112 protein-coding genes, 2 tRNA genes and 1 pseudogene (2 of these 115 only partly in view) are annotated in these 110,285 nt (G+C 67.4%); 55 read left to right on the top strand and 60 right to left on the bottom strand.

The genetic code is table 11. The features are described 5' to 3' along the window. On the top strand, positions 1-759 hold the 3' portion of the coding sequence (locus tag WDJ57_RS15370) for a ZIP family metal transporter (RefSeq protein ID WP_338901729.1). The gene continues 117 nt to the left of window position 1, outside the view; the window shows 759 of its 876 coding nt (coding positions 118-876); its start codon lies off the left edge, out of view; it ends in the stop codon at positions 757-759. 45 nt (positions 760-804) lie between these two features. Here WDJ57_RS15370 and WDJ57_RS15365 read toward each other — a convergent pair whose 3' ends face one another. The 4 genes from WDJ57_RS15365 to WDJ57_RS15350 all read right to left on the bottom strand — a co-directional run bounded on the left by WDJ57_RS15365 (position 805) and on the right by WDJ57_RS15350 (position 3,752). After that, positions 805-1,095, bottom strand: coding sequence for a HalOD1 output domain-containing protein (locus WDJ57_RS15365; protein WP_338901728.1), 291 nt, complete (start codon positions 1,093-1,095; stop codon positions 805-807). Between the two features lie 156 nt (positions 1,096-1,251). Beyond that, complete coding sequence (locus WDJ57_RS15360) at positions 1,252-1,527, bottom strand: HalOD1 output domain-containing protein (RefSeq protein WP_338901727.1); 276 nt, start codon at positions 1,525-1,527, stop codon at positions 1,252-1,254. 5 nt (positions 1,528-1,532) lie between these two features. Next, positions 1,533-2,732 carry a DUF7344 domain-containing protein gene (locus tag WDJ57_RS15355; protein ID WP_338901726.1) on the bottom strand — a complete coding sequence of 400 codons (1,200 nt, stop codon included), beginning with the start codon at positions 2,730-2,732 and terminating at the stop codon, positions 1,533-1,535. Positions 2,733-2,855: 123 nt separating this feature from the next. Further along, entirely contained in the window at positions 2,856-3,752 is an 897-nt protein-coding gene (locus tag WDJ57_RS15350) for a CPBP family intramembrane glutamic endopeptidase (protein ID WP_338901725.1), read from the bottom strand. A 146-nt stretch (positions 3,753-3,898) separates the two neighbouring features. Here WDJ57_RS15350 and WDJ57_RS15345 point away from each other — a divergent pair, with 146 nt between their 5' ends. Continuing rightward, complete coding sequence (locus tag WDJ57_RS15345; RefSeq protein ID WP_338901724.1) at positions 3,899-4,441, top strand: dihydrofolate reductase family protein; 543 nt, start codon at positions 3,899-3,901, stop codon at positions 4,439-4,441. A gap of 61 nt (positions 4,442-4,502) precedes the next feature. Further along, positions 4,503-4,721 (top strand): hypothetical protein, encoded by a 219-nt coding sequence (locus tag WDJ57_RS15340; RefSeq protein ID WP_338901723.1) that lies wholly within the window; start codon positions 4,503-4,505, stop codon positions 4,719-4,721. Positions 4,722-4,753: 32 nt separating this feature from the next. On the opposite strand, the gene WDJ57_RS15335 is transcribed toward WDJ57_RS15340, so the two are convergent. From WDJ57_RS15335 to WDJ57_RS15325, 3 genes are all read right to left on the bottom strand, one after another. Continuing rightward, on the bottom strand, positions 4,754-5,440 hold the full coding sequence (locus WDJ57_RS15335) for a class I SAM-dependent methyltransferase (RefSeq protein ID WP_338901722.1): 687 nt from the start codon (positions 5,438-5,440) through the stop codon (positions 4,754-4,756). Positions 5,441-5,678: 238 nt separating this feature from the next. Beyond that, positions 5,679-5,888 carry a TOBE domain-containing protein gene (locus WDJ57_RS15330; RefSeq protein WP_338901721.1) on the bottom strand — a complete coding sequence of 70 codons (210 nt, stop codon included), beginning with the start codon at positions 5,886-5,888 and terminating at the stop codon, positions 5,679-5,681. Between the two features lie 135 nt (positions 5,889-6,023). Beyond that, the gene (locus WDJ57_RS15325) at positions 6,024-6,407 is read right to left on the bottom strand and encodes a response regulator transcription factor (protein ID WP_338901720.1); all 384 of its coding nucleotides are present in this window, start codon (positions 6,405-6,407) and stop codon (positions 6,024-6,026) included. A 445-nt stretch (positions 6,408-6,852) separates the two neighbouring features. Here WDJ57_RS15325 and WDJ57_RS15320 point away from each other — a divergent pair, with 445 nt between their 5' ends. Beyond that, positions 6,853-7,380, top strand: a complete 528-nt coding sequence (locus tag WDJ57_RS15320; protein ID WP_338901719.1) for a GNAT family N-acetyltransferase — start codon at positions 6,853-6,855, stop codon at positions 7,378-7,380. A gap of 80 nt (positions 7,381-7,460) precedes the next feature. Here WDJ57_RS15320 and lwrS read toward each other — a convergent pair whose 3' ends face one another. The 3 genes from lwrS to WDJ57_RS15305 form a co-directional block, all read right to left on the bottom strand. Continuing rightward, on the bottom strand, positions 7,461-7,859 hold the full coding sequence (gene lwrS / locus WDJ57_RS15315; RefSeq protein WP_338901718.1) for an LWR-salt protein: 399 nt from the start codon (positions 7,857-7,859) through the stop codon (positions 7,461-7,463). A gap of 83 nt (positions 7,860-7,942) precedes the next feature. Then, entirely contained in the window at positions 7,943-8,725 is a 783-nt protein-coding gene (locus WDJ57_RS15310) for a DUF7345 domain-containing protein (RefSeq protein ID WP_338901717.1), read from the bottom strand. 81 nt (positions 8,726-8,806) lie between these two features. Continuing rightward, positions 8,807-10,672, bottom strand: coding sequence for a DUF7096 domain-containing protein (locus tag WDJ57_RS15305; RefSeq protein WP_338901716.1), 1,866 nt, complete (start codon positions 10,670-10,672; stop codon positions 8,807-8,809). Between the two features lie 224 nt (positions 10,673-10,896). Between WDJ57_RS15305 and WDJ57_RS15300 the strand changes: the two genes are divergently transcribed. The 4 genes from WDJ57_RS15300 (at position 10,897) to WDJ57_RS15285 (ending at position 15,491) form a co-directional block, all read left to right on the top strand. Continuing rightward, positions 10,897-12,033 (top strand): helix-turn-helix transcriptional regulator, encoded by a 1,137-nt coding sequence (locus WDJ57_RS15300; protein WP_338901715.1) that lies wholly within the window; start codon positions 10,897-10,899, stop codon positions 12,031-12,033. 90 nt (positions 12,034-12,123) lie between these two features. After that, positions 12,124-12,738: a helix-turn-helix transcriptional regulator gene (locus WDJ57_RS15295; RefSeq protein ID WP_338901713.1), complete on the top strand. Its 615-nt coding sequence runs from the start codon at positions 12,124-12,126 to the stop codon at positions 12,736-12,738. 209 nt (positions 12,739-12,947) lie between these two features. Further along, positions 12,948-13,442: a hypothetical protein gene (locus WDJ57_RS15290; RefSeq protein ID WP_338901712.1), complete on the top strand. Its 495-nt coding sequence runs from the start codon at positions 12,948-12,950 to the stop codon at positions 13,440-13,442. A gap of 132 nt (positions 13,443-13,574) precedes the next feature. After that, entirely contained in the window at positions 13,575-15,491 is a 1,917-nt protein-coding gene (locus WDJ57_RS15285) for a PAS domain-containing protein (RefSeq protein ID WP_338901711.1), read from the top strand. 28 nt (positions 15,492-15,519) lie between these two features. On the opposite strand, the gene WDJ57_RS15280 is transcribed toward WDJ57_RS15285, so the two are convergent. The 5 genes from WDJ57_RS15280 to WDJ57_RS15260 all read right to left on the bottom strand — a co-directional run bounded on the left by WDJ57_RS15280 (position 15,520) and on the right by WDJ57_RS15260 (position 23,656). Next, positions 15,520-18,732, bottom strand: coding sequence for a PKD domain-containing protein (locus WDJ57_RS15280; protein WP_338901710.1), 3,213 nt, complete (start codon positions 18,730-18,732; stop codon positions 15,520-15,522). 95 nt (positions 18,733-18,827) lie between these two features. Next, entirely contained in the window at positions 18,828-19,373 is a 546-nt protein-coding gene (locus WDJ57_RS15275; RefSeq protein ID WP_338901709.1) for a hypothetical protein, read from the bottom strand. Then, positions 19,366-20,286, bottom strand: a complete 921-nt coding sequence (locus tag WDJ57_RS15270; RefSeq protein WP_338901708.1) for a hypothetical protein — start codon at positions 20,284-20,286, stop codon at positions 19,366-19,368. Before WDJ57_RS15270 ends, WDJ57_RS15275 begins: the two co-directional genes overlap by 8 nt. A 5-nt stretch (positions 20,287-20,291) precedes the next feature. Further along, positions 20,292-21,044, bottom strand: a complete 753-nt coding sequence (locus WDJ57_RS15265; RefSeq protein WP_338901707.1) for a hypothetical protein — start codon at positions 21,042-21,044, stop codon at positions 20,292-20,294. Between the two features lie 98 nt (positions 21,045-21,142). Next, on the bottom strand, positions 21,143-23,656 hold the full coding sequence (locus WDJ57_RS15260; protein ID WP_338901705.1) for a PKD domain-containing protein: 2,514 nt from the start codon (positions 23,654-23,656) through the stop codon (positions 21,143-21,145). A gap of 258 nt (positions 23,657-23,914) precedes the next feature. Between WDJ57_RS15260 and WDJ57_RS15255 the strand changes: the two genes are divergently transcribed. The 14 genes from WDJ57_RS15255 (at position 23,915) to tgtA (ending at position 39,656) form a co-directional block, all read left to right on the top strand. After that, a complete protein-coding gene (locus tag WDJ57_RS15255; RefSeq protein ID WP_338901704.1) occupies positions 23,915-26,206 on the top strand; it encodes a methyl-accepting chemotaxis protein in 2,292 nt (763 codons plus the stop codon). Then, positions 26,206-26,640, top strand: coding sequence for a chemotaxis protein CheW (locus WDJ57_RS15250; protein WP_338901702.1), 435 nt, complete (start codon positions 26,206-26,208; stop codon positions 26,638-26,640). The genes WDJ57_RS15255 and WDJ57_RS15250 overlap by 1 nt, the downstream gene beginning before the upstream one ends. Before the next feature lie 70 nt (positions 26,641-26,710). After that, positions 26,711-28,168: a hypothetical protein gene (locus WDJ57_RS15245; protein ID WP_338901700.1), complete on the top strand. Its 1,458-nt coding sequence runs from the start codon at positions 26,711-26,713 to the stop codon at positions 28,166-28,168. A 105-nt stretch (positions 28,169-28,273) separates the two neighbouring features. Beyond that, entirely contained in the window at positions 28,274-30,910 is a 2,637-nt protein-coding gene (locus tag WDJ57_RS15240; RefSeq protein WP_338901698.1) for a PAS domain S-box protein, read from the top strand. A gap of 123 nt (positions 30,911-31,033) precedes the next feature. Further along, positions 31,034-33,037, top strand: a complete 2,004-nt coding sequence (locus WDJ57_RS15235; protein ID WP_338901696.1) for a peroxidase family protein — start codon at positions 31,034-31,036, stop codon at positions 33,035-33,037. Positions 33,038-33,088: 51 nt separating this feature from the next. Beyond that, positions 33,089-34,384: a UDP-glucose 6-dehydrogenase AglM gene (gene aglM / locus WDJ57_RS15230; protein ID WP_338901695.1), complete on the top strand. Its 1,296-nt coding sequence runs from the start codon at positions 33,089-33,091 to the stop codon at positions 34,382-34,384. Positions 34,385-34,453: 69 nt separating this feature from the next. Beyond that, complete coding sequence (locus tag WDJ57_RS15225; RefSeq protein ID WP_338901694.1) at positions 34,454-34,894, top strand: VanZ family protein; 441 nt, start codon at positions 34,454-34,456, stop codon at positions 34,892-34,894. Positions 34,895-34,942: 48 nt separating this feature from the next. After that, positions 34,943-35,536, top strand: a complete 594-nt coding sequence (gene trmY / locus WDJ57_RS15220) for a tRNA (pseudouridine(54)-N(1))-methyltransferase TrmY (RefSeq protein ID WP_338901692.1) — start codon at positions 34,943-34,945, stop codon at positions 35,534-35,536. A gap of 75 nt (positions 35,537-35,611) precedes the next feature. Next, complete coding sequence (locus WDJ57_RS15215) at positions 35,612-36,424, top strand: DUF6159 family protein (RefSeq protein WP_338901690.1); 813 nt, start codon at positions 35,612-35,614, stop codon at positions 36,422-36,424. Between the two features lie 56 nt (positions 36,425-36,480). Continuing rightward, positions 36,481-36,553: transfer RNA gene (locus tag WDJ57_RS15210), tRNA-Pro, on the top strand. A gap of 174 nt (positions 36,554-36,727) precedes the next feature. Continuing rightward, positions 36,728-37,177, top strand: a complete 450-nt coding sequence (locus WDJ57_RS15205; protein WP_338901689.1) for a hypothetical protein — start codon at positions 36,728-36,730, stop codon at positions 37,175-37,177. 194 nt (positions 37,178-37,371) lie between these two features. Continuing rightward, on the top strand, positions 37,372-37,527 hold the full coding sequence (locus WDJ57_RS15200) for a hypothetical protein (RefSeq protein WP_338901688.1): 156 nt from the start codon (positions 37,372-37,374) through the stop codon (positions 37,525-37,527). A 49-nt stretch (positions 37,528-37,576) separates the two neighbouring features. Next, the gene (locus WDJ57_RS15195) at positions 37,577-38,131 is read left to right on the top strand and encodes an NUDIX hydrolase (protein ID WP_338901687.1); all 555 of its coding nucleotides are present in this window, start codon (positions 37,577-37,579) and stop codon (positions 38,129-38,131) included. 46 nt (positions 38,132-38,177) lie between these two features. Next, entirely contained in the window at positions 38,178-39,656 is a 1,479-nt protein-coding gene (tgtA, locus tag WDJ57_RS15190) for a tRNA guanosine(15) transglycosylase TgtA (RefSeq protein WP_338901686.1), read from the top strand. Between the two features lie 29 nt (positions 39,657-39,685). On the opposite strand, the gene WDJ57_RS15185 is transcribed toward tgtA, so the two are convergent. Further along, a complete protein-coding gene (locus tag WDJ57_RS15185; protein WP_338901685.1) occupies positions 39,686-39,808 on the bottom strand; it encodes a hypothetical protein in 123 nt (40 codons plus the stop codon). 135 nt (positions 39,809-39,943) lie between these two features. Between WDJ57_RS15185 and WDJ57_RS15180 the strand changes: the two genes are divergently transcribed. From WDJ57_RS15180 to WDJ57_RS15165, 4 genes are read left to right on the top strand one after another with little or no spacing between them, the layout of a single operon-like run. Next, positions 39,944-40,195 (top strand): hypothetical protein, encoded by a 252-nt coding sequence (locus WDJ57_RS15180; protein WP_338901684.1) that lies wholly within the window; start codon positions 39,944-39,946, stop codon positions 40,193-40,195. After that, positions 40,185-40,583 (top strand): PIN domain-containing protein, encoded by a 399-nt coding sequence (locus tag WDJ57_RS15175; RefSeq protein ID WP_338901683.1) that lies wholly within the window; start codon positions 40,185-40,187, stop codon positions 40,581-40,583. Before WDJ57_RS15180 ends, WDJ57_RS15175 begins: the two co-directional genes overlap by 11 nt. Positions 40,584-40,641: 58 nt before the next feature. Further along, complete coding sequence (gene arcS, locus WDJ57_RS15170) at positions 40,642-42,402, top strand: archaeosine synthase subunit alpha (protein WP_338901682.1); 1,761 nt, start codon at positions 40,642-40,644, stop codon at positions 42,400-42,402. Positions 42,403-42,448: 46 nt separating this feature from the next. Next, positions 42,449-43,774 (top strand): cytochrome P450, encoded by a 1,326-nt coding sequence (locus tag WDJ57_RS15165; protein WP_338901681.1) that lies wholly within the window; start codon positions 42,449-42,451, stop codon positions 43,772-43,774. A gap of 23 nt (positions 43,775-43,797) precedes the next feature. Here the strand turns inward: WDJ57_RS15165 and WDJ57_RS15160 are convergent, their stop codons facing one another. Next, positions 43,798-44,673 (bottom strand): NAD-dependent epimerase/dehydratase family protein, encoded by an 876-nt coding sequence (locus tag WDJ57_RS15160; protein ID WP_338901680.1) that lies wholly within the window; start codon positions 44,671-44,673, stop codon positions 43,798-43,800. A gap of 163 nt (positions 44,674-44,836) precedes the next feature. Here WDJ57_RS15160 and WDJ57_RS15155 point away from each other — a divergent pair, with 163 nt between their 5' ends. Both WDJ57_RS15155 and WDJ57_RS15150 read left to right on the top strand, forming a co-directional pair. Next, positions 44,837-45,034, top strand: coding sequence for a XapX domain-containing protein (locus WDJ57_RS15155; RefSeq protein WP_338901679.1), 198 nt, complete (start codon positions 44,837-44,839; stop codon positions 45,032-45,034). 104 nt (positions 45,035-45,138) lie between these two features. Further along, entirely contained in the window at positions 45,139-46,392 is a 1,254-nt protein-coding gene (locus WDJ57_RS15150; protein WP_338901678.1) for an adenosylhomocysteinase, read from the top strand. Positions 46,393-46,419: 27 nt separating this feature from the next. On the opposite strand, the gene WDJ57_RS15145 is transcribed toward WDJ57_RS15150, so the two are convergent. Further along, complete coding sequence (locus WDJ57_RS15145; RefSeq protein ID WP_338901677.1) at positions 46,420-46,803, bottom strand: VOC family protein; 384 nt, start codon at positions 46,801-46,803, stop codon at positions 46,420-46,422. Between the two features lie 153 nt (positions 46,804-46,956). Here WDJ57_RS15145 and WDJ57_RS15140 point away from each other — a divergent pair, with 153 nt between their 5' ends. The 7 genes from WDJ57_RS15140 (at position 46,957) to WDJ57_RS15110 (ending at position 55,465) form a co-directional block, all read left to right on the top strand. Continuing rightward, positions 46,957-48,096 (top strand): BMP family lipoprotein, encoded by a 1,140-nt coding sequence (locus WDJ57_RS15140; RefSeq protein ID WP_338901675.1) that lies wholly within the window; start codon positions 46,957-46,959, stop codon positions 48,094-48,096. Between the two features lie 20 nt (positions 48,097-48,116). Continuing rightward, complete coding sequence (locus WDJ57_RS15135; protein WP_338901674.1) at positions 48,117-49,673, top strand: ABC transporter ATP-binding protein; 1,557 nt, start codon at positions 48,117-48,119, stop codon at positions 49,671-49,673. Between the two features lie 7 nt (positions 49,674-49,680). Beyond that, positions 49,681-50,877 carry an ABC transporter permease gene (locus tag WDJ57_RS15130; RefSeq protein WP_338901673.1) on the top strand — a complete coding sequence of 399 codons (1,197 nt, stop codon included), beginning with the start codon at positions 49,681-49,683 and terminating at the stop codon, positions 50,875-50,877. After that, entirely contained in the window at positions 50,874-51,950 is a 1,077-nt protein-coding gene (locus tag WDJ57_RS15125; protein WP_338901672.1) for an ABC transporter permease, read from the top strand. Before WDJ57_RS15130 ends, WDJ57_RS15125 begins: the two co-directional genes overlap by 4 nt. A 125-nt stretch (positions 51,951-52,075) precedes the next feature. Next, on the top strand, positions 52,076-53,875 hold the full coding sequence (locus WDJ57_RS15120) for a PKD domain-containing protein (RefSeq protein ID WP_338901671.1): 1,800 nt from the start codon (positions 52,076-52,078) through the stop codon (positions 53,873-53,875). A gap of 63 nt (positions 53,876-53,938) precedes the next feature. Beyond that, entirely contained in the window at positions 53,939-54,346 is a 408-nt protein-coding gene (locus WDJ57_RS15115) for a VanZ family protein (RefSeq protein WP_338901670.1), read from the top strand. Positions 54,347-54,388: 42 nt separating this feature from the next. Beyond that, complete coding sequence (locus tag WDJ57_RS15110; RefSeq protein WP_338901669.1) at positions 54,389-55,465, top strand: archaeosine biosynthesis radical SAM protein RaSEA; 1,077 nt, start codon at positions 54,389-54,391, stop codon at positions 55,463-55,465. A gap of 1 nt (position 55,466) precedes the next feature. On the opposite strand, the gene WDJ57_RS15105 is transcribed toward WDJ57_RS15110, so the two are convergent. The 9 genes from WDJ57_RS15105 to WDJ57_RS15065 all read right to left on the bottom strand — a co-directional run bounded on the left by WDJ57_RS15105 (position 55,467) and on the right by WDJ57_RS15065 (position 63,280). Then, complete coding sequence (locus WDJ57_RS15105) at positions 55,467-56,342, bottom strand: 3-hydroxyacyl-CoA dehydrogenase family protein (RefSeq protein WP_338901668.1); 876 nt, start codon at positions 56,340-56,342, stop codon at positions 55,467-55,469. A 306-nt stretch (positions 56,343-56,648) separates the two neighbouring features. Further along, the gene (locus tag WDJ57_RS15100) at positions 56,649-57,110 is read right to left on the bottom strand and encodes a metal-dependent hydrolase (RefSeq protein ID WP_338901667.1); all 462 of its coding nucleotides are present in this window, start codon (positions 57,108-57,110) and stop codon (positions 56,649-56,651) included. Between the two features lie 58 nt (positions 57,111-57,168). Continuing rightward, positions 57,169-58,542, bottom strand: coding sequence for an arylsulfotransferase family protein (locus tag WDJ57_RS15095; RefSeq protein WP_338901666.1), 1,374 nt, complete (start codon positions 58,540-58,542; stop codon positions 57,169-57,171). A gap of 50 nt (positions 58,543-58,592) precedes the next feature. After that, the gene (locus WDJ57_RS15090) at positions 58,593-59,846 is read right to left on the bottom strand and encodes an ABC transporter permease (protein WP_338901665.1); all 1,254 of its coding nucleotides are present in this window, start codon (positions 59,844-59,846) and stop codon (positions 58,593-58,595) included. Continuing rightward, a complete protein-coding gene (locus WDJ57_RS15085) occupies positions 59,843-60,559 on the bottom strand; it encodes an ABC transporter ATP-binding protein (protein WP_338901664.1) in 717 nt (238 codons plus the stop codon). The genes WDJ57_RS15090 and WDJ57_RS15085 overlap by 4 nt, the downstream gene beginning before the upstream one ends. Before the next feature lie 74 nt (positions 60,560-60,633). Beyond that, the gene (gene purQ, locus WDJ57_RS15080) at positions 60,634-61,311 is read right to left on the bottom strand and encodes a phosphoribosylformylglycinamidine synthase I (protein WP_338901662.1); all 678 of its coding nucleotides are present in this window, start codon (positions 61,309-61,311) and stop codon (positions 60,634-60,636) included. Between the two features lie 52 nt (positions 61,312-61,363). Next, a complete protein-coding gene (purS, locus tag WDJ57_RS15075) occupies positions 61,364-61,615 on the bottom strand; it encodes a phosphoribosylformylglycinamidine synthase subunit PurS (protein ID WP_338901661.1) in 252 nt (83 codons plus the stop codon). Between the two features lie 124 nt (positions 61,616-61,739). Further along, positions 61,740-62,396 carry a DUF7504 family protein gene (locus WDJ57_RS15070; RefSeq protein WP_338901660.1) on the bottom strand — a complete coding sequence of 219 codons (657 nt, stop codon included), beginning with the start codon at positions 62,394-62,396 and terminating at the stop codon, positions 61,740-61,742. Next, the gene (locus WDJ57_RS15065; RefSeq protein ID WP_338901659.1) at positions 62,393-63,280 is read right to left on the bottom strand and encodes a GAF domain-containing protein; all 888 of its coding nucleotides are present in this window, start codon (positions 63,278-63,280) and stop codon (positions 62,393-62,395) included. Before WDJ57_RS15065 ends, WDJ57_RS15070 begins: the two co-directional genes overlap by 4 nt. 130 nt (positions 63,281-63,410) lie before the next feature. Here WDJ57_RS15065 and WDJ57_RS15060 point away from each other — a divergent pair, with 130 nt between their 5' ends. Continuing rightward, positions 63,411-64,391, top strand: a complete 981-nt coding sequence (locus WDJ57_RS15060) for a formyltetrahydrofolate deformylase (RefSeq protein WP_380629522.1) — start codon at positions 63,411-63,413, stop codon at positions 64,389-64,391. A gap of 260 nt (positions 64,392-64,651) precedes the next feature. Here the strand turns inward: WDJ57_RS15060 and WDJ57_RS15055 are convergent, their stop codons facing one another. From WDJ57_RS15055 to WDJ57_RS15040, 4 genes are read right to left on the bottom strand one after another with little or no spacing between them, the layout of a single operon-like run. Beyond that, positions 64,652-65,455, bottom strand: a complete 804-nt coding sequence (locus WDJ57_RS15055; RefSeq protein WP_338901657.1) for an energy-coupling factor ABC transporter ATP-binding protein — start codon at positions 65,453-65,455, stop codon at positions 64,652-64,654. Further along, complete coding sequence (gene cbiQ, locus WDJ57_RS15050) at positions 65,443-66,246, bottom strand: cobalt ECF transporter T component CbiQ (protein WP_338901656.1); 804 nt, start codon at positions 66,244-66,246, stop codon at positions 65,443-65,445. Before cbiQ ends, WDJ57_RS15055 begins: the two co-directional genes overlap by 13 nt. Further along, positions 66,243-66,536: a metal transporter gene (locus WDJ57_RS15045; protein WP_338901655.1), complete on the bottom strand. Its 294-nt coding sequence runs from the start codon at positions 66,534-66,536 to the stop codon at positions 66,243-66,245. The genes cbiQ and WDJ57_RS15045 overlap by 4 nt, the downstream gene beginning before the upstream one ends. Next, positions 66,533-67,177, bottom strand: coding sequence for an energy-coupling factor ABC transporter permease (locus WDJ57_RS15040; RefSeq protein WP_338901654.1), 645 nt, complete (start codon positions 67,175-67,177; stop codon positions 66,533-66,535). The genes WDJ57_RS15045 and WDJ57_RS15040 overlap by 4 nt, the downstream gene beginning before the upstream one ends. A gap of 100 nt (positions 67,178-67,277) precedes the next feature. Here WDJ57_RS15040 and nikR point away from each other — a divergent pair, with 100 nt between their 5' ends. Next, a complete protein-coding gene (gene nikR / locus WDJ57_RS15035) occupies positions 67,278-67,736 on the top strand; it encodes a nickel-responsive transcriptional regulator NikR (protein WP_338901653.1) in 459 nt (152 codons plus the stop codon). Position 67,737: 1 nt separating this feature from the next. Here nikR and WDJ57_RS15030 read toward each other — a convergent pair whose 3' ends face one another. Then, a complete protein-coding gene (locus WDJ57_RS15030) occupies positions 67,738-68,766 on the bottom strand; it encodes a phosphoribosylaminoimidazolesuccinocarboxamide synthase (protein ID WP_338901652.1) in 1,029 nt (342 codons plus the stop codon). A gap of 46 nt (positions 68,767-68,812) precedes the next feature. Then, positions 68,813-69,214, bottom strand: coding sequence for a hypothetical protein (locus tag WDJ57_RS15025; protein WP_338901651.1), 402 nt, complete (start codon positions 69,212-69,214; stop codon positions 68,813-68,815). A 103-nt stretch (positions 69,215-69,317) separates the two neighbouring features. On the opposite strand from WDJ57_RS15025, the gene WDJ57_RS15020 reads away from it, so the two are divergent. Then, positions 69,318-70,334, top strand: coding sequence for a sodium:calcium antiporter (locus WDJ57_RS15020; protein ID WP_338901650.1), 1,017 nt, complete (start codon positions 69,318-69,320; stop codon positions 70,332-70,334). Between the two features lie 72 nt (positions 70,335-70,406). After that, entirely contained in the window at positions 70,407-71,765 is a 1,359-nt protein-coding gene (cofH, locus tag WDJ57_RS15015; RefSeq protein ID WP_338901649.1) for a 7,8-didemethyl-8-hydroxy-5-deazariboflavin synthase subunit CofH, read from the top strand. A gap of 235 nt (positions 71,766-72,000) precedes the next feature. On the opposite strand, the gene WDJ57_RS15010 is transcribed toward cofH, so the two are convergent. Continuing rightward, positions 72,001-73,383: a cytochrome P450 gene (locus WDJ57_RS15010; RefSeq protein ID WP_338901648.1), complete on the bottom strand. Its 1,383-nt coding sequence runs from the start codon at positions 73,381-73,383 to the stop codon at positions 72,001-72,003. A gap of 121 nt (positions 73,384-73,504) precedes the next feature. Between WDJ57_RS15010 and WDJ57_RS15005 the strand changes: the two genes are divergently transcribed. Continuing rightward, complete coding sequence (locus tag WDJ57_RS15005; protein WP_338901647.1) at positions 73,505-74,164, top strand: helix-turn-helix domain-containing protein; 660 nt, start codon at positions 73,505-73,507, stop codon at positions 74,162-74,164. Here WDJ57_RS15005 and fer read toward each other — a convergent pair whose 3' ends face one another. The 7 genes from fer to WDJ57_RS14970 form a co-directional block, all read right to left on the bottom strand. Further along, the gene (fer, locus tag WDJ57_RS15000; protein WP_338901645.1) at positions 74,165-74,845 is read right to left on the bottom strand and encodes a ferredoxin Fer; all 681 of its coding nucleotides are present in this window, start codon (positions 74,843-74,845) and stop codon (positions 74,165-74,167) included. Between the two features lie 63 nt (positions 74,846-74,908). Next, positions 74,909-76,069 (bottom strand): 7,8-didemethyl-8-hydroxy-5-deazariboflavin synthase subunit CofG, encoded by a 1,161-nt coding sequence (gene cofG / locus WDJ57_RS14995; RefSeq protein WP_338901644.1) that lies wholly within the window; start codon positions 76,067-76,069, stop codon positions 74,909-74,911. 281 nt (positions 76,070-76,350) lie between these two features. After that, positions 76,351-76,977, bottom strand: coding sequence for a 2-phospho-L-lactate guanylyltransferase (gene cofC / locus WDJ57_RS14990; RefSeq protein ID WP_338901643.1), 627 nt, complete (start codon positions 76,975-76,977; stop codon positions 76,351-76,353). A gap of 3 nt (positions 76,978-76,980) precedes the next feature. After that, positions 76,981-77,736 carry a hypothetical protein gene (locus tag WDJ57_RS14985; protein WP_338901641.1) on the bottom strand — a complete coding sequence of 252 codons (756 nt, stop codon included), beginning with the start codon at positions 77,734-77,736 and terminating at the stop codon, positions 76,981-76,983. Continuing rightward, on the bottom strand, positions 77,714-78,889 hold the full coding sequence (locus WDJ57_RS14980; RefSeq protein ID WP_338901640.1) for a tubulin/FtsZ family protein: 1,176 nt from the start codon (positions 78,887-78,889) through the stop codon (positions 77,714-77,716). Before WDJ57_RS14980 ends, WDJ57_RS14985 begins: the two co-directional genes overlap by 23 nt. A gap of 124 nt (positions 78,890-79,013) precedes the next feature. Next, the gene (locus WDJ57_RS14975; protein WP_338901639.1) at positions 79,014-80,336 is read right to left on the bottom strand and encodes a glycosyltransferase family 87 protein; all 1,323 of its coding nucleotides are present in this window, start codon (positions 80,334-80,336) and stop codon (positions 79,014-79,016) included. Between the two features lie 56 nt (positions 80,337-80,392). Beyond that, positions 80,393-81,298 carry a complex I NDUFA9 subunit family protein gene (locus WDJ57_RS14970; RefSeq protein WP_338901637.1) on the bottom strand — a complete coding sequence of 302 codons (906 nt, stop codon included), beginning with the start codon at positions 81,296-81,298 and terminating at the stop codon, positions 80,393-80,395. Between the two features lie 103 nt (positions 81,299-81,401). Here WDJ57_RS14970 and tmk point away from each other — a divergent pair, with 103 nt between their 5' ends. Then, positions 81,402-81,989, top strand: a complete 588-nt coding sequence (tmk, locus tag WDJ57_RS14965) for a dTMP kinase (RefSeq protein ID WP_338901636.1) — start codon at positions 81,402-81,404, stop codon at positions 81,987-81,989. Here tmk and WDJ57_RS14960 read toward each other — a convergent pair. Continuing rightward, complete coding sequence (locus WDJ57_RS14960) at positions 81,986-82,327, bottom strand: hypothetical protein (RefSeq protein WP_338901635.1); 342 nt, start codon at positions 82,325-82,327, stop codon at positions 81,986-81,988. The two genes, tmk and WDJ57_RS14960, sit on opposite strands and share 4 nt — an antisense overlap. A 43-nt stretch (positions 82,328-82,370) precedes the next feature. Beyond that, positions 82,371-82,601: an Lrp/AsnC ligand binding domain-containing protein gene (locus WDJ57_RS14955; protein WP_338901634.1), complete on the bottom strand. Its 231-nt coding sequence runs from the start codon at positions 82,599-82,601 to the stop codon at positions 82,371-82,373. Between the two features lie 89 nt (positions 82,602-82,690). Here WDJ57_RS14955 and WDJ57_RS14950 point away from each other — a divergent pair, with 89 nt between their 5' ends. Both WDJ57_RS14950 and WDJ57_RS14945 read left to right on the top strand, forming a co-directional pair. After that, the gene (locus tag WDJ57_RS14950) at positions 82,691-83,374 is read left to right on the top strand and encodes a potassium channel family protein (RefSeq protein ID WP_338901633.1); all 684 of its coding nucleotides are present in this window, start codon (positions 82,691-82,693) and stop codon (positions 83,372-83,374) included. Positions 83,375-83,376: 2 nt separating this feature from the next. Then, the gene (locus WDJ57_RS14945) at positions 83,377-83,607 is read left to right on the top strand and encodes an Lrp/AsnC family transcriptional regulator (RefSeq protein WP_338901632.1); all 231 of its coding nucleotides are present in this window, start codon (positions 83,377-83,379) and stop codon (positions 83,605-83,607) included. A 137-nt stretch (positions 83,608-83,744) separates the two neighbouring features. Here the strand turns inward: WDJ57_RS14945 and WDJ57_RS14940 are convergent, their stop codons facing one another. Together WDJ57_RS14940 and WDJ57_RS14935 are read right to left on the bottom strand one after the other, a co-directional pair. Continuing rightward, positions 83,745-84,254, bottom strand: a complete 510-nt coding sequence (locus WDJ57_RS14940; protein ID WP_338901631.1) for a DUF5813 family protein — start codon at positions 84,252-84,254, stop codon at positions 83,745-83,747. Positions 84,255-84,305: 51 nt separating this feature from the next. Next, positions 84,306-84,388 (bottom strand) — tRNA-Leu (locus WDJ57_RS14935). 289 nt (positions 84,389-84,677) lie between these two features. Between WDJ57_RS14935 and WDJ57_RS14930 the strand changes: the two genes are divergently transcribed. The 7 genes and pseudogenes from WDJ57_RS14930 (at position 84,678) to WDJ57_RS14900 (ending at position 92,615) form a co-directional block, all read left to right on the top strand. Then, a complete protein-coding gene (locus tag WDJ57_RS14930) occupies positions 84,678-86,630 on the top strand; it encodes an ABC transporter substrate-binding protein (RefSeq protein ID WP_338901630.1) in 1,953 nt (650 codons plus the stop codon). Between the two features lie 42 nt (positions 86,631-86,672). Continuing rightward, positions 86,673-87,626, top strand: coding sequence for an ABC transporter permease (locus WDJ57_RS14925; protein WP_338901628.1), 954 nt, complete (start codon positions 86,673-86,675; stop codon positions 87,624-87,626). Positions 87,627-87,629: 3 nt separating this feature from the next. Further along, complete coding sequence (locus WDJ57_RS14920; RefSeq protein ID WP_338901627.1) at positions 87,630-88,664, top strand: ABC transporter permease; 1,035 nt, start codon at positions 87,630-87,632, stop codon at positions 88,662-88,664. After that, a pseudogene (locus WDJ57_RS14915) lies at positions 88,664-89,698 on the top strand (ABC transporter ATP-binding protein); the annotation flags it as partial. The gene WDJ57_RS14920 and the pseudogene WDJ57_RS14915, both read left to right, overlap by 1 nt. Before the next feature lie 74 nt (positions 89,699-89,772). Next, a complete protein-coding gene (locus WDJ57_RS14910; protein ID WP_380629837.1) occupies positions 89,773-91,113 on the top strand; it encodes an ABC transporter ATP-binding protein in 1,341 nt (446 codons plus the stop codon). A 40-nt stretch (positions 91,114-91,153) separates the two neighbouring features. Next, entirely contained in the window at positions 91,154-91,693 is a 540-nt protein-coding gene (locus WDJ57_RS14905) for a hypothetical protein (protein ID WP_338901626.1), read from the top strand. Between the two features lie 43 nt (positions 91,694-91,736). Next, the gene (locus WDJ57_RS14900; protein WP_338901625.1) at positions 91,737-92,615 is read left to right on the top strand and encodes a hypothetical protein; all 879 of its coding nucleotides are present in this window, start codon (positions 91,737-91,739) and stop codon (positions 92,613-92,615) included. An 8-nt stretch (positions 92,616-92,623) separates the two neighbouring features. Here the strand turns inward: WDJ57_RS14900 and WDJ57_RS14895 are convergent, their stop codons facing one another. Beyond that, a complete protein-coding gene (locus WDJ57_RS14895) occupies positions 92,624-92,971 on the bottom strand; it encodes a ferredoxin (protein ID WP_338901623.1) in 348 nt (115 codons plus the stop codon). 120 nt (positions 92,972-93,091) lie between these two features. On the opposite strand from WDJ57_RS14895, the gene WDJ57_RS14890 reads away from it, so the two are divergent. Next, entirely contained in the window at positions 93,092-93,394 is a 303-nt protein-coding gene (locus WDJ57_RS14890) for a hypothetical protein (RefSeq protein WP_338901622.1), read from the top strand. 72 nt (positions 93,395-93,466) lie between these two features. On the opposite strand, the gene WDJ57_RS14885 is transcribed toward WDJ57_RS14890, so the two are convergent. From WDJ57_RS14885 to twy1, 3 genes are all read right to left on the bottom strand, one after another. Next, positions 93,467-94,015 carry a peptidylprolyl isomerase gene (locus WDJ57_RS14885; RefSeq protein ID WP_338901621.1) on the bottom strand — a complete coding sequence of 183 codons (549 nt, stop codon included), beginning with the start codon at positions 94,013-94,015 and terminating at the stop codon, positions 93,467-93,469. Positions 94,016-94,081: 66 nt separating this feature from the next. Then, positions 94,082-95,353: a hypothetical protein gene (locus WDJ57_RS14880; RefSeq protein WP_338901620.1), complete on the bottom strand. Its 1,272-nt coding sequence runs from the start codon at positions 95,351-95,353 to the stop codon at positions 94,082-94,084. Positions 95,354-95,509: 156 nt separating this feature from the next. Continuing rightward, a complete protein-coding gene (twy1, locus tag WDJ57_RS14875; RefSeq protein WP_338901618.1) occupies positions 95,510-96,487 on the bottom strand; it encodes a 4-demethylwyosine synthase TYW1 in 978 nt (325 codons plus the stop codon). Between the two features lie 206 nt (positions 96,488-96,693). On the opposite strand from twy1, the gene WDJ57_RS14870 reads away from it, so the two are divergent. From WDJ57_RS14870 to argS, 3 genes are all read left to right on the top strand, one after another. After that, on the top strand, positions 96,694-97,257 hold the full coding sequence (locus tag WDJ57_RS14870) for an HTH domain-containing protein (RefSeq protein WP_338901617.1): 564 nt from the start codon (positions 96,694-96,696) through the stop codon (positions 97,255-97,257). Positions 97,258-97,344: 87 nt separating this feature from the next. Then, the gene (locus tag WDJ57_RS14865; protein ID WP_338901616.1) at positions 97,345-97,791 is read left to right on the top strand and encodes an HTH domain-containing protein; all 447 of its coding nucleotides are present in this window, start codon (positions 97,345-97,347) and stop codon (positions 97,789-97,791) included. A 65-nt stretch (positions 97,792-97,856) separates the two neighbouring features. After that, the gene (gene argS / locus WDJ57_RS14860) at positions 97,857-99,617 is read left to right on the top strand and encodes an arginine--tRNA ligase (RefSeq protein WP_338901615.1); all 1,761 of its coding nucleotides are present in this window, start codon (positions 97,857-97,859) and stop codon (positions 99,615-99,617) included. A gap of 3 nt (positions 99,618-99,620) precedes the next feature. Here the strand turns inward: argS and WDJ57_RS14855 are convergent, their stop codons facing one another. Further along, entirely contained in the window at positions 99,621-100,433 is an 813-nt protein-coding gene (locus WDJ57_RS14855) for a MinD/ParA family ATP-binding protein (protein ID WP_338901614.1), read from the bottom strand. Between the two features lie 114 nt (positions 100,434-100,547). Between WDJ57_RS14855 and prf1 the strand changes: the two genes are divergently transcribed. Beyond that, entirely contained in the window at positions 100,548-101,792 is a 1,245-nt protein-coding gene (gene prf1, locus WDJ57_RS14850) for a peptide chain release factor aRF-1 (RefSeq protein ID WP_338901612.1), read from the top strand. A 217-nt stretch (positions 101,793-102,009) separates the two neighbouring features. Here the strand turns inward: prf1 and WDJ57_RS14845 are convergent, their stop codons facing one another. From WDJ57_RS14845 to WDJ57_RS14800, 10 genes are all read right to left on the bottom strand, one after another. Continuing rightward, entirely contained in the window at positions 102,010-102,402 is a 393-nt protein-coding gene (locus tag WDJ57_RS14845; protein WP_338901610.1) for a DUF6276 family protein, read from the bottom strand. 39 nt (positions 102,403-102,441) lie between these two features. Next, positions 102,442-103,131, bottom strand: a complete 690-nt coding sequence (locus tag WDJ57_RS14840; RefSeq protein ID WP_338901608.1) for a V-type ATP synthase subunit D — start codon at positions 103,129-103,131, stop codon at positions 102,442-102,444. Between the two features lie 26 nt (positions 103,132-103,157). Beyond that, a complete protein-coding gene (locus WDJ57_RS14835; RefSeq protein WP_338901606.1) occupies positions 103,158-103,367 on the bottom strand; it encodes a hypothetical protein in 210 nt (69 codons plus the stop codon). A 42-nt stretch (positions 103,368-103,409) separates the two neighbouring features. Continuing rightward, the gene (locus tag WDJ57_RS14830) at positions 103,410-104,450 is read right to left on the bottom strand and encodes a Brp/Blh family beta-carotene 15,15'-dioxygenase (RefSeq protein ID WP_338901604.1); all 1,041 of its coding nucleotides are present in this window, start codon (positions 104,448-104,450) and stop codon (positions 103,410-103,412) included. Then, positions 104,441-105,175, bottom strand: a complete 735-nt coding sequence (locus WDJ57_RS14825; protein ID WP_338901602.1) for a lycopene cyclase domain-containing protein — start codon at positions 105,173-105,175, stop codon at positions 104,441-104,443. The genes WDJ57_RS14830 and WDJ57_RS14825 overlap by 10 nt, the downstream gene beginning before the upstream one ends. A 59-nt stretch (positions 105,176-105,234) precedes the next feature. Beyond that, positions 105,235-105,942 (bottom strand): bacteriorhodopsin, encoded by a 708-nt coding sequence (locus tag WDJ57_RS14820; protein WP_338906306.1) that lies wholly within the window; start codon positions 105,940-105,942, stop codon positions 105,235-105,237. Between the two features lie 257 nt (positions 105,943-106,199). Beyond that, the gene (locus WDJ57_RS14815; protein ID WP_338901600.1) at positions 106,200-107,618 is read right to left on the bottom strand and encodes an ATP synthase subunit B; all 1,419 of its coding nucleotides are present in this window, start codon (positions 107,616-107,618) and stop codon (positions 106,200-106,202) included. 2 nt (positions 107,619-107,620) lie between these two features. Continuing rightward, on the bottom strand, positions 107,621-109,387 hold the full coding sequence (locus WDJ57_RS14810; protein WP_338901598.1) for an ATP synthase subunit A: 1,767 nt from the start codon (positions 109,385-109,387) through the stop codon (positions 107,621-107,623). 1 nt (position 109,388) lies between these two features. Next, positions 109,389-109,712, bottom strand: coding sequence for a V-type ATP synthase subunit F (locus WDJ57_RS14805; protein WP_338901597.1), 324 nt, complete (start codon positions 109,710-109,712; stop codon positions 109,389-109,391). Then, positions 109,709-110,285: the 3' portion of a V-type ATP synthase subunit C gene (locus tag WDJ57_RS14800; RefSeq protein WP_338901596.1), read on the bottom strand. The gene runs 497 nt beyond the window's last position; only the last 577 of its 1,074 coding nucleotides appear in the window; its start codon lies off the right edge, out of view; it ends in the stop codon at positions 109,709-109,711. Before WDJ57_RS14800 ends, WDJ57_RS14805 begins: the two co-directional genes overlap by 4 nt.

Raw genomic sequence — 110,285 nt, 5'->3', positions numbered from 1 at the left:
GGCCTCCTCTACGGCCGGACGAAGCTGGTCGGAATCGTGCTGTTCGCGTTCGTGGCGATGGTGGCCGGGGTCGGTATCCAGCAGTACAGCGTCCTGGACACGCCCCTGCGACGGCTGTGGGCCTACGGGCTCACGAGCGGGGCGATGCTCGCCAGCGCCGCCGCGCTCCTGGCACCGAAAGCCATCCTGCAACATCCCGAGTACGGCGGATTCGCCATCGCCTTCGGCTACCTGTCGGGCTACGCCGGGCACGAACTCGGACACCATCTCTCACACCGCAGCCTGCCGGTAAACGGTACCGTGGCGGAACTGACGGTGCACGCGATGCTCGCGGGGAGTATCATGGGCGTCGTCTACGGCACCCTCCCGTCGCTCACGCCGCTTTTCGGCTACGGAATCGTCGCTCACAAACTCCCGGCGGGGTTCAGCGGCGCGGAGACACTCGACCGCGACGACCTCCCGCTCGTCGTGATGGCCCTGCCCGCCGCTGCCGTCGGCCTCGTGGCTATCCCCCTGTCCATCTCGACGCCTGCACTGGGATCGGTCATCAAGGCACTCTTCTACGGCGTCTCCACCGGCGTGTTCGCACACGTCGCCATCGACATGATTCCGGAGTGTTCCGGCGGTGGCTCCGGCCACGGCCACGGCGAGGTCGCCTGCGGTCCCCAGCCAGACACGCAGCGACGACACGCCGTGTTCAGCACTCTCAGCGGTGCCGGCGCGCTTTTCGTCGTCTGGCAGGTGCTCGCCGCAATCTGAGAACGCAACTGCCACCCTCGGTCGAGTGCCGACGGCCAGGCCCGGCTACGAGATGCGACGGTCGGACAGGTCTGTCAGCCGGACCGTCGAGCGATTCACGGAGACCTCGTAGTCGTCGTAGGTGAAGCTGAGGCGAAACGGCGCGACCGGTTCGTCTTTCGCGCTGCGGAACAGCCGCTCCAGCGCGTCGGTCTCGACGGCGCTGTGCAGCGGGGCCAGGTCGTCCGGCGCACGTCCCGAAACGCTCTCCAGCGCCTGGACAATCGCCTCGATGGGCGTCTCGTCGGACCGAATCCGCCTGGTATGGTCTCCACCGTCTGTTTGCGAGAATCGCATGGGCCACGTAAGACCCTCCACCCCCATAGGACCACCGACAGTTCTCACGGCGTAGCAAACCCCGACCCTTTCTGTGTATCATCGTGTGATAATCGCGCAGTATCAACAACGTTGGTGACAGACCAGGCGGCAATAGGGGGAAGCGTCGCCCGCGCCTCACGAGTCCACGAGAACCTCGGACGGCGTCACCGTGACGTCGACGTCACAGTACTCGAAGGTAAAGGTCGTCGGCGACGGGTCGTCGCTCGTGCTGTCGAAGAGAATATTCAGCGCATCCGTGTCGACGACCGTGCCGAGTCGCGCCATCTCGAGCGGGGATTCTCCGGTGGCTTCAGCGACCGCGGCGACGACCGCAGCACTCGCTCGCTCGTCTGGTCCCTGGTCGTACACGAACGCCGCGTCTCGGTTCGGTGAATCTGGTGGCTGTGACATGTGTCTCAGAAGGGGAGCGTGGGAGCGAGTTCGCTGTACTGTTCGTCGATCTGGTCGAGGTGGCCGTCGAGCATCTGCCGAATCATGACGACCAGCGTGTTGTCCGCGCCCTCGCCGACGATGGCTTTCTCCTCGGGAACGCCCTCGTCGGTCTCCGTCTTGATGGTCCCGAGCATGACCGCGCGTCGGTCGGAGAGTATCAGGCGACCCACTCTGTTGCCCTCGACGGGCAGGTTCAACCAGTTCATCCGGGGTTCCCACAGCGTGACCTCGGGGGCGTGCTCGCGGACGTAATTGCGCACGGTCGTATCGTACGTGCCGATGTAGACGTCCACGCCCTGTGCGGCAGCGTCGATGACGCGACGGAAACACCCCGATTCGAGCATGTCGTTGTGCGTGAACATACAGAACAGTTCCTCCTCCGTCCGCTCGCCGAGCCACTGCCCGTAGGAGATGACGTCCTCGCGGCCCTGGATGTGGCCCATCTCCCGCGGGGTCGAATCGGTGGTCACCAGTGCCCGGAAGTGAGGACCGAGGACGGAGTGCATCCACGGCACGCGCAGTGCGGGATGTCCCGCGTACGCGACCGTCCGGGCGTCGGGGTCGTACTCGACGACACCCGCGTCGTCCATCAGCGGGAGGTGGACGTGAAAGAGCGTCTGGCGAATCGCCGCCACGTCCTCGCCGGGAACCGCCTGTCCCGCGACGCCGCGTTCGGTCGCGGCGATCTCGCGTGCCAGCGTCTCGACGTGAATCTCCTGAAACTCGTGGCTCAGCACGTCGAGAGCGGTGCGACGACGACCGACACTGAGAACGCGAAACAGCGCGTCGAGGGAGTCCGCGTCGGCGTCCTCCTCGCCCGAGATGACGTCGACGATGCCCCGGTCCTCGAAGGCGGGGTGGTCGGAGAGTGCGACCGTCCCGTGGTCGGGTTCCGGCACGACCAGCCCCGCTGCATCGAGCTTCGGGACGAGCGTGTGTCGGACCCTGAGAAGTGCCTGCGACACCGTGGTGTCTGCGTCCGCGTCGCGGCCGGTCGGGCAGTTGACGAGATGCGATGCGAGGTCCCGCTGTGTCAGAGAGTCGGGTGCCTGGTCGTAGAGGAAGCCGAGAATCCGGCGGCTGTCGCCGTTCGCGAGACAGGCAAAGAGCGCGTCGAGGCGCGCCCTCCCCCGATCCCCCCTCGTGTCATCGGTACGTGTCATCCGATAGTCATTCTGACGGGGGCACACATAAGTGTACTTCCTGTAAGTTTCCCACCACATCTGGAATCGAGGCGGGTAGTAGCGACCGACGGGAAACACCGCGTCCCGGCCACCGCTGTTCGGTCAGTCGGGCGAGTCGCCGGTGCCGCGTCCGCGGCCGCCGGCGTCAGCGGCGTCGGGAGCGTCGCCGCGCGCGAGCGTCGCCGCGCCGTAGACCGCGACGATTGCAAGGACGATGAGGACGTAGACGCCGACGTGGACGGCCGTGACGAGACCGACCGCACCGACGTCGACGACGCCCTCGACGAGAAGCTCGTCGGGTGCCAGCGGGATGACCACGTCCGCCGTGTTCGCCATGGCGTGGAGCACCATCGGAAGCAGGACGCTGCCTGTGTTGTTGTAGAGCCAGCCGAGGATGACCGAGAGCGTCAGGATGCCGCCGATCCAGCCGACCTGGTTGACCAGCGGGTAGCTTGAGTGTGGCGTGACCGGGATGACGAAGTACGGGAGGTGCCAGAGCGCCCAGAAGACGCCGACGACGAGACTCGCGCCGAGTCCGCCGTACCGGTCGTTGAGCCGGGGCTGTGCGAATCCCCGCCAGCCGGGTTCCTCGTTCAGCCCCCCGCTGAGAACCATCGCGTAGGCGAACAGGCCAGCGAGCAGGAGCGGCGACGGGAGCGCCCGCCCGAGGTCGACCGGTCCCCCGAAGGCCAGGATGCCGAGCGTGATTGCGACTGCCGCGGCCAGCGGGAGACCGACCGCGACGACCCACCACCGCCAGCCGACCCGCCAGCGGACAATCTGTGCGGCCCACTCGCGGACGTCGTCGCCCCGCGCCCAGGTGACGAGGGCGGCACTGACTGGCGGCCCGAAACTCCCGGCGACGACGAGAATCGCCGCGGGCCAGCTGGGGTCCATGAAGACAGCAGGGGCCGAGACGAGCCACGTGTAGGCGTATGCACCGAGGAAGAACGCCGCGACCGGGTGGTCGTCGACGAGCGGAAGGCGACTGTCGGGCATGAACCCGGCTACGGCGGTGTCGGGGAAAAGAAAGCGACGCTTACCGGGCGCGTCGAACCGCGCGGCGACGGCGTCGCGGGTCCGGGCTGACTGCTCGCTCGAAGCGGTTCCCGCAAAGCCAAGCGCTTCGACGTCGTACGGTCCACATGAGTCCCGGACGGGTCACGCTCTACATCGCGGCGAGTCTCGACGGCTTCATCGCCGACGAGGACGGCGGCGTCGGGTGGCTCGACGAGTACCAGCAAACAGCAGAGAGTGGCGAGACCGGCGAGGCCTACGCGGCGTTCTTCGAGAGCGTGGACTGTCTCGTCGTGGGGTCGAAGACGTACGAACAGATACGCGGCTTCGGCGAGTGGCCCTACGGGGACAGGCCGACGTACGTCCTCACACACAGGGACCTGCCCCGCGCCGCCGAGACGGTCGAGTTCCGCGACGGGGACGTCCAGTCGGTCGCCACGGAACTGAAAGAGCAGTACGGCCACGTCTGGTTGGTCGGCGGGGCAGCACTCGCGGGGTCGTTCCTGCGCGAAGGCCAGATAGACGAGATACGTCTCTCCCTCATCCCAGTGCTCCTGGGCGGTGGCGTGTCGCTGTTCCCCGCGACCGACGAGACACAGGCGCTAGAACTGCGCGACGCCGTCGCCCGGGACGACGGAATCGTCGAACTCCGCTACCGAGTCCACAACTGAGACCCGGGACCCGGAGCGAGCACCGCAAGGAATTTGTCAGCCGACTTGATTATCGGGACACATGGACGAGTCAGCCCTCCAGAACCGACTCGCCAGAATCGAACGCAGACAGTCGCTGGTTCTCGCGCTCCTTGCGGGGATATACCTGTTCGGTGGCCTGTGGATACTCATCCGCGAGACGACCGCCGTGACGGTGTGGAACGCCAGTGCGGTCGGGGTCGCGCTCGCCATCCTCGCGCTGGCCGTCGGCATCTCGCGCCGGCGTCGGGCAGGGGCCTGACACCTGCCGACCGTGACCGCCGGGCCGCGGCCTCACTCGGGGTCGGCTTCGAGGGTCGTAATCGTGCCCAGCAGGCCGGTCGTGGTATCCTCGATCGACAGCCCCGCGTCCGCGACGACCTCGCGGGGTTCCTGCGCCCAGCGACAGCCCATCTTCTCGTAGTGTGCGTCCGCGCGCCAGTCCTGGTACCACGCGACGGGGCCGAGAGCGCTCCGTCCGTGCTCGACGAGTCGAATCGTCCCGCCCGGCTTGCAGACGCGTTCCATCTCCCGGAGCGCGGCACCGGGGTCCGGGAAGGTACAGGTCGACAGCGCCGAAATCACCGCATCGAAGCTGTCGTCGTCGAAGTCGAGGTCCTGGGCGTCCATCTGGTGGAGGGTCCCGTCCACGTCCAGGTCGGCGAGTTGGGTCCTGGCCTTCTCCAGCATGTCCGGGCTGATGTCGATGCCGACGAGGTCGGCGTCTGCCGGCAGGTACCGGAAGTTCGTCCCGGTGCCGCAGGCGACGTCGAGGACCCTGCCGTCGACGTCACCGAACCGTTCGCGGCGGTACCGGCCGGTGACGGCCCGGTCGAACACCTCGAAGCGGTGCATCCAGTCGGCGTACGCTGCGTAGGTGTCCCGGATGTCCGACAGCGACTTCGCGTCGTCCGCTGGGGTACTCCTTTCACTACCGGTGGCGTGGCGTCTCTGCTCGTCCGAGTGTGTCGTCGAATTCATGGGTTGGTCACGTCCGTCGTATCTCACCAGTCGGTCGCCGCCCACATAAATATTATAGAGTTTTTGATATATTACCAGCGTCGTTGCAAAAGCGCATTTGAGCGAGTTGGCGGCGCAAAGGCGTCTCTCGGGTGCTGGCCTCGGGCCCGCGGAGCGAAACGGGCCGTCTCACTCAACGGCGCTTTTGAAATTGTTCTGTCACGAACGGCCACTCCGCCGCGTCGGACGCGTCCGGGAGTCAGTCCTTGCTCACCATCACTTCGCTCGCCTTGATGACTGCCTCGACCGCGTCGCCCTCTTCGAGTTCCAGGCGGTCGGCGGACCCGCGCGTGATGGTCGACGTAATCGTCTGGCCGTCGGGCAACTCGACGACGACTTCGGCCGTGAGCGCGTCGGTCGTCACTGACGTGACCGTCCCCGAAAGCCGGTTGCGTGCACTGAGTGCCATACTGAATGGAGGGCCGGAATCGACAAATACCTACTGTCGGGTGATACCACGGCACAATCGGGCGGCGGCCACAGGCCGGCGACTGGGCCAGGAGTGTGGAGTAGAGACCGCGACGACGATGGGCAGACACACGCGCTACGTGTGCCGTTCGATGGCGGCACGGACCTCCCCCCGGTCCGCTGGCTTGGCGATGTACACGGCACACTCCGGAGGGGCCGCGACCTCGGCATCGACGGCCGAGAGCATGCCGACGGGCGTCTCGTACCCCGCGTCGCGGATTGCATCGAGGAGTTCGTCGCCGGACATCTCGGGCATCCGTCGGTCCAGAAATGCGAAGTCGACGTCGTCGTCGAATTTCCGGAGTGCCTCCTGCCCGCCCGCTGCAGTCAGTACCTCGTAGTCGTCGCCGTACAGCGCCTCATACACCTCCAGCAGGTCCCGCTCGTCGTCGACGAAGAGAACGGTCGGCTCCGGGTCACCACCGTCCCGTGGCTCCCCGGCGGTAGAGTGATGACTCATTATCTAGCGGTTTGGGTGGCACTCATTTGTCGGCGTATGCTACATAGTTAGGTGCGAGAACCCACGAGAGAGCGTCGACAGGGCCTACCCATCGACGTACTCGACGGGTTCCCCGCAACGGCGGCAGACGACCGTGAGTCGGTGTTCTCGACCGGATTCGACGTTCTGAACGATGGTGTCCGGGTCACCCTGGCAGTCACACATCGTTGTCGCCCGACGTCCGCGCGGAGTATATTCCTCGCGCTGACGGCCAATATTGCGTCCGGACGTCCACCGACGGGAGTTCGGGCGAGTGCAGGGAGAGGAAGCGCAATCCGTGTGGCACCGCCGTGGCGAGCGCTCACCGGAGTCACACAGACATGTCGCTGTGAAGACGAGATTCTGGGCGATAATCGGTTACAATCGTGGAGTATTTTGGCCGGTACTGTGTACGTTCACTGGGACAATGGCCACCGTTCAGTTCATTCGCAACCGAGACCAGTACGAGGCGTCGATACGTCGACTGCTGGAGGCTGTCGACGAGGAGTTCGTGCCGCCGCTGACCGATAGTGCACGCAGGGAGCTGTCCCGGGAGGGCACCACCGGTGGCCGCACGGACATGGACAGATACGTCCAGCGATGTCTCGACCGACCGATGGTGGGCGTGACGAAAAACGGGACGCTCAAGGGCTTGCTCTCGTTCGAGCCGCTGTCCGAGAGCGATGCGCTGGGTGAGTCCACACCGACGAACCACGTCGTGCGGTTCGCGGTCGCCCCCGACTTCAGGGGCCGGGGCATCGGCACCGAGATGTACCGGGTGTTCATCAACGACCTGCCGACCGACTACCAGCAGCCGTTCGCCTCGACGGAGACCTGGGAGACCAACGACGCCCACATCGCCATCCTGGAGGAGTTCGGCTTCGAACTCGTTCACCGCGTCCCCGACGACCGGGGACCCGACCTCGACACCGTCTACTACGCCCGCTCTCTCTGACGAGGGGCTGGCAAGGACCGCCGTCGCTCGCCGTCTCGGAGACCGAAACCGACACTCCCGAGGACGGCGACCCGACTCTCCTACCCGTCGACGACGCGTATCGAACTGCCGAGAAACGTCGAGAGGGCCTTGTCGACGGTGTCGGCGTTGAACTCGTCCAGGTGCGAGGCGATGGCACCCCGGAGCGCCGTCAGGTAGGCGTCGTCGGTGCGGAGTTCGCTGAACGACACGGAGGTCACGGGGACGTCGAGTGCCTCCTCGGTCAGTTTCCGGAAGTAGTCCGCATCTGCGAGGTCGCCGCGCCAGAGGTTGTCCCGGAAGAACAGCCAGCCCTCCTCCTCCGGCGGGTCCGCGTCCCGGGACAGGGTGGTCTCGAACTCCGCGGGGTCGACGGCGACACCGGGGACTGTGGGTTCGAGACGGACGGTGACCCTGAAAACGTAGCGCGCAGTGCCGCGAGTCTCGTCTGGCTCGTCCATACCCTAGCTACGCCAGTCTCGGGAAAAGCAGTGGTGGGAATGGAAGGAAGCAAACGAAGAACAGAGCGGAGGGCCGGAAACCGTCAGCGGGAACCTCGGCGGCGTGTCGCCAGCAGGGCCGCGAACGCGACCAGTGCGAGCGCGGCGCTCCAGAGACCGAAGCCGGGACCGCGCTCACCGGGCGTGTCGGTGCCGGCGGTCGGAGTGTCGCTGTCGGTCGCCGTCGTCCCGGCAGGGGCGAAGGTCGTCTCGAAGCCGTCGAAGTCCGTCCCGGCCCGCCACGTCGCGCCGCTCTGCGTGCGGGTCGCCGGCGAGGGCTGCACCGTCGCGAGGTCGTAGCCAGCGGGACCGACGAGGCGGAACGGGCGGTCGACCGAGAACTGGCTGTCGAAGGGGTCGCTGACCCGCAGCCGGTCACCGTCCCCGGCCGCGAGTCCGTCCCAGGTCACCGACAGCGCCACGATGCCGGTCTCGTTCTCGGTCGCGAAGGTCATCGCCGAGTCACGGACGGCCATCGACCGGCCCGTCTCCGCCTCGGCCCGGTCGGCGATGGACTCCATCCGCGTGGCGAAGGCCGCCGTTCGGCGCTCCTGGAGCGTGCTGTTGGCCCGCAACTGCTCGAAGGCGGCGCGCTCGCTGTCGGTCGTCAGGTCGAACGCCGTCGCGAGGGTCACGCGCGCCGAGCCGTCACTGGCGAGGTCCACCACGAACCCCGGCTCTGCCGGCGGTGCATCGGCCGTCTGCTGTGCAACGCCACCGGCAGCCCCGGCAACCGGGACCGTGACCAGCAGCGCGACCACTACGAGCAGGGCTGCGTGGCGACCGTGCGCTCTCCGGAGCGGCTGTGTCCGCGATTCGTCAGTCATCTTTGTCGTTCGTCCATGGCGGGTGTGTCATCAGTCGTCTCCCGACACAGCGGGCGCGGAGTGTCGGCGCTCCCAACGCCGTCAGTCGTCGTCGGACGTCTCGGTCTCGTCATCATCCTCGGGGGTGTCCGTCTCCTCGTCATCGTCGCTCGTCTCGGTCTCCTCGTCGTCGGGCGTCTCCGTCTCCTCCTCGTCAGGAGTCTCCGTTTCCTCGTCGTCTTCGGCTGTCTCGGTCTCCTCGTCGTCGGGCGTCTCCGTCTCCTCCTCGTCCGAATCGGAGTCCGAGTCATCGTCCGGCGTCTCAGCGTCCTCGGACTCGTCGTCCGAGTCGTCCTCGGTCTCCCGGTCCGCCTCGCGGTCGTCGTCCTCCGAGTCGTCTTCGGCGTCTTCGCCGTCTTCCGCGTCGTCCTCGGCCTCCCGCTCGACCTTGTCGCCGTCACCCTCGCGGGCGTCCTCGGTCAGCGCGAGCGACCCGTTCTCGATGTCGTATTCCAGTTCGGCCTCGAACTCGCCCTTGACGACCTCGACTTCGAGGTCCTCGGTCGCGTTCGCGTCGACGGCGAAGGTCACCCTCCCGTCGGCGTCCGTCGTGCCGACCGCCTGGCCGTTGGCGTAGACGCTGGCGTTGGCGACCGCCGAGCCGTCGTAGCTAACGGTCACCGTCACGGTGCCGTCGTCGAGCGTCGCGTCCACGTGCAAGTTCCGGAAGACCTCGTCGTCGTCTTCTTCGAACTCGAATTCGAGTTCGGCCTCCGCATCACCGCTCTCGACCGCCAGTTTCGCTTCGCCGGACTCCGGCAGGCTGACCGTCACCGTGCCGTTGGCGTCCGTCGTGCCGACCTGCTCGTCGTTGAGGGACAGGGCGACGTTCTCGACGGGGTCACCGCCGTCGAGAACCTGCAGCGTCACCGTCGCGTTCGGTGCGGGCGCACCCTCGGCGACGACAAGCGCCAGTTCACGGTCGTCGTCACGCTCCTCGTCGCGGTCCTCGCCGTCCTCGTCGTCCTCGTCGGGAGCCTCGATTTCCTCTTCGAGCCGGTAGACCTCACCCGTCGAGGCGTCGACGCGGACCTCCGCCTCGCCGGTCTGGCTCGCGTTGCGGAGGGCGAACTCGAACTCGTAGGCACCCTCGTACTCCTTGACTTTCGTCTTCGTCAGCACCCAGCGGCCGTCGTCGGGCGTCGAGAGCGCGTCACGGGCGGTCGTCAGGGCGTCGGCCTGTGCGACGGTGAAGTTCCGGTCGTCGTCGCGCGGCCGTTCGAACTCGCGTGAGCGCTCGCCGTCCTCGCCTTCGACCTCGATTTCGAGGCCGTCGGCGGTCTCCAGTTCGATTTCGCCGCGGGCCTCGCCGGTGAACTGCGCGAGCAGTGCCTTCGCGCCGCTGCCGCTGACGCTGCTCAGGTTCTCGACGGCCGCCCGGAGCGCGGACTCGTTGACCCCCGCAGCCCGGAGTTCGAGCGCGGAGAGGTTCGCCGCGCGCTGCTGGAGCGCGTCGTAGCTGGCCTGGAGGTTCGTCGCGCGGGCGTTCAGCGTCGCGAGGCGCTGGGCGTACGCGGACTTGCCGATGTCGCCGTCCCCGTACTCCTCGGTGGCCTCGGCGTAGGCCTCGCGGATGTCCTCGGCGCGCTCGCGCAGTTCCTCTGCGCGGTCGGCGATTGCCTCGGCGCGCTCCTCGACGCCGGGGCGTTCGACGGAGAGTTCGAACGCGGTGTTCTCGAAGTCCGTCTGGACCTCGTCGCTGGAGACGCTGAGCACCGTCGAGAGTTGCTGACCGACGGTCACGTTCACGGTCGAGTCGTTCTGCGTCGCCTGCGGGGCGACGGCCGCGCCCGAATCGACGTCGGGAGCGACCTGTCCCGTGCCCGCCGCGAGCGCCGCCGCCGGCACGGTCAGGCCGACGACCACCACTGCGGCGAGTAGCACGTACCTGAAAGACGTTCGTTTCATCGTGGCAGAGACCAGGACCCATATGATAATAAAGCAGAGAGAACCTGGTGGTCGATTGCAGATTGTTGCACTCGTTTGCACACGTTTTCACCCGAAAACCGATAGAAGAAAGTACAATTATCGCAGGTTATCGGACGTAGGGACACACGTACCGGATTCACATCAAAACGATAGAACGAACGTTTGAATTTATATCCACGTCGATGGAACGACACGGTATCCAGATGGGACGGTCACTGAACGCCGGCGAGACGGTGGTGACGCTCGGCATCGTCGCCGCCGTGGTGGGAGCGGTCCTGTTGCCCGCGCTCACCGGCGGTGCCGTGGCCCAGGGAGGACAGCCGGAGACGGACAACACCGTGACCAGACTCGACGTGGCCGCCGACGGGTCGGCGCGATGGACGATTCAGATACGGACGCGGCTCGACACCGACCAGCGCGTCGAGGAGTACACCGCCTTCCAGGCGCGCTTTCGCAACGACACGGCCAGCTATCTCGACCCGTTCCGCCAGCGGATGCGCGGCGTCGTCGCCAACGCGGCCAACGCGACCGGCCGCGAGATGCGTGCCGTGAACTTCACCGCGACGACGCAAATCCAGGAGGTTCCCCGCCGCTGGGGCGTCGTCACCTACGAATTCACGTGGACGAACCTCGCCGCGCAGTCGAACGAGGGTCTCGCCGTCGGCGACCTCTTTCAGGGTGGGTTCTTCCTCGCCTCCCAGGACACCCTCGAAGTCGAGGCACCCGACGGCTACGACGTCGCGACCGTCAACCCGGCCCCCGCCGAGCAACGCGACGGCGTCGTGACGTGGGTCGGGCGCGAGGACTTTCCCGACGAACGGCCCCGCGTCGTGTTCGCTCCGGCGACCGACGACGCAACACCGACCGGCGGGGCGACCACCGCGGCCGGACCGACCCCGACTGTCACGCCGTCGTCGCCGGCGGGCGGTGGTGGTCCCGGGACGATGGTCGGGGCGCTCGTCGCCCTCGGCATCGGGGGACTGCTCGCGTACACGGCCTACCGGCGGCGCAGTCGTCGGCGGGGAGACGACGACCCGGACACACCAGCAGCAGCGCCGGACCGCGACCCGAGCGCGGCCGCGTCTGGGACGGACCAGAGCGAGACCGAGAGCGCGGGGACCGAACCCGCGGGTGCGGCGGTCCTGACCGACGAGGAGCGCGTCGAGAGTCTCATCGACGCGAACGGCGGACGGATGCGCCAGGCGGCAATCGCCGAGGAACTGGACTGGTCGGCGTCGAAGACCTCGCGAGTCGTCGGGCGCATGGCGGACGCGGGAACGGTCGAGAAGCTACAACTCGGGCGCGAGAACCTCGTCTCCCTGCCGGACGACCGGGAGTGAGCACCACACCTGTCGAATCACAAGTGCTACCACGGTCACTCCCGAAGGACCGACGATGAACAGCCAGTCTGTGCGACGGAGGCGGCGACGGTGAACCGGCGACAGGCCGACGCAGTCGTCGGGATACTCGTCGCGGCCGTCGTCCTCGGCGGGGGCGTACTCGCCTGGCAGGCCCTCCAGCAACGGACGACCGCGGGCGGGATGATGGGCGGCGGGTCGATGATGGGCGGACAGACGGGGCCAGGCCACGGGACGGACCCGTTCTGGTACGTCCTCGGGACGCTCCTGACGGCCGCCGTCGTCGGCGGCGTGTATCTCGCCGTGCGCGACAACGTCACCGAGACGGGAGCGCGCGGGGAGCCCGGCGAAGGGGCACGGGAAGCCGAGTCGGAGCCCGAACACAGTCGGGCAGTAGAAGACACGGCGGAGACGGAGCCAGCGCCGCGGAGTGACGCGGGAGCGGCGGAGCAGCCACGCCAGCGCGTGCTCGACCTCCTCCCGGAGGACGAACGGCGTGTCCTCGAACCGGTGCTAGACTCGCCGGGCATCACACAGATAGAACTGCGCGACCGCGCGGACTTCTCGAAGAGCAAGGTGAGCCAGACCGTCAGCGACCTGGAGAAACGCGGCCTGCTGTACCGCGAACGACAGGGACGGACGTACCGTGTGTATCCGAGCGACGACCTGCACCCCGAGCAGGTCTGAATCCCCGACTCCCGAACGCCCGGATTCGGGCAACCGGCGGACGCGATAGGTCCTCGGCCAGAGCCGTGCGCATTCCGCCGCGACGAACGGTCGCTGTCGAGAGAAACGTTCAGAGGAGAGTATAAACGTTCTCGGACGGTCTCCTGCGTGCGTTCACACCCACGAGTGTAACCCCGAACCCCTCCTACGCCTATCCGAGGAGAACAACGATGACCACCACTACGACCGGACGCTGGCTGCTCGTCGCGCTCGCGATTGTCGGGCTCGCAGTCGCCGCGTCCGCAGTCAGCGCACACGGCACCGGACCGACCGCAACCGACGCATCCCCCTACAACGCCACGGCCGGCTGGACCGACGACGAGGTCACCGCCGCGGAGTGGGCCACCTGGATGGAGGCACACATGACCGCACACGTTGGCCCCGACGCCGTCGAGTGGATGGAGACCCGGATGGGCGTGAGTCTCGAAGAGATGGCTCGCGAGATGGCGCAGCATGGTGTCGCCGGACCCGGAACCACCAGCGGCTACGGTACCCACGGGCCGGGAGCGGGCTACGGCCCGCAGGCTCCCGGAGCAGGGTACGGCCCGCAGGGTCCGGCTTCGGGCGACAGCCCGCGCGACCGGGGCTACGGCTACGGCCCCCGGGGACAGGACGTCGGTAGCCACGGGCACGGCTTCGGCCACGGCCCGGGACGCGGGTGCTGAAACCGACCGGGAACGCCGTTTTCACGGCCAGTACACCGACAGACGCGCGTTCGCCGATAGCACCGCGGACGGGAGACGGGAGTAGATACTTAGGGTCTTCCCGAGAAGTGAGCGTCCGGAACACGGGACGACATGTCTCCAGAGGAGTCTGAGCAGGGAGTTGCGTCGGACATCGTCGAGCGCGTCTCGGACGGCATCGTCGCGCTCGATACAGACCTCAGCTACCGGTACGTCAACGAGCGGGCCGAACGCATTCTCGGCAAAGACCGCGCGGACCTGGTCGGCGAGTCCGTCTGGGACGTCTGGCCCGAGGCCGCCGACACCGTCGCACAGGACGCCATCGAACGGGCGATGGAGACCGGCCAGCAGACCTCCTTCGAGCGGTACAACGCGTCCCTCGAGACGTTCTGGGAGGTGGACGTCCACCCCAGCGACGACGGGGTCACCCTCCTGTGTACGGACATCACGGAAGCGAAGGCGGCCGAGCGAAAGCTCGACAGGATCGTGGAGACGGCCCCTGTCGGTATCGCAGTCCTCGACGAGACCGGGGAAATAACGCGGGCGAACACCCGGGCCGAGGACCTGCTCGGGCTGGAAGACAGCGAGATGCAGGGCCGGACCTACGCAGACCCGGGCTGGAACATCTGGGACGAGGACGGCGACCCCATCGCCAGGGGGGACCACCCCGTCGAACAGGTCGTCGAAACGGGCGAGACGGTCCAGGGGTTCACACACGGCATCACGCTGCCGGACGGGTCCGAGCGGTGGCTGTCGAGCAACGTCGCGCCGGTCTGCAGCGCGGACGGCTGCATCGAACAGATGATCGTCGCGCTCCAAGACATCACCGTTCTCAAGCGTCTCGAACAGCTCATCGAGACGTTCCAGCCCGTGACCGAAGTGCTCGCGCACGCCACCTCGCGGACCGAGACCGAACGGGAGGTCTGCGAGTTACTCACCGACACCCGGGAGTACGACATCGCGGCGGTTGCCGAACACACCCCGGGCACGGACCTCCTCGAACCGAACGTCCAGAGCGGGCCGGCCGCGGACATCTTCGCCGCGTTCGACCCGCCACTGACGGACATAGAACCGGTCGAGACGGCGGCCGAGACGGGGACAGTCCAGGTGGTCCACGACCTCCAGGCCAGGGCGCGGTCCGCCACGGCCAGGGAGCAACTGCGAGCGTACGACCTGCGACACGCCGCAGCCATCCCGTTCGTCTACGGCAACCGCGTCTACGGCTTCCTGGGGCTGTACACCGGACGGGCCGACGCGTTCGGCGAACGCGAGCAGACGCTCCTGCAGACTCTCGGCGAGCAAATCGGCCACGTCATCCACGCGCTGGAGACCGAACAACTCCTCCACACGAACACCGTCGTCGAACTCACGTTCCGGAGCACGGACCCCGGGTCGTTCCTCGTGCAGGCCTCGGAGGAACTCGGCTGCTCGCTGTCGGTCACCGAGACGATTCCGAGGGCCGACGACGCGATGGTGTACTACGTCACTGTCGAGGACGCCCCGGTTGCAGCCCTGGAACGCAAAGCGGCCGCCGCCGACGGGACCGTCGGGACGCGCACGATACGGGAGAGAAACGACGACACGGGCGGCGTCGTGGAAATCGTCTCGGAGGGGGAGTCGCTCGCGCACACGCTCGTGACGCTCGGTGCCGTCGTGGCGACGGACCGGGTGGTCGATGGGAAGGCGGAGGTGAGCTGCGAGATTCCGGCGGTCCGGGACGTCTCTGCGCTCGTCGACAGCCTGACGGCGTCGTTCCCGGAGACGGAACTCGCCGCCAAGCGGGAACGCCAGCGCGCGCCCGCAGCCACGGAACAGTCCGACGAGCGGCTGGCGGACGTCTACGAGTCGGACCTCTCCGACCGGCAGCGCCAGGTACTCCGGGCGGCCATCTACAGCGGCTACTTCGAGTCGCCGCGGCGCAGTTCGGCCAGCGACATCGCCGAGGCGCTCTCGCTGACCCAGTCGACGGTCTCCTACCACCTCCGAAACGCCCAGCAGACGCTCTTCGAGCGGATGGTCGACCAGCTCTGACGTAGTTGACCCCCAGACAGGGCGGACGTCAGCCCGCGACGCGCCGGCGAAGGGTCAGCGCGAGGAGCACGGCGACGAGGGCGACGAGGACGCCGAACCCGGGACCGCTGGCGCCGGGTGTGGATTCGTTGGGAGAGCCGACGACGATGTTCACCGGGTCGACCGATGCCTCGCGCCGGCTGCCGGATTCGTTGCCGTCGAAGTAGTAGACGGCTGTGCCGCCGATAGAGTAGTTGGCGGCGTCGTTGAACTGCAGGCGGATGCGGAGGGTCTCGCTGCCGCCGGGTTCGACCGTCACGAAGTTCGTGCTGCTCCGGCTGACGAGCTGGCCGCCGTTGACCGAGGCGACGGAGGCACCCGACGGCGGCAGGTCAAGCCGGAGTTTCACGTCGAGGCTCCGGTCACGGACGTTGTTGGAGACGGAGAACTGCGCTATCACCTCGTCCCCGACGCCAGCGGTCGACTGGCTCGCCGTGAGGTCGAACGCGGCACTTTGCTGGATGGTCACGACCTCGCGGTAGGTTGCGGTGTCGCCGGTGGCCTCCTCGACTTCCAGGACGACCGCCCGTTTCCCGGCGGCGGGGAAGGCGTGAGTGACGGTCTGACCCTCGCTGTCGACGGTCCCGTCGTTGTCGAAGTCCCACGCGAACCGCTCGATGTCGTCGGGCGAACTGGCGTTGAAGACGACGTCCTGTTCGTCACGCGGCACCCCTGGCTGCCAGGAGAAAGAAGCCTTTGGCGGGACCTGTCGAACCCCGACAGTCTGTGAGATTCGGTTCGTCACGCCGTTGGCACCGTGCGCGTAGAGCGTGACCTGCTTGTCGCCGCCGTCGGGAAAGGCCCGCTCGACCGTCTTCCCGGTCGTGTCGACCTCGCCGTCGCCGTCGAAGTCCCACTCGTAGGTCTCGATGGCGTCGCGTGCGCTGGTGGTGAACGCCACCTCCTTGTCGTCGGCCGGCGACTCGGGCGACCACGAGAACGACGCCTCGGGTGGCTCTCGGACCGACACCGACCGGGTTATCGTCTGCTCGTTGCCGGTGTCGTCGGTCAGCGTGACCGAGACGGTCCGCGTGCCGGTAGCCGAGAACGTCCGCGATACCGTGTGACCCCGTTTCGTCGTCCCGTCGGGGAACGTCCACACGACGGACTCGACCGTTCCATCCGGGTCGGTCGCGTTCGCGGCGACGAACTCGACGGCCTGGTTCGCCGCGACTGGCGTCTGCGACGGGGCGATTCTTGCCGTCGGCGCACGGCTCACGCCCACCGTCGTGGACGTACTGGCCTGCTTCTCGCCGTTGTCGTAGGCGACCAGGCGAACCGCGTAGGAGCCCTTCCCCGGGAACTCGATGGTCGCGCGCTGGCCGCTCTCGACGTAGTCGCCGTCGATGTACCACTCGTAGCGCTCGATCCGGCCGTCGGGGTCCGTCGAGTTCCCCGCGTCGAAGGTGGCCTGGAGGGTGTTAGTCTCGGAAACCGCGTACGAAAAGTCCGGAATCGGCGGCGTGTTCGTGACGGTGATGGATTTGCTCACGGTCGCCGTCCTGCCGCCGTTGTCCTCCACCTCGAGACCGACGGTGTACGTGCCCTCGGTGTCGAAGGAAACAGTCGGTCTCTGGCCATCGTATTCGGCGTAGCCGTCGCCGTCGGTGTCCCAGGAGTAGGTGCTGATGTGGCCGTCGGGGTCACTCGACCCGCCGCCGTCGAGCGTGATGCTGTCGTCAGGGTTCGGTTGCGACGGCGAATACGAGAAGTCCGCAGTCGGTGCGGGGTTTTCGACGGTGATTTGCTCCGTTATCGTCCGCTCTTTCCCACCGTTATCGGTGACTTTCAGGCCGACAGTGTAGGTACCGCCAGAACCGAACGAAACAGTCGCAGTCGCCCCGTCGCCCGGGTCGTTGCCGTCAGAGTAGTACCCGTCGTCGTCCGCGTCCCACTCGTAGGAGACGATGGAGCCGTCCGGGTCACTCGTGTCGCCTGCATCGAGCGTGATGGTGTCATCCGGGTTCGGCGTCGACGGCGAGTACGAAAACGCCGGCTCCGGCGCGGGGTTTTCGACGGTGATCTGCTTCGTCACCGTCCGCTCTTTCCCGCCGTTATCGGTGACTTTCAGACCGACAGTGTAGGTCCCACCGGTCTCGAAGGAGGTAGTGGCGGTCTCACCGTCACGTGGGTCGTTGCCGTCGGAATAGTAGCCGTCGCCATCTGTGTCCCACTCGTAGGAGACGATGGAGCCGTCCGGGTCGCTCGACCCACTGGCGTCGAGTGAGATGGTGTCGTCAGGATTCGGTGTGCTCGGTGAGTACGAGAAGTCCGCGGTCGGACCGGGATTGTCGACGGTGATTCGCTTCGTCACCGTCCGCTCTTTCCCCCCGTTGTCGGTGACTCGCAGACCGACAGTGTAGGTCCCACCGGAGTCAAAAGAGATGCTCGCCGTCTCGCCATCACTCGGGTCGTTGCCGTCGGAGTAGTAGCCATCACCATCTCCGTCCCACTCGTAGGAGACGATCGAACCATCAGCGTCACTCGACCCGCTCGCATCGAACGTGATAGTGTCATCGGGGTTCGGCGTCGACGGCGAATACGTGAACGCTGGCTCCGGTGCAGGGTTGTCGACGGTGATTTGCTTCGTCACCGTCCGCTCTTTTCCCCCGTTGTCGGTGACCCTCAGACCGACAGTGTAGGTCCCACCGGAGTCAAAAGAGATGCTCGCTGTCTCGCCATCAGCCGGGTCGTTGCCGTCGGAATAGTACCCGTCCTCGTCCGTGTCCCACTCGTAGGAGACGATGGAGCCGTCCGGGTCGCTCGACCCACCGGCGTCGAGCGAGACGGTGTCGTCCGGGTTCGGCGTCGACGGCGAGTACGAAAACGACGGCTCCGGCGCAGGATTGTCGACAGTAATCCGGGTGGTGTACGTGTCCGTGTTGCCGTTGTCGTCGGTCACCTTCAGACCGACTCTGTAGGTTCCACCGGAGCCGAAGGAGACGCGTGCCGTCTCCCCGTCGCTCGGGTCGTCGCCATCCGAGTAATACCCGTCACCGTCCGTGTCCCACTCGTAGCTGACGATGGACCCGTTGTCCGTCGATCCACCCGCGTCGAGCGTGATGGTGTCGTCCGGATTCGGTGTCGACGGCGAGTACGTGAACGACGCGTCAGGCGGCGACGACGCCGTCACGACCGCCACGCTGGCGTTTGCACCGACGACGACGAGGAAAGCGACCAGGACTGCCGTGACACGAGTCATGAGTGATAAAGGAGCTATACGTGCCGAGAAGAGTCGCGTAGTTACCAGTTGTGGTATGTTTCCCTGCGGGCGTCGGGACGAGCGGGCCAGTCCCGCTACGCATCGTCGAGCAGGCCGACGAGTGCCCGGCGGACCGCCCCGCGGGGCATCCCCGTGTCCTCGGCGATGGCTCGGGCTTCGTCCCGTTCGAGTTCCTCGACGAAGCGGCTCTGTTCGAGCGCCCACCGCCGGATGGCCTCCTCGACGGAGGGCGTGTACTTCACCGTCCGGCCCTTCCGGTAGCGGCCGATGACGCCCTCGCCGACGAGTGTGTTGAGCTGTTTGCTCATCCACGTGCGGTGGTTGGCCGAACTGTACTGCTCCTGGAAGTCCGGCTCTTCTGCGGAGACGTACTCGACGACCTCGCCGGCGGAGCGGGGCTGTCCCATCCGTTCGACCAGGGAGAGCAGTTCCTCCTGGGCCGGGGTCAGGTCCGCCGTCGGTTCGTGACTGGCACCCTGCGTGACGGTCTCGGGGTCGAGGTATCCCTCCTCCAGCAACCACTCGGCGAGCGCGCGCGGGTCGTCGGCGATTGCCTCGCGAAGCGCGTCTCGCTGGTCCTGGGTGAGCGAGTCGATGGCATCTCTGAGCCCGTCATCCATGCTTGCCTCCGTCGGCACTCGGACCGACGAGTTCGATAGTGCGTTCGTTTCGGAACGTCTCGTCGTAGAGTGCGAGTTCGTGGCGGTACTGTTCGCCCCGCCAACTGATACCGTTGTCGAGCGCACGCGCCCGGCGTGGCTGTTCGGGGACGGGACTGCGCCCGTGGGGGTAGTAGGCGTGAATCCCGTGACTGAACGTGAGGTCGCCCGGTGAGACCCCCAGCGCTTCGACGAACTGCTCTTTGGTCTTGCTCGCACCGTCGATGTCGGTGCTGCTGGGCATCGTGGAGGGCTGGGTGTTGGGGTCGTCGGTCGGCGGGTGCGTGTGGACCCGGACGACCTGTCCCGGCGGACGGGCCGCGCCGCTGGCGACGTGCTCTGCGATGCGGCGGCCATAGGAGACCAGGCGGGTGCGGGTTGCGGTCTCGTACAGCGACGGGTCGTCGAGCGCCCAGAGGTCCTGCGGTGGCCGTCCGGTCTCGCCGGTCAGGACGTACGCCGTCTCGACGCGCTGCTGGGCCCCGTTTTTCGCGCGTATCTCCAGCGCCTGCAAGATTGCCGGGTCCGTCGGCAACAGCACCGTGTCCGAGTCGACCCGTGGATACTGCGACGGTGGGTCCGCTGTCTCCGTCGCGGTCGGTTTCGAGCCCGTCCCGCCCGTCCTGCCGGTCACCGACGGACTCACCGCCGTCTCGCTCGCGTCGTCGCCGCCTTCGACCGGGATATCGTGGGCCGCGAACCAGCTCCCGTCTTCCAGTTCGTCCAGAAAGCCCGTCGGGTCGCCCTCGGTGACCGTCACGCCGTCGGCGTCGTCGACGCCCTCGACTGTCGGCTCCTCGCCCGAGAGGTCGATGCTGACGTCGGGGTCGTCGTCTTCGTCGTCGTCACCCAGAAAGCGGTCGAACAGGCCCATGATACCTACTTCGAGATGCCGATTTTGACGCCGTCCGAGCGAGTGGCGACGGCCACGATGGCCAGGACGACGAGGGCGAAGCCCCCGAAGGCCAGCAGCATCGTGCTACTCAGGAGGCCGCCGTCGCCCCCGTTGGCCCCGCCCGTCGAGTTGTCGTTGCCGCCGTCGCCACCGTCGGGGGTGCCCGGCGTGACCGGGTCCTGCACGTCGAAGGTCAGCGAGATGCCGTCTATCTCCCGGCTCATGTCCTGGTTGCCCTCGGGCCAGTAGGTGATGTCGGCGGTCACCGAGCGGTCGCCCGTGTTCTGCGAGTAGACGTTCGCGCGGATGTCGCGGATTTCACCAGGGTCGACGGTGAACTGGGCGGTCGCCAGCCCCGCACCGCTGGAGACGACGTCGCTCGACCCGGAGATCGTCATCCCCGACGGCACCGACATCGTGATGGAGACGACGACCGAGCAGGACGCGTCCGCCGCGACCTGGAAGCCGCCGGAAATCTGCCCCGGCTCACCGCTCGCAATCGTCTGCTGGGGCGCGTACAGGCGCGACTGTGACAGCTGCGGCTCGTCGGGCCCCGGCTGACACGCGGTCTGCGTCGCGGTCTGCGTCGCAGTCGCAGTCGCCGTCTCGGTCGCGTTCGTCTGCGCAGCGACCGTCCCCGCGAACGACCCCGCGAGCACGGCGAGTACCACTGCGACGACGAGCACTGCCTTCGCCCGTGTGTGAATACGACTCCCCTTCGAGTCCTTGCCAATCATCTGTAGGTAATCCAGTTTTACCTACAGGTACTGGCTACTTAATTCTTACGAGTAAAAGTTTACTCGTTAACCATTACGCGTACAGACGGGGAGAATCTTCAGCGGCGGCGATACCGCTGCAGTGCCGCGAACACGAACAGGCTCGCCAGCGCGAGCGCGACGGTGAATCCCGGGCCGCTGCCTCCCGGGGGACCGGTTGCATCGGTCGACTGTCCGCCGGTGTTCGAGTCCCCCGGCGTGCCGATGTCGAGCGCGAGCGAACTGTTGCGGACGGTGTAGACGTCGTCCGGGTTGGCGACGGGGTAGTACCGAATCGTGTACGGCACGGAGACCTGTTTGCCGTAGAGGTCCTGGTCGACGGTCACGCCGACGCCCATCCGCTCCTGTTCTCCGGGGTCGACGGTGCCGTAACTGACGACGCTGCTCGTGCTGGCCTCGCGGACGTTCCTGGCCTGCGTGACCAGCATCCCGTCGACCGGTTCGAGGACGAACTCCACCCGCGCGGTGCGGTCGTTCGACTGCGGGTTCTGGACGGTGAGCGTCAGCAAGGCAGTCTCCCCTTGCCCCGGTTGCAGCGTCGTCTGGGTCGACTGGTTCGTCACGCCGAGGTCGGTCGCGAACCGGCTGGCAGCGACGGTCCAGTCGTCGACGGCGCGACCGCCGTCGGCGTCGACTGCGACGGCCGAGACGGTGTACTGCCCGGACTGGTTGGCGCTGAACTGGTAGGTCGGGCCCGTCCCGACGGGCGAGTCGTCGACGTACCACCGGTACTCGATGGCGGTCCCCTCCGGGTCGGTCGCCTCCACACTGAACGGGAGCGTCGTGCCGGAGCGTACCGTCACGTCCTCGCGGTCGGGGACCGCGGTTTCGAACTGCGGCGGCCGGTTGCCGGTGTTGACGAGCCACGTCTTCTCGGTCTGCGTGCCGTGGCCGTCGGCGACGCGGGCCGTCACCGTGTGCCGCCCGGGCGTCGAGAAGGAGTGAGTCCCCACGACGCTCGTGCCGTTTGTCGTGTTGCTCACGACCGTCCGATAGAACGGCGTGGTCCTGTTATCGGCGAAGTACTGGACCGAGACCGGTGTCGTGTCGTCGTTGACGACGACGGCCTCGAATTGCACCTCCTCGCTCGACGTGACGGTTCGGCTGGCCTCGCGAAGCATGACGCGGGGCTTGTCGTTCTCCACGATGACGTCGAAAGTCGTGCTGTAGTTGGAGCCGAACTCGTTGGTGACAGTAGCGGTCACCGTGTGCCGGCCGATGCGCCGGAGCGGTCCGATGGTCGTCGTCTGCCCGACGTACTCGGTCCCGTCGACCTCCCACGAGTACTCGAAGTCGAGGTCCCGCGTCCCCCGGTCGGCCCCCTGCCCGTAGAGGGTCACCGTCTCGCCGGCCTCGATAGTTGTCGACCCGGGCTGTAACTCCGAATACAGCGGCGGGATGTCGATTACTCGCAGCGTGAACGACGTCTCGGCGTCGACGCCGCTCTCTGTGTCGACGGAGACGGTGACCGGGACCTCCCGTTCCTCGTCGAACGAGACGACGGCCGACCGCCCCTGACGGGTCCGGTCGCCAATCTGCCAGGCGACGTCCTCGACGTCCCCGTTGCCGTTCGAGGACACGTCCGCCTGGAACTCGATGGGTTTGCCGGGACGCACGACGTCCCCGCTGGGTTGCTGGACCGTGATGTCGGGAATCGCGTTGACCGAGACCGTCCACTCTTCGAGTGCGTCGCGCGTGACGCCGGTGTAGTCGGAGACCCTGGCTTCGACGGTGTAGGTCCCCGGGCCGTACCGCGTGCCGTCGAAGGTGAACTGCCGGTCGAAGCCGACCTGCTGGCCGTCGACGTACCACCGGTAGGAGAGGTCGTCGTCGGGCGTGTCCGGGTCACTCGCCGCCACCGAGAGGGTCCGGGTCTCCCCCTCGGGGATCGTGACGTCGTCGCTCTGGGGGTCCCTGTCGTGGATAGACGGCGGCTGCAGGATGTCCAGCGTCCACTCGCGCGACGCGCTGTCGGTGAGGCTGTCCCCGTCGGTGACGCGGACCCGGACGGTGTGGGTCCCGGGGCGATACTCGTCGGTGAACAGCCTGAGGGAGTCCCCGATGGCTTCCCGCTGGCCGTCGACGGTCCAGACGATGCTCTCTTCGGTCAGCGTCGAGTCCGGGTCTCTGGCGGTGACGTCGAACCTGACGCTGTCGGCGATGTTCGTCGTCGTCCGGTTCCGGGCGGGGTCGTAGCCAGTAATCTCCGGCGGGTGGCGGACCTCGACGCTCCAGGTCCGTCGGTCGGTCTCGCCGTTCTCGTCCGACACGACGACCAGTACGGTGTGGTCGCCGTGGTCGTACGTGTCGGCGTCGAAGAAGAACTGGGTCGAACCGCTCCGTTCCAGCCGGTCGTCGACGTACCAGTTCACGGTGAGGTCCTCGGGGTCCGTATCCGGGTCGCTGACCGTCACCGAGAACGTCTCGTCGTCGGAGAGGGCGAGTTCGAGCGCGCGGTCGTCGCTCGGCGAGGAGTCGGTGATTTCCGGCGGCTGCGCCGGTGCGGCAAGGGTCGCCCCGACGCCGACCACGAGCACCAACAACACGACGCCACCCACCTGAGACGAGTTCATAGATACGGTCGCTGTCGTGTTCGATGTAGAGCGTGCCAGACGTATATGTTTTGAATCATCGATTTCTCGTTGTCAGGTCCGGCTCCACCTGCCAGATTGTGACAGTCAAGTGTCATCAAATCCCAGCTGTGAGACAGGTCTGTCCCGCCACGACAGCACGCCCGGAGCCACCGGAACGTGTCTGCCAGTTCTCACGGCTGATACTCATGCAGATATCTAGAACCTCCGCTTATCCTCTCTATCGAGCTACGTTCGAGTATGAGAGACAGGGTAACACTCGACCGATTCGACCTACGGCCGAAGCTGATACTCGCGTTCGTACTCGTCGCGATACTCGTGGGCGTCACGGGGTTCGTCGGGTACACCAGCGTCTCGACAGTCGACGCCGAACTGGAGTCCATCGTCCACGACGACGTCGCCGAAGCCGACGCGGCGATGGAGATGAAGTTCGACCTCGAATCCGAGCGCCTCGCCTTGCACGAAGTAATCACGGGGGAGATGGAAGCCGCCGACGATTTCGAGAGCTCGCAGGCGGACTTTGCGGAGTGGTACAACACCCTCGCCGAGCGTGACGACCTGACCGAGGACCAACAGCAGCTGCTCACGGAGATGAAAGACGAGCACCTGACGGCGAAGGAGACGGGCGAAGAGGTCATCGCAGCGATGCAGGCGGGCAACGAGGACGTCGCCAACCAGAAGATGGACCAGCTAGACAGCGTCTACACGGAACTCGAAGAGGACACCGTCACCTTCGAGGAGGCTGCTGACGCGAAGATGGAGGCATCCGTCGCGTCGGCAGCGGCGACGACCAACAACAGCCACCTGCTCATCATTGGCTTCGTCGTCGCGGCGTTCCTCGCCGCGGTCGTCATCGGCCTGTTCGTCGCCGGGCGCATCACGACGCCCATCAAGCAACTCTCCGAGGCGTCACAGGCGATGAGCGAGGGCGACCTGACCGCCGAAGTCGACGACCACGTCGAGAGCGACGAACTCGGCCGGATGAGCGACTCGTTCCAGCAGATGCAGACGAACCTGCGCGAGGTCTTCGGTGAGGTCGACGAGACGAGCAGGAAGGTCGCGACCGGCGACCTCTCGCTGAACGGCGACGAGGACGTCGCCACCGACTACCCCGGCACCTACGGCGACGTGATGCAGAACTTCGACGACGGCATCGACGAACTCACCGGGAGCCTGGGAGAGATAAAGGAGAGCAGCGCCGCACTCAGGGACGGCCAGCTAGACCAGCAGGTCGAGACGGGCCGTCCGGGACAGTACGGCACCGTGCTGGAGGACTTCGAGGCGGGGACCCGACAGCTCTCGGAGAGCTTCGGCCAGATTGCCGACGCGAGCGAGGGCCTCAAAGACGGCGACCTCGACCAGCGCATCGACACCGCATACCCCGGCGAGTACGGCGACGTACTCGGCAACCTCGAAGACGGCATCGAGCAACTGAGCGCCAGCATCCAGACCGTCCAGGCGATCGCCGACGACGTCGCGGCCTCCAGCGAGGAGGTCACTGCCAGTTCGGAGGAGATAGAGAAGGCGAGCGACGAGGTGGCCGATTCCGTCGAGGAAATCGCCCACGGCGCGGAGCGACAGAGCGAACAACTCGAAGAGGTGGCCGGCGAGATGAACGACATGTCCGCGACTGTCGAGGAAATCGCCTCCTCGGCCGAGGAAGTCGCGGCGACGGCGACGACGGCGGTCGACCGCGGCGAGACCGGCCGCGAACACGCTGCCGAGGCCTCGGGTGAAATCGAGTCCATCGAAGCCAAGGCGGAGGGAGCCACCTCGCAGGTCAAGGCTCTCGACGGCGAGATGGACGAAATCGGCGAAATCGTCGACATGATTACGGAAATCGCCGAGCAGACGAACATGCTGGCGCTGAACGCGTCCATCGAGGCCGCCCGTGCCGGCGAGGCGGGCGAGGGCTTCGGCGTCGTCGCCAGCGAAATCAAGTCCCTCGCCGAGGAGGCAGCGCAGGCGACGACGGACATCGAGAACCGCATCGAGGCGGTCCAGGCGACGACCGACGAGACGGTCACGGAGATGCAGGAGATGCGCCAGAGCGTCGAGAGCGGGGCCGAAACCATCGAGGAGGCCATCGAGATGTTCGACGAAATCGCGGACGCCGTCCAGGAAGCCGAGGGCGGCATCACGGAGATAAGCGACGCCACCGACGACCAGGCCGCCAGCAGCGAGGAGGTCGTCTCCATGGTCGACGAGGTCTCCAGCGTCAGCCAGCAGACCGCCGCCGAAGCGAGCAACGTCTCGGCCGCCACGGAGGAACAGGCCTCCTCGCTGGCCGAGGCCTCCGAGAACCTGCAGGACCTCACCCACCTCGCGGACGACCTGCACGACCAGGTCTCTGACTTCGACGTGCAGGACGACCACTCGGGCGAGCCCCGCCACGGCGACCGGGACGACCGCGGCGACGACGCACCGTCCGGGCCGACCAAAATCGAGCCGGGGACGGAACTCTCCGCCGAGGCCGACGGCGGGCGCGAAGCGCCCTCGGACCGCCCGCGACTCGACGGGAGGAACAGCTGATGGCGACCGCCGACGTCGACGTCGCGGTCCCCGACCAGGTGCTCGTGTTCACCCTCGGCGAGGATCGCTTCTGCGTCGCCATCGACGCTATCGACGAAATCGTCACGGCCGGCGAGGTCAGTCCAGTCCCGGACACCCCCCGGATGGTCGAGGGCGTGATGAACCTCCGCGGAGAGACGACGACCATCGTCGACCCGAAGGTCGTCTACGGGCTGGCACAGACCGACGCCGACCGGCGCGTGATTATCTACGACGGTGACGGCGACGGGAAAGTGGGCTGGCTGGTCGACGACGTCCACCAGGTCGGGGAGCTACGGGACCCGGAGGTGGACCCGGCACCGGACAGCGAGTACGTCGAGGGCATCGTGAAGCAGGACGGTGAGTTCACGCTGTGGGTCGAACCGGCGCGGGTGAACGGTCGGCTCGGCGAGTGAGCGGCGGCCGTCGGCTGGTATCGGACCGCCCTGCAACAGCTATATTGCGGTCGGATTTTTACGACCAGCTATGGGAAACGACTCGACTGGCGGGGAACACCGTCTACAGGGACAGGACAGTCCCGGCAGCGAAGGCCCCGGAACGCTCGCCTTGAGCGAGGCGGAGGGGTTCGTCGGCGACACACTCGGACTGCGGGGTGAGGACCTGCCCGCGAACGAACAGTTCCAGGTCGTCTGGAACACCGTCGACGGCGAGTGGGGCACGCTGCGCGCCCACGAGGTGACCGGGCCGCAGTACCGCCCGCGGACGGAGACGATAGCGACCGTGGAGACCGACGCATCCGGAACCTTCGGGACGGAGTGGACGGTGCCGGAGGACTACGGCGGCGAACACCGCGTCGAGGTGGTCGACGCGAGCGACGAGACCGTCGCCGCCGCCACCTACGAGATTACGCCGTGGTTCGAACTGGAGGAGACCACCGCGCCGATGGGTGGTGCGTTCACCATCCGGGGGTACGGTATCGGCCCGGACGTCATGATAAACAACTACCAGGTCGCCTGGGACAACAGCTACGTCGGGTACATGACCGGCGTGCAGAACCGCGGGACGGCCACGGCCGAACTGCGGGCAGTCGGCCCGCCGGGCGAGCACCGCGTCCAGATATGGCGCGGCTACCGCGGGATTCCCTTCCTCCAGAACAACACCCAGTCGCCCTACGGGACGGTCTCGAAGGGTCGACAGACCGCCTGGACCGTCGAGGTGACCGAACCCGAGGACACCCCGGTGACCGCCTGGGTCGACCCGCTGTTCGACGAGAGCCCGCTGTCGGTCCACTACCCCGACCTCGACGAGGACACCGCGGCGACGCTCGATATCACGCCAGAGTGCGGCCAGGCGGGGACGACGGCAGTCATCACCGGCCGGGACTTCCCGCCGAAGGAGGAGGTCGACCTCATCTGGTACACCCACGAGGGGCACAAGCCGACGGGGAAGTTCGCGCCGCCGGACCCCAGGGTCGAACCGGAGCGACGGCCGGACATCCTGCCCACCGTCACGACCGACAGCGACGGGTCGTTCCAGGTCGAGGTTGAGATACCGGTCGACCTCGGGTCGACGCGGCCGATAACCGCCCGGGTCGGCGGGAAGGAGGTGGCGGTCACGGGCTTCATGCTCCAGCCGGCAATCGAGACGTTCTCGCCGACCAGCGGCCCCGCCGGGACCGACATCGAAATCGAAATCTCCGGCGTCGGCTGGACGATGTACGAGATGGCGCCGATGTTCGTCTACGACAACACGCCGCTGGGCTACGCCTGCGGGCTGAGCGAGAAGGAAGACAGCACGACCATCGACACGGTGTTGCAGGCGACGGGCGAACCCGGCTGGCACTTCATCGACGCCTACCCGACCATCTTCAGGATGGACGACGACGAACCCGAGTTCGAACTCAAGGCCCACCTCTCGTATCTGGACAACCATCCGGTCCGACCGCTGCCGGCCTGTCACTTCGCGTTCGAGATTACCGAGTGACGCCGGCCGTCGGTCCGCGACGGGCCCGCAGCCGCCCGAAACCGTGCCGCACGACGTGGTAGCAACCTCCACAAGAATTTTGCGCGATTGCGTACATGCGGAGGTATGGCCAAGTCGATACGCGTTCTCCACGTCGACGACGACCCGGACTTTCTCGACTTGGCCGGGGAGTTTCTGAGGCGGACTGACGACCGCCTCGACGTCGAGACGGCGACGAGCGCGGACGAGGGGCTGGAGTGCCTCGCCGGGACGGACGTGGACTGTATCGTCTCGGACTACGACATGCCCGACCGGGACGGCATCGAGTTCCTGGAAGCCGTCCGTGCGGAGTACCCGGACCTCCCCTTCATCCTGTTCACGGGGAAAGGCAGCGAGGAGGTGGCGAGCGAGGCCATCTCGGCCGGCGTGACCGACTACCTCCGGAAGGAGAGCGGGGCCGACAAGTACGCGCTGCTGGCCAACCGCGTCGTCAACGCCGTCGAACGACACGCGGCCGAGCGGGAGGTCGACTGGCACCAGACCGTCCTCGGGAACATGGACGAGGGCGTGTACGTCGTCGACGAGGACTGCGTCCTCCAGTTCGTCAACTACCGGGCCCAGGAACTCGACGGCGTCTCGGAACTGGACTGGACCGGACAGCCACTCTCGTATCTCGCCGAAATCGACCTCCTCTCAGAGAGCGAGGTCGGGTGGATGCGGGAGGGAGTCGACAGCCTGCTCGCCGGCGAGAGCGACGAGGTGCGCATCGAACTCGAACCGGCGGTCCCGGCAGCGACGGAGACCGTCGAACTCCGGTTGACGCCGCTCGACATCCCGGGCGAACCCGACCTCGTACTGGGAACGACCCGTGACATCACCGACCGCAAGCGCGACGAGCAGGAACTGCGACGGTACGAGACGCTCATCGAGGAGACGACCGACATCATCACGGTGCTCGACGACGACGGCACCATCAAGTATCAGAGTCCGTCGGGCGAGCGCATCCTGGGGTACGACTCCGGGGAGGTCGCCGGCACGGTCGCCTTCGAGTACATCCATCCGGACGACAGGGAAGCGGTGCGCGAGACGTTCCGAACCCTCGTCGACAGTGCCGACGACAGCATCGAGCGCCTCGAATTTCGCCTCCGCCACGCCGACGGGTCCTGGCGGTGGCTCGAAGCGGAGATAAGCACCGAGGTGGAGGCGCTGGACGGGTACGCAGTCACCTCCCGCGACATCACCGACCGCAAGCGCCGCGAGCGCGAGCGCGAGCGGTACGCCGCCATCGCCGACCACATGGCCGACGGCGCGTTCATCATCGACAGCGACCGCTGCGTCGAACACGCCAACGAACCCGCGATGATGCGGGCCGACACCTCGCTCTCGGACGTCACCGGCACGCCCGTCATGGCCCTCGCACGGGCGATGTCGGCCACCGACGCCGACGCCGACCGGTTCGAGCGGGCGCTCGACAGCGTCTTCCAGCGCGCCGGGACCGACGACGACACGGAGACGGTCGAACTGGACCTGGCTCTGCCCACCGGCGAGATGACCGGCGAGTACAACATGGCACCGGTCCGCATCGACGGCGAGTGGAAGGTCGTGGCGACGGTCCGCGACATCACCGACCGCAAGCGCCGCGAGGAGACGCTGGGGACGCTCCACGAGGTGACCCAGGACTTCATGGACGCGACCGACAAGCAGTCCGTCGCCGAGCACGCTGTCAGGACGGCGTCGCAGGTGCTGGACCAGCGCATCACCGGCCTGTGGCTGTACGACGGCGAGGCCGACGCGCTCCAGCCGGTCGCCATCTCCGACAGAGGGACTGACCTCTTCGAAGCGCCACCCACGTTCGAGCGCGGCGAGGGGCTGGCCTGGCGCGCCTTCGAACGCGGCGAGGTCGGGGTGTACAACGACCTGTCGGAGGAACCCGACCGGTACAACCCGGACACGCCGATTCGACGCGAGATGGTGCTCCCGCTGGGGGAGTACGGCGTCATGGCGATGGGCCGGACGACGGAGGGGAAGTTCGAGGACCTCGACCAGGCGCTGGCGCGGATTCTCGCCAACACCGTCGAGGCGGCGCTGGCCCGCGCGGACCGCGAAGCCGAACTGCGCACCCAGCACCGGGAACTCCAGCGCCAGAACGAGCGCCTCGACGAGTTCGCCTCTGTCATCAGTCACGACCTGCGCAACCCGCTCCAGGTGCTCGAAGGGTCGCTGGAACTGGCCGAGCAGACCGGCGACAGCACCCACTTCGAGCGGGCGCGACAGGCCATCCAGCGGATGGATCGCCTCATCACGGATTTGCTGACGCTCGCCCGCGACGGCGAACCAACGGACGTCGGCCCGATCTGCCTGGCAGACGTCGTGGAGGACTGCTGGCAGAATGTTGAGACCGACGACGCCAGCCTCGCCGTCGAGACGACGCGGGTCGTCGAGGGCGACCAGAGCCGCGTCAAGCAACTGCTGGAGAACCTGATTCGCAACGCCGTCGAACACGGGGGCTCGGACGTGACGATAACCATCGGTGACCTCGGGGACCACCCCGGGTTCTTCGTCGAGGACGACGGCCAGGGGATTCCCGAGGCCGACCGCGAGCACGTGTTCGAGGTGGGGTACTCGACGAGCGAGAACGGGACCGGCTTCGGCCTGAGTATCGTCAGCGATATCGCCGAGGGCCACGGCTGGACGGTCCGCGCCACCGACGGGAGCGACGGCGGCGCACGGTTCGAAATTACTGGCGTCGACCAGACGGAGTGACCGACGGCGAGAGCGCGCCGGACACCTGATTTCGGGCGAGGCGGACGGTGACACGCAGTAAACAGGAAACCAGTTTACTATAAATAACATAACAATTTTATCGTTATCATTAGTGAATTTCCTATGGCTCAACACCACGGTTTGAGCGAGCACAGGGGGATGAACGAGGCAGCGATGACCGACAGCGGGCGGGTCCGCAGTCATCGCTTCTCGAACCGGTTCGCACACCTCACACCGTACGACCGCGCCGAGGAATTCCTGCGAGCGCTGGGGGGCGTCGGCACCGACGGCGACGGCGACCTCGATGGCCCGATGCTCGGCGACCCCGCGACCGAGGAGGCAGCGGACGTAGACGCCGGCATCGCCTTCTTCGGGCAGTTCATCGACCACGAGATTACGTTCGACCCCACCTCGTCGCTGGAGCGGGAGAACGACCCGAACGCGCTGGAAAACTTCCGGACGCCGGCGCTTGACCTGGACTCGGTGTACGGCAGCGGCCCCGAAGTGCGACCGTTCCTCTACGACAGCCGCGAACCGCACGACGCGAAACTGCTCACCGGCCCGGCGGCCGACGCCGACCCGACCGACGAGTCGGCCCCGCGGGCGGCACGCTTCGGCGCGACGGATCTCCAGCGCAACCGCCAGGGTGCGGCGCTCATCACGGACCCGCGCAACGACGAGAACGTCGTCATCTCGCAACTGCAACTGGCCTTCATCAAGTTCCACAACCGCGTCGTCGACTACGTCCGCTCCGGCGACGGGGCCCACCTGCTCGACGAGGAGGAGAGCGTCTACGACACCGCCCGACGGCTCGTCCGCTGGCACTACCAGTGGATCGTCCTCCACGAGTTCCTGCCGCAGATCTGCGACGGGTCGGTCCTGGACGACATCCGGTCCCGCGGACGGTCGTACTTCCTCCAGTCCGACAGCCCGGTCTCGATTCCGGTCGAGTTCGCGGGCGCAGCCTACCGCTACGGCCACAGCCAGATTCGCGACCGCTACACCGTCAACGACGACACCGAGGACGTACAGTTCTTCCCGGGCCCCGACCCCGAGAACGTCCGGCCGGTGATAGACATGATGGTCGCCGCCGACGGAGCCGGAATGACCGCCGACAACATGGGGCCGCCCGCGGACGTCTCGGGCGCGAGCGACGCCCCGAACCTCAACGGCTTCGGTCCCGTCGGCGACGACCTCGTCGTCGACTGGTCGTACTTCTTCGACCACCAGCCCGGGACCGACGGCGCGGGCAAGGTCCAGCCAGCCCGCCCCATCGACGCGGCGCTGCCGCCGGCCCTGTTCCTGCTGCCGTTCATCAGTGAAGGCCCGAAGTCCCTCGCCGCGCGGAACCTCCTCCGCGGGAAAGCGCTGGGCCTCCCGTCGGGGCAGGCCCTCGCCGAGGAGATGGGCATCGACCCGCTGGACAACGACGAGTTGCCCCTGCCCGGCGGGCAGTCGTTCCAGGAGTACCTCCAGTCCGTCTACCGCGGTGCCGACACGGAGGCACCGCTGTGGCTCTACGTCCTCGCGGAGGCCGAGCACCAGGAGGACGGCCACCGCCTCGGCGCACTCGGTAGCCGCATCGTCGGCGAGGTCATCCGGGGGATGGTCGACGCCGACGAGCGGGCGTTCGTCAACGAGGACCCGGAGTGGACGCCGGCGCTCTCCCGGCCCGTCTCCGGCGACGAGGCCGGCGGCTCCGAAAGCGCGGAGACGCCGTACCGGCTGGCCGACCTGCTGCACTTCGCGACCGGGCCAGCGCCGGACGGACTGACCATCCACGAGGTTGACGGCGACGGGAGCGGGTCGGCACCCGACACTCCCGACGACGACCCGACCAACGGGGAAGCGGTCGTGCTCGACCACACCGGCAGCGGCGAGCTTCCCATCGACGGTTACACCGTCGACTACGAGGAGCAGTCAGAGACCATCTCCGGCGAGGAACCGGTCGCACCCGGCGAGCGCGTGGTCGTCTACACGGGCGACGGGCCGGACGACACAGACGACATCGACGAGCGGGCCATCGCGCTCGGCCGCGGCATTGCCGCAGTCAACGACGACGGCGACACCGTCGTCGTCCGGACGCGGACCGGCGAGGTGAGCGCCTACGCCGAGTACGCGGGCTGAGCGGTTCGAGGACCCGAACCCTCAAGACGGGAGCCGAACTATCCGCCGGCAATGGACGTCAGCATCATCGGCAGCGGGTACGTCGGCACGACGGTCGCGGCCTGTTTCGCCGACCTCGGCCACGACGTGGTCAACGTCGACATCGACGAGAGTGTCGTCCGGGCGATTAACGACGGCGACGCGCCGATTCACGAACCCGGACTCGACGACCTCGTCGCGGCCCACGGCGGCGACGACCTGCGCGCGACGAGCGACTACGACGCGATTCGCGAGACCGACGTCACGCTGTTGGCGCTTCCGACGCCGAGTCACGACGACGGGAGTATCGACCTCGCCGCGATGAAAGCTGGCGCTGAGGCGGTCGGCGAGGCCCTCGCCGGGAAAGACGGCTACCACCTCGTCGTCGTCAAGAGCACCGTCGTCCCCAGTACCACCGACGGGACGCTCGCGCCGCTGATTGCAGATGCCTCGGGGAAAGTAGAGGGCAAGGACTTCGACGTCGCGGTCAACCCCGAGTTCCTCCGCGAGGGTTCTGCCGTCGAGGACTTCCGCGAACCCGACAAAATCGTACTCGGCACGACCGGCAGCGAGCGCGCACTCGAACGCCTCCGGACTCTCTATGCGCCCATCACGGACGCTCAGGACGCGGCGGTCGTCGAGACGGGCCGCAGCGAGGCCGAGATGATAAAGTACGCCAACAACGCCTTCCTCGCCGCGAAAGTCAGCCTCATCAACGACCTCGGGAATATCTGCAAGGAGTACGGCGTCGACGCCTACGAGGTCGCCGACGCTATCGGGCTGGACGACCGCATCGGCGAGCGCTTCCTCCGGAGTGGGGTCGGCTGGGGTGGCAGCTGCTTCCCGAAAGACGTCGACGCGCTCCGTGCGGCCGCCCGCGATGTCGGCTACGAACCGCTGATGCTCGACGCCGCAGTCGAGGTCAACGACCGCCAGCCCGAGCGCCTGCTCGCGCTGCTAGACGACCACGTCGACGTGGCTGGCGAGCGCGTCGCCGTCCTCGGACTGTCCTTCAAGCCGGGGACCGACGACGTGCGCAACTCCCGGGCGATTCCCGTCATCGAGAGACTGCAAGAGCGTAGCGCGACAGTCGTCGCCTACGACCCCGTCGCTGCCGGGGAGATGCGCGAGCACTTCCCCGACATCGAGTATGCCGACAGCGCGGCCGACGCGCTGGCGGGAGCCCACGGTGCCGTCGTCGTGACCGACTGGGACGAGTTCGCGGCGCTCGACGGGGAGTTCGACGCGATGGCCGACCCGGTCGTCGTCGACGGCCGTCGCATCGTCGACCGGCGAGACGGGGTTACTTACGAGGGGCTGACGTGGTAACGGGGTAAGTCGCGGGACTGCGAACCAAACGAATTATACGAGTTACCTTTCGAAATCCCGATACTCGACATGAAACTCCGCGTCCCGTTGCTGCCGAGAAGCGTCCGCTGGGCAGCAGTTCTCGCGGTCGCTGCGTTCATCTTCTACGCGTCGATCCTTGGTTCGCCGCCGGAGACGGCACTGGACGACCTGACGTTCAGCCTGATTCCCCTCGACAAGTGGCGACACTTCCTGGCGTACGCAGCCTTCGGCGGCGCGCTGGCCTACGCAACGACGAACTGGAACGTCGAGCGCCGTGTACTCGCCGGCGGTGTGTTTGCGACAGTCGTCCTCTACGGAATCGGCATCGAAGTCGGGCAGTCGCAGATACCCGAACGCTACTTCTCGCTCGGCGACGCCTACGCGAACGCACTCGGTGGCGTGCTCGTCCTCCCGTACTACCTGCTCCAGCCGTATCTCTCCTTTACACCGCTCCGGTCGTGGCTCCAGTCGGTCGCGGGGAGCAGCTAGCGACCGGACACAGCAAGCGACTTGACCGCCCGTCACCCAGACCCGCCCATGCGCCAGTTCCTCGTCGTCGGTCACGACGCACCGACGACGCCCGACTTCTCGCTCGACGACCTCCCCGGTGCCGGGCGACTCGACGCGCTCTGCCGGTGCGTCACCGCCGCGCTCCTGCTCTCGCACGACATCCGCGAGGATGTCCGGGTACGTGTCGTCCTGAACGACGAGTTCACGCTGCGATTCGAGGGCGGCGAAGTGCGACGTCTCAACCCGGACGAGCGCTCGACGGCAGCCCTGTTCCGGACGGCACTCGACCAGCGCGAGGAGGCAATCGGACACGTGCCGGTCGAGACGTCGCCGGGCGTCTATCTCACCCGGCGCGGGACCGAAGCGGCCGTCTCGGCTGCTGCCGAGGAGGGGACCGTCGTCCAGCTCCACGAGGACGGCACTCCCGCGAACGCGGCGGACCCACCCGCCGACCCCGTCTTCGTTCTCTCGGACCACCGGGACTTCACCGACGCGGAGGCCGAACTCCTCGACGACGTTGCCGACCGGCGGGTCCGACTCGGACCGGAGCGACTGCACGGCAACCAGGCGATTACGGTCGCGCACAACTGGCTCGACACCGACGGCTGGACCGCGTTCTGACAGACCCCAAAGACGCCAGCGGAAGGTGATAGCAAGCCAAAATGTCTATACGCCAGTCCGGTGAAGATGCGGGCCATGGGACTGTTTGGCCGGCTCAGACGCGGACTCGCGCTGACGAAGGACAGTATCGGCGTGCTGAGACACAACCCGTCGCTGCTGTCGTTCCCGCTGGTCGGCGGGGCGAGTGCGCTCGTCTTCCTCGCGGTGTTGCTCGGGACGACCTACGGCGTCATCGGCGTTCCGGAGGACGAGGTGGTGGCCGTCGGCCTCCTCTTTGCCGTCTACTTCGTCTCGACGTTCGTCACCTCCTTTTTCACCGCCGCGCTCGTCTCCGAGACCCGACAGGCCTTCGATGGGCGACCGCCGGACTTCGGGCGCGGGCTCGCGGCCGCCTGGCGCGTGAAGGGCAAACTGGTCGTCTGGGCAGTCATCGCCGCGACCATCGGCGTCGTCATCAGGGTCGTCGAGTCCTCCGATAGCCGCATCGCGCGCGTCTTCGCCTGGGTGTTCAGCGCCGCCTGGTCCGTCCTGACCTTCTTCGTCGTCCCCGTCGCCGTCCTCGAACCGGACGTCGGCCTGACCGGGATGTTCAGACGGAGCGGCAGTACGTTCCGGGAGACCTGGGGCGAGTCGGCCATCGGGATGGTCGGCCCCGGCGTCATCGCCTTCCTGGTCTTCCTCGTCGGCGCCGGCGTCGGCTTCGGCATCTTCACTGCGACCGGGAGCGCAATCGCCGCGGGAGCCGTCGTCGCGGTGTTCGTCGTCCTGGGGTTGCTCGTCGCGGCGACGACGAAAGGCATCATCAAGACCTCGCTGTACGTCTACGCGACCGAGGGAAAACGCCCCAGCGAGTTCGCCAGCCGGGACTTCGAGCGACTCGGCGAGTAGTCGAGACTCCGCGGTTTCGCAACGGTTAAACCGCACCGCGGCCACCTCCTGCATGCGGGCCGGTGGGGTAGCTTGGTATCCTTCGGCCTTCGGGTGGCCGTAACCGCAGTTCGAATCTGCGCCGGCCCACTTTTCCCGCAACGCAACGTGAGGAGCGGTAGCGACGAGCGTCTGTCGTGGGTGTGAAATACACGACAAGCAGATTCGAGCAGACGAGACGAGCGAAGCGAGTCTCGTCGTATTCGACTGTCTGCGCCGGCCCACTTTTCCCGCAACGGTCCTCGAAGCTAGAGCAAGGACTCCATGAGGAAAGAGAGCGACTCGACTGTGACGGACCCGCCGAGCGATGCCCGCGTCTGTGTCGTCGCCGTACGACCGGCGACCTTCGAACGGTGTCGCGGCGGTATCTATCCTGCACCGGAGTCCTACGACCGGACGCGGCGGTCGTTCGACTACCTGGCGTTCTACCGGACGGCACCCGTCTCGGCGATTACCCACTACGCGGCAGTGACGGGGCGCGTCGAACAGACGCGCGGTGCGGCCGGGCCGATGGACGAGAGCGACTGGGCGGCGACCATCGACCCGTTCGCCGACGCGGAGACAGTCGTCGTCTTCGAACTCGGGACACTCCGTCCACTGGAGACGCCCGTGGAGAACGACCGGAACGGGGTCCGCGGCGCGTGGTACTGCACGGTGGGCGACCTGCAGAGTGCAGACACGCTCTCGACCCTGGCGGCTCTGGCGAGGGATTGAAGCGCTCGTCAAAATCAAGCGTGGCTGTCATTACGACGTCGGCAGTCGACAGTCCGCCGATACAGACGGGACAACCGTCGGCCATTCTTGCCGACAAACGGGCTCCCACAGCCGCGCTCGAATAAGTGTTGGTCATTCGTTATGAACAGTACGAAGGCGACACAGTTTTTACGGACGGCATGTTGGTCCCTGTCATGAACTGGAAGCCGTCGGCAGCCCCGTCGCAGTTGAACTCGTGTGACTGTGGGAGCGACGACGTGGAAGAGAGACCGGACGGACTCGTGACGGCGTACCGGTGCGCCGACTGCGGGACCTCGCTGGGCGACATCACGATGGGTCACGAGCCCTGACTGGCGGGCGGTCGCGGCGCTTTTTGTCCTTCGCCCGGAACGTGACCCGATGACAGATTTGCAGTGGGAGACGCTGGACGACGAGGTCGCCTACGCCTGTGAGGGGTTCGACATCGTCAGAGAGCGCGTCCGCCTCCCGAACGGCGAGGAGACCGAGTTCGACCACCTCTCCGACGCCGAGAGCGTCGTCGTCCTGCCCTTTACCGCCGACGGGGACGTCGTCGTCATCGACGAGTGGCGGCAGGCGGTCAAGCGACGAAACCGGGGACTCCCGGCGGGCAACGTCGAAGGCGAAGAGGACCTCGACGCGGCCGTCCGGCGGGAACTCCGCGAGGAGACGGGCTACCGGGCAGGAGCGGTCGAACACCTGACGACGATGGAACCGGCCAACGGCTTCTCCGACGCCGTCTTCCACTACTACGTCGCCCGCGACTGCGAGGCGACGGCCGAACAGGACCTCGACTACAACGAGTCCATCGACGTCGAGACGGTTGCCTTCGACAGCCTCGTCGCGGCCGCCCGCGAGGGCGACCTGCGGGACGGACGGACCGCCTTCGGCGTCGTCTACTACGCGCTGTTCGAGGCGGAGTTCGGGACCCGGTAGGTCGCAAACGCAATCCTTACCGCAGGGCCTCTCCGAAGGGGAGTCAATGCGAGAGGTCTTCGAGGTGCGGGACTACGACGCCGCCGGCCGGCGGGGAGAGTTGACGGTCCCCCGTGCGGGCGTGACCGTGGAGACGCCGGCGCTGCTGCCGGTCGTGAACCCCCACGTCCAGACGGTGCCGCCCGCACAGCTCGAGGACGAGTTCGGCGCGGAGATTCTCATCACGAACAGCTACGTCCTCCACAACAGCGACGAGTTGCGCGAGCCCGCGCTGGAGCAGGGCCTGCACGACCTGCTCGACTTCTCGGGGGCTATCATGACCGACTCCGGTTCCTTCCAGCTCGCCGAGTACGGCGAGATTACCGTGACGACCGAAGAGATTCTCCAGTTCCAGCACGACATCGGCTCCGACATCGGGACGCCGGTGGACATCCCGACGCCGCCGGACGTGCCCCGCGAGCAGGCCGCCGAGGAACTGGCGACGACGCAAGAGCGGCTCGAAGTCGCCGAGACGGTCGACACCGGTGACATGCTCGTCACCGCGCCCGTCCAGGGGTCGACCTACCCGGACCTCCGCGAGCGGGCCGCCCGCGAGGCCTACGGGACGGACCTCGACGTCTTCCCCATCGGCGCGGTCGTGCCGCTGATGAACGACTACCGTTTTGGCGACCTCGTGGACGTCGTCGCCCCGGCGAAGCGCGGTCTCGGCGAGAACGCGCCGGTCCACCTCTTCGGCGCGGGCCATCCCATGATGTTCGCGCTCGCGGTCGCGCTGGGCTGTGACCTCTTCGACTCCGCCGCCTACGCGCTCTACGCCCGCGACGGGCGCTACCTCACCGTCTCGGGCACCGAGCACCTCGAAGACCTCGACTACTTCCCCTGCTCCTGTCCGATTTGCAGCGAGCACACTCCAGAGGAGGTCCGAGACGTGGACGACGACCGGGAACGCTATCGCCTGCTCGCCGAGCACAACCTCCACGTCTCCGTCGAGGAGATGCGCCGCATCCGGCAGGCGCTCCGGCGCGGGAACCTGCTGGAACTGGTCGAACAGCGCGCCCGCGGCCACCCGGCGATGCTGGACGGCTACCGGACGCTGCTGGAACACAGCGCGCAACTGGAGACGACCGACCGGGTCGCCAAAGAGGCCTTCTTCTACCTCTCCAGTGAGAGCGCCCGCCGGCCCGAGGTGTTGCGCCACCACCAGCGATTGGAACGGCTGGAGTGTGAGGGGGCGGTCCTGCTGACCGAGGGATCGAACAGCGACGACTTCGACGAGTGCTGGAATCTCGTCCCGCCGTTTGGCCCAGTCCCGCGGGAACTTGCGGAGTCGTACCCCCTCGGCGCGGAACTGCCGGAGCGGCGCGACCGGGCGGCATACGAGGCTGCCGTCGAAGGCATCCGGCGGCTGGTGGCGGCGAATCCCGACACCGAGTTCACGGTGTTTCACACCGGGTGGCCGGACGACGTGCTCGGGGGGATTCCCGAGGGCGTGCGCGTCGAGGTGCTGGGGAAGAGAAGGGAGTAGAAGACCGCCTCAAATCGGGTCGCCTTCGTCTACACTGTGTCCAGGCCCGCTGAATAGAGAATTTGGTCGATGTCGTCCTCGTCAGTTTCGACGCCGGAGCTAATTCGACCTTGCTTCATCATCGCCTTCTCGTCGTCTGAAAGGGGGACCATCACAACCTCCAGTTCCGTTTGGAAGATAGTTAACGCTACTGCTGAACGACACGATTTCCCTCGTTCATTCTGAATTGTTGCTGAGACGCGACTTGCGGCCGAAAGTTGAAAAGTCAGTATACCGGAGTATACGATATGGGAAGCACCGACGAGATGACCACGATGAAGGTGCCGTCGTGGTTCAAGGACTGGGTCAAAGCCCACAAGCGCGGCGACGAGACGATGTTCGAGGCGTGGCAGCGGATCTCCGGTGGTCCGCATCCGGGAGAGGTAGCTGGGATTCTCTCCGACGAGGACGCCGAGACGATGCTCGACCGAATAGAGGCGAAGGCAGAGAGTGCCGCTGCATCGAAGCGCGACCTCCGGGACGCCTTCGATGATTCTTGATACGAATTTCCTGATTCGTCTCTATCAGGGGGAAGAACGCGCATTCGAAAAGGCGTTAGAGATGCACGAGCAAGGCGAAATTCCGCGCGTTCCGTCGCCTGTGATTCAGGAACTCGAATACGGGGCAGCCTTTCTCGACGATGAAGAACGTCGACGGAAGGTGCGGAACGTCTCCCGGATGTACCCGAAGGTGGACATGACGTTGTTCGACCACAGACGGGCGGGGAAGCTCCACGCACGAGCAGACAGGGCAGCCTCGGGAGACGACGCGGGAATCGACGGTATCGACCCGATGATTGCGGCGATTGCCAAGCGGTACGACGAACCCGTGCTGACGGAGAACGCCGACGATTTCGAGGCGCTCGGCGTCGAGATAACGGAGTGGTAGCCGGAGCGACTCGGGCAGACACGGAAGATAGTTGGGCGCGGACCGCCGACCGGTGTGCATGACCGACTACTTCGAGGTCCACGAGCGCGACGGGGCCGCGCGCGTGGGCGAACTCCGTCTCTCGGACCCGCTTCGGACCCCGGCCGTGGTCGACGACGTCCTGCGCGACGCCGGGAGCCTCTGGCCGGAGGAGCGTGACGTGCCCGACGGCGACGAGTCGACGCTGACCGTGCTGCCCCACCGGGCGTTCCCCGGGGGGACCGCCGACGAGGTGCAGACTGCCTTCGCCGTCGACTACCCCGATGTGGACTTCCCGAGCGCCGCCGTCGTGACGCCGGACACCGCAGCGAAGGCGACGGACAGCGACGCCGACGCCTACGTCCTCTCGAACGCGCAGGAGATCACCGGCCACGCCCGGGCGTTCGTCGGTGCCACCACGCGCACGCGCGAGAACATCCCGCACGACACCGCGCTGTACCTCGCCGGCGTCGCCACGCCAGCCAACGTCGCCACGCTGGCCTACGCCGGCGTCGACCTGGTGGACACCGACCGCGCCGTCGTGAAGGGCACCCAGGGCAAGTACCTCACCACCGACGGCGAGCACTTCCTCGAAGACCTCGACGAACTCCCCTGCGCCTGCCCGGCCTGCCAGCAGTCCGTCGAGGAGTTCGACCGCGAGGACTGCGTCGACCACAACGAAAACGCCCTCCGTGCCGCGCTCGCGACCGTCCGCCAGCGGATTCGCCGCGGGCGTCTGCGCGACTACATCGAGGGACAGGCCCGCCACGAGCAGTGGCTCACCGCCACATTCCGCCGCCTCGACCAGCAGTACGCGTACCTGGAACAGCGCACGCCGGTCCTGCGGCGGGCCGAGATTACCGCCGCGACGGAGGACACGCTGCGCCGCGTCGAAATCCAGCGCTTCGCCGAGCGCGTCACCCAGCGCTATCGCTGCCGGTTCGACAACCCGCTGGTCATCGTCCCCTGCTCGGCGAAGAAGCCCTACAGCGAGTCCCAGAGCCACGGCCAGTACCACGACGCCACCCAGTTCCGCGCGCACACCGTGTCGATGACCTCCCCCATCGGCGTCGTCCCGCAGGAACTGGAACTCACCTACCCCGCCCAGCACTACGACTCCGTGGTGACCGGTCACTGGTCGGCGACGGAGAAGGAGTTCGTCGCGGACGTGCTGGAGGCGTACCTGCAGCGCAACGAGTACCCGCGCATCATCGCGCACGTCCCCGGCGAGGGCTACCGGGACATCTGCGAGCGCGTCGAGGACTCCCTGGGACTTGACTTCGAGTACACCGTTTCCGACCACCCGACGACCACCGAGTCGCTGGCGAATCTCGCCTCGACGCTGTCGGACGAGTTGAAGTACGGCAAGCGCGAGCGCCAGCACAACACGCTGAAAGCGGTCGCCGACTACCAGTTCGGCGAGGGTGCCGGTGACGCGCTCTTTTCCGACATCCGCGTCGGCAGTCGCTACCCGAAACTCCGGGCGCTGAATCGCGACGGCGAGCAACTGGCGACGCTCGTCGCGCAGTACGGCGTCCTCTCGCTGACACTCGCGGGAGCACGTCACTGGGTCGACAGCGACGCCCCCACGAAGCGCGTCGAAATCGACGACTTCGTCCCCCACGGCTCCGTCCTCGCGCCGGGCGTCGTCGACGCCAGCGAGGACATCCGCGTCGGCGACGAGGTGGTCATCGACGGGCCGCAGGCCTTCGCCGTCGGCCGCGCGGAGATGTCCGGCCCGGAGATGGTGTCGAGTACGCGGGGCATCGCGAGTACGGTGCGCCACGTCGAGGAGACGTAGCCGACTGACAACAAGACCCAACAGGCCGCGGGGTGAACGTATCCGCATGGGTACCGACTCCGACCCGCCGGGGCCGTCCGGGCTGCCGCTGGTGGGCAACACGTACCAGTTCGCCTCGGACCCCCTGCAGTTCTACGAGGAGACGGCGCGGGAGTACGGCCCGGTCGCCCGCTACGAACTCGCCGGCGACGAGTTCTACCAGGTGAGCGACCCCGACCTCGTCGAGCAGGTGCTGGTCCACGACAACGAGAAGTTCCGGAAGGGCGAGCAGTACCACGAGGCGCTGGGGCCGGTGCTGGGCAACGGCCTGTTGCTCAGCGAGGGCGAGTTCTGGCGCGAGCAGCGCCACCGGATGCAACCCGCGTTCAACCCCGACGCACTCGACGAGTACGCGCCGGTGATGGTCGAGTACACCGAGCGACTGCTCGATAGCTGGGCCGACGGCGAGGTCCGCGACGTCCACGGCGACATGATGCAGTTGACCGTCGAAATCGCCGCACAGGCGCTGTTCGACGTTGACATCCGGGCCTACGAGTCCGACATCGCCGACGCACTGGCGACGGTGATGGACCGCTCGGAGCAGCGGCTGACCCGTCCCGTCGACATCCCCGACAGCGTCCCGACGCCGACGAACCGCCGGTACCGGCGCGCGCTGTCCGCACTGGACGACATCGCCGCCGAAATCGTCGCCGACCACGACGCCGGCGGCGACGACGTGGTGTCGATGCTGCTGACGGCGAAAGAGCAGAGCGACGCGCTGGACGAAGAGCAAATCAAAGACGAGGTCGTGACGCTGCTGCTGGCCGGCCACGAGACGACCGCGCTGGCGCTGACTTACACGCTCTTCGCGCTGGCGACGAATCCCGAGCAGACCGCGAAGCTGCAGGAGGAAGTCGACGACGTCCTCGGCGACCGGTCACCCACCGACGAGGACATTCCGGACCTGCCGTACACACAGCGGACAGTCAGGGAGGGGATGCGGGTGTACCCGCCGGTGCAGGGCGTCATCCGCGAGACGGCGGAGCCGGTGGAACTCGGCGGGTACGCGTTCCCCGCGGGGACCACCGTCTCGATGCAACAGTGGGTGCTCCACCGCGACCCCCGGTTCTACGACGACCCGGAGGCGTTCCGGCCGAGTCGCTGGACCGACGACTTCGAGCGCGACCTGCCGGCGTTCGCGTACTTCCCCTTCGGCGGCGGCCCGCGCCGGTGCATCGGCGACAACTTCGCGAAACAGGAGGCGCGGCTGGCGCTGGCGACGATGGCGAAGGACTGGGCGGTCGAACCCGTCACCGCGGAACTGTCGTTCGCGCCGTCGATTACCCTGCGACCGGACGAACCCGTGAAACTGCGGGTCCGTCGGCGGGAGTGAGTGACGGCGAGAACCGACAGCGCTCAGACCTGCGGTGGGTCGACGGGCTCGTCGGCTGCCTCGCGCCAGGAGTGGGTCGGCTCCCAGCCGAGCAGCCGTTCGGCTTTCGCCGTCGAATAGGCCGACGCGTCGCCCTCGACGGTGCAGTCGTCGGGGAGGTCGCCGTAGTAATCTTCCACGAGTTCGGCCAGCGGTTCTCCGAGCGCGTTGTCCGGCGCGACGCAGTTGAAGGGTTCGTGGCCGTCGACGGGCTCTGCGAGTGCCGCCTCGACCATGTCCACCACGTCGCGGACGTCGACGTAGGACCAGTAGTTACCGGCCCCGGCCGAGCGGTCCGCGACGTAGTCGTCGGCCCGGCAGGGATAGTTGCCGGGTTCCTGAATCCACGATGGGCGGATGGAGGCGACGGAGACGCCGTCCCGGCGGGCGACGGTCTTCGCTATCTCCTCGGTGACGACCTTCGAGAGCCCGTAGGGGTCCTCAGGCCGGAGCGGGTGGGACTCCGTGACGGGGAGTTCGTCGGGCACCGGCGTCTCCGCGGCGAAGAAGAAGCCGTAGGTGCCGTCGGAGGAGGCCTGGACCACGTCGGCCCCGACGCGGCCCGCCGCGGTGAGGACGTTGTGCGCGGCGAGCGTGTTGTTCTCGTAGAGGTCAGTCCCCGGGTGGTTGCCGGCGACGGGGATGGCCGCCCAGTGGACGACTGCGTCGGGGTCGAGTTCGGTGACGGTGTCGAAGACGCCCCCGGCCTCGGTGAGGTCCAGCGCCCGGTAGTCGACGTCGGGGTGGCCGTCCTGTCCGGGGTGGGTCTGGTCGAGGACCGTGACCGCGTGGCTGTCGGCGAGTCGGTCGACGACCCAGCGGCCGGAGGTCCCGCGGCCGCCGGTGACGATGATGTCCATGGCCCCACTGCGGGACAGGCCGTCGAAAAGGTGGTGGTCGACGCCGGAAGACGGAGACCGGCAGGTCCTGTCACCGCAGGGACCTGTTGGGCGGAAACCGATTGCAGTGGGCGGGACTGCAGCCATCTTCATTTTTATGTGCCCGTGGCCACTCCGGGGTCGTATGACATCACAGATTGTGCTGGCTCTGCTGACGGGAATTTTCGCTGGAGCCCTGTTCAGTGCCGTCGAAGTGCCGATGCCAGCACCGCCGAGTCTCGCCGGGATTCTGGGAATCGTCGGCCTCTTTCTCGGCTACAGGGCGGTCGAGTGGCTGGGGTACACTATCGACCTGCCGGGCGTGCTGGGTAGCCTCTTCTGAGGCCGTTCGTGGACGGCCCGAGACGGAGCGGAGACGGGTCAGACGAGCGACACTGCGGGTCCAGAACCAAGTGCTTAATTCCCGACGCTCGATACCTACAGGGGATGTCACCCACCGAGCACGGTTCCGACGACCCCCTGGCGTGGGCGCGCGATTACACACCGATTCTCGAATCCTTCCGCGAGGAGTACGGCGAGAACCAGCCGCTGGACGGCTACACCGTCGCCTTCGCCTCCCACCTGGAGGCAAAGTCCGGCGTCACCATCGAGACGCTGCGGGCGGCCGGCGCCGAGGTGCTGTTCGCGCCCAGCGAACCCCAGAGCACCCACGGCGATGTCGTCGACGCCCTGGACGCCCAGGACGGCATCACCGCCTTCGCCTGGGAGGGCATGACCGACGACGAGTTCGACGAGGCCCAGCACGACCTGCTCGAACACGAACCCGACTTCATTCTCGACGACGGCTGTGAACTCATCGCGAAGGTCCACGCCGAACACCCCGACGTCGCCGCGCAGGTCATCGGCGGCGGCGAGCAGACTACCGCCGGCATCACCCGCCTCGAAGCGATGGAGGAGGAGGACGTCCTGCAGTTCCCCGTCTACGGCGTCAACGACACGCCGATGAAGCACTTCTTCGACAACGTCCACGGCACCGGCGAGTCCTCTCTGACGAACATCGCCATCACGACGAACTCCATCATCTCCGGCAAGGACGTCGTCGTCGCCGGCTACGGCTACTGCGGCCGCGGCATCGCCAGCAAGGCCCGCGGGATGGGCGGCCAGACCATCGTCACCGAGGTCGACCCCCGCAAGGCCCTGCAGGCGCACATGGACGGCCACCGCGTCATGAGCATGGACGAGGCCGCCGAGGTCGGCGACCTGTTCATCTCCGCGACCGGCAACCGCGAGGTCATGCGCGCCGAGCACTTCGAGCAGATGCAGGACGGTGCCATCCTCTCGAACTCCGGGCACTTCGACGTCGAAATCGACCTGCCCGCACTCGAAGAGATGGCCGAGGAGACGACCACCCCGAAGGAAGGCGTCACCCGCTATCACATGCCCGACGGCCGCCGCCTGAACCTGCTGGCGGACGGCCGCCTCGTGAACCTCACCGGCCCCTACAGCCAGGGCCACCCCGCCGAGGTCATGGACACCACGTTCGCGATGATGTTCATGGCGGCCTACGACATGCTCGTCGACGGTCCCGACCTGGAACCGGGCCTCTACAACATCCCGGACCGGCTGGACCGCGCGGTCGCGGAGCGCAAACTCGACACCCTGGGCGTGAACATCGACGAGTTCACCGAGAGCCAGCAGGCCTACACCGAGGAGTGGGAGCACCCCGACAGCAGTTTCTGAGGTCGCAGCGCCGTTTCCGTCCGACTGTCACCGTTCTGGTCCGTCCCACTGTGTCACCTCCACGAGGTTGCCGTCCGGGTCGCGGAAGTACAGGCTCGTCGGCGACTCGGTCACCGCGACGTCCCGGTCGGCCAGTCGTCGGCTGATGCGGTCGGCCTCGGCCTCCGAGACGCGAAAGGCGAGGTGCGGGTCGTCCAGATTCCCCGGATAGTCGGGAACCGCATCCGGGTTCGCTGCGAGGTTGAGCCACTGGTCGTCGGCGATTGCCAGCCAGAAGTAGGTGGCTGTCTCGATGGTCTCGGCCGGGTCGTCCGGACCGAGCGGTTCGAACCCGAGAACGCCCTCGTAGAACTCGACTGCGCGGGGGACGTCGGAGACGGCGACGCCCGCGTGGTGGAACCCTTCGACCATGTGCTTGCCTCCCGTGCGGAGGCACTTCAGCGTTCGTTCTATATGGACGATTCGCTGTCAAGAATCGGCTGTAGGGCCGGTTACACGGCTATATTTGCCAACGGTTCCCAGTAATTGACAAGGTATATCTGTTACCGCTCTCTGCTCTCGTGCATGTACTCTCGCCGGGACGTACTGAAAGCGAGTGGCGTGGGACTAACAATCAGTCTGGCGGGATGTTCTGGGGACGGCGGCGACGGTGGCAGCGACGGCGGCGACGGTGGCGATGGCGGAGACGGCGGCAGCGACGGTGGCGACGGCGGCAGCGGGGGCAGCACGTCGATGCCGGGCGAGGACATCAACGTCGGGATGATATACGCGCTCGGCGGCCTCGGTGACCAGTCCTTCTCGGACGCCGCCAACCGCGGCATCAAGAACGCCGAGGAGGAGTACGGCGTCTCCTTCCAGAACGCCGAACCCCAGAGCAGCGGCGACTTCGACCGGTTCCAGAAGCGCTTCGCGCGCTCGTCGAGCCCGGACTACGACCTCATCGTCTGTCTCGGGTTCGAGCACGTCGCGCCGCTGCAGGAGAACGCACAGGCGTACCCCGACCAGAACTGGGCGCTGCTCGACGCGGCGGTCGACCAGCCCAACGTCGAGAACTGGGTCTACGCCGAGCAGCAGGGGACCTACCTCGTCGGGCGCGCCGCGGCCCAGCTATCCACGATGGACTTTTCGGCCGGCGGCGGCCAGACGGACCCCTCGAACACGACGCTTGGCTTCGTCGGCGGCGTCGAGGTACCCGTCGTCCAGGCCTTCGAGGCTGGTTTCCGGGCCGGCGCGAAGAGCATCAACGAGGACTTCGAGGTGCTCAGTAGCTACGTCGGCGGCTTCTCGAACCCCGGCGAAGCCGAGGAAACGGCCCGCTCGATGATAGACCAGGGCGCGGACGTCCTGCTCCACGGAGCCGGGGCCGGTGGCTCCGGCGTCTTCAAGGCCGCACAGGACCGCGGCGTCTTCGCCTTCGGGGCGGACCAGCGTCAGTCCGAGACCGCGCCGAAGTACTCGGACGTCATCCTCGGCAGCATGATAAAGGGCGTCGACACGAGCGTCATGCAGGCCGTCGAACACGTCGTCAACGACAACTTCCAGGGCGGCGAGACGTTCGAACTCGCCGCCGGCGAGGGCGGCTTCGAACTGCTCTGGGGCGTCGACATCGGCGACCAGATTCCACAGGAGATCAAGGACGACGTGGAGTCGACGAAGCAGGAGATCGCCGACGGGAACATCGACGTGCCGACCAAGCCGTCCTGAGCGCTTACTAGACGCAGTTCATGAACCCGGCAGTCAGTCTTCGGGGAATCACCAAACGGTTCCCGGGTGGCGTCGTCGCGAACGACGAGGTCGACCTGGAGGTCGGCGAGGGGACCGTCCACGCACTCCTCGGGGAGAACGGAGCCGGCAAGACAACCCTGATGAACGTCCTCTACGGCCTCTACGAGCCGACGGCCGGCGAGATACACGTCGGAGACGAGCGGGTCGACTTCGACTCGCCCCAGGACGCCATCGAGCGCGGCATCGGGATGATTCACCAGCACTTCACGCTGGTCGGCCCGATGACGGTCCGGGAGAACATCGCGCTCGGGTGGGAGCCGGTGAAGTACGGCGGTGCCAGGGTCGACGACAGTCGCATCGCCGACGCCATCGAGGACCTGAGCGAGCGCTACGGACTGGCGCTGGGCGACGTGACCGACGCCCCCGTCGAGGAGTTGAGCGTCGGCGCACAACAGCGCGTCGAGGTGGTCAAGACGCTGTACCGCGGGGCCGACGTCTTCATCTTCGACGAGCCGACGGCCGTGTTGACCCCCCAGGAGGTCGACGAACTCTTCGGCGTCTTCGAGGAACTGACCGCGCAGGGCAAGACGATAATCTTCATCACCCACAAGCTCGGCGAGGCGCTGGAGGTGGCCGACGAGATTACCGTCCTCCGGGACGGCGAGCGCGTCGACACCGTCGACGCCGCCGAGACGACCCAGGAGGACCTCGCGCGGAAGATGGTCGGTCGCGAGGTGTTGCTCGACGTCGAGAAGACGAGCACCGACCACGGCGACCCGCGGCTCACCGTCTCGAACCTCTCGGTCGAGGACGACCGGGGCGTCGCCGCGGTGCAGGACCTCGACGTGACCGTCCGCGCGGGCGAGATATTCGGCATCGCGGGCGTCGACGGCAACGGCCAGACCGAACTCATCGAGGCCATCACCGGCCTGCGAGACGATGCCAGCGGCAGCGTGCAGTTCGACGGCGACGACGTCACGGCGCTGTCACGCCAGGAGCGACTGGGGCGGAACCTGGCGTACATCCCCGGCGACCGCCAGGAGCGGGCGCTGGTGCTGGACTTCGACCTCGTGAAAAACGCCGTTCTCGGCAGTCAGCACCGCGAACCCTTCGCGAAGGGCGGACGCATCGACTGGGGGCGGGTCCGGGCCCACACCGAGGACATCATCGAGACGTACGACGTGCGCCCGGCCAACCCCAACGCGACGGCGCGGTCGCTGTCGGGCGGGAACCAGCAGAAGTTCGTCGTCGGCCGGGAGTTCTCGCGGGACCCCGACATCGTGGTCGCCGCCCACCCCACCCGCGGCGTCGACATCGGGAGCATGGAGTTCATCCACGAGCGCCTGCTGGCGATGCGCGACCAGGGGGTTGCCGTCCTGCTGGTGTCGGCGTCGCTGGACGAGATTACGCGGCTGTCGGACCGCATCGGCGTGATGTACGAGGGGGAGTTCGTGGACGTCGTACAGCCGGAGAACGTGACCGAGGAGGAGCTGGGACTGATGATGGCCGGTGAGACACCCGAAAGTGACGCGGGAACGAAGGTGCAACGCACGTGAGTGAACAATGACAGACGACGGGCAGACCCGCATCGAGCGACTGCTGGGGCGTTTCGTCGGCCTCTCGGGCGGCGAGCGCGTCCTCGTCAGCGTGGCGGCCGTCGGCGTCGCCGTCGTCGTCGGCATGCTCGTGATACTCGCGGCCGGCTACGGCGCGAGTTGCGGGACGCCCAAGTTCTCGCTTCTCGGCGTCTCCTTCTGTTACGACCCCGTCTCCGTGTTCACGGTGCTCTTCCAGGGCGCGTTCGGCAACGTCTTCAACATCGCGCTGACGCTCCAGCAGATGACGCTGCTGCTCTTTACGGGCCTGAGCTTCGCCATCGCGTTCCGGGCCGGCCTGTTCAACATCGGCGCGCAGGGGCAGTTCGTCCTCGGCTCGCTGGCGACGACGGTCACCATCCTCTGGGTCGCGCCCCTCGTCCCCGACGGCACGGTCGGCAGCCTCGTGTTGATGCCGCTCGGACTCGTCGCCGGCGTCGTCGTCGGCGGGCTCTACGGGTGGCTGCCGGGCGTCCTGAAAGCCCGCTTCGACACCAACGAGGTCATCTCGACGCTGCTTCTGAACTTCATCGCCACCGCCGTCGCCTACGTGCTCGTCGAGCGCTTCTTCAACGACCCGTCCATCCAGGGGACCATCACGCGCGCGATTCCCTCCGCGGCGACGTTCAAACCGGTCGTCTTCCCGTCGAACACGAACTTCGCACTGCCGCTGTTTCTCTTCGCGCTGGCCGTCGTCGTCGGCGTCTACCTGCTGCTCCACCGGACGACCATCGGCTACGACATCCGCGCGCTGGGGACACAGACCAAGGCGGCCGTCTTCGGCGGCGTCGACGCCGAGTCCACGACCATCCTCTCGATGACCCTCGCCGGGGCCGTCGCCGGCATCGGCGGGGCCATCTACGTCATGATGGTCATCGGCCGCTGGCAGACCGGGACGCCACCCATCGGGTTCGACGGCATCGCCGTCTCGGTGCTGGCCGGGAACAACCCCCTCGGCCTCGTCCCCTCCAGCCTGCTCTTTGGAATCCTGGAGAGCGGCAGCCAGGCCATCCAGTTCAACCTCGGCATCCCGCGCCAGCTCGTGGGCGTGCTCCGTGGCCTCATCATCCTGCTCGTGGCAACGCCCGAACTCTTCCGCATCGTCGGCCGGACGCTGAACCGCCGTGACGTCATCGACCTCTCCGGGGGAGGGACGGAGCCATGAGCCGCCGCCGCGTCTTCCGCCGGGCCGGGAAGTGGGCCGCCGGTGTTGCGGTCGTCATCGCCGTCCTGTTCGTGCTGCGAGCACTGGCCCCCAGCGGGTCCGTTCCCGAGCAGATTCTCGACGCCATCCTCGACACCGGCTACGCGGGGTCGGTCCTGCGCGTGACCGTCCCCATCGCCTTCGCGGCCTTCGGCGGCATCTTCGCGGAGAAGTCCGGCATCATCAACATCGGCATCGAGGGCTTTCTCATCCTCTCGGCGCTGTCCAGCATCGTCGCCGTCCAGCGGTTCCTCGAGATGGGGATGGGGACGACGACGGCGCTGTGGCTGGCCTTCTTCGTCGGCATCCTCGTCAGCATCGCGGCCGCGGCCGTCTTCGCCGTCTTCACCATCCGCTACGAGTCGAACCAGGTCATCGCCGGCCTGGCCGTCTGGCTCATCTCGCTGGGACTCGCGCCGTTCGTCTCGCTCATCCTCTTCCAGAGCGTCAACAGCCCCTCCGTGGAGACCTTCGGCACCTGGACGATTCCGGTGCTCTCGGAGATTCCGGCCGTCGGCCCCATCTTCTTCGACGCCTCGCCGATGGTCTACCTGATGCTCGTCACGGCCCCGCTGGCCTGGTACGTGCTGAAGTACACCCGCCTGGGACGGCGCATCCGCGCGGCCGGCGAGAACCCGCGGGCGCTGGACACCGCGGGCGTCAGCGTGAGTCGCGTCCGCTACGTCGGCGTCCTGCTGTCGGGCGTGCTCTGTGGCATCGGCGGCGCGGGCTTCACGCTCGGGCAACTCGGCGTGTTCGTCGGCAACCTCGACACCAGCATCGGCGGCCGGGGCTTTCTCGGCATCGTCGCCTACCTCTTTGGCAACTACAACCCGCTCGCGTCGCTCGGCGGCGCGGCGCTGTTCGCCAGTTTCGACTCGCTGCAGTTCCGCCTCCAGCAGATTTCGGCGCTGGACGTTCCCAGTCAACTGTTCGGCATCCTCCCCTACGTCGTCGTGCTGGTGACGCTGACGCTCATCGGCCGGACGCGGATTCCCGCCGCGCTCGGCGAACACTACGACGACGAGGAGTAAGCGCGGTTCCGACGACCACGCGGACAGTCCAACCACTCATTTGATACCTTTAGATGGGGTGATGTCGTCGGGCTCCCCGACATATTTATCACCCACTTGTCTGAACCGTAGAGTACTGTTCGAAGATGAGCGGGTTCACGAGACGGTCACTGGTCAAGGCGCTCGGAAGCGCAGTCGCGGGAGCAACTGCCGTCGGGATGGCCTCGGCAGCGGACATCGAGGGGTCCGTGACGTTCGAGGACCAGACAGTCGGTGGGAATCAGGAGGTCGTCGTCGCGGAGGTGCGGGCGTCGGCAGACGTTTTCTACGTCCTGTCGACGCCCGGTCACGAAATCGAGTTCGCAAAGGGTACACTGCCGTCGGGGACCCACACTGACGTCACCGTGTCGCTCGGAACGGAACTCCAGGAAAATCAGAGCCTCGCGTTCACGCTGTACCCTGCTGGCGGCGGCAGTTCGATAACGAAAGACACAGCGAAGGTGTTTCCACACGGCGTCTCGTTCGTCGATGGAATGTCGGTGACGCGCGTCGACGCCGACCCCGACGCCGGGTTCAACTATCCGTACTTCCTGTACGGGCCGGCGACCACAAACGACGAAGCCGGGACGACGCCGCCGCTGCTCGTCCAGTCGAACAACACCGGCACGGCGACGGACGACTTCGCGGAGCACGAACGGAGCGCGAAGGAGAACGTCGACGGCGGATTGCCCCGGCGTCTCAGCGACAGTCTCGGTGTCCCGCTGCTGATTCCGGTGTTCCCCCGGCCGCGGTCGGACCCGGTCGACGGGAGCCACTACGTGCACCAGCTCGACCGCGACACGATGCAGGTTAGCGACGGGCCGCTGGAGCGGGTCGACCTGCAACTGCTCCGGATGGTCGACCACGCCCGCGAGAAACTGGCCGACGAGTACCACCCCGTCCGCGAGAAGATCATCATGAACGGCTTCTCCGCGTCGGGGAACTTCGTCGACCGGTTCACTGTCCTGCACCCGGAGCGCGTGCTGTCGGTCACCGCGGGTGGGCTGAACGGGATGGCGCTGCTGCCCACCGACGAAGTCGATGGGCAAACGTTGCGCTACCACGTCGGGACAGCAGACGTCGAGGACATCACCGGCGAACCAGTCGATACGGACGCGCTGGACGAGGTGAACCAGTTCCTCTACATGGGCGACGAGGACACCAACGACACGATTCCCTACGACGACGCGTGGACGAGCGACGAGTTGCGCCAGACCGCCCTCTCGGTCTACGGCGAGGACATGATACGCGAGCGGTTCCCGACCTGCCAGCGCGTCTACGACGAGGTCGGTATCGACGCCCAGTTCCGGATTTACGAGGGCGTCGGCCACACGCCCCGCCCGGCGCGAGAGGATGTAATCGAGTTCCACCGCCGGAGCATCGCCGGCGAGGACGTCAGCGACCTCGGCCAGAACATCCGCCCGGAGGCGACGGTCGCGGTGACGCCGGAGACGCCGCAGGTCGGCGAGTCCGTCGAGTTCGACGCCTCCGCGTCGCGGACCGTCGACGGGACGATACTCAGCTACACCTGGGACTTCGGCGATGGGTCGACGGCCGCCGGGGAGACCGTCACCCACGCGTTCACGGACCCCGGCGAGTACGAGGTCGCGTTCGCCTTCGTCGACGACTCGGGACTGGAGAAGACGGCCGTGGTCGCGGTGACCGTCGGGGACGGCGGCGAGGCGAGCGACACCGACGCGACGCCCACCCCGAGCGATGCAGGCACGACGCCGACGCCCGGGAACGAGCCGACGGCCACCCCCGGCAGTGCGAGCGCGACACCGGCCGAAACCCCGACGCAGACCGCGGGGGAGAACGGTCCCGGCTTCGGTCTCGTGAGTGGGCTGGCAGGCGTCGCTGGCGCGGGCACTGTCGGCAGGTGGCTCCGGGACGACGACGAGGAGTAGGAGCCAGCGCAGCCGCGACGGGGCGACGGAACAGGTTTCACGCTGGCCGCCGGAGTTTCGACAGTGCCCTCGTTTCGCGTCGGACAGCGCGCTCGCTGGGGACTCGTCGCCGTCGTCGCCGCGGCCATCCTCGTCGCCGCAGTCGTGCGACCGGGCGACGCCGGCCCGACGCTGGGACCGCTCGGCGTCCTCGGCCTCGACAAGTACCTGCACGCGCTGGCCTTCGCCGCGCTGGCGGCCACGCTGGCGGCCGCACTCGCCACGTCCTCTGTCGAGCGCCTGCTGGTCGTCGTGGTCCTGGTGAGCGTCGGCTACGGCCTCCTCGTCGAACTCCTCCAGTTACCGCTTGCCTACCGCTCGTTCAGCCTGCTCGACCTGGCGGCCGACGCCGTCGGGGCAGTCCTGGTCGCGCTTCTCTGGCGTGGCGGCCAGTGGCTCCGACGGCCCGACGCCGCGACGGCCACGGAGTGAGCAACGAAGCGGATATACGACTGCGTCCGCTTGTCTCCCCCAATGAGCAAGCCCAGTCCCGACGTCTACGAGCAGGGCCGGGGGATGGACGCCCACAACTCGGTGATGCGGGAGATACGCGCCCGCAAGGACGAGACCTACGACCCCCGCGAACCCACCCGCGTCTGGCTCGACGAGGACAACACGCCCGACGGCATCTACGACTCCCTGACCATCATCCTCAACACCGGCGGCTGTCGCTGGGCCCGCGCCGGCGGCTGTACGATGTGCGGCTACGTCGCCGAGTCCGTCGAGGGCGGCAGCGTCAGCCACGAGGACCTCATGGCGCAAATCGACGCCTGCCTGGACCACGAGGCCGACAACGCCGACGAACCGGCTGGACTCATCAAAATCTACACCTCCGGGTCCTTCCTCGACGAGCGCGAGGTGCCCGCAGAAACGCGGCGGGCCATCGCCGAGACCTTCGCCGACCGCGAGCGCATCGTCGTCGAGTCCCTGCCCGACTTCGTCGACCACGACAAGATCACCGACTTCACCGACCAGGGACTGGAGACGGACGTCGCCGTCGGCCTGGAGACGGCGACCGACCGCGTGCGCCGGGACTGCGTGAACAAGTACTTCGAGTTCTCGGAGTTCGAGCGCGCGGCCGCCGACGCACGCGACGCCGGCGCCGGCATCAAAGCCTACCTCCTGATGAAGCCGCCGTTCCTCACGGAGTCCGAGGCCGTCGCGGACATGAAACGGTCCGTCCGAAAGTGCGCCGACGTGGAGGGCTGTCACACCGTCTCGATGAACCCCTGCAACGTCCAGCGACACACGATGGTCGAGGACCTCTACCACGGCGACGGCTACCGGCCGCCGTGGCTCTGGAGCGTCGCTGACGTGCTCGAATCGACCGCCGACGCCGATGTCATCGTCGTCTCCGACCCCGTCGGTCACGGCAGCGACCGCGGCCCGCACAACTGCGGCGACTGCGACGACCGCGTCCAGCGCGCCATCAAGGACTTCGACCTCCGGCAGGACCCGTCGGTCTTCGAGCAGGTGTCCTGCGAGTGCGAGCGGACCTGGGAGGTCGTCTGCGAACGCGAGCGGAGTTACTCGATGCCGCTTTCCCGGTAGTCTACTCGTACTCGTAGAAGCCTTCGCCCGTCTTCTTCCCGAGGTCGCCCGCCTCGACCTTCCGCTTGAGCAGGTAGGCCGGCTTGTAGCGGTCGCCCAGTTCCTCGTGCAGCGTCTCGCTGGCGTGGAGAACCACGTCGAGACCGATGTGGTCGGCCAGTTCCAGCGGCCCCATCGGCACGTTCGTCCCGAGTCGCATCCCCGTGTCGATGTCCTCCTTCGTGGCGACGCCCTCGTCGAAGGCGCGGATGCCCTCGTTGAGCCAGGGCATCAGGATGCGGTTGGTGACGAAGCCGGGTTTGTCGTCGGACTCCCAGGTCGTCTTGCCCAGGTCCTCCGCGAAGGCGTGGGCGAAGTCGACCACCGCGTCGGCGGTCTTCTCGCCGACGACGACCTCCACGCCGCGCATGACGGGCGCGGGGTTCATGAAGTGGATTCCGACGACGTCCTCCGGGCGCTCGGTCGCGCTCGCTATCGTCGTAATCGAGAGCGTGCTCGTGTTCGTCGCCAGCACCGTCCCCGCCGCCGTCCGGTCGTCGAGGTCCGCGAAGATGTTCTGCTTGACCTCCATCTCCTCGACGACGGCCTCGACCACGACGTCGCAGTCCGCGAGGTCCGCGGCGTCGGTCGTCCCGGCGATGCGGTCGGTGACGGCACCGGCCTGCTCGTCGGAGAGCCGGTCGCTCTCGACCAGCCTGTCGAGACTGCGCTCGATAGTCTCGAAGCCGCTCTCGACGAGGTCGTCCTCGACGTCGCGCATGACGACGTCGTACCCGGCCATCGCCGACACCTGCGCGATGCCACTGCCCATCGTTCCCGCGCCGACGACGCCGACCGTCGCTATCGAGTCCAGGTCGTAGACCATGGCTGAGACCATCGGCCACTGCCACCCTAAGTCTGCCGGATATGCAGGGAAACCAACACGAACGGGCGCGTCGCAGACTCACCCGAGTACCGGAACGCATTTACAGAGTGCTGCGTCAACGACTGGCACATCCCGCCGCTGTCCCACACTTTCACTTTCACCGCGGTAGGCCCGCCTATTAGTATCTCCCCCGTCTACGGTGGTGTAGGGCTGGGAGCCCAATCCTGTCGGAGTACACGCCCGGCCGGAGTGTCACACGCTCCAGCCCTCGTTCCCTTCCTATCCCCTCGACGTGACGGAGCGACAGCGCCCGTCGCGCTATCGTCCCGGGAGGTCGAGTTTCCCCCGCGACCACAGCAGCCCCAGGCACGCGACCCACAGCGCTGCGGTCACGGGAAGTGAGTGACCGCCGGGGTCGAGGTCGACGCCGACGTACGTCCCGGAGAGCGGCGAGAGAATCGGAATCCCCATCGGCGTCGTCGCGTCGACGAGCAGTTGCGAGAGGTAGCCCACGAAGACGCCGCCCGCCGTCGCGCGGCCGAATCGGAGTCCCACGGCCGTCGCGACGCCGAGGGCGAGCGCACTGTGGGTGACGCCGCGGTGGGCGAAGGGCGGCCCGACCGACGCCGGGACCAGGAGGTCGACGTCCGCGACGACGCCACCCACCAGGCCCGCGCCGGCTCGGTCGAACAGCACCGCACCCAGAGCGTACCCGACCAGCGCGTGCGTCGCCAGCGCCACCGCGAGAAAGCCCGCGTGTCCACCGGGATAGGCGCTCACAGCGGGAGCCTCGCCGCGGAGGCTGATAAAGACGGTGACAGGCTGGCGGCCGCCGGCCTCACTCCGCGTCCTCGGCCGGTTCGTCGCCGTCGGCCCGGACCTCGGCGTCGCGGCGCTCGCGGTAGACCGGGAGCCGCAGCCCCACGTCCGGGAACCGCCAGCGCAGTTCGAGCACCGGCCAGACGACGGCGACGGCCAGTCCCAGTCCCACCGCGAAGAACTGCTCGCGACCCATCCAGACCGGCGCGACGTAGAGGACGCCGTTGACGACCCACGTCGGTGCCAGGCTCTTGACGAAGTCACTGACTCCCCCGAGCAGGCTGGGGCCGCCTCCGCCGTCGGCCCCGCTCCCGCCGGTCCGGGAAGTCAGCCCGAGGCTGGCCGCGCTCTCGCCGCCGGTGCTGTCCTCGCCGGTGCCGAACCGTTCCACGTCGTAGGGGTGAGCAAGCGGGACCGACCAGGCGACGGAGCCGTTCGGGGCGACTTCGAGCAGGCGGCTGCCGTGCGTGTCGGCGACCAGCGTGTTGCCGTTCGGGAGGCGGTCCGCGTCGCGGGGCCACTGGATGCGGCTGTCCGACCACTCCCACGTCCGCGTCCAGGTGCCGTTCTCGCGCTGGTACTCGACGATGCGGGCGTTTTCCGAGTCCGCCACCACGACCGCGGGCCCGCCCTCGGACGCAGGGATGTAGTCGGGGTTGTGTTGCTCGTAGAGGGTGTCGTGGTCGTCCTCCGCGCCCAGCGTCCAGTTCTCCTGGATTCCCTCGCCCGGTTCGATGAAGACCACCTGGTCCTGGTTGCGAAGGCTCGCCATCACGCGGCCGTCGGGCAGGAGGTCCACGTCGTTGAGGTGCGCCCAGTCCTCCGGGAAGGGGCCGCCGCCCTCGACGGGGAAGGCAGCCTGGGCCTGCCAGGCCCACTCGACGAGTTCCGTCTCGGTGTCGACCATCACCACGCGGTCGTCTATCATGTCCGCAATCAGGAGGTGCGTGTCGTTGACCCGCTCGTGGTCGTGCCACTCCGCGGCGTGCTGGCTCGCGTCGTAGCGGGCGTAGACGACCTCCGTCTCGCCGGTCGTGAGGTTCGCCCGCTCGACGACGTTCAGGGCACAGGGCGGCGACGAGCAGGTCGGGCCCGCCGTGTGGATGGTGTCCGTCGCGGCGTACTCGACGGTCATCGTCCCCGGGACGCGGTCGACGTCGAAGTACTTCGTGCGCGCGTCGTCGTAGTACAACCGGCTCCCGTTCGGGTGCCAGGCCATGATGGTGCCGTACCGGGCCGACTCGGTGGCGACGGTCACGTTCTCGCGCGGCGGGGCCGTCGGGACGTCCGCGGCGGTGCCGGAGCGCTCTGCGGTGGCCGCGCCGTAGGCCACGACGCTCACCGAGAGCACGAGCGCGGCGAGGAGGGCGACGCGGAGGTGGCGGCGGTTCATCGTGTGCAGGTTGGTTCCTCCCATGGTTTAAATGTACAGCGTCCGGCCGGCTATCGCTGGAGACGGGACAGCCACTCGCCGAGGCGGCCGGCGCTGCCCGTGACGACCCGGTCGGAGTTGAAGACGTACACGGCGAGACTGATTGCGCCGAGCGCGAAGACTGCCTCGTAGGCGACGCCGAGGTAGACGAACAGCGGGTCGCCGAACATCAGTTGTTTCGACGCGATGACCGGGTGGGTGAAGGGAATCGCGAACAGTACTGCCTGCAGCGGCAGCGACAGCGTTGTGAAGTCGGTGAACATCGTCGCGAAGGCGGGTCCGATAGCGAGAATCGACAGCGGGAGCAGCAGAATCTGCGCGCCCTGGCGGTCCCCGGCGAAGATGCCGAGCACGAGTGCCAGCGCCAGCGCGCCCACGACGGCGAAGAAGATGGCGACGCCGACGAGCGCGTAGTCGGCCGTCCCGAGGCTGAAGGCAGCGGGCAGGCCGCCACCCCCACCGCCGGTGATGCCCGACTGGTACTCGCTGAGCGCGAACGTCATGACGCCGGCGGCGAGGAGTCCGATGGCGGCGCTCCCCACCAGTTTCGCCGCGACGATGGTCCGGCGCTTGACCGGCATCGTCAGCAGCGTCTCCAGCGTCTTGTGCTCTTTCTCCATCCCCATCGAGTTGATGACCATCTGGCCGGAGAAGACGATGACCAGCATGATGATGACGGGGACGAACAGGAACTGCGAGGTGAACGCGCCGGAGAGCACGCCGGGGGACTGGCTGATGCGGGTGCCCTTGACGTCGGTGGTGTAGCTGGTCTCGACGGGGCTAAGTTCCTGGGCGGTGGCCCCGGTCACGTTGAGCGTAATCTGGGCGCTGGCGGACTGGAGGATGGTCTCGACTTTCCCCGTGGAGGCGATGCCGGTGAGGCTCACGCTGTCGACGACCGAGTACAGCCGGACCTGCCCGCGCTGGCCCGCCTCGATGCGCTCGGTGAAGTTCTCCGGTATCACCACGAGGGCCGTCCCACCCCCGTCCTCGGTCGCGTTCAGTGCCGCCTCCGGGTCGGTGCCGCTGCCGCGGTAGACCACGTCCGCGCTCGCGTTGTACGTCGCCTCGACCAGGTCGCCGTAGCGGCCGTCGTCGTCGTCGAGGACGCCGACTTCGGGCGGCTCCGAGGCCGCCTCGTCCAGGCCGCCAAAGCCCTGCCCGAGCGCGATGAAGATGATGGGGACGAACAGGATGGGCAGGATGTACTGCGGGCGCAGCAACTCGCGCATCTCCTTCCAGACGAGCCGGAAGAACGTGTTCATGCTGTGGCCTCCAGGAAGGCGTCTTCGAGGTTCTCGGTGCCGTAGGACGCGACCAGTTCCGACGGCGAGCCGGTGTCGACGATGCGGCCCTCGTTGAGCAGGCCCACCCGGTCACAGAGGTACTCCACCTCCAGCATGTTGTGCGAGGAGAGGATGACGCTGCGGTCGCTGCCGGGGTACTCTTTGATGGTGTCGCGAATCTGGCGGGCGTTGCGCACGTCCAGGCCCGAGGTGGGCTCGTCGAGAATCGCCAGTTCCGGTTCCGTCATCAGCCCGGCGGCGAGCAAGAGCTTGCGGGTCATGCCCTTGCTGTACTCGCTGGTCTTGCTCTCGATGCGGTCACCGAGGTCCGCGATTTCGACCGCCCGCTCGACCATCGGCTCGGGGTCGTCGGCGTAGAAGGAGGCGACGAAATGGAGGTACTTCCGGCCGGAGAAGTTCTCGTAGGCCCCGGCCTCCTCGGGGACGTACCGCAGTGCGGCGCGTGCCTGGTTGGGGTTTTCCTCGACGTCGGCACCGCAGACGACCACGCGGCCGGCGTCGGCGCTCAGCAGCGTCGACATGATTCGCAGCGTCGTCGACTTGCCGGCCCCGTTGGGACCGACCAGCCCGAATATCTCGCCGCGCTCGACCTCGAACGTCACGTCGTCGAGTGCCCGGACGCTTCCGTACTGCTTCCGGAGCGACTCGACGAGTACAGCAGGGTCCGTCATGCTCTAGTCGGGCGATTGAACCCCGTTCGCTTAAAAGTGGACGGGCGGTTGCAGACTCGGCAAATGCCCCTGGGTCACTCCGCGAAGCCGCGGAGGACGCCCTGGCCGTCGGTCGGGCCGACGTCCGCGAGCGTGACGCGTTCGGGGTGGGGCATCAACACGGCGACGTGGTCGTGTTCGCCCAACACGCCCGCGACGTTGTGTTTCGAGCCGTTGGGGTTCGCGCCGTCGGTGACCTCGCCGTTCTCGTCGCAGTACCGGAAGAGGATTCGGTCGTCGTCCTCCAGGTCGTCCAGTTCCGCGTCGTCGATTTCGAACCGGCCCTCGCCGTGGGCGATGGGGAGTTCGATGACGTCGCCCTCCTCGTAGGCTCGGGTGAAGGGAGTGTCGGCGTTCTCGACGCGGACGTGGACGTGTTCACACTGGAAGCGTGCGCTGCGGTTGGTCGTGAACGCGCCGGGCGTCAGCGACGCCTCGCAGCCGATCTGTGCGCCGTTGCAGATGCCCAGCACCGGCGTGCCGGCCGCGGCGGCCTCGCGGACCTCGGCCATGATGGGCGAGCGGGCGGCCATCGCGCCGGCGCGGAGGTAGTCGCCGTAGGAGAAGCCGCCGGGGACGACGATGCCCGTGGTGTCCGCGGGCAGGCCGTCCTCGTGCCAGACGAGTTCGGCGTCGATGCCAAGCGACTCCAGGGCCTGGACGGTGTCGCGGTCGCAGTTCGAGCCGCCGAACTGGACGACGGCGACCGTCACAGTGACCACCCCGCGTGGGACCCGAGAGTCGTCGGCGTGTGTACTGAGTCGGTCATCGCTCGGCGACGTCGACCTCGTAGTCGTGGATGGTCGGGTTGGCGAGCAGGCGCTCGGTCATCTCCTCGGCCCGGTCGCGGGCGGCGTCGGCGCTGTCGGCCTCCAGGTCGAGTTCGAAGCGGTCGGCCGAACGCAGGTCCGCGAGTTCGAACCCGAGGCGTTCGAGCGCACGCTGTGTGGTCTCGGCCTCGGGGTCGAGGACCCCGGCCTTGAGCCGCACAGTGACGGTCGCGGTGTAGGCGGTCATCGGTCGAGACACGAACGCGGGCGGCGAAAACGCTTGTGATTGGCTCCGGAAACGGGCCGTTCGAGGGAGGTGTCACACCCCGAGTCGGAGGCGATGCGGTGACGCCATCCCGCACCCGGGACCGCTAGAGGTCGAGCGGCTGCCAGCCGTCTGGCTGGTCCGGGAGCCCGCGACAGCGCAGTTCGTGCGTGCCGTCGCGCTCGCGCAGTTCGACTCTGCCGTCGAAGGGCTGGGTCAGCGTCCGGAACGTCCGCTCGTCCTGTGACTCCGGGTCCAGCGCCGAGACCCCCAGCCCGTCGGCCGTGCGGATGCGGCCGGTCACCGTGTGGAGGAACCGGTACAGCGGCTGGACCTCCTCGGCGTACATCAGAAGCGGCGCGAGCGAGACCAGCCCGGTGCGGACCCGCTCGATTCCCAGCCCGTACAGCCGCTCGTACAGCGACGAGTAGGCGATGCCGATGCCGGTCAGGTCACTCGGCGCGGCGACCGCGTGGACGTTGCGGGCCTCGTCGTCCTGGCCCGGCTCCGTGCAGTCGACGACCGCCATCCGGGAGTCGACGTAGCGGGTGGCGTCGCGCTCGTAGGCGTCGATGACGTCCCCACCGCCGGTCTCCGTAGTCACCAGGAGCAGTCCCTCCGAGGGGCCACAGTGGAGCAGTTGCATCACCAGCCGGCGCGTCCCGCCCAGGGGCGGCCCGGTGACCAGCAGGTTCGTCCCGGCGTCGACCGGTTCCAGCGGGAGGCCCTCGAACTCGTAGGTCGTCCCGTCGACCTGACTCATCGCTCGTCCTCCCCGCTTGCGAGTCGTCGCCGGAGTTCGAGTTGCTCGGAGACTTCCTCGGCGAAGCGCTGGAGGTCGGCGAGGCCCGCGTCGTCGTAGCTGCGTGGCTCGTCGTGGACGAGACAGAGTTCGCCGATGACCGTCCCGTCCGGCGTCGTGATGTTCGCGCCCGCGTACGAGCGGATTTCGAGTTCCTTCAGCGTCTCGTTGTACGCGAAGCGGGGGTCGGCCTGGACGTTCTCGATGACGGTCACCTCGTCGTCGAGGATGGCGTACGTACAGATGGAGTCCTCACGGTCGAGCGTCTCCCAGTCCGCGCCGTGGCAGGCGACGAAGCGCTCCTCGATCTCGTGGAGGAGGCCGACGAACGCGACGCGTATGTCGAAGTGGCTGGCGACGAGTTTCGAGAGGCGGTCGAAGGTCTCGACGGCGTCGAAGGACTCGACGTCGTACGCGGCCAGTGCGTCGAGACGGGCGTCCTCGTCGTCCGGCAGGGGAAAGCCGACCTGCGTGCGGTCGACGACGGCGATGTGAACCATGTCGACGAGGCGGTCACCTGCGTTCGGGCTGTCCTTCGGGAGGAACTCCGCGACGGTATCGCGGAACGCCCCGGTGTCTATCTCTGCCCGGTCGGCCTCGGTGTAGAGGATACACGCCGCGTTGGGGTGGCTCTCCCGGACTGCCTCGAAGACGTCGAATCCGGTCCCGTCGGGGAGGTCGTACTCGGCGACGACGCAGTCGACGTCGGTCGCCGCAGCGGCCTCCCGGCCCGCAGCGACGTCTTCGGCCGGGACGGCGCGGATTTCGGCCCTGTTGGCGACGGTGTCCGCGGTCGCCGTCTCGGGGTCGACGCACAGCACCGTGATGTCGTCGCCGTCGGTCACTGTCGGGCACGTTGTGGGCGGGGCTACAAAGAGGTTCGTGCCGGAATCCGCGTGAAACGAAAGACTTTGACGCTCGGCCGCCTTCCCGTCGCACAATGACTGCGCACGCGACCGTCGCGGGGTGGGTACGATGACCCGCGAGTTCACGAAGATTACCGTCGTCGGCGAGGACGACACCGGGCTCATCGCCGAGGTGACGAGCCTGCTGTTCGAGCGGAGCATCAACATCGAGGACCTGGACCAGGCCGTCCGGGAGGGCATCTTCCGGATGACGATGCACGTCGACACGGCCGAGATGGTCTGCACGGAGGAGAAGTTGCGGACCGACCTCCACGAACTCGGGGAGGAACTTGGCGTCGACGTGCAGGTGCAGTTCCCCACCGAGCGCGAGACCCAGCAGATTGCCGTCCTCGTGACGAAGGAATCGCACTGTCTGGAGGCCATCTTCGAGGCCTGGGCCAGCGGCAACATCGAGGCCGAGGTCAGCGTCGTCATCGGGAACCACTCCGACCTCGAACCGCTCGCCGAGAAGTACGACGTGCCCTTCCACGACATCGGCGACGACAACGGCAACCCCGACGAGGGCGAACTGCTCGACCTGCTGGCGGAGTACGACGCCGACCTCATCGTCCTCGCGCGGTACATGCGCATCCTCTCGCCGGACGTCGTCTTCCGCTACGAGAGCCAGATTATCAACGTCCACCCCTCCCTGCTCCCCTCCTTCCCCGGTGCCGAGGCCTACCTCCAGGCGCTCGAAGAGGGCGTCCGCCTCGCCGGCGTCACGGCCCACTATGTGACCACGGACTTGGACCAGGGGCCCATCATCACCCAGCGGGCGTTCAACGTCCCGCCGGATTCGGAGGTCGAGGACCTGCGCAGGCTGGGCCAGCCCCTTGAGGCGGAGGCGCTGCTTGAGGCAATCGGCCTGCACCTCAACGACGAGGTGGCCGTCCACCGCGGGCGGACGCAACTGCGTGACCCCGAGGAGAGCGACGCGCAACTGGGCGCGCCGGCGGAACTCAACGACATGATTCCAGACCGGCCCATCGACGGACTCGGCGAGTTCGTGGCGGAGCACGAGGAAGAGCCGGAGGCCGAAGCAGATGACTGACCCCGAGGACGCCGTGTCCGAGGCGCAGGCATCTGTTTCGTAGAAGCGGACGATTAGGCCAGGGTGGTTGCCCGTTGCCGACCCCCATCAGCGTCCGGTTCGCAGAGGCAGATGACTGACCCCGAGGGCGCCATGCCCAAGGCGCAGGCATCTGTTTCGTAGAAGCGGACGATTAGGCCAGGGTGGCGGCCCGTTGCCGTCCACAATCAAACGCTCCGCGAACACTTCCTACGAAGGAACTTCGGCAATTCCGCCCATCACTATCTGAGCCGCTCCGAGAGCAGGTCCCGACCCTCCTCGACGGTCAGCGGCGGGTCGGCGACGACGCCGTCGAACAGCCGGACCGTCGGCGGGGGCTGGAGCCCGCTGGCTTCGAGCAGGTCGGCGTCGGTCAGCACGTCTTCGACCGGTCCGCGGCCGGCGACGGTGCCGTCCTGCGCGAGGACGACCGAACGGTCCGCGAGGTGAGGGACGAGGGTCGTCCGGGGGGTGAAGGAGACCAGCGTCAGCCCGTCGTCGGTCAGCCGGTCGAGCAGCGAGCGGACCCGCTCGCGGCTGGGGCCGTCGAGGTCGCTGGTCGGTTCGTCGACGAGCAACACGTCGGGGTCGGTCGCCAGCGCGGCCGCGAGCGCGGCGCGGGCCTTCTCGCCGGCTGAGAGTCGGAACGGTGGCCGGTCCAGCAGACCACCCAAATCGAGCGCGTCGTCGAGTCTGTCGATACGGGCCTGTGCAGTCTCGCGGGGGACGTCCAGTTGCGCCGGCCCGTACTCGATGTCTTCGCGGACGGTGGCGTTGAACAGGTAGTCGTCGGGGTCCTGCAACAGCACCGCCAGGCGGTCCCGGACCGCCTCGGCGTCGGTCACGCCGTCGAAGAAGGTGACCGACCCCTCGGCCGGCGACTCCAGCCCGCCGAGGACGACCTGGAGCGTGCTCTTGCCCGAGCCGTTGGCCCCGAGCACGGCCAGACGCTCGCCGCGGTGGACGGTCAGGTCGACGCCGGCGAGACCCGTCGTGCCGTCGGGGTAGACGTAGGAGACGCCGCGGGCGTCGATCACGGGAGCCACCGGACCACCCCCGCGGCGACGGCGACTGCCACGGCCCCGGCGACGAAGAGGGCGTCCGCGAGTCCGGGGTCCCCGCCGCGGTCGTACGGCGAGGGCGGGGAGGCACCGCCTCGGGCGCGCATGCCGCGGTGGACGCGCTCGCCGCGTTCGAGCGTCCGGATGAGAAAGGTCCCCGAGAGCTGAGCGAGGTCGCGCCACCTGGCGCGGAGGCCACGGCGTGCTATCGTCCGGCTCTCGCGAGCGCGGAGCAACCGCTGGAGTTCGGTGAAAAACAGGAACAGGTAGCGATAGGAGACGGCGAGCAGCCAGACCAGCGCCGTCGGCACGCGGAGTCGCCGCAGCGCCGCGACAACCTCGGAGAACGGCGTCGTCAGCACCACCAGCGCGAGCAGGGCGACGCCGGTCCACACGCGGACGGCGAACGTCGCCACCTCGACGACCCCGGGGACGGTGACGGTGAACCCGGCCACGGCAAACAGCGGGTCGCCCGGGACGAGCACCGCCTGCGGCGCGACGACGACGAGCGAGAAGACGGGCACGAGCGCAGTGCGGGCGAACAGCCGCCGGAGCCGGACCGACGAGGCGACGGCCAGCGCGGGCGGTACCGCCGCGAGCGCGAGCACCGCCAGCGGGTCCCGCGAGACGACGACGCCGACCAGCAGGACGGCGACGCCAACGAGCGTCGCGCGGGGCTGGAGGGTCTGGAGCAGACCGTCGCGGGCGGCCGTCTCCTCGGTGACGAAAAACGAGCGCAGCAGTTCCGTGACGGTGGCGGCGACGTGGAGTATCATTCGAGTAGCCGGGCGTAGGCCAGGGCGGCCAGAAGGGTGAGCGCGCTGCCGACGACGGCGGCGGCGAGCGTGCCCAGACCGCTGCCCAGCCCTGGAATCCCGTAGCCCGAGAACAGGCTGGGCGACGGTTCGGCCTCGTCAGCCGCGCCGGTCTGCTCGGCAGCGTTCTCCAGCGGTTCGCTGTAGCCGACCGCGCCCGACGCCCACGCGAAGACGGGGGCGAGCAGCGCCAGCACGAGAACGACCGCGAGGCCGCGGCGGACCCACGGCTTCTCGACGACGGCGCTCACGCGCTCACCTCCGCGACGGCCTCGCGGCCGGGCACGAGGTCGGGCCGGGCGTCGACGAGTGCGGCGTAGACGGTGGCGGTGATGGCCCCCTCCACGAGGCCGAGCACGGCGTGGCCGCCAGTCATCACCGTGACCGTCGTGGCCAGGTCCCAGGCGAAGGCAGAGGAGAAGCCGGCGGCGACGCCGACGAAGGCCGCCGAGACGGTAATCGCGCCCCACCCGGCGACGAAGGCCGCCGCCGTCTCGTGGTAGCTCCGGAGCAGTCGGAAGAGCGCGTAGCCGACGAGGACGTCGAGGACGGCCATCGCAGCGAGGTTCGCGCCGAGTGCGAGCAGGCCGCCATCGCCGAAGACCAGCGCCTGGATGGTGACGACGGCGGTCATCGCCATGACGCCCAGCCAGGGCCCGAGCAGGATGCCGGCGAACGCGCCGCCGACGAAGTGGGCGCTCGTCCCGCCCGGAATCGGCCAGTTCAGCAACTGGGCCGCGAAGATTCCTGCCGCGGCGACGCCGACCAGCGCCGTGCGGTCGCCACCGAGGCGGTCCGACGCCCGACGGCTCGCGATGGCGAAGGCGCCGGCAGCGAGCACCCAGCACGCCGCCAGCACCGGGAGGTCGAGGAAACCGTCAGGGATGTGCATATCGGGCCTACTTGGACGGTCCACTTCAGTATTACTTTAGCGCCAAATAGTAATACTACCTCGGCGGGCATTACTTGACACCGCCCCTGCAAGGGCAGGTATGGCCGACGACCTCTCGCGTGTCAGCATGACGATTCCGTCGTCGCTACTGTCCGACCTCGACGACGTGGTCGCGGGGTGGGACTACGACAGCCGGTCGGAAGCGATGCGGGACGCGCTCAGGGAACTTGTCACCGAGTACCGCACCGAGACGTCGATGACGGGGACCCAGCGCGGCTCTATCGTCGTCCAGTACGACCACCACGACGGCGACGTGACCGAGACCATCACCGCCCTCCAGCACGAGTTCGCGGACACCATCATCGCCGTCCAGCACGTCCACCTGACACACGACCTCTGCATGGAGACGCTGGCCGTCGACGGCACCGGCGAGGAAATCAGCGACCTGTCGAACCGCTTGCGCGCGCTCAGCGGCGTCAAGCAGGTACAGGTGGCCGTGGTCGACGCCGCCGAAGAAGAGTTACCGGGTACCCACCGCGAGCACGACGACGCCGAGTAATCTACAGTGACTGCACGCGCTCGACGGCCGCCGCGAGCGTCGGTGCGTCGAAGACGCCACGTCCGAGGTAGGCGTTGGTCCCCGCGCAGTAGAGGTCGCGGGCGGCCTCGATGACACCGGCATCCAGCGGTTCCGGCGACCGGTCACACAGCGACTTCCAGTCGGCGACGCCCTCGGCAGTCGCGCGCTCTTTGGCCTCGCCGACAGCTTCGACCCATTCGGGCTGGGTCCGCTTGTGGTACTGGCGGATGACCTCCTTGGAGACCTGCTGGCCGTCGTAGGCGAAGCGGTTCTCGTCGAAGGTGCCCACCACGTCGGCGACGCGAATCTCGCCCTGGTAGTAGAGACACTCGATCTTGCCGTCCTGGTGGACCAGCCCCGCGTCGTCGGCCCGCTCGGTGACGAGGCGGTTCACCTCGCGGGCGACCGACTCCAGGGCCTCGACGTCCGCGACCCCGGCGATGGCGTCGGCTTCCGCGCGGGAGAGGTAGCGGTCCTGCTCCTCGTACTTCGTCGAGAACTCGACGACGGCGTCCGGCAGGTCGACGGCCTCGTCGGGCCAGGTCTCGAATTCGAGGCCGTGGTCGGCGGGGTCCGTCCGCTTGCGCAGCGAGGAGCCGACGCCGACGCGGTTCCGGAAGACGATTTCCAGCGGGACGAGGTAGTTCTCGCCCGCGTCGGCGTGGTAGGCGTCGTAGTCGTAGCTCCCGTCCGCGAAGGGCAGGTCGGGGACCTGCGTGAGGTCGATTGCCATCTCCGTCGGTGCCGCCCCGGCGTCGAGAGCGTCGTCCAGGGACTGTTCCTCGCCGTCGACCACGACGCCGCGGTAGTGCGTCGGGACGCCGGCGTCCTCCAGCAGTTCGAAGTTGAACGCGCCCATCGTGCACAGCGACGCCCCCTTGTCGGGAATCCGGTCGGGCATCTTCCCCCAGTCGAAGACGGAGTAGTCGTCCGTGAAGACGAACGCGCCGCGGCCGAGCGCGTCGGCGGTGGCGGGTTCGTCCACGCGGAAGTTCTTGACGCTGGTCATACTCCCGGTGTCGCATGTGGGAACAAGAAGGCTTCCGGTCTGGGGGCTAGCACTGCTGCATCGCCCTGACGTGGTCGATGACGAAGCTCCCGCCGTCGGTGACGAGGAACCGGACGCCGACGCAGGTCTCGTCGCCGTCGACGTGGTCGCTGGCGATCAGTTCCCGCCGCTCGTCACCGATGGTCGCGCGAACGACGTAGTCGCCCTCGCCGGTCACCGGCCGGTCGAAGACGCGTTTCGACGACTGCGGACCGGTGCCGAGACGGACGCGCTCTTCGAAGACGGTCTCCTCGCCGTCCAGAACCGTCACCGTCGCGTCGTGCGCCCGGTCGGTATCGTTGCGCAGGTCCACCCAGGCGAGGCGTGCCTGTGGTTCGTCCCGTCCGAGACAGCCACCGCCCCAGACCAGTGCCGCAGGGAGCGACGAGAGGAGGGTCCGTCGGTTCACACCGCGTCATAGCGCAGGCTGAAAAAAGATGCTTGGGGTGGGTCAGAGACCCGTTCCAGTGACAAGCAGTAGGCACTTGAGAACGGCACGACACCCACCGGTAATGAGCGTCAGCTACCCGGTGGCGGTTCTCGTCGTCGTCGCCGCGACGGTCGCCATCTGGAAGGGCAGCGACTGGCTGGAGGGCGCGAGCGACCGTCTCGCGACGTACTACGGCCTGCCGCAGGTGGTCCAGGGCGCTGTCGTCTCCGCCGTCGGGTCGAGTTTCCCGGAACTGGCCAGCGTCGTCTTCGCGGGGCTCGCCGGGTCGCTGGAACTCGGCGTCGGTGCCATCGTCGGCTCTGCCATCTTCAACGTCCTCGTCATCCCGGCGACCGCGGGCGTCGCCACCGAGGGCGACATCGAGGCCAGCCGCGCGCTCGTCTACAAGGAGGCGCAGTTCTACATGCTCGCCGTCTCCGTGTTGCTCATCACCTTCGCCTTCGCGGTCATCTACTACCCCGTCGAGGGCCAGACGCTCCACGGCGAGGTGACGCGGCCGCTCGCGCTCATCCCGCTTGCCCTGTACGGCCTCTACATCTTCATCCAGGCCCAGGACACCGCCGACCACGAGAGCGAGGCCGACGCGAGCGGCATCGACCCGCGCCGGCAGTGGACCGTTCTCGCCGCCGGGCTGGTCGTCATCCTCGTCGCCGTCGAGCAACTCGTCGGCCAGGTCGAGGCCGTGGGACTGGCACTCGGCGTCCCGCAGTTCCTGCTGGGCGTTACGATCATCGCGGCGGCGACGAGCCTGCCGGACACGCTGGTGAGCGTCCGGGCCGCGAAAGACGACCGCGGCGTCGCCTCGCTGGCGAACGTCCTCGGGTCGAACACCTTCGACCTGCTCGTCGCTATCCCCGTCGGCGTCATGCTCGTCGGGCGCACCGGCATCGACTTCGCCATGGCCGTCCCGATGTTCGCCGCGCTGACCGCCGCGACCGTCCTGCTTTTCACCGTGTTGCGGACCGAGATGACGCTCTCGCGCCTAGAGTCGTACCTCCTTCTGTGTGCATACGCAGTCTTCGTCGCCTGGGTGCTGGCGGAGGTCAGCGGCCTCGTGACCGGCATTCTCCCGGGCTAGGTGACAACCGAAAGACCGGCAATCCAGACGCTAGACGCCACCTTTTAGCACACAGAGTGGGTGGAGAGAACAATGGCAGGCGTCTCCGAGTCGGGTACCAACGTCCCACGCAGCGACTTCGACTTTCTCCATCAGCCGGAGACCGACCAGTCCTTCGCGAACGCCCTCGAGAAGGCCCGCGACGGTACCCGCCTCTCGGTCGCCGACGGCATCGAACTCCTGACCACCGGCACCGACACCGACGGCATCGACCTCGACCGCAAGGAACTCGTGCTCGAAGCCGCCGACCGCCGCCGCGCCGAGGTCGTCGGCGAGGAGGTCACCATCGTCGCCAACCTCAACAACAACGTCACCACCGCCTGCAACACCGGCTGTCTGTTCTGCAACTTCAAGGACCGCTCCGAACAGTTCCTCGCCGAGAACGACGGCGACCACGGCGGCTTCACCAAGACCCCCGAGGAATCCCGACGGGTCGTCGCCGACGCGCTGGAACTGGGCATCTACGAAGTCACCTCCGTCTCCGGACTGCACCCCGCGTTCGCGCTGGACGACGAACACCGCGAGATACTGGAGACGAGCGACCGCGGCGACCTGAATTACAAGTCCCCCGACCGCTACGACGTCGACCCCGGCACCTACGTCGAGCAGATGGAGGCGATGAGCGTCGGCGGCGTCCACCTCCACTCGATGACGCCCGAGGAGGCCTACCACGCCCGCCGGGGCACCGACTGGTCCTACCAGGAGGTCTACAGTCGCCTGAAGGCGGCCGGCCTCGACAGCGTCCCCGGCACGGCAGCCGAAATCCTCGTCGACGAGGTGCGCGACGTCATCTGTCCGGGCAAGATTCGCTCCGACGAGTGGGTCGAGGCCATGGAGGCCGCCGCGAGCGTCGGCCTGCCGATGACCGCGACCATCATGTACGGCCACGTCGAGAACGAGGCCCACCGCGTCGAGCACCTCCGCAAGATTCGGGACCTGCAGGACCGCACCGGCAACATCACCGAGTTCGTCCCGCTCTCCTTTATCCACCAGAACACACCGCTGCACGACCGCGGGATGGTCGACGGCGGCGCGACGACACACGAAGACGAACTCATGATAGCCGTCTCGCGGCTCTTTCTCGACAACGTCGACCACATCCAGTCCTCGTGGGTGAAATACGGGGACACGCAGGGGCTGAAGATGCTCACCTGCGGGGCCGACGACTTCATGGGGACCATCCTCTCCGAGGAGATTACCAAACGCGCCGGCGGCGACTTCGGCGAGTACCGCTCCTTCCAGGAGTACGTCGACATGATAACCGCCGTCGGGCGCGTCCCCGTCGAGCGCTCGACGGACTACGAGCAACGGCGGCGCATCGACGCCGACGACACGCCCGCCGGCCCGACGCTCGGCCCCCGCGCCGACGGGACGCCGCTGCTCGACCGATAACACGAGTCGGAACGCGAGACCGCGGACGAGCAACCGGGGACCCGCGCCGGCCGACCGGGTCGAAGCCGGCGGAGGGGTGTCCCCTCGCCCCGGGCAGCCGGGCCCCCGCGACGTCGAGTGGGTCGACAGTGGGGTCAGAGGCACTGGCCCGGGCAGCCGGGAGTTGACACGGAGCAGACATCTGTCTGCGGCCAGTCATCTCGGGGCCTTTTTATTTGTCGGGCGGGAGAGCCGGTCAGCGGGGTCGGGGGACCATCGTGACGTCACCGTCCGGCTGCAGCGTGACGGCAGCCGACACTCCAAGGTCGTCGTACTGCCGCTCCAGTTCCCACCGGCTGGCCAGCGTCGCCACGACCAGTTGCGCCTCGGTCATGGCGAAGCGGTGGCCGATGCAGTGGCGCGGGCCGCCGCCGAAGGGGAAGTAGGCGAAGTCCGGGCGGTCGGTCTCGGGACCCTCGCCGTCGAGCCACCGCTCCGGGCGGAACTGCTCGGGGTGGGCCCAGAAGCGGGCGTCGCGGTGCATCACCCACGTCGGCAGGACGAGCAGCGAGCCCTCGGGGACGGAATACCCCGCAATCTCGACGTCCTCGACGGGTTCGCGGCGAATCTCGTGGGCAGGCGGGTACAGCCGCATCGCCTCCTTGACGACGGCCTTCGTGTAGTCGAGTTCGAAGACGTCCTCGATAGTGGGGCGGCCGTCGAGCGTCGCGTCGAGTTCGGCGTGGAGGCGCTCGCGCGCCCCCGCGTTCCGGGAGAGGAGGTCCCAGAGGAAGGTCAGCGTCAGCGCGGTGGTCTCGTGGCCCGCGAAGAGGAAGGTCATCATCTCGTCGCGAATCTGCTCGTCGCTCATCTCGGTGTCGGCGTCGAGCAGCATCGAGAGCAGGTCGTCTCGGTCCGCGTCGCGGCCAGCCTGCTCGCGGGCGTCGCCCGCTCGCTCAGACCGAAGCGCGGTGCGCCTCGCGCGGCGCTGGTCGACGATGTCGTCAATCTGCTCGTGGAGGTGCTCGTGGGCGCGGTTGGCGCGGCGGAGGAAGGGCAGTGGCGTCCAGTCGGGGGCGAAGAAGGTGATGGGCTGGTAGGCGGGCCGCATCGGTTTCTGGAAGGCCTCGACGGCCTCGTAGATACCGCGTTCCTCGATGTCGATGTCCCGGCCGAACATCGCGTCGACCAGGATTTCCAGCGTCAGCCGGGTCATCTCCTCGCGGACCTCGATTTCCTCGCCGGCCCTCCAGCGCTCGGCCGCCTCCTCGCTGCGCGAGACCATGATGTCGGCGTACTCGCGGATGTGGTCCATGTAGAAGGCGGGCTGGATGGCCTCGCGCTGGCGCTCCCAGAGGTCGCCCTGGCTGGTGATGAGGCCGTCGCCGACGATTTCTTTCAGTTCGCTGTTCGAGTCGCTGTGTTTCGGGAATCGCTCGCTCTCGCTGACGAGGATGCGCTCTATCTCGTCGGGGTCGGTCACCATGTAGGTGTCCCACCCGAGCATCTCGAAGTTGGTGACGGGACCGTACTCGGCGGCGCAGCGCTCGCGGAAGCCGTTGGGGTCGCGCGCCCACTGGTGCGTGTTGCCGACCAGCGGCAGGCCGCGCGGTCCGGAGGGTGTCTGCTGTGTTGCCATAGCTGGGACTCCGACAGGCGGGTCTTCGTGCCGGACCACCGAAGGCTCGCTGCGCCGCATCCGCGGCCCCTTTTTGTCGCGGTGCGTTACACACTTGGCCCGGGCGGGCGCAAAGTCGGGCATGCGCTACGTCACGCTCCGCGTGAGTCCCAGGAAGGGGGCGGGCTTTCACCCGCTGGGCGAGGCGCTCGCCAGCGACCCGGCCGTCGAGCGGGGGAGCATCTACCGGGTGGAGCGACTGGACGACGGCAGCGGCCTCCTGCTCGCCGAGGCCCGCGGCGACGTCGACCGCTACCGCCAGATTCTGTCGGAGTCCGAGTTCGTCTACGACTTCAGCATCGTCGAGGACGACGGCTGGTGGTACTCCTACACCCACTTCGAGCCCAACGACGTCAACCGGGAGATGCTGGAACTGCAGTACGAGTCCCAGCTCGCCATGGAGACGCCGATCGAGGTCGAACCCGACGGCTCCTTCGTCCTGACGCTGGTCGGGCCGCTGGAGGCGTTCCGCGAGGCGACGCCGGGCGAGACCGAAGGGTACGAGGTCGAGGTGCTGGAGACCGGCGAGCACGCGCCGGAACTGGGCGACCTCTTTCTCTCGCTGACCGAGCGCCAGCGGGAGGTGCTGGAGACGGCCGTCGACCTCGGCTACTACGAGAACCCGCGGCGGGCGACCCACGAGGACGTCGCCGCCCGCGTGGACGCCTCGCCGAGCACCGTCGGGGAACACCTCCGCAAAATCGAGTCGCGAGTCTTCGACGAACTCGTCGCCGGCGAGTAGTCAGTCGCTGGCCTGGGCACCCTTGAACGGGCCGGGCGGGAGCCGGAGTTCGTCCAGTTCGGGCAGGTGCTTGACGTTGTAGACGACCTTCAACTCCTCCGAGGTCGGCGTCCCGACGCAGGACAGCCGGATGCCGCGGTCGAGCATCTCATCGGGGAGGATGTGGTTTTTCGGCATCGCCATCTCGCCCTCGCAGAGCGCGATAGCACAGTTCGCGCAGGCGGTGCTCCGACAGGAGTACGGCCAGGTGTTGCCCGCCTCCTCGGCAGCGTCCAGCAGGTACTCGTCGAACGAGCCGTGGAAGGTGCCGTAGTCGGCCGCGTCGAGGTTCTCCTCGGCGGCCTTCTCGAAGAGGTCGTCGTCGTCGAGACTCCAGCCGTGGTCCTCCAGCACCGCGTAGTTCAGGTACTCCACGGTCGGCCCCTCGAACGCGACGACCTCTTCCTCCTCGTCGTCGATGGCCGCGTCCTCCTCCTCGGCATCGACCTCCGCGACGGTCGGAATCTGGAGGTCGTGCTCGCCGGCCTGGATGGCTTCGTAGGCAGTCCGCACCCGCTGGAACGCGGCAGTCGACCCGCCCTGGTCGGGGTGGGTCTCCTTCACCCGCTCGCGGTACGCTCGCTTGACGACGTCGTCGTCGGCGTCCTCGGCGACACCGAGGACGTCGAACGGGGACTCCATACGCGGGCAAGGGAAATACACCCGATAAAGCTTCTCACAGCGGACGAGACGCGTTACCAGACCTCAAACTGGCGCGGTGCCGTCGACGACCGCACGGTAGCGTTCGCCGGCGGCGTCGTCGGCCGCGAGTGCCTCGGTGATGCGGTCCGACATCCACGCCTCGGCGGCCGCGCCGGCCGGCGGGTCCGCAGCCGTCCCGTCGAAGCCCGCGCTCCGCAGCGAGGGAGACAGGTAGCGCTCGTAGACCGGCAGGCGCTCGCGCAGTGGTACGTCGGCGTGGTCGGCGATGTCCCGAAGCGTCTCCAGGGCCGGCCAGGCGTAGTCGGGGTTGATGTGGTCGTCCGTCACCGGCGAGACGCCGCCGAGGTCGTCGATGCCGCAGTCGACCACCTCGCGGGCGGGCGCGAGGTTCGGCGGCACCTGGACCGATATCTCCTCGGGCAGGCCGGCGCGGGCCATCGCCACGGCGCGGCGCAGCGTCGCCACGTCCGGGGAGCCGTCTCGCCAGCGCTCGTTCTCGACGACCGGCTGGACGATTATCTCCTGGATGTGGCCGTACCGTTCGTGCAGTCCGCGGATGGCGAGGATGCTCTCGGCGCGGTCCCGCCAGTCCTCGCCGATGCCGACGAGGATGCCGGTCGTGAAGGGCACGCCCAGTTCGCCGGCGACACGCAGCGTGTTGAGCCGCTGGCCCGGGTTCTTCGCGCGCGGGCCGCCGTGGGCCTGCACCTCGGCGGTCGTCTCCAGCATCACGCCCATCGAGGCGTTGACGTCGGCGACGGCCGCCATCTGCTCGCGAGTCTGGTCGCCCGGGTTCGCGTGGGGCAGCAGGCCCTCCTCCAGGGCGATCTCGCAGCACTCCCGGAGGTAGGTGTGGATGGAGTCGTGGCCCCACTCGTCCAGCTGGTCGTGGATGGCCGTGTAGCGGTCGTCGGGGTCGTCGCCGAACGTAAAGAGCGCCTCCGTACAGCCCGCGTCCACACCGGTGCGAACGACCTCGCGCACCTCCTCGGGGGACATGAGCGTGGCCTCGCCGGGCGGGTCGTAGTACGTGCAGTACGTGCAGGTGTACCGGCAGGCCGTCGTCAGCGGCACGAAGACGTTCCGGCAGAAGGACAGTTCCGGGGCCGGGTCGACGTCGGCCGGCCGCACGTCGAGCAGGCGGTCGACGGCCTCCTCGTCGACGGTGAGGTCGATGTCGTACGCCTCGGTCCCGGGGAACACGTCACACTCTCGGAGGGCGACCTTCAAAGAGGTCACGCTATCCGGTGGCAAGGCTCGCCGGGCGCGGAAGATGGAGAAGTGGCGGTCCAGCCGTGTGTGGGGCCGGACCGCCGTGCCATGAGCGGTGTCCTGGCACGGTCTGGGTGCGCGGCGCGAGACACGTACCCGTTGCACGGGTCGGCCCGTGCGTACGACGATACACACCGTCACCCTAAAAAATGCTTGTTCGGTTCATCCGTCAGGTCACGCCAGACGCCGCGTTTTCGAGTGTTTCAGCCCCGCTACGCGCCGTTCTCGCCAGACCGCGAGACGGCGACGCGACCCTCGTCGACGGCCAGTTCGACCCCCGCCTCGCGGAGCGCGGCGGCGGTGTGACCGTCGGTGTGAATCAGCACCTCCGCGAGGTCGGCGGGGTCGTCGACGTCGACGGCCAGGCGGAAGGAGTCGACCGTCGCGACGTCGGCCCCGACGGCCGCCGCGGCCTCGCGGTGGTCCCGGTAGGAGACGCCGTGGTAGTCCACGCGGAAGTCGGGGTGGCGCGCGACGAGGGCGTTCGTGCCCCCGCCCAGACCGGGTGCGAGCACCACGTCGGCGTCGGGCGCGAACAGGCGGTCCAGCGCGGCCGGCGTCGCGAGCGCGAGGTCGGCCATCACGACGGCGGCGGGACCGTCGACCCCCGCCAGCGCGTCGTTGACCGCCTCGGTCAGCGGACTCGCGTCGACGGTCACCGGCACGTCGGCGTCGACGCTCTCGGTCGCGAGCACGACCGGGTCGTGGGACGTCTCTGCGAGTGCGTCGAGGACGTCCCGGCGCATGGCTCGGGCCACCGCGGCGCGCTCGTCGTCGTCGAGCACTGGCGCGAGGCGGGTCTTCGGGTCGCGAGCGTCGAACGGGACGAAAACGCGCATTCCCTACTGGAGCTTGTAGTCGCTGCCCTGCTGGGACTGGTAGTAGTAGTAGCCACCGCCGACGACCAGCAGCAGGACCACGACGGCACCGCCGATGAGGACGATGGGCAGGCCGCCCTGGCTCTGTTCGGCGGCGCTTTCGGCCTCCTCGGCCAGCGATTCCGCGTTGTCGAAGTTGCCGGCGTCGTAGGCGTTGATGGCGCGGTCGAGGTCGTCCTGTCCGGTGCCGCCCGCATCCTCGACGGCCGTTGCGGCCGCGTCGATGGCCGTGCGCGCGGAGTTACTCTCGTTCGTGTAGCGGTGCGAGCGCCACGTGCGGTCGACGGCGTTCCCGTTGGCCTGGGTCAGCGCCACCGCGGTGTAGTTCTCGGCCGAGCGGTTCTCGTAGTTGAACGTCGACAGCGTCGGGACGGTGCCGGTGACGGTCACGTTGACCGTCGTCGCACCCTCCTCGAAGTCCAGCGGCTGGCTGAACGTCTCGCCGCTCGTATCGGTACGCGTGACCAGCCGCCCCTGGTTCAGCACCTCGATGTTCCAGGTGGCGTCGTCGAGTTCCGTCTCCCCCGCCAGCGTCCACTGGTCGGGTGCGTCGGCGAACGGGTCCTCCAGCGTGACCTGCATCGAGACTTCCGTCCCGTTCTCCGCGGGTGCCGGGGCGTCCCCCGAGACGTTGACAGCCGCGGCTGTTCCGACCGCCACGAGCGAGATGGCGAGCAATACCCCCAGGAGCGCGCCCTTAGAAGAGTGGGTCCAGCTCATCTTCATCATCTTCCACCAACGCCTCTAAATTCTCTTCGCTCTCGCGCTGGAGTTCGTCCATGTTCTCCTGCGCCTCGATAGCCACTTGCTGGAGCTCCTTGATGCGGGGCACGTTGTGCACGCCCGAGAGGAGCACCGCCGCAGCGACGTTCGGCTCGCGGATGGGGTAGTCACCACCGCGGACCTCCATGCTGCCGGTCTGCTCTTCGAGCCACTTCCGGCCGCGCTCTATTCCCTTCCGGTTGAGATGCTCCGAGGGACCCGAGAGCACGAGCAGCGCGCGCTCGGCCCCGTCGATTTCACAGGGCAGCGTCAGCCGCCCGAGTGCGGCCTTGCGTACCAGCGACGTGATGCGGTTGGTGGTGTTGGCGCTGTCCATGCCGTCGTCGTCCTCGCCCTTGAACCGCGAGAGCAGGCCGCCGCCGGAGTCGCTCGTCTCGACGGACTCGGTGGCGTAGCCGACGGTGGAGACGCCCCCGCCCGCGAGCGTGTTGATAATCTCGGAGGAGTCGACGACGCTCTCGGCGACGTTGTCGCCCGCGCCGACCTCGCCGGCCCCGAAGAGCACGCCGAAGCGGCGGACGATCTCGTCGTTGATCTGTTCGTAGCCGCCCTCGACGGACTCGCCGGTCTTGCGCCAGGCGTCGTTGTCGAAGACGAGCAGGTTGTCCACCTCGCGGACGAAGGTCTGGAACGAGCGCGCGGCGTTGAGGGTGTAGATGCCACCCTCGTCGCCGCCGGGCAGGATGCCGAGGCCGTAGACGGGCTCGGTGTAGATGCGCTTGAGGTGTTTCGCCAGGACGGGTGAGCCACCGGAGCCGGTCCCCCCGCCGAGCCCCGCGACGATGAGGAACGCGTCGATTTCGTGGACGGGGATGTTGTCGATGGCCCCCTGAATCTCGTCGATGTCCTCCTCGGCGATTTCCGCGCCGAGTTCGTTGTCCGCGCCCACGCCGTGGCCCTTCACCCGGGCCTGGCCGATGAGCACGCGTTGCTCCTCCGGAATCCGTTCGAGTCCGAGCAAGTCGGCCTTCGCCGTGTTCACTGCAACCGCCGAGCGGACGATCCCACTGCCCGTCCGCTCGTCGTATTCCAGGAACTTGTCGACGATTTTCCCGCCGGCCTGCCCGAATCCTATCATCGCGAGTTTCATGGCTACTTCTTAAGCTTGACGTATAGCATCGTGTGCATAAGTGTTTTGCCCGGCTATCATTCCTCAAAATGATAACAAGGGTAAGACAAGCTTATGGGGTGTTTTCACAGCCAGAGAACACCGCTCAGTCCGACGAAATCCCGCCGCTCACCCGCTCGCGGACCGTCCGGAGGGAGGTCGGGGTTCGGGCACGCTCTGCAACCCGGTAGGCCGCGATACCGACGAGCAAAAACGTCGCCCACATGCCAGGCTGGAGATACGGCGCGAGATTTCTGGCAGTCTCGACGGAGATAGACCCCGGCGGATGCTTCAGCAGTTCGAGTGCGTACCGGTGGAAATGGACCAGTAGCACCGACAGGACCGGAATCCACGCGTGACCGTCCGGCCGGTCGAGTTCGTGGGCGAGCATGATGACCGCCGGCAGTACCATCACGACGAGGTCGTGGCTGTCGGCCTGGGGCGCAAAGAGCGGCACCACGGCGACGCCGAGTGCGAACGTCGTGTGCCGGGCCGCGGCCGAGTCGTCGTCCCGGGTCAGCAGCGCCAGCGCGATGACGCCGAGAATCCCGAGCACCTTGAGGTAGAGGCCGAGGCCGCCGAAGATGTGCAGCGGCCGGTACGCCGCCGAGGTGTCCCAGAGGTAGACCGCCTCCGTGTCGCCCCACCCCTTCCCCCACAGCAGGACGTCGAGGTACGTCAGGTGAGTCTCGACGCCGAAGACGGCCAGCGACGCCACCGCCAGCGCACCGGCGGTGGCTATCGCGCCGGCGAAGCGCTTGCGGTCCCGGAGCAGGTGTGCCCCGGAGGTGGCGAAAAAGAGCTTGAAGGAACTGCCGAGCGTCGTCAACGCGCCGCTCCCGTAGCGAAAGGCCGCCCGGGTCCGGCCGCCGAGTTCGCGGTCCGCGTACAGCGACTCGGCCGCTGCCCCGCGTTCCTGGGCGTAGAAGGCCAGCGCCAGCAGGCCGGTCAGAAAGGTCGCGGTCTGGGCCCACCGGAAGTTACGGATGACCGGCTGGAAGGCGAAGATGGCGACCAGCAGTCCGAGCCGTTCCCAGATGCGCAGCCGGTAGCCGAGCACGCGGGCGACTGCCTCCAGCCCGACCCACAGCAGGACGATAGAGGTCACGCCGAACAGTATCGCGCCGGTCTTGAACCCGAGCGTGCCGAAGGGGTAAAAGAGGAGGACGGTGACCGGCGGGTAGAGGTACTCGCCGTGGTAGCCGCCGTTCTCCTGTTCCATGTACAGCGGGCCGCCCTCGGTCCAGCGGGCGAGACCGCCGGTGTAGGCGCTGAAGTCGTTGAACGTGTAGGGGAGGCCGACGCCGGCCCGCTGGATGTACGACTCCACGACCAGCCAGCCGAGCAGGGTGACGACGGTCAGGGCGGCGAGGGCGACGAAGAGGGGGCGCTCGCGCCGCAGCGCCCAGAGACGGCGGGGAATCGACATATGCACCGGCAGGACCAATAGTCAAATAGCTCTGACGGAATCGTCCGCGACGGGTGTCAGGCGACGCCGAGGTAGTCCCCCAGCGTCCGCATGTCGTCGACCGAGACGCCGAAGGCCTCCACGTCGTTGCGGTCCGTCGTGTTGTCGAAGTTCAGCGAGCGGTACTGGTCGCCGCCCATCGGGAAGCCGGGAACCACGCCCAGCGTCTTCAGGCCGATGCCGGCCAGCCCCATCGGCAGGCCGACGATGCGGATGGACTTGCCCTCCGACTCGTAGACCATCTCGGTTATCTCCCGCAGTGTCAGCACCTCCGGACCGCCGATGCGGTAGGTCTCCCCGACGTGGGCGTCGTCCTCGACGGCGTCCGCGAGCATGGGCACCAGGTCCTCGACCCAGATGGGCTGGAACCGGGTCTTGGTGCCGCCGCCGGGGAGGGGATACAGCGGCAGCCCCGGCGCGAACATGCCCTTGAGCCGCTTGGTGAAGGAGACGAACTCGCCGCCCTCGCCGAAGACGACAGAGGGGCGGAAGATGACGGTGTCGAGGTCCGCGTCCTCGACGATTTCCTCCGCGCGGCCCTTCGAGCGGATGTAGTGGGTGGGGCCGTCGGGGTCGGCACCCAGGGCCGACATCTGGACGAACCGCTCGACGCCGTGTTCCTCGGCGGCGCGCACGCAGTTTTCCGTCCCGCCGCGGTGGACCTGGTCGTGCATCCGGTTGCCGCCTTTGGGCTCGAACAGCGGCGAGAGCGCGACCAGGTTCACCACCGCGTCCTGGCCCTCGAAAGCGTCGACCATGGAGTCGTAGGCCGTCACGTCGCCCATCGCCGTCTCGACGCCTTCGGGGAGGTTCGTCGGGTCGGGGTCGCGGGCCAGCGCGGTCACGTCGTGGCCGCGGTCTGTCAGTTCTGCACAGAGGTACTGTCCGATGAAACCGCTACCGCCGGTAACGAGTACGTCCATACTCTCCATTCTCCCGACATCAATGTAAAACCCGGCCGCAACCAGTTTGGTAGCAAGCGGCCGCAGACGGGGGCTTTACGTGCGGCCGTAGCGAGGTGCCGGTATGCTCGTCACGCTGGAGGGACTGGACGGCAGCGGCAAGAGCACCTGCGTCGAGGCGCTTCGCCGGAGCGACGCCGTCCCCGCGGACACGACGTTCACCCGGGAGCCGACCGGGTCGTGGTACGGCGACGCCGTCAGGCGCTCCATCGCGGACGACGACGCCGACCCGCTCGCGGAGCTGTTCCTCTACACCGCCGACCACGCCGACCACCTCGCCAGCGTCGTCCGGCCAGCCATCGACCGGGGCGAGGCCGTCGTCTCCGACCGCTACTCCGACTCGCGGTACGCCTACCAGGGCGCGACGCTGTCGGGCATCGTCCCCGACTCCGTCGAGTTCGTCCGCCGGGTTCACCAGCCCTGGACCCGGCCGCCGGACGCCACCATCTACCTCGACGTCGACCCGGAGACGGCCGCCGAGCGCAGCGGCGCGACGAACAAGTTCGAGACCGCCGAGTACCTCACGCGGGTCCGAGAGAACTACGAACGCCTCGTCGAGCGCGAACCGGAGCGGTTCGTCCGCATCGACGCCACTCGACCGGAAGCGGAAGTCGTCGCGGACGTCCGCGAGGCCGTGGCGACGCTGCTCTAGTTCCGCCGGACGCGCCCGCGGTCGCGCTGTTCGGGCAGGTCGACCTCCTCGGGGGAGGGCATCCAGACGTAGTCGAACGTCACGCCCAGCGACATCGGGACGACGATTGTGACCCCGAGGACGGCGACGGCGCTGCCGAGGTTCGGACCCAGGCCGAAGACGCCCGAGAAAACCATCGTCAGCGCCAGCAACACGACCGGGATGAGGAGGACGACGTAGGCGGCGCTGCCCCAGCGAGTGTTCAGTCGGACGCGGAAAAATCGCGTGGCGAGGGCGGCAACGGCGCTGTTCACGAACAGGATGAGCAGGAGACCGATGATGTCGACGACGCCGACCATAGGCTACGTTGGGGACGAGCGACCTTTGAGGTGTCGGACCGGGTTACTCCAGGCAGATGTACGTGCGCGTGTCGACCACGCCGTCGAGGTTGCGCGCCTCGGTGGCGACGCCGTGAATCACGTCGTAGACCTCCTCGCCGGTCGCCTCCGCGATGATGTCGTACTGGCCCGCGACGACGTGGGCCTCCTGTACCCCGTCAATGTCGGTGAGTGCCTCCTGCAGGTCCGCGGACTTGCCTGCACTCGTCTTCACCATGATGAACGCCCGAACCATCCGTACCACTGGTATGGTGTAGCATATGAAAAGCGTTACCCTGTCACACGTGGGCAAGTTTATTGATGACCGTCTCCGTAGAGAGTAGCATGCGATTCGTTATCATCGGTGCCGGTCGCGTCGGGTTGCGGACCGCCCGTGCACTCGCCGACTCCGGCCACGAGGTCGTCCTCATCGAGGGGGACCCGGACGCGGTCGAGCGCGCCCGCAACGAGGGGTTCGAAGTCATCGAAGGGGACGGCTCGCTGGAGGCGACCATCGAGAAGGCTGGCCTCGACGACGCCGACGCCGTCGGGGGGCTGACGGGCGACCTCAACGACAACTTCGCCGCCTGCATGGTCGGCAACAAGCACGGCTGCCGGACCGTCATGCGCATCGACGAGGACTACCGCGAAGACATCTACCGGAAGTACGCCGACGAAGTCGACGAGGTCGTCTACCCCGAACGGCTGGGCGCAATCGCCGCCAAGAACGCCATGCTCGGCGGGAACATCCGGGCCATCGCCGACGTCGCCCAGAACCTCCAGCTCGTCGAGTTCACCATCAGCGAGGCGTCACCGATGAAGGGCTACTCCATCAGCGAACTCGAACTGCCGGGGGAGACCCGGTTGCTCGCCTTCGGCAAGCGGGAGGGGGCGATTCGCCTCCCCACGGCGGACGACACGCTCGACCTCGGCGACCGGCTGATTATCCTCGCCGACTTCGACAAACTCGGCGACGTCCGGAGCATCGTGGTCGGCGACAGCGAGCGCGCGGTCGCGGGAGGTATCTGACCATGGTCAGAGCGTACATCATGATCAAGGCACTCACCGGCGAGGCGGACCGGCTGAAAGACGACGTCGCGGCAGTCGAGGGCGTCGAACGCGCCCACATCGTCGCGGGCGACGTCGACCTCATCGCCGTCGTCGACGTCGACTCCCCCGCGGCGGTCAAGGACGTCGCCGCGACCCACATCCAGGACATCAGCGGCGTCGAGAACACACAGACGTACATCGCGATGGACTAAGGGAACCCACTTTTTGCTGCGTCGGGTGTCGCATACGAGCCTTCGGCTCGTGGCGCACCACTCCTTGCAAAAACTTGGGGAAAAAGGCCGCTCGCGCTCGGTCGAGCGCTCGCGGCCACTAGAAATCCCGACTCGGCCTACAGCGGCGTCCCGCCGCCACCGCCACCCTCCTGGCTGGCGGTGTCGATGAGGTCCGAGACCGGCGACTCGTAGTCGTAGCCAGGGATGACGCCCTCGACGTAGGTCCCCTCCACGTACTCGACGAACGCCTTGGCGATGGCTGCGGCCTGGTCGGCGCTTCCCCACTCGAACCCGAACGTGACGTAGACGTCCTCGCCGTCCTGTTCGACGTCGAACGTCTCCAGTTCCACGTCAGCACGGGTGGTCTGCGGTGCGTCTTCGAGACGGCGCTGGAGCGTGTCGAACCAGCCCTCGGCGACTGCCTCGCCCACCTCGTCGGCCGTGACAGCGGCGAGCGTGGGAACCCGCACGGAAACGGTGTAGGCCGTCCGGTACTCCGGGCCCTCGACGGCGCTGACGCGCCCCTCGAAGGCTGTCGTCTCGACGGTGAAGGCGTTACCGTCGCGCCGGAAGGCGTCGTGGTACTCGAACGCCTGCCGGGCACTCTCTGGAAACTCCTCGGTCATCGCCACATCGTAGGACAGAGACCGTCAAAAGCCCGTCGCGTCTACCGGCAGTGAGGGGACGGGGGTTCGAACCCCGGAACTCCTACGAGACGGGTTCTTAAGACCCGCGCCGTTGACCACTTGGCTACCCCCTCTCGCACGGACCTACTGGCCGGCGCAGTTTACCATTTTCTAACCCGCGACGGGGGCGCGCGCGAGCGCAAGCGTCAAGATTAATTGTTATTCATCCCGATACAAAGGGGAAATCTGTACACCAGTGTATTGATTTTCCCATAGTCACACGGCTGTCGGGGGGTAACCCGACCGGAGAAGCCGGTCATTTCGGGTGAATTTTACAATCAGGCGGCATATTCCGGAGTAACAATCGAAAATTCTTTCAGAGTTCATGGGCAAGGCGGTGAGTGGATATACTGGTGTGAAAGCATGTCACAAAATAGTGAAAGCGACTCGTTCCTTGACGTATCACGACGGAAAGTTCTCGGCGGCGCAGCGGGGCTCACCGCCCTGAGCCTCTCGGGGTGTTCGGGGCTATTCGGCGACGGCGGCGACGGTGACGGTGGCACGGACCTGGACCCGGTTCGGGACCGGGTGACGGTCGACCCGGCCGACGTTCAGGAAGGCGGGACCCTGAAGTTCGGCCTCGGTGCCGGCATCGACTCGTTCGACCCGGCCTACAGTACCAGCGCCCCGGCCACGAACGCCTTCGGGCTCATCTACGAGACGATTATCAGGCAGGACGCCGCAGGAGAGGTGTATCCGTGGCTCGCCAAGAGCTGGAGCCGCGAGGAGGTCAACGACATCTCCCGTGACGCCTACAGCGATTACATGGTCGACGCGGAGACCACCGACAGCGGTGCCCTCACCGCCGACTCGCAGATTCTCATCCGCGACCAGGAGAACCAGCAGGTGCTGACGGTCAACGAGGCACCCGACGCCGTCGAAGACGGCACCTACGGGATGCGCTACCGGGCGGAACTCCAGGAGGGGGTCACCTTCCACAACGGCGAGGAGATGACCGCGGAGAACGTCATCGGCGGCTACCGCGTCTACGAGAACTCCGACAACGCGGCGCAGACGTTCGACTCGTTCCTCTACGCGGAGAAAATCGACGACTACACGGTCGACATCTACGCGCAGGTGCCCGACGCGGAGGCGGCGAGCCAGCTTCCGGTCGAGGTGTACCCGACCGAGCACATCGAGAACTACCCGGACACGCCGAAGGACCCGCGCCAGGACCTGACGCCCATCGGGACCGGCCCCATGAAGTTCGAGAGCTTCAGCACCCAGGAGTCGGTGAGCTACTCGAAGTTCGACAACTACTGGCTGGAGGACCTCGGTCTGGACGCCCTGGAGTGGTGGGACGGTCCGGAGGACTTCCCGGCCGGTCCCGTCGTCGACGCCGTCGAAATCCGCATCGTACAGGACGACGCCACCCGCGCGGCGGCACTGAACAACAACGAAATCGACATCACCTACGGTCTCGCCTCCGACACCTACAGCGACTACCGCGAGTCGGAGAACTACCGCCTCAGCGTCACCAACGCGGGCGCGTACAACTTCCTGCAGTTCCCGGTCACCGTCGAGCCCTGGGACAACGCGAAGCTCCGCCGCGGCATCAACCAGCTCATCCCGCGGGAAGCCATCGCGAACAACGTCTACAACGGCTACCGGAACCCGGCGTACACGCCGCTGCCGCGGATGGCCTCCAAATCGGGCACCGAGGACTACGAGGCGCTCCTGGACGAACTCAAGCCGAAGACCCAGCAGGACACCGAGGCAGCAGTGGAAATCATCCAGGAGGCCATCGACGAGAACGACATCGAGACGCCCATCGAGGCGACTATCGAGACCAACACGGCCGACGACCGCGTGCGCGAGGTCGAACTCATCTCCCAGGCGCTGAACCAGGCGGGCGACGGGAGCCTCTTCGAGACCAACGTCGAGACCTTCGAGTTCAACACGCTCATCCAGCGCATCTTCGGCCCGGACTACTACAAGCAGGGCAAGCTCACCTTCATCGGCCTCTCCGGGACGTTCAACCCCGGGAGCTTCTACGACGCGGTCAACAGCGTCGACAACTTCCGGCAGTGCTGTAACTTCCAGCGGGTCGATACGCCGGACCTCAACGAGATAGCCGACGACGCGCGCTTCTCGGTCGACGCCGTCGAGAGCGAGGACTACCGCGGCCAGCAGTACGACAAGGTGTGGGACGGACTCGTCAAGCAGTCACCGAACATCTACACTGTCTTCGGGACGAACGTGGCCTGTCTCACCACTGACTACAAGGGTCACAACACCTATACATTCTCGAGTTCCATCCTGCCGTACGGCCTCCACGCGCCGCAGGACGAGCAGGTCGCCTACCTCGACCGATAAGCCCAACACACAACTACCCCGCTTTCCGTACACACACACAAAATGGGTCTACGAAAATATATCGCAGTCCGTCTGATAGTGACGGTTCCGCTGATGTTCGCCGTCTCGGTATTCACGTTTGCACTCATCAAACTCACACCGGGCAACCCGATCAACCAGCTCGTCGCCCTGAATCCGGACATCTCGGCGGCGGAAATCGCCGAACTGGAGGAGCGCTACGGACTCGGCGGGTCCATCGTCGACCAGTACGTCATCTGGATTAGCGACCTTCTCCAGGGCGACTTCGGGACGGTCATCGGCGTCGACCAGGCAGTCCTGCCGTACATCATGGAGCGGCTGCCCGAGACGATAATGCTCGGCCTGTTCGGGTGGGCCATCGCGCTCATCATCGCCATCCCCACCGGGATCTACGCGGCCTACAAGAAGGACACGCTGGCCGACACCGCCAGCCGCGTGTTCGCGCTGTCGGGCATCTCGCTGCCGAACTTCTGGCTCGGCCTGATGCTCATCCTGGTGTTCGCGCTGTATCTCGACCTGTGGCCGGTGCTCGCACCCCAGAAGCCACTGCTCTCGCCCGAGATGCTGTGGTATCTCATCCTGCCGGGGGTGACGATAGGGACCGCAGCGTCCGCGAACCTCATGCGCGTCATGCGGTCGTCGATGGCAGAGGAGATGAACAAGGAGTACGTCACCGCCGCGCGGGCGAAGGGACTGCCCGAGCGGACGGTCGTGCTGAAACACGTCCTCCGGAACTCGCTCATCTCCGTGGTGACCCTCGCCGCCTTCCTGACCTCCAGCATCTTCGCGGGGTCGGTCGTCGTCGAGAGCGTCTTCGCCTGGCCGGGCCTCGGACGGGCGCTCGTCCAGGGCATCTCCGGGCGAGAGGTCGACCTCGTGCTCGCCATCACGCTCCTGACCGGCATCATCATCGTCCTGGCGAACCTGCTCGCCGACATCGTCTACGCGATACTCGACCCCAGAATCAGGTACGACTAAACTATGTCAACGAAACGTGGCCGAATTCAGATACGTGGCTTCGACGCAGACCGAGTCGAGAAGCGGGAGCGCCTGTCAGACTGGACGCCCGACACCGGGTCGAAGACCGAGAGCCGGTGGAAGCGTGCCTGGCGGGACTTCCGGAACAACCGCAGCGCGATGCTCGGGCTTGCCATCGTCGGCGTCCTCACCTTCCTCGCCATCTTCTCTCGCCCGGTCGTCATCGAGGGAATCACGGTGCAACCACTCTCGCTGGCACCCTACGACCCCAAGGCGATTCTGTACCTCCAGTACCCCGACGTGACCGCCTACCAGCCGCCGTCGCTCGCGCACCCGTTCGGGACCGACGGCTCCGCGCGGGACCTGTTCTCGCGGGTCCTCTACGGCGGCCGCTTCAGCATCTCAATCGGCTTCATCGTCGTCATCATCACGGCGACCATCGGGCTCATCTACGGCGCTATCGCCGGCTACTACGGCGGCTACGTCGACAAGGTCATGATGCGCTTCGTCGACGTCATCTTCGCGTTCCCGGGCCTGGTCCTGGCGCTCATCATCGTCGCCACGCTCGGCCGGGGCTACTGGGAACTCGTGCTGGCCTACACCATCGTCGGGTGGGCAGGCTACGCCCGCATCATCCGCGGGGAGATTCTGAGCGTCAAGGAAAACGAGTACGTCACCGCGGCGAAGGCACTCGGTGCCAGGGACCGCTCGGTCATCTTCAGACACATCGTCCCGAACGCCGTCGCACCGCTCGTCGTCCAGGCGTCGCTGGCAATCGGTACGACTGTCATCGGCGTCGCCGCGCTCGGGTTCCTCGGACTCGGCCTGCCGCCGAACTCCGCCGAGTGGGGGACGATGCTCGACTCGACCCGCCAGACCATCGTGCAGGGCCCCGGCGGGGCCATCCCCTGGTGGGCCACCGTCTTCCCCGGCGGTGCCATCTTCATGTTCGTGCTGGCGATGAACCTCATCGGCGACGGCATCAACGACGCGCTGGACGCCCAGCAGACGACCGTCGGCCCCGGAGGTGACGAGTGATGGCCCTGCTCGAAGTGGAAGACCTCACGGTCAAGTTCTACACGGAGGAGGGCGTCGTGACGGCCGTCGACAACCTCACGTACACCATCGACCGCGGCGAGAAGTTCGGCGTGGTCGGCGAGAGCGGCGCGGGCAAGAGCGTGACCGCGCTCTCGCTGATGCGACTCATCGAGAACCCCGGCCGCATCGAGAGCGGCACGATTCGGTTCAAGGGGACCGACATCTTAGAGATGAGTGAGGAGGACGTCCGCGACGTCCGCGGCAACGAAATCGCGATGATCTTCCAGGACGCACAGACCGCGCTCAACCCCGTCTACACGGTCGGCGACCAGATATCGGAGGCCATCCGTCACCACCTCGACTACTCGGAGCAGGAGGCAAAAGAGCGAACCATCCGCCTGCTGGACAAGGTGGGTATCCCCGACGCGGAGACGCGCTACTCCGATTACCCACACGAGTTCTCCGGCGGGATGCAACAGCGCGTCGTCATCGCGATGGCGCTGTCCTGTGACCCCGACATGCTCATCGCGGACGAGCCGACGACGGCGCTGGACGTGACCACCGAGGCCAAGATTCTCGACGAAATCGAGGAACTGGCCGACGAGTTCGACACCGCGGTCCAGCTCATCACGCACGACCTCGGCGTCATCGCGCGCGTCTGCGACCGGGTGATGGTCATGTACGCCGGGCGGCCGGTCGAGAAGGCCCCCGTCGACGACCTCTACTACGACCCGAAACACCCCTACACGGTCGGGCTGATGAGTTCGATTCCCCGCATCGGGGACACGCGCGACCGGCTCCAGACGATACCGGGGACGATGCCGGACCTGGTGGACGTACCGCCGGGCTGCAGTTTCCACCCCCGGTGTCCCTTCGCCGAGGAGAGCTGTACGCGGCGGGAGCCGCCGCTTTTCGACCCCGAGACGGGACGCGAGGACGACGGCGAGGCCACCGACCACGTCGCCGCCTGTCTCGCATACACCGACGGGTTCGAGGGCGAACTCGATTACGACGTGTCGGTCCGCGGTGAGGAGACAGTAGAGAACATCGCCCGGACGGAGGGAGGGAATCTAGACAGGCCCACGACCGCGCCGACGAGGAGCCAATCCTGCGCGCGGAGAACCTCCGGAAGTACTACGATTCCAGCGGCGGCATCATCGACAACTTCCTGGGACGGGTCCAGAAGGTCAAGGCCGTCGACGGCGTCGACCTCGAACTCTACGAGGGCGAGACCGTCGGCGTCGTCGGCGAGAGTGGCTGCGGGAAGAGCACCCTCGGGCGGACCCTGCTCCGGTTGCAGGAGCCGACCGACGGGGAGATATACTACCGCGGCGAGCGCCTGACGGACCTCTCAGAGAGCGAACTCCGTGACCGCCGGAAGGACGTCCAGTACATCTTCCAGGACCCCTTTGCCAGCCTGAACCCGCGGCTGACCGTCGGCGACATCATCGGCGAACCGCTCGACATCCACGACATCGCCACCGGCGAGGAACGGGAGGAGCGCATCCGCGAGCTGCTGGACATCGTGGGGCTGAACCCGCGGCACACCCACCGCTATCCCCACGAGTTCTCGGGCGGGCAGCGCCAGCGCATCGGCATCGCGCGGGCGCTGGCGGTCGACCCCGAGATAATCGTCTGCGACGAACCCGTCAGCGCACTCGACGTGAGCGTCCAGGCACAGATTCTCAACCTGCTCGAGGACCTCCAGGAGGAGTTCGACCTCTCCTACATCTTCATCGCCCACGACCTCAGCGTCGTCGAGCACATCTCCGACCGCATCGCGGTGATGTACCTCGGCGAGTTCGCCGAGGTGGGCACGACCGAGGAGGTGTTCCAGCCGCCCCATCACCCCTACACCGAGGCGCTGCTGTCGGCGATTCCCGAACCTGACCCGCTGTGGGAGGGTCAGCAGATATTCCTGCCGGGGAACGTCCCGTCGCCGCTGAACCCGCCCTCTGGCTGTCGGTTCCACACCCGGTGTCCGCGGGTCATCCAGCCCGAGGCGTACGACCTCGACCAGGAGGTCTGGCGGTCGATGCTCAGCATGCAACTCCGCGTCCAGCGGGCGGACCACGTCGAGGCCATCACCGCCCTCACGGAGGCGGAGGGCGAGGACGTCGAGGACGCCGAGGTCGTCGACCCCACCGCGGTCGACCGCGAGGAACTCGACACGCTCGTCCGCGAGGAGTTCGACCTGCCCGACCGGCTGGGCGACCCGCAGGCAGAGGAGGTCATCGGCGACGTCGTCGACCGGCTGTACGCCGAGGACCTGGACGGGGCGCGCGAGGTCGTCGCCGCGGCACCGGACTCGCCGTGCGAGCAGGACAACCCCAGACAGGTCGCGACCGGCGAGACCCACGATATAGCCTGCCACATCTACGACGACGACTACCCGGCCTCCCGTCCGGAGACCGAAGACGAGTCCGGCGGCGTCGCCGCCGACGACTAGCGACGCAACGTTTTACGCGGGGGAACACGTACAGCGAGCAATGCGTCGGATATACGAGTCGCGCGCGCTCCACCGCGACGACGACGAACACCACGCGCCGAGCGAGCGGGACGACTACGAGCCCCAGGCGATGCGGTCGGTCAACGGGAGCGCCTGGAGCCGACGGCTCGTGCCGAACGCGCTTCGCTACCGCGCTATCTCTCTCACCATCGAGACGCCGGGAACGGACTTTCACCCCGACGAGCCCGTGCCCTTCCGTGTGACGATGAAGAACTCGATGCCGTTTCCCATCACCATCGCGACGCGCTCGCCGGTGCTGTGGACCTGGCACGTCGACGGTATCGAGGAGGCGGCCCACGTCCCGCTCCAGGACCCGCCGGACGAGACCGGGGGCCTGCACTTCAGCCGGGGGGAGAAAAAGCGGTTCACCCGCCGCTGGCGGCAGTCGTTCAAGGTGTCGGAGTCGGAGTGGGAGCCGGCCGACCCCGGCGAGTACACGCTGGGCGCGGCGGTGAACGTGGCCGACGCCGACGAAAAGGGCCTGACCGCCGAGACGACCGTCCGTCTCCTCGACGACTGAGCCGTTCGACCGCTTTTTTACCCTGGGACGCCACGGTGTGCCCATGTCGCAGTCACGCCCGGTCCTCGACTGGCTCCGCCGCCCGGAGTACACCGGCGAGAACCGGTGCACGCCCTGTACCGTCGTCAACGTCGTCATCGCCGCCGTTCTGGCCGGCGTCGCCGCCGTGGTCGCGGTGGAACTGGCCGCCGCCGTCTTCGCCGTCTCCCTGCTCGCCATCTACCTCCGGGGATATCTCGTCCCCTACACGCCGACGCTGACGACCCGCTACCTCCCCGAACCGGTGCTCCGGGCGCTGGGCAAGGAACCCGCGCCGGAGTCGCCCGACGCCGGCGAGACGTGGGAGGCAGTCGAGAAACTGGAAGCCCACCGGGAGAACGCCGTCGACGTCGACGCGTTCCTGACCGACGCCGGGGTGGTCGCGCCGGCCGAGAACGCCGACGGACCCAGCCAGTACCGGCTGACAGAGGCCTTCGCCGAGCGCGTCGACGGACACCTCGCCGACGTGCGGGAGGGAGGCGTCGACCGCGCGGCCGTCGCGGCGCTGTTCGACACCGACCCCGAGGACGTGAGCGGCGAGGACCGCGAGTACCCGGCCTACGAGGTGGGCATCCGCGTGCGGAAGTGGCCCAGCGTGGCCGCGCTGCACAGCGACGTCGCCGCCCACCGGGCGCTGGCCGAGGTGACCGACGACTGGCTGGCGGTCCCGGCCGACCAGCGCGCCAGCATCCTCGAACTGCTGCGGGGCTCGCGGGAGACGTGTCCGGACTGCGGCGGCGCGCTGACCGAGACGAGCGAGATGGTCGAGTCCTGCTGTGTCGACGTCCAGCAGTACGCCTACCTCTGTGTCGACTGTGACACCCACCTCCGGGAGTACAGCACGACGACTGAGCGGGCGGAGAAGGGCCTGACCGGGGGCTGAATCGCGAGTCACCAGTCGACGGACACCGTGCCGTCGCCTTCGGGGTCGGGCGCTATCTCCTCGCCCGTCTCGCGGTCGATGACGTGGATGACGCCGCGGTCCTTCTTCGCGGGGCAGACCTCGGCGGCTCTGACGTTCTCGTCCAGTTCGTCCTCGCCGACGAAGTACGCCTCCGGGCTGGCGATGCCCGTCGAGATGTCGAGCGTCCAGTTGTCGGACACCTCCGCACACTTGCCAGCGCCGATGCACCTGTTCGCTTCGAAGAGTATCTTGTAGGGCTTCTCGGCGACCGGCGGCGCGTCGCGCTCGCCGATATCCGCCGGGTCTATCGGGCTCTCGGCCCCGTCCTCGTCCATACCGGCCCGTTGCTCGTCGCAGGCTTTCTGTCTGTCGCTGCTGGGGGCGTCCCGCACGGACGGCCCGCTGCTATCACGTGTCACTACTATTATAAGTAATTCCTCGGCGTCAGTACGTACATGGCTCGCAAAATCACACTGTTCGAACTGCACTTCGACGCTATCCACTTCGGCACCAACTTCGGCGACGCGAACGCGGACGAGGAGACAGTCGACGAGAGCGCCGAGGACGTACCCGCCGAGTCCCCGTCAGGGCGAAGCGTGCCCGTCGTCCCGCTCGTCGGTGGCGTCGTGGTCGCCGCCGTGGTCGGCCGCCGCGCCGTCCGGCGCATCCGCCGCGCCCGCAGCGACGAGGCCAGCGACGTCAGCATCGAGATGGACGAGTCGGAGGCCGACGCGCCCGTCGAGGCAGTCGTCGACTGACCGCCGTCCGTCACACCAGTTTTCCGCAGTTGTCACCCCCCAGAGCGGGGCGTCAGGAGAGAGTTCGCCGCCCTACTCGTGAATCTCGACAGATTCGAGCGTGACCGGCGTCGTCGGCCCGTCGTGCATGTCCGTCTCGACGTTGCCGATTTCCTCGACGACGTCCATCCCGTCGGTGACCTGGCCGAAGACGGCGTGTTTGCCGTCGAGGTGGGGCTGGGCGTCCAGCGTGATGAAAAATTGCGACCCGTTGGTGTTCGGCCCGGAGTTGGCCATGCTGAGGATGCCCGGCCCGTCGTGGGTCAGTTCGTCGTGGAACTCGTCGTCGAACTGGTAGCCGGGGCCGCCGCGGCCGGTGCCGGTCGGGTCCCCACCCTGAATCATGAAGCCCTCGATGACGCGGTGGAACTCGACGCCGTCGTACAGCGGGTCGATGCGCTTCTCGCCCGTCTCGGGGTCCTTCCACGCGCCCGTTCCCGGGGCAACCTCGGTGTTCTCGTAGTCGTCGGCACCCTGTGCCAGCCCGACGAAGTTCTCGACGGTGCGGGGCGCGCGCTCGTCGAACAGTTCGACTTCGACGTCGCCGTTCGACGTGTGGAGTGTCGCAGTCAGGTTACTCATGACAGGGTGGACGACGCCACCGGGCAAAACCCTGGTGGTACCCGACTCGCGGAGCGTCCGGGCCGTTCACCCGAGCCAGAGCCGTTTGCCACAGAGCCGCGCTGCACGCTCGTCCAGTGTGGCGACGTCGCCGGTGTGGTACTGCGCCGCCAGTCGGCGGGCGACAGCCAGGTGTTCGCGGGCGACCGCGTAACGGGTGCGCGCGCGCTCGGACTGTGCGCGGTCGCGACAGCGGTCCCCGTTCCATTCGAGCGCCTCGGCGATGGCCATCCGTGCGTCGACCAGGTTCGCCACGACCCACTCGATTTGCATCCGGAGCGCGTCCGTGTCGCCGTCGAACGTCGCGTCGGTTCCCCACCCTGCTTCGAGCGCGTCGCGGTAGTGTGCCAGTGCCTCCTCCCACGCGATGGCCTCCTCGGCGGGGCCGGCCGCGGCCTGAGCGCGCTCACGGGCTGCCTCGGCGCGTTCGAGTGGCCGCCCCTGCAGCGTCCGCTCGCGGTCGGCGAGGTCGTCGAGGTCGGCCCGGAGGTCGTCGGCCGTCTCGAAGTCCTCCTCGATAGCGACGTCGAGTGCGCGCTCGAAGTGCTCGCGGGCCTGCCGGAGACACCGGTGGGCCGCGTCGTACGCGCGGCGGTCGGCCAGCCCGTCGGCTTCCTCGACGAGGTCGCGACCGCGGCTCATACGGGCGCGGCTCACCGTCCGGCGCAGCTCCGTCCGGACCGTCCGGACGCGCTGCTGGAGCGTCTGGCGAACCGCCGTGTCGTCGACGTCGATGCGGCCCGTCGCCGTCTCGATGTGTTCCCGTGCCGACTGCCGGGACTCCTCGGCGTCGTCCATCTCGCCGCGCTCGACGCGCTCCTCCAGCAGCGAGATGTGCTGGCGGGCGTCCTGCAGCGCCGCGACCACAAGCTGCCAGGTCCGGCTGAGCGCGGTCACGTCCCCGACGAGGTCGTCGACCCCGTCGGCGCTCGTGGGCTTGAGACGGAACGTCCCCCGGCCCCAGACCGTCAGGACCACCGTCGTCGAGAGGATACCGTCCTCGCGCTCGATTCGCTTGACGTCCGTGTACGGGATATCGGCCGTCTCGCGGCCCGACTTCGTGTCGATGACGAAGACGAGCTTCCGGTCGGTGGCAGCCAGCAGCGTTCCGCCGTCGCTGCCGCCGCGCTGTCGCGTTTCGTCGTCCTGTTCGTGAACCAGGGCGCCGGTGCTCGCGAGTTGGTGGACGACCGGTTCGTCCTCGGCCAGTCGCGATTCCAGCGCCTCGACCATCTTCCCGTCCGTCGGCTGGTTCCCACCCAGCAGCCGGGAACGGAGTATGCCTGTCCTCTGTGCCATTGCCCCTGTGTACCACTGGGATGTTGGACAGTAACCCGCATAAACGTTACCGGGAATTCAAATTCAAAGAATGATAATCGGAGGGCAATTGAGGGGCATCACGTCAGTACTCTGCGCCGGGGTTCCGCTCGCTTCGCTCGCGGCGGTCTCTACGCCTCAGTACTCCACGACCGGGTCCCGTTCCCAGAACTCGCTGGACTTCTCCAGTTTCGGCACCCACGTCGCCTCCTCGCGGGCCAGCATCGCCACGCGCGAGGGTTCGACCTCCTTCAGCACGTCGTGCTCGCGCAGGTACTCGCCCAACTCCTCCGTGAACGCACGGACCTCCTCGTGTTCGGGCATCGAGTCGCGGTCCAGCCGTCCCCGCGAGTGGCCGACGTGCATGTACGCCTTCATCTCGACGAAGTCGGCGTCCGCGCGGTCGCACATCGCCGCGTACCACTCCGGGTGGTGCATGTTGTGACCCTTGACCAGCGTCGTCCGGATGACGGTTCGCGTGTCGTCTTTCGCCGCCAGGACGTCCAGCGTGTCGATGAGATTGTCCCAGGCGCTGTCCTCGACGGCCTTGACCGTCGAATCAAACGTCTGGCGGTCGGCCGCATCGACGGAGACGTACAGTTGCGTCGGGTCACACTCCGCGAGCACGTCGGGGTTGGTGCCGTTCGAGACGAGGAAGGTGGTGATGTCGCGGTCGTGGAACTCCTCGATGAGTTCCGGCAGATACGGGTACAGCGTCGGTTCGCCGTCCAGCGAGATGGCGACGTGTCGCGGCTCCATGGCCTCCTCGAACACCTCGCGGGGCACCTCGTCGTTGCCGCCGAAGCCCGAGAGGAGTTTCTTCTGGAGGCGCACGGAGGCGTCGGCGACGGCGGCCGGGTCGTCCCACTCCACGTCACCGAGTTCGTAGGCGTGGCCCTGGTGGTCGCGCCAGCAGAAGACACACCGCTCGTTGCACTTGACGACCGGCGTCATCTGCATACAGCGGTGGGACTCGATACCGTAGAAGATGTACTTGTAACACTTGCCCTCCCCGCGGAGCGCGTTCTTCGTCCACCCGCAGGTCTGGGCCGCGGTGTGGTTCTCGCTGTGGTAGGCCGGGTCCGAGACCTGCTTCGGCCCGTCGGACTCACTCATTGATAGCGTAGATGGCAGTCGAGACTAAAACATCCTTGGCTCCTGAGCCTCTCTCCGGGCGCCGCCACCCCGCGCCGGGACATCCCCAGGTCTTGATAGTAGGCACACATATTTAACATCGACATTCACGATGAACTAGAACAGAACATGCGCCACTGCCAATCACGAGGCTCGTCATCCGTCGGCGAGCCGCGGGGGGACGAGGAATGACAGACGCCGGGAACCCGACAGACACAGTCGCCGGAATCGAGTCGCTGGGTAGCCTTCGAATCGACTGTTACATCCGCTCGAACATCTCGCGGGTCAGCGACAGGCAGGTGGAGGCGATTCTGGAGCGCCTGCGTTCGCTCAGCGAGGCGGGACTCGTCGCCGACTACCAGACCCGGCAGTGGCCGCCGAAGCGCCACGCCGTGGTCGAATCACAGGCTGCGGAGACGACGCGGGGGGAACTCCTGGCCAAGTTCGAGGGATGGGCGGACCAGCGCGGCTACTCGCTCAAGCCCGCCTTCCAGCGCCGGATGGTGCCCGGCTCGCTCGTCGGTGCCGACGAGCCACGGGAGGAGGTCCGGGTGCCCATCGTGACGCTCGCCCTGTATGACGAGTCGACGGAGACGGAGCCACTGACCGGTGTCGTGCCGTACACCGACGAGTACGACACCGACGAGCGACGGACCTACACCATCGACGCCTGGCTGAGCGCACTTGAAGACCGGACCCGGCAGAGTACGGGTCCCGTCACGCAGCCGTCGCCTGCCGCTGACGGCGACTGAACGGGGGCCGGAGCCGGCGGGTGGGCGGGGCCGAACGCGCCGCGTCTGCCAGATACGTTCATCTTTTCGCGCGACGTATGGGCCGCCATGACACCCCGCCCCGGCTACGAAGTGCAGGTCTGCCTCCGTCCGTTCACGCCACAGGACGTCCAACAGCGCCAGCAGGAGGTCATCGGTCGCATCGAGGCGCTGGCGGCCGACGGCATCGTCGACCCGACGGTCGTCTGGTGGAGTCCGCGGGTCTGTCCGCCGGGGACCGACAACCCTCTCAGCGCCGGGTGCCCGGACGTCGTCCACGAACTGCTGGACCTGGCCGACCGCGACGGCTTCTCGCTGGAGCCGTTCATCCGCAAGGTCGGCGGCGTCCACCCGGGCACGGACGACTCGCTGGTCCTCCCGGTCATCTGTCTCGTCGTCCGCCACGGCGGTGCTATCGGCGGCCTCTACCCCGTTGCGCTCGACGACACGAAGTTCACCGTCGAGGACGGCCTGCAGGCGCTGGAGACCGGCGGCGGCGTGTTGAACCTCGCGTAGCGGTCGCCCCCGGCGTCGTCGGCCGAACCCGTTATCCCTATACACGCCGCTGGGAAATGGGAGGTATGTTCCTCGCGATGCGAACGGAGGTCCGCGCGGCGCTTGCGGGGGCGCTCGCGGCACTGGACTTCCCGACGGACGACCTCGGCATCGAGACACCGCCGGCGGACGTCGACGCGGTGCTGGCATCCAGCGTCGCCTATCGGCTCGCCGGTGAGGCCGGCGCACCCCCGCCGGCCGTCGCCGAACAGGTGGCCGACGAGATCGACCCCGGCGAGTACGACTACGTCGACAGCGTCCAGACGCAGGGTCCCTACGTCAACTTCCTGCCCAGCGAACGGTACTTCGACGACACGCTCGAAGCCGCCCGGGCCGACGACTACGGCACGCTGGAGCCGACCGGCGACGAGGTAGTCGTCGAACACACCAGCGCGAACCCGACCGGCCCGGTCCACGTCGGGCGCGCGCGCAATCCCATCATCGGCGACGCTCTCGCCCGAGTGCTCGAGTACGCCGGCAACGACGTGGAACGGCACTACTACGTCAACGACGCCGGCCGCCAGATGGCCGTGTTCACGTGGGCCTACGAGACCTTCGACGAGGCGGACCTGCCCGAACCCGAACGCGAGTCCCCGGAGTACGAGATGGTCCGCTACTACCGCAAGGGCAACAGCTACCTCGAAGACGCCGACCCGGAGGACGTCGAGGAAGCCGAAGCCGAGATTCAGGCCATCCTCCAGGGCCTAGAGGAGGGCGAGGAGGCGGTCTACGAGCGCGTCGGCGAGGTCGTCGACACGGTGCTGTCGGGGATGCGCGGGACGCTCGAACGCCTGCCCGCGACCTTCGACGAGTTCGTCAAGGAGACCCGCTTCATGCGCGACGGCTCGACAGACGACGTCGTCGAGCGCCTGAAGGAACTGGACGGCGCCGTCTACGAGGACGACGCCTGGCAACTCACCTTCGAGGACATCGACAAGAACCTCGTATTCCTGCGGGCGGACGGCACGTCGCTGTACACGACGCGTGACCTCGCCCACCACGAGTGGAAGTTCGACACCTTCGACCGCGCGGTCACCGTCCTCGGCGAGGACCACAAGCTCCAGGCCGAGCAACTGAAGGCGACCCTCGAACAGCTGGGCCACGACACCGACCGCCTCTCGACGGTCCACTACTCCTGGGTGAACCTCCCCGAGGGCGGCATGTCCACCCGCGAGGGGACCGGCATCGACCTGGACGACCTGCTGGACGAGGCCATCGACCGCGCCCGCGAGGAGGTCAACGAGCGCATGGGCGAGCGCATCCGCGACGACGACCTGACGGAGGAGGACGTCGAGCGCATCGCCCACGAGGTCGGCATCGGCGCGGTCCGCTACGACATCGTCTCCAAGCAACCGACGAAGGGCATCACCTTCGAGTGGGAGCGGGCGCTCGACTTCGAGGCCCAATCGGCCCCCTACGTCCAGTACGTCCACGCGCGCGCCTGCGGCATCCTCGACGAGGCAGCGGCGGCGGACGTCGACGTCCCCGCACCCGACGCCGTGGACGCGAGCGCGCTGACCGACCCCGCAGAGCGGGACCTCCTGCGCGCTATCGCGGCCTTCCCGGCACGCATCGAGGAGGCCGCCGACGAACTCCAGCCCCACCTCATCGCCACCTACACCCGGGACATCGCCGAGGCGTTCAACACCTTCTACCGGGAGTGTCGCGTCCTCGACGTCGACGACGCCGAGCGCCGGACGGCACGGCTGGCGCTCGTGGCTGCGGCACAGACCACGGTCGCCAACGCGCTCGACGCACTCGGCGTCGCCGCGCCCGACTCGATGTAGAGACTACCCGAACAGTCCGAAGCGGCCGCCGGAATCGTCGTCTTCCTCGTCGTCTTCTTCGTCCGTCTCGTCCTCGAACCAGGACGCCTCGAACACCAGGTCACCCGCGGCGGGGTCTGCCCCCTCGAAGAACACGTCCGCGAGTGTCGAGCCCAGCAGTTCGTAGGCCTCGGCTGCAGGGCTGTCGGGGGCGTGCAGGACGAGCGGTTCGGAGCCGGTGGCGTCGTGGTCGACGGGAACGACGCCGAGCGTGGGGAAGTCGAACGCGGCGGTGATGGCTGCGACGTCCGTCTCGCCGGTGACGCGACAGACGAGGCCGCCGAGGACGCGGCCGTCGACGCGGTCGGCGAGGTCGGCGGTCTTCGCGGTGTCGCTGACCGCCACGTCGTCGGGCGTGGTCACGAGCAGGATGCCGTCGGCCAGGCCCAGCGGCACCATCGTCTCGTGGGAGAGGCCGGCCCCGGTGTCGACCAGCACCGCGTCGTAGGCCTCGCGGAGGGCGGTGATGACCTCCCGCAGGTTCGCAGGGTCGGCGTCGGCGAAGGCCTCCAGGGTCTGCTCGCCGGGGATGACCGTCACGTCGCCGCGGGTCTCCGTCAGGGCGTCGTCGACGGTCGCCTGGCCGGCGAGAATCTCGTGGATGGAACTGTCGTGGTCGATGCCGAGCATCTGCCCGAGGTTCGCCATCCCGAGGTCGGCGTCGACCACCACCGTGTCGTAGCCCGCCGCCTCCAGGACGGCCGCGACGTTCAGCGCCGTCGTCGTCTTCCCGACGCCGCCTTTGCCTCCTGCAATCGTACAGACGTAGCCCGCCATCGTTCGTTGGCTACACCCAGACGCGGGGGCGATATAAACCCGTCCGTCCGGGGCATCACGGCCCGCGGGTGAGAGGTCAACAGGTTCTTACGCCATCTGACCCAACTGGGAGTAATGAGCGAGCAGGAACGGGAGCAGTCGGACAAACAAAAATACGAGTTCCGGAAGGTCATCGAGGAACTCAAGGAGTACCGCGGGTCCGGGACCCAGCTAGTCACTATCTACGTCCCGCCGGACCGGCTGGTGAGCGACGTCGTCGCCCACGTCACACAGGAACACTCCGAGGCGAGCAACATCAAGTCCAAGGACACCCGGACGAACGTCCAGGACGCGCTGAAGAGCATCAAGGACCGGTTGAAGTACTACGACACCAAGCCACCCGAGAACGGGATGGTCCTCTTTTCGGGTGCGGTCGACGCCGGCGGCGGCCAGACGGACATGATTACCCGCGTGCTGGAGAGCCCGCCCCAGCCCGTCGAGTCCTTTCGCTACCACTGCGACTCCGAGTTCCTGACCGAGCCCCTGGAGGAGATGCTGGCCGACAAGGGCCTGTTCGGTCTCGTCGTGCTGGACCGCCGCGAGGCCAACGTCGGCTGGCTCCGCGGCAAGCGCGTCGAACCGGTCAAGTCCGCCTCCTCGCTGGTGCCGGGCAAGCAGCGAAAGGGTGGCCAGTCCGCACAGCGGTTCGCCCGCCTGCGCCTGGAGGCCATCGACAACTTCTACCAGGAGGTCGCCGGCATGGCCAACGACCTGTTCGTCCCCGACCGCCACGACATCGACGGCATCCTCGTCGGCGGCCCCTCGCCGACGAAAGACGAGTTCCTCGACGGCGACTACCTCCACCACGAACTCCAGGACATGGTCCTGGGGAAGTTCGACGTGGCCTACACCGACGAATCCGGCCTGCACGACCTCGTCGACGCCGCCAGCGAGGTGCTGGCCGAACACGAGATGCTGGAGGACAAGCAGGTCATGGAGGAGTTCTTCAAGGAACTCCACGACGGCGACAAGGCCACCTACGGGTTCGAGCCGACCCGCGAGAACCTGATGATGGGGGCCGTCGACCGCCTGCTCATCAGCGAGGACCTCCGCCAGGACGTCGTCACCTACGAGTGTTCCAACGGCCACACCGAGCGCGAACTCGTCGAGGGCACGGGCACGCCGACCCACACCTGCTCGCGATGCGGGGAGGAGGTCGAAGACGGCGAGCGCGAGGACGTCATCGACCACCTGATGGAGATCGCCAACCAGCGGGGCACGGAGACCATCTTCGTCTCGACCGACTTCGAGAAGGGCGAACAGCTCCTCACCGCCTTCGGCGGCGTCGCCGGGCTGTTGCGCTACGCGACCGGCGTCTAGAGCGGTCGCTGTCCGGGTTCGGGTAGGGGTAAAGTGTGGGGGAAAGGGGTCTGTCGTGGGGGACAGTGACACCGAGTCGGGGGGAAAGCCTCGGTGTCTCGGGGGGAGACGACGTCGTGCGACGTCGTGACGACATCTGTCTCAATGTCGCATTTACTCGTAGTGGCTACGGGAAAATAGGCGTAGTACCCAACTTGTTTGGGGTGGCAGCAGACAGTCAGAGAAGTTGCTCCAGTTGCGTGCGGCGGCCGGCGAGGTCGACGTCGGCGTCGATGGCTTCGTCGTACGAGAGGCGGTCCAGCACGAGCAGCGGGTCCGTGCCGGCCTGCTCGACGCGGGCGAGCAGGTCAGATATCTCGGCCCGGTAAAGCGCGAGGTTCTCCAGCAGGCCGACGAGCAGCGCCATCGGGACGGCGGCCTCGGTGTTGCCCGGGAAGGCGGTACTCACCTGCTGGAAGTCGGGCTGGTCGGCCGGCGGGTCGGCCACCGGGTGCAAGGACAGACAGCGGGTACACAGCGCCGCGCCGGGTTCGTCGCCGGGCAGGAACTCGCGTAGCTCCGTGGGGACGGGAAAGGAAAGCGTCTCGGCACCGCAGTCGGGACAGTCCATGGAGAGTCTTGGGTCGCCAGAAGGAAAGAAGGGGGCGTCTCAGTCGTCGGCGGGCAGCGGTTCCTCGGTCTCGGCTTCCTCGGCCTCGCGCTCGGCGCGTTCCTCCTCCTCCTTCTTGGCCTTGATCTTCTTCATGCGGAAGATCTCCTCGCGCTCCTGTTCTTCGAGTTTCTGCTCGATGTACTCCTGATTCTCGCGGAGTTCGGGCAGGAGTTTGAACTCCAGGGCGTTGACGCGGCGTTTGGTCGTCTCGATTTCCTCGAGCATCTTCTTCATCGCCGTCTCCACCTCGGCGGCGAGGATGATGTTCTCCAGCAGTTCCTCGTAGGCGTCGGCGGCCTCGTCGATGCGGGCGCTGGTGCCGAGCACGCCGTAGCCGCGCTCGTCGAGGTTCTTTTTGACCTTCGAGGACTCGATTTGCGGGACGACGACGCCCATGATGTTCTTCGACTGGGTGGTGAGTTCGGGGTGTTCCTTCAGCGCGGCGGCGGCCCCGCGGACGGCCACGTCGCCGTCCATCGCCCGCGCCATGTCGATGGCCCGCTGTGCGCGCTCGTAGCTGTCGTCCAGCCCCTCGCGGACGTCCTGGGCCTGGTCGAGGATGTCCATGAACTCCATGATGAGCCCGTCCCGCTTCTTCTCGAGGGTGTCGTGCCCACGCTCGGAGAGTTCGATGCGGTCCTCAATCTGCATCAGGTTCTTCCGCGTGGGTTTGACGTCCTTAGCCATTACCCCAGGGTACCGGAGCCACTCAGTTAATCCTTTTCAGTTTCCGGAGCCCCCGACTGGCGGCCGTAGTGCCACTTCGAGAGGTAGAACACGCCCGCGCCCGCGACCCACAGCACCGCAATCGGCGTCGACAGCCCGCCGACGGTGTAGAACTGGTAGGTGCTGATAGCGAGCAGCAAGAGGAGCAGGACCATGAACGCGTTGCGGGCGCTCCGGAGGACGGCGTCGTCGGCCATTGCCGGCCCTACCCGCCGGAACGCCGTAACGCCGTCGGCTCGTCACGACAGGTGCCAGAGGTCCTGTTCCCGGTCGAGGGCGAGGACGACGGCGGTGTGGGGCAACGTCAGCACGGAGATGGCGACCAGGTACAGCCCCGTCGCGCCCGCCAGCGTCTGCGCGGGGTCGGGCGTCGTCCACCACAGCACCCCGGCGAAGGCCAGCGCGAGGGCCGTCGGCACCGCTGCCTCCAGGCCGAACTTCCCGAGTGCCCGACCGAACCGGCGCTCGACGACCGCCTCGACCGAGGCCTCGTCCAGCAAGATGACGCGGACGATGTGGCGCACCGAGTGCCACAGACAGAAGTACAGCCCCACGGCCAGCACCGGCGGAACGAAGAAGAAGACCACCCAGAGCAGGCCGCACTCGGCGGCGTCCAGCCGCCAGCCCCGTCGGTCCACCGCCCGGGTCCACCCGCGGGCCAGCGTGAGAATCGTCACGAGGCCGAACCCGGCCATCAACAGCAGGCGCGGCCAGGCGTCGAACAGCCACCAGGACCCCGCCGACCCGCCGAAGGGTGCGACGAAGGTGTCGACCACCTCGCGGTACCGGCCCGGAAAGCCAAAGAGGGGGACGAGCATCGGCAACCCGCCGCGGACGACGACGGTCAGCACCTGCTGGGTGAAGTCGTCGACGTGGTCGGCCGCGTACAGCCCCTGGAGGACGTAGAGTTCGCCCTGCCCCCAGTGGAACCAGGTCAGGAGGATGAACAGGGCCGCAGCGGGGACGGGCGCGAGGAACCACAGCGCCAGGTAGGCCCCGCCGGCGGCCAGGTACAGCGCCACCACGCCCGCGACGCCGCGGAGGTCGACCCGGCCGGTCCGGGCCCGTGGCAGAGCGACGTAGTCGACCGCGCCGTGTGGCATCCCGAAGACGACGGCGCTGGCGACCAAGGGAAGATAGCGGTAGGTCGTCGGAATCGACGGGAGCAACAGCGACAGCGGGACGAGCGCGGCCAGCGGTGCCCAGCCGAGAAACAGCGAGGCCCGGCCGAGTGCGGTGCGCGCGGTCTGGCCCGCGACGGCCCCGTCGGTCAGCCCCATCGCGCGATCACCCACCGGAGGAGGACGAGCGCCTGCACCACGAACAGCGACGTGCACAGGAAGAAGGCTCCTTCCTCGACCGGGAGACCGGCGACGGTGAGACCGGTAGAGTACTCCGGCGAGATGGTCCACAGCCCCTGCTCGATGGCGTAGCGGTCGATAGTCGAGAGGTACACCACCGGCACCGCGAGCATCGCGGCCACCCGCCGGCGGACGGCGACCAGGTAGCGCCAGCCGACGGCCCACTGGAGGGCGAAGACCGGTGCCGCCCACGTGAAGATGGCACCCAGGTACAGCGTCTCCGGCGGCCCGAGCAGGAAAGCCACCCCGACGGCGCCGACGGCGAGGCCGGCCAGTCCGCCCAGCAGTCGGTCCCGCCAGGAGTGCCCGATTGTCGGGTCGACCCTGCCGTCGAGGGCGAACGTCCAGACGCCGACCATGACCGACTGGAAGACGACGAAGAGGTACTCACCCAGGGGCATCTCGCCGATGCGCATGAACACGGTCCCCTCGCCGTAGAACCAGACGCCGCGGGCGATGAGGTAGTTGTCCCACGGGGTCGTGTAGACGAGCGCGAGCGCGACCATGAGTGCCACGCCGCCGACCTGGACGCGCCGCGACGCGCGGTCGGGGCGGTACCGGACGGCGGACGCGACGGTCAGAAGCGACAACGGGAGGACGACGAAGAGGGCGAGGAAATCGAGGTAGGTGAGTGCGGGAGACATGGGACTCTCTACTGGGAGCTATGCTAACAGCAGGAAACGGAGTGAGTTATACTCCGTGATTAGTCGTCAGCCGGTTCGGCAGCAGCGCCCGAGGTCGCCTCGCTGATGGCGTCGCGGGCGCTGAGCAGGATGAACCCGAAGCCGATCTTCGCGGTCACGTCGAGCACTGCGAACCCGAGCGTCTCGATGCCGAGGTTCGGCAGGACCCCGAGGCCCTCAGTGCCGATGAGCCACCAGATCGGGTACACCAGCCACAACACGACTATCATCGTCCGGAGCGTCGTGAACGTCGACCGCGCTGCCTCCGGAAGCTGGCGGGCCTTCTCGCTGAGCGTGCCGTACAGGAAGTACAGCAGCACCAGCAGGAGCGCCGTGGAGATGCCCCACCAGATGAGCCGCTGGACTTCCGTGCTGATTGCGACGTCGCCCGCGAGGTCGCCGGTCAGGGTCGCGACGGCACCGGTGCCGATCATCGCCGCGTCGAGACCGACGAGTCCGGCCAGTTCGTTACGGGTCGCCCCGGCAAGCAACCCGAGGTCGAGCAGTAACAGCGGCGTCGTGAAGAACCAGTCCGTGTACCTGGCCCAGTAGATGAGTTTCTCCTCGCCACCGACCGTGACGACCGTCGCGCCGAATCCGAGCGCCATCGCCAGGTAGTTCACGAACGCGATCGCCGCGATGAAGATGGTGACGATGTAAAACTCCTGCATCCGCTCGTTCGTCTCGCCCCAACCCATCGCGACGAAGGCCAGCATGCCCAGGAACATCCCGGCAGTTCCGAGCCACAGCGCCGGCTCGACAGGGCCGCCCGCCTCGGCCAGCAGGTCACTTACCGTCGACTGTGCCACGAGTGCGTCCATTCCTGATTGCAGTACCATAACCCAGTTTGTACTAGTGCGGGAACATACTTAGTCCCATTACCAAATCGTTTAGGCTCGTAGCGCACCTCGCCGGGCCAAATCAGTAATTGCCGGGGCCCCGACGAGTGATGTAATACGGATGTCAGGAAAGGGCGGGTTACTGCTCAGGCCTCGGCTTCGACCGTCTCGTCGTCCGCTTCCTCGACGTAGTACTTCTCGATGTTCTCCTCGTCGACGCGGTTAAGCTCGTCTTTCGGCAGCATCGAGAGGAGGTCCCAGCCGATGCTGAGCGTCTCCTCGATGTCGCGGTTGGTGTCGTACCCCTGCTCGACGAACTCCGCCTCGAAGCGGTCCGCGAAGTCGAGGTACTTGTTGTCCCGCTCGGAGAGTGCTTCGCGACCGACGATGTTCACCAGGTCGCGCAGGTCCTCGCCCTCCGCGTACGCGGCGTAAATCTGGTCGGAGACGCCACCGTGGTCGCCACGGGTCAGCCCCTCGCCGATACCGTCGTCCATCAGCCGCGACAGGCTCGGCAGGACGTTGATGGGCGGCTGGATGCCCTGGCTGTTGAGGTCGCGGTCGACCAGAATCTGCCCCTCGGTGATGTACCCCGTCAGGTCGGGAATCGGGTGCGTGATGTCGTCGCTGGGCATCGTCAGGATGGGAATCTGCGTAACAGAGCCCTCCTGGCCCTTGATACGACCGGCACGTTCGTACAGCTGTGCCAGGTCAGTGTACATGTACCCGGGGTAGCCACGCCGGCCCGGGACCTCCTCGCGTGCCGCGCCGATTTCGCGCAGCGCCTCACAGTAGTTGGTCATGTCCGTCAGGATGACCAGCACGTGATACCCCTTGTCGAAAGCGAGGTACTCGGCCGTCGTGAGGGCGAGTCGCGGCGTGACCGTCCGCTCGACTGCGGGGTCGTCCGCGAGGTTCATGAAGACGACCGACCGCTCCAGCGCGCCGGTGCGCTCGAAGTCGTCCATGAACTCGTTCGCCTCCTCGGCGGTGATACCCATCGCGCCGAAGATGACTGCGAACTCGCTTTCGCCGTCGCCGTCGCCCTCGGACTCTTCCGGCACCGTCGCCTGCCGGGCAATCTGGAGTGCGAGGTCGTTGTGCGGCAGGCCGGAACCCGAGAAAATCGGGAGCTTCTGGCCGCGGACCAGCGTGTTCATGCCGTCGATGGCCGACACGCCGGTCTGGATGAACTCCTCGGGGTACTCCCTGGAGTAGGGGTTGATCGCCGCACCGACGATGTCGCGTCGCTCGTCCGGAACGATTTCGGGGCCGTCGTCGATGGGATTGCCGGACCCGTCGAGGACGCGACCGAGCAGGTCCTCGGTGACCGGCATCTTCATGGTCTCGCCGAGGAACCGGACCGACGACTCGCGGTCGATGCCGCCGGTTCCCTCGAACGTCTGGATTGCGACCGTGCCGCTGGAGGTGTCGAGCACCTGCCCCCGGCGAACCTCGCCGTCCGCGGTCTCGATTTCGACGATCTCGTTGTAGCCGATGGGTTCGTCGACCTCGGCGAAGACCAGCGGTCCGCTGATTTCCGTGATAGTCTGGTATTCTTTCATTGTTAGTAGAGTGCGCGAATCTGTTCAGTCATGTCGCTTTCGAGTTCCTCGACGAACGCATCGGCCTCGTCGTCCGGCGTCGTGCCGATGCGGTTCAGGCGCGGGAGCGCGTCGATTTCGGTAATCTCGTCGACCGGGACGCCAGCGTCGAGTGCGTCGAAGGCCTCGTCGTTGAACGTCTTGATGGCACCCAGGATGAGGTAGGTCTTCTCGGGTGGACAGTAGCGGTCGACGTCGTGCAGGGCGTTTTGCTGCAGCCACGCCTCCTTGAGGAACCGCGCGACTTCCAGCGTCAGCTGCTGGTCCTCCGGCAGCGCGTCTTTCCCGACGAGCTGGACGATCTCCTGCAGTTCGCCCTCCTCGTCCAGGACGTCGATGGCCCACTGGCGTTGCTCGGGCCAGTCGTCCGCGACGTTGTCGACGAACCACGGGTCGAGCTGTTCGCGGTACAGCGAGTACGACTCGTCCCAGTTGATAGCCGGGAAGTGCCGCCGTTCCGCGAGGTCGGCGTCCAGCGCCCAGAACGTCTTGACGATGCGCAGCGTGTTCTGGGTGACCGGCTCCGAGAAGTCACCGCCCGGCGGCGAGACGGCCCCGATGACCGACACGGAGCCCTCGGTGCCGTTGATGTTCTTGAAGTAGCCGGCCCGCTCGTAGAACTCCGAGAGGCGGGCGGCCAGATAGGCCGGGTAACCCTCCTCACCGGGCATCTCCTCCAGCCGCGAGGAGATTTCGCGCATGGCCTCGGCCCACCGCGAGGTGGAGTCGGCCATCAGCGCGACGTCGTAGCCCATGTCGCGGTAGAACTCCGCAATCGTGATGCCCGTGTACACACAGGACTCACGCGCCGCGACGGGCATGTTCGACGTGTTCGCGATGAGGCAGGTCCGGGCCATCAGCGCGTTGCCGGTCTGGGGGTCCGGCAGTTCCGGGAAGTCGTCGATGACCTCCGTCATCTCGTTGCCGCGCTCGCCACAGCCGATGTAGACGACGATGTCGGCGTCCGCGAACTTCGCCAGCGACTGCTGGGCGACGGTCTTGCCCGACCCGAAGGGGCCGGGAATCGCGGCCGTCCCACCCTTCGCGAGCGGGAACAGGCCGTCGAGGATGCGCTGACCGGACGTGAGCGGTTCGGTCGGCGTCTGCTTGTTGATGGTCGGCCGCGCCTCGCGGACCGGCCACTCCTGGCGCATCTGCACCTCTTCGCCGTTGTCGAGTTCGACGACCGTCTCCTCGACGTTGAAGTTCCCGGACTCGACGGCGACGACTTCGCCACCCTCGTAGTCGGGCGGCACCATCACCTTGTGGTCGATGCTGGCCGTCTCGGGAACGATCCCGACGACGTCGCCGGCCTCGACCTCGTCGCCTTCCTCGACTTCGGGGGTGAACTCCCAGGTTCGCTCCAGGTCGATACCCGGTGCGTCGACACCGCGGTCGAGGAACGCCGACCCCATCTTCTCTTCGAGGACGTCCAGGGGGCGCTGGACGCCGTCGTAGATGGAGTCGAGCATCCCCGGCCCGAGGTCGACCGACAGGGGCGACCCCGTCGATTCGACGGGTTCGCCCGGCGAGACCCCGGAGGTCTCCTCGTACACCTGAATCGTGGTCAGGTTCCCTTCGATTTCGATAACTTCGCCCATCAGCCCCTCGTGACCGACGTACACGACGTCGTTCATCCGCGCGTCGAGGTCCGTCGCAGTCACGACGGGGCCGCTTACACTTTCGATGACGCCGTCTTCACGGACGTCAGACTCTGTTGCTTGACTCATGTTAGTCTTCCTCCATCAGGTCGATACCGATGGCTCGTTTGATCTGTTCGCGCAGGCCGCTGCTGCCGGCCGGGCCGCCCAGCGTCACCAGCACCGGGTCGACGCTCGTCTCGACGTCCTGGCGGACACCCCGCGAGAGGTGGTCCAGGTCCTCGTCGTGCATCACGACGATACCGACGTTGTTGTCGGACAGGAGTCCGCTCACCGCGTCGTCCAGCTCGTCGTCTTTCTCGTCGTCTGGTATCTCCTCGAACTTCCGGACGCCTGCCAGCCGGAAGCCGGTAGTGAAATCCGGACTGCCGATGACTGCTATCTCCTGACTCATAGCATCACCAGTTCCTGTTCGATGTCGTCGGGGGACAGGCCCGCCTCGCGTCCGCGGGCGATGGCCCGGATGTTGTCGACTTCGCGCTCCTTGGCGAGGACGTAGGAGAGCACCGGACAGACCGACAGCGGGTACCGGTTCGAGAGCTTGTCGGAGTACTCCAGCAGCGCCGCGTCCAGCGCGTGCTCGAACTGGATGAGGTTCTCCGCCTCGGCCAGCGTGTCCAGCGCCGCGTCCAGGTCGTCCCCGTAGGGACTCTGCCGGATGTGCTCGACGAGCTGGTCCATGTTGCCGACGAGCTGGCGTACCTCGTCGGCGTCGAACAGCCGCCCGCCGTCGATGTAGTACTCGGAGGGGTCCAGGTCCGCGCCGCTACGTGCGAGCCGCAGCGCGTTCCGGAGGTTCCGGAAGTCGATTTCGGCCCGGAGGAACTCCAGGTACAGGCCGACCGGCGAGTCGCCCTCGACCGTGTCGGGCATGCCCGACAGGAGCGTCTCGTAGAACGCGCGGTCGGCGGCGTTCTCCAGGGCCACCAGCGTCCCGGTGTCCTCGTAGACCTCCAGCGCGGCTTCG

Source organism: Salinibaculum sp. SYNS191, from assembly GCF_037338445.1.
GTDB lineage: Archaea > Halobacteriota > Halobacteria > Halobacteriales > Haloarculaceae > Salinibaculum > Salinibaculum marinum.
The sequence above is the reverse complement of the archived record's forward strand: the minus strand, read 5'-3'. Positions and strand labels throughout refer to the sequence as shown.

Excerpts from the sequence above, each read along its gene's own strand:
- WDJ57_RS15245 (WP_338901700.1), top strand. The coding sequence starts at position 26,711 with ATGGGAAACGACTCGACTGGCGGGGAACACCGTCTACAGGGACAGGAC.
- WDJ57_RS15355 (WP_338901726.1), bottom strand. The coding sequence starts at position 2,732 with ATGACACGTACCGATGACACGAGGGGGGATCGGGGGAGGGCGCGCCTC.
- WDJ57_RS15040 (WP_338901654.1), bottom strand. The coding sequence starts at position 67,177 with ATGCACATCCCTGACGGTTTCCTCGACCTCCCGGTGCTGGCGGCGTGC.
- WDJ57_RS15285 (WP_338901711.1), top strand. The coding sequence starts at position 13,575 with ATGTCTCCAGAGGAGTCTGAGCAGGGAGTTGCGTCGGACATCGTCGAG.
- trmY (WP_338901692.1), top strand. The coding sequence starts at position 34,943 with ATGCGCCAGTTCCTCGTCGTCGGTCACGACGCACCGACGACGCCCGAC.
- WDJ57_RS15325 (WP_338901720.1), bottom strand. The coding sequence starts at position 6,407 with ATGAGTCATCACTCTACCGCCGGGGAGCCACGGGACGGTGGTGACCCG.
- WDJ57_RS15020 (WP_338901650.1), top strand. The coding sequence starts at position 69,318 with ATGAGCGTCAGCTACCCGGTGGCGGTTCTCGTCGTCGTCGCCGCGACG.
- arcS (WP_338901682.1), top strand. The coding sequence starts at position 40,642 with ATGACCGACTACTTCGAGGTCCACGAGCGCGACGGGGCCGCGCGCGTG.
- WDJ57_RS15010 (WP_338901648.1), bottom strand. The coding sequence starts at position 73,383 with ATGGCAACACAGCAGACACCCTCCGGACCGCGCGGCCTGCCGCTGGTC.
- WDJ57_RS15125 (WP_338901672.1), top strand. The coding sequence starts at position 50,874 with ATGAGCCGCCGCCGCGTCTTCCGCCGGGCCGGGAAGTGGGCCGCCGGT.
- WDJ57_RS15085 (WP_338901664.1), bottom strand. The coding sequence starts at position 60,559 with ATGACGGACCCTGCTGTACTCGTCGAGTCGCTCCGGAAGCAGTACGGA.
- WDJ57_RS14950 (WP_338901633.1), top strand. The coding sequence starts at position 82,691 with ATGCGATTCGTTATCATCGGTGCCGGTCGCGTCGGGTTGCGGACCGCC.
- WDJ57_RS15265 (WP_338901707.1), bottom strand. The coding sequence starts at position 21,044 with ATGATTGGCAAGGACTCGAAGGGGAGTCGTATTCACACACGGGCGAAG.
- WDJ57_RS14840 (WP_338901608.1), bottom strand. The coding sequence starts at position 103,131 with ATGGCTAAGGACGTCAAACCCACGCGGAAGAACCTGATGCAGATTGAG.
- WDJ57_RS15305 (WP_338901716.1), bottom strand. The coding sequence starts at position 10,672 with ATGAAACGAACGTCTTTCAGGTACGTGCTACTCGCCGCAGTGGTGGTC.
- WDJ57_RS15340 (WP_338901723.1), top strand. The coding sequence starts at position 4,503 with ATGGACGAGTCAGCCCTCCAGAACCGACTCGCCAGAATCGAACGCAGA.
- WDJ57_RS15235 (WP_338901696.1), top strand. The coding sequence starts at position 31,034 with ATGGCTCAACACCACGGTTTGAGCGAGCACAGGGGGATGAACGAGGCA.
- WDJ57_RS15200 (WP_338901688.1), top strand. The coding sequence starts at position 37,372 with ATGAACTGGAAGCCGTCGGCAGCCCCGTCGCAGTTGAACTCGTGTGAC.
- tmk (WP_338901636.1), top strand. The coding sequence starts at position 81,402 with ATGCTCGTCACGCTGGAGGGACTGGACGGCAGCGGCAAGAGCACCTGC.
- WDJ57_RS15060 (WP_380629522.1), top strand. The coding sequence starts at position 63,411 with ATGACCCGCGAGTTCACGAAGATTACCGTCGTCGGCGAGGACGACACC.
- WDJ57_RS15110 (WP_338901669.1), top strand. The coding sequence starts at position 54,389 with ATGAGCAAGCCCAGTCCCGACGTCTACGAGCAGGGCCGGGGGATGGAC.
- WDJ57_RS15160 (WP_338901680.1), bottom strand. The coding sequence starts at position 44,673 with ATGGACATCATCGTCACCGGCGGCCGCGGGACCTCCGGCCGCTGGGTC.
- WDJ57_RS15215 (WP_338901690.1), top strand. The coding sequence starts at position 35,612 with ATGGGACTGTTTGGCCGGCTCAGACGCGGACTCGCGCTGACGAAGGAC.
- WDJ57_RS15095 (WP_338901666.1), bottom strand. The coding sequence starts at position 58,542 with ATGAACCGCCGCCACCTCCGCGTCGCCCTCCTCGCCGCGCTCGTGCTC.
- WDJ57_RS15145 (WP_338901677.1), bottom strand. The coding sequence starts at position 46,803 with ATGGTCGAAGGGTTCCACCACGCGGGCGTCGCCGTCTCCGACGTCCCC.
- nikR (WP_338901653.1), top strand. The coding sequence starts at position 67,278 with ATGGCCGACGACCTCTCGCGTGTCAGCATGACGATTCCGTCGTCGCTA.
- WDJ57_RS15175 (WP_338901683.1), top strand. The coding sequence starts at position 40,185 with ATGATTCTTGATACGAATTTCCTGATTCGTCTCTATCAGGGGGAAGAA.
- fer (WP_338901645.1), bottom strand. The coding sequence starts at position 74,845 with ATGGAGTCCCCGTTCGACGTCCTCGGTGTCGCCGAGGACGCCGACGAC.
- WDJ57_RS14945 (WP_338901632.1), top strand. The coding sequence starts at position 83,377 with ATGGTCAGAGCGTACATCATGATCAAGGCACTCACCGGCGAGGCGGAC.
- argS (WP_338901615.1), top strand. The coding sequence starts at position 97,857 with ATGTTCCTCGCGATGCGAACGGAGGTCCGCGCGGCGCTTGCGGGGGCG.
- WDJ57_RS14895 (WP_338901623.1), bottom strand. The coding sequence starts at position 92,971 with ATGGACGAGGACGGGGCCGAGAGCCCGATAGACCCGGCGGATATCGGC.
- WDJ57_RS14830 (WP_338901604.1), bottom strand. The coding sequence starts at position 104,450 with ATGGGGCTGACCGACGGGGCCGTCGCGGGCCAGACCGCGCGCACCGCA.
- WDJ57_RS15205 (WP_338901689.1), top strand. The coding sequence starts at position 36,728 with ATGAGGAAAGAGAGCGACTCGACTGTGACGGACCCGCCGAGCGATGCC.
- WDJ57_RS15240 (WP_338901698.1), top strand. The coding sequence starts at position 28,274 with ATGGCCAAGTCGATACGCGTTCTCCACGTCGACGACGACCCGGACTTT.
- WDJ57_RS14825 (WP_338901602.1), bottom strand. The coding sequence starts at position 105,175 with ATGTCTCCCGCACTCACCTACCTCGATTTCCTCGCCCTCTTCGTCGTC.
- prf1 (WP_338901612.1), top strand. The coding sequence starts at position 100,548 with ATGAGCGAGCAGGAACGGGAGCAGTCGGACAAACAAAAATACGAGTTC.
- WDJ57_RS14905 (WP_338901626.1), top strand. The coding sequence starts at position 91,154 with ATGCGTCGGATATACGAGTCGCGCGCGCTCCACCGCGACGACGACGAA.
- WDJ57_RS14890 (WP_338901622.1), top strand. The coding sequence starts at position 93,092 with ATGGCTCGCAAAATCACACTGTTCGAACTGCACTTCGACGCTATCCAC.
- cbiQ (WP_338901656.1), bottom strand. The coding sequence starts at position 66,246 with ATGATACTCCACGTCGCCGCCACCGTCACGGAACTGCTGCGCTCGTTT.
- WDJ57_RS15070 (WP_338901660.1), bottom strand. The coding sequence starts at position 62,396 with ATGAGTCAGGTCGACGGGACGACCTACGAGTTCGAGGGCCTCCCGCTG.
- WDJ57_RS14940 (WP_338901631.1), bottom strand. The coding sequence starts at position 84,254 with ATGACCGAGGAGTTTCCAGAGAGTGCCCGGCAGGCGTTCGAGTACCAC.
- WDJ57_RS15150 (WP_338901678.1), top strand. The coding sequence starts at position 45,139 with ATGTCACCCACCGAGCACGGTTCCGACGACCCCCTGGCGTGGGCGCGC.
- WDJ57_RS14885 (WP_338901621.1), bottom strand. The coding sequence starts at position 94,015 with ATGAGTAACCTGACTGCGACACTCCACACGTCGAACGGCGACGTCGAA.
- WDJ57_RS15290 (WP_338901712.1), top strand. The coding sequence starts at position 12,948 with ATGACCACCACTACGACCGGACGCTGGCTGCTCGTCGCGCTCGCGATT.
- WDJ57_RS15155 (WP_338901679.1), top strand. The coding sequence starts at position 44,837 with ATGACATCACAGATTGTGCTGGCTCTGCTGACGGGAATTTTCGCTGGA.
- WDJ57_RS15130 (WP_338901673.1), top strand. The coding sequence starts at position 49,681 with ATGACAGACGACGGGCAGACCCGCATCGAGCGACTGCTGGGGCGTTTC.
- WDJ57_RS14835 (WP_338901606.1), bottom strand. The coding sequence starts at position 103,367 with ATGGCCGACGACGCCGTCCTCCGGAGCGCCCGCAACGCGTTCATGGTC.
- WDJ57_RS15140 (WP_338901675.1), top strand. The coding sequence starts at position 46,957 with ATGTACTCTCGCCGGGACGTACTGAAAGCGAGTGGCGTGGGACTAACA.
- WDJ57_RS14870 (WP_338901617.1), top strand. The coding sequence starts at position 96,694 with ATGACAGACGCCGGGAACCCGACAGACACAGTCGCCGGAATCGAGTCG.
- WDJ57_RS14920 (WP_338901627.1), top strand. The coding sequence starts at position 87,630 with ATGTCAACGAAACGTGGCCGAATTCAGATACGTGGCTTCGACGCAGAC.
- WDJ57_RS14970 (WP_338901637.1), bottom strand. The coding sequence starts at position 81,298 with ATGGACGTACTCGTTACCGGCGGTAGCGGTTTCATCGGACAGTACCTC.
- WDJ57_RS15320 (WP_338901719.1), top strand. The coding sequence starts at position 6,853 with ATGGCCACCGTTCAGTTCATTCGCAACCGAGACCAGTACGAGGCGTCG.
- WDJ57_RS15135 (WP_338901674.1), top strand. The coding sequence starts at position 48,117 with ATGAACCCGGCAGTCAGTCTTCGGGGAATCACCAAACGGTTCCCGGGT.
- WDJ57_RS14955 (WP_338901634.1), bottom strand. The coding sequence starts at position 82,601 with ATGGTTCGGGCGTTCATCATGGTGAAGACGAGTGCAGGCAAGTCCGCG.
- WDJ57_RS15365 (WP_338901728.1), bottom strand. The coding sequence starts at position 1,095 with ATGCGATTCTCGCAAACAGACGGTGGAGACCATACCAGGCGGATTCGG.
- WDJ57_RS14980 (WP_338901640.1), bottom strand. The coding sequence starts at position 78,889 with ATGAAACTCGCGATGATAGGATTCGGGCAGGCCGGCGGGAAAATCGTC.
- WDJ57_RS15330 (WP_338901721.1), bottom strand. The coding sequence starts at position 5,888 with ATGGCACTCAGTGCACGCAACCGGCTTTCGGGGACGGTCACGTCAGTG.
- WDJ57_RS14975 (WP_338901639.1), bottom strand. The coding sequence starts at position 80,336 with ATGTCGATTCCCCGCCGTCTCTGGGCGCTGCGGCGCGAGCGCCCCCTC.
- WDJ57_RS15280 (WP_338901710.1), bottom strand. The coding sequence starts at position 18,732 with ATGACTCGTGTCACGGCAGTCCTGGTCGCTTTCCTCGTCGTCGTCGGT.
- WDJ57_RS15105 (WP_338901668.1), bottom strand. The coding sequence starts at position 56,342 with ATGGTCTCAGCCATGGTCTACGACCTGGACTCGATAGCGACGGTCGGC.
- WDJ57_RS14810 (WP_338901598.1), bottom strand. The coding sequence starts at position 109,387 with ATGAGTCAAGCAACAGAGTCTGACGTCCGTGAAGACGGCGTCATCGAA.
- WDJ57_RS15120 (WP_338901671.1), top strand. The coding sequence starts at position 52,076 with ATGAGCGGGTTCACGAGACGGTCACTGGTCAAGGCGCTCGGAAGCGCA.
- cofH (WP_338901649.1), top strand. The coding sequence starts at position 70,407 with ATGGCAGGCGTCTCCGAGTCGGGTACCAACGTCCCACGCAGCGACTTC.
- WDJ57_RS15030 (WP_338901652.1), bottom strand. The coding sequence starts at position 68,766 with ATGACCAGCGTCAAGAACTTCCGCGTGGACGAACCCGCCACCGCCGAC.
- WDJ57_RS14960 (WP_338901635.1), bottom strand. The coding sequence starts at position 82,327 with ATGGTCGGCGTCGTCGACATCATCGGTCTCCTGCTCATCCTGTTCGTG.
- WDJ57_RS14815 (WP_338901600.1), bottom strand. The coding sequence starts at position 107,618 with ATGAAAGAATACCAGACTATCACGGAAATCAGCGGACCGCTGGTCTTC.
- WDJ57_RS15335 (WP_338901722.1), bottom strand. The coding sequence starts at position 5,440 with ATGAATTCGACGACACACTCGGACGAGCAGAGACGCCACGCCACCGGT.
- WDJ57_RS15275 (WP_338901709.1), bottom strand. The coding sequence starts at position 19,373 with ATGGATGACGGGCTCAGAGATGCCATCGACTCGCTCACCCAGGACCAG.
- WDJ57_RS14880 (WP_338901620.1), bottom strand. The coding sequence starts at position 95,353 with ATGGCACAGAGGACAGGCATACTCCGTTCCCGGCTGCTGGGTGGGAAC.
- WDJ57_RS14900 (WP_338901625.1), top strand. The coding sequence starts at position 91,737 with ATGTCGCAGTCACGCCCGGTCCTCGACTGGCTCCGCCGCCCGGAGTAC.
- WDJ57_RS14930 (WP_338901630.1), top strand. The coding sequence starts at position 84,678 with ATGTCACAAAATAGTGAAAGCGACTCGTTCCTTGACGTATCACGACGG.
- WDJ57_RS14845 (WP_338901610.1), bottom strand. The coding sequence starts at position 102,402 with ATGGACTGTCCCGACTGCGGTGCCGAGACGCTTTCCTTTCCCGTCCCC.
- WDJ57_RS15090 (WP_338901665.1), bottom strand. The coding sequence starts at position 59,846 with ATGAACACGTTCTTCCGGCTCGTCTGGAAGGAGATGCGCGAGTTGCTG.
- aglM (WP_338901695.1), top strand. The coding sequence starts at position 33,089 with ATGGACGTCAGCATCATCGGCAGCGGGTACGTCGGCACGACGGTCGCG.
- cofC (WP_338901643.1), bottom strand. The coding sequence starts at position 76,977 with ATGCGCGTTTTCGTCCCGTTCGACGCTCGCGACCCGAAGACCCGCCTC.
- WDJ57_RS15260 (WP_338901705.1), bottom strand. The coding sequence starts at position 23,656 with ATGAACTCGTCTCAGGTGGGTGGCGTCGTGTTGTTGGTGCTCGTGGTC.
- WDJ57_RS15270 (WP_338901708.1), bottom strand. The coding sequence starts at position 20,286 with ATGGGCCTGTTCGACCGCTTTCTGGGTGACGACGACGAAGACGACGAC.
- WDJ57_RS15360 (WP_338901727.1), bottom strand. The coding sequence starts at position 1,527 with ATGTCACAGCCACCAGATTCACCGAACCGAGACGCGGCGTTCGTGTAC.
- WDJ57_RS15300 (WP_338901715.1), top strand. The coding sequence starts at position 10,897 with ATGGGACGGTCACTGAACGCCGGCGAGACGGTGGTGACGCTCGGCATC.
- WDJ57_RS15255 (WP_338901704.1), top strand. The coding sequence starts at position 23,915 with ATGAGAGACAGGGTAACACTCGACCGATTCGACCTACGGCCGAAGCTG.
- WDJ57_RS15310 (WP_338901717.1), bottom strand. The coding sequence starts at position 8,725 with ATGACTGACGAATCGCGGACACAGCCGCTCCGGAGAGCGCACGGTCGC.
- WDJ57_RS15165 (WP_338901681.1), top strand. The coding sequence starts at position 42,449 with ATGGGTACCGACTCCGACCCGCCGGGGCCGTCCGGGCTGCCGCTGGTG.
- WDJ57_RS15350 (WP_338901725.1), bottom strand. The coding sequence starts at position 3,752 with ATGCCCGACAGTCGCCTTCCGCTCGTCGACGACCACCCGGTCGCGGCG.
- WDJ57_RS15250 (WP_338901702.1), top strand. The coding sequence starts at position 26,206 with ATGGCGACCGCCGACGTCGACGTCGCGGTCCCCGACCAGGTGCTCGTG.
- WDJ57_RS14805 (WP_338901597.1), bottom strand. The coding sequence starts at position 109,712 with ATGAGTCAGGAGATAGCAGTCATCGGCAGTCCGGATTTCACTACCGGC.
- WDJ57_RS15225 (WP_338901694.1), top strand. The coding sequence starts at position 34,454 with ATGAAACTCCGCGTCCCGTTGCTGCCGAGAAGCGTCCGCTGGGCAGCA.
- lwrS (WP_338901718.1), bottom strand. The coding sequence starts at position 7,859 with ATGGACGAGCCAGACGAGACTCGCGGCACTGCGCGCTACGTTTTCAGG.
- purS (WP_338901661.1), bottom strand. The coding sequence starts at position 61,615 with ATGACCGCCTACACCGCGACCGTCACTGTGCGGCTCAAGGCCGGGGTC.
- WDJ57_RS14925 (WP_338901628.1), top strand. The coding sequence starts at position 86,673 with ATGGGTCTACGAAAATATATCGCAGTCCGTCTGATAGTGACGGTTCCG.
- twy1 (WP_338901618.1), bottom strand. The coding sequence starts at position 96,487 with ATGAGTGAGTCCGACGGGCCGAAGCAGGTCTCGGACCCGGCCTACCAC.
- WDJ57_RS14985 (WP_338901641.1), bottom strand. The coding sequence starts at position 77,736 with ATGAGCTGGACCCACTCTTCTAAGGGCGCGCTCCTGGGGGTATTGCTC.
- WDJ57_RS15005 (WP_338901647.1), top strand. The coding sequence starts at position 73,505 with ATGCGCTACGTCACGCTCCGCGTGAGTCCCAGGAAGGGGGCGGGCTTT.
- WDJ57_RS15195 (WP_338901687.1), top strand. The coding sequence starts at position 37,577 with ATGACAGATTTGCAGTGGGAGACGCTGGACGACGAGGTCGCCTACGCC.
- WDJ57_RS14865 (WP_338901616.1), top strand. The coding sequence starts at position 97,345 with ATGACACCCCGCCCCGGCTACGAAGTGCAGGTCTGCCTCCGTCCGTTC.
- WDJ57_RS14855 (WP_338901614.1), bottom strand. The coding sequence starts at position 100,433 with ATGGCGGGCTACGTCTGTACGATTGCAGGAGGCAAAGGCGGCGTCGGG.
- tgtA (WP_338901686.1), top strand. The coding sequence starts at position 38,178 with ATGCGAGAGGTCTTCGAGGTGCGGGACTACGACGCCGCCGGCCGGCGG.
- WDJ57_RS14820 (WP_338906306.1), bottom strand. The coding sequence starts at position 105,942 with ATGTTCCTGGGCATGCTGGCCTTCGTCGCGATGGGTTGGGGCGAGACG.
- WDJ57_RS15180 (WP_338901684.1), top strand. The coding sequence starts at position 39,944 with ATGGGAAGCACCGACGAGATGACCACGATGAAGGTGCCGTCGTGGTTC.
- WDJ57_RS15345 (WP_338901724.1), top strand. The coding sequence starts at position 3,899 with ATGAGTCCCGGACGGGTCACGCTCTACATCGCGGCGAGTCTCGACGGC.
- WDJ57_RS15185 (WP_338901685.1), bottom strand. The coding sequence starts at position 39,808 with ATGGTCCCCCTTTCAGACGACGAGAAGGCGATGATGAAGCAAGGTCGA.